Origin of the sequence: Streptomyces sp. NPDC001536 (genome assembly GCF_042894505.1) — a bacterium.
GTDB lineage: Bacteria > Actinomycetota > Actinomycetes > Streptomycetales > Streptomycetaceae > Streptomyces.
Window position 1 is genome coordinate 112,220 of sequence record NZ_JBIAVQ010000016.1, and the last position, 84,996, is coordinate 197,215.

Sequence of the window (84,996 nt, forward strand, 5' to 3'; positions counted from 1 at the left end):
CGCCTCTCCTGAGCCGAGGACGGGGTCGCCGCCGGTGAACTCACCGGCGGCGACCCCGTGTTCGTGCACAGGCTGAGCTCGCAGCCGGTTCGCCCTGTCCGCCGGACAAGGCGCGTCGCCGGTCGAACGGTTGTGGGCGAACCCCGACTGCGGTCTGAAGACCCGTGCCTGGCCCGAGGTGCGTGTGTCGCTGGAGAACCTGGTGGCGGCGGCACGTGAGGTCCGGGGCGACGTGGCCTGAGTGTGCCGATGGCGGGTGCGGCTCCGGGAAGGCTTCCGGGGCCGCACCCGCCATCCCCCTTGTGCGGGCTCAGCGGGCCGGTGTCACGAGGAGAGCCACCCGGTGGCGTTCAGCGCGAGGGCCGCGTTGGTGGCACCCGTGTCGTTCCAGCCGTCGTAGAGGGTGTTGCCGGACTGGCCGGTGCCGTCGTCGATCGGGGAGCTGTCGCCCCAGAAGGCGATCTTTCCGCTGCCGAAGGTGCTGGTGGCGAAGAAGGCGCCGGTGTTGCCGGAGTAACCGGTGCGGTAGAGAAGGCCCTTGACGGCCGAGTTGTCCGCGGGCTTGAGGGTGGCCGTCGTACCGCTGGCGATCAGGCTCTTGGTGACGGTGCCGAACGAGCCGTGCAGCACCGGGTCCGTACTGTCGCTGATCGCCGACGGGTAGTCGGAGCTGATGCTGAGCGAGTCGATGGAGAGGCCGAACGGGTCGGTGGAGTCGACGCTGTTGTTCGTCATCAGGTCGTTGAGGACCTCGACCGCGTCCTCGCCGTCGTTGTTGCGGTCGGCGCCGGTGTGGTCGGAGATCATGAACAGACCGCCGCCGTTCTGCACGAAGGTCATGATGGCGGTCTTCTCCGCCGTGGTGAACAGCGTGTTGGGCTCCGGCAGGACCAGCGTGTCGAAGTTCGACAGGTCGGTCGCCGAGGAGCCTCCGTAGGTGAGGCTGGAGCCCGACGGCAGGGTGTCCAGCGAGTAGTCGCCGGTCTGCTGAAGCGCCACACCCCACGAGGACAGCGCGCCCGTCCAGTCCGTCTCGCCGGAGGGCGAAGAGTCCTCACCCGTCGGGTCCGGCTGGCTGGTGGACACGATCCAGTCGGCGTTGCCGGCCGTCTCGGCGTGCGCGTTGTCGAACAGGACACGGTGCGGGGTGGCCGCGGCCGCCGGACCGGCGGTGGCGGCCTGGACTGCGGCGCCGGTCGCCAGCAGGCCGAACACGGTGACGGCGGTGGTGAGTCTACGGGGGGACGTGCCGAGACCGAACATGCGGTGAACCTCCAGAAGTGGGGGGCGGGAGGCGGTGCGGGTACCTGATCTGCGCGCGTAGAACGGCAGTTGCACGACTGCCGCCCGACACAAGGCTGGACGCTACACACAAGATCCAGAAGCGCGGCAGGGCCTGCTGGGGGTTCACGTAGAGCTCTTACCCGGATACTGATCGGCTCGGGCGTCACTTGATGGTCTTGAGGAAGTTCAAGTAGGTGTCCACGTCACGCCCATGGCGATCCGACTCCTCGACAGCCCGCACGAGATCCCTGTGGACCTTCCCTGTGCAATCGAGCTCTGATTTCCGGAGCTTCGGGAACTTCTGCGCGAACTGGAGCAATAACCGGGACGCCTCGGGTGGCGACAAGAACGCCACGGCCCCCGCGTCACGGAAGGACTCATCCGTCCCTTCACGATAGGAGACCGCGACGACATAGGCCCGTGTCGCCCCTTGCTCCTTTTCGTAGCAGGGATTCTTTGCGGACTCACCGAGGACGAATTGAACGGCCTCAGATTTTCCGGGCAGGATCTCGAAGGGCCGGACAAGCAGCTCGCTGCCTCTGTCGGGCAAGGTCACATCGAAGCTGCCCGTGACAGCGACTCCACCCCCGGTGGGCGGGAGTTCCGGCCTGCACGGATCGGTCGCCCGGAAGACCCGCTTGACCGTGAACCGGAAGTCGGTGATCACGGCGGTCAGATCGCCCCTGTTGCGCAGGGTGAGCAGGATCGGAGTACCCAGCGTGGTGGTCTTGGATGGTGCCTTGCTTTCCCCGGCCGCCAGGACGGCGGTAACCCGTACGTCCTCCTCCACCGACAAGGAAAGAGCTTCCAGTCCGGGCTCGACCCCGTCGTCCCCCTCCCATGGGTTCGGCAGCCACCCGAAGAACACACTCGTGAAAGCCAGGGCGACAGCGCTCCCGAATGCCGTGACAGCAGTCAGGAAGGGCCTGCTCGCTTGTTCTTGCCCCGGGTCCGATCCCGTAGCATCGTCCGACTCCGACTCCCCCATGCCGCTGATTTTTCCAGAGCGGGACCGCGCGCACTACGTCGATGCGGGACCGCCCCCGAGCCCGATCTCGTTGCCGTCCGGGTCGTGGTAGGTGATCTTGCGGACGCCGTTGGAGTAGGTCTCGCGGTTCGTGGGGTGCAGGCCCCGGTCGGTGATGGCGGCGACGCGGGTGTCGAGGAGTCCTTCGTACCAGGCGAGGGCCGCCGTGTAGTCGCTGACCGGGATGCCTGCGAAGAGGTCCAAGGACATCCGCTCATGCTAGGCGCTCGCACTCCGCGCGGCCCTCGCCACGGCCGTTCCCGCCCGTAGCGCGGCCACGGGATCGGCCGCCTCGTCCAGCTCGATCAGCACCGTGCCGGCACCCGGCGTACGGGCCATCGCCGCGGCCCAGCTCGGCCAGTCCACGATGCCGTTGCCGAGTTCGGTCATGTACGGCTGCTGCTGGGCGTAGACCGTGTCGTCGATGGTGAGGTGGACGTCGATCGGGCGTATCGCGTCCTTCCAGTGGGCCAGGGCGATCCGCGGGGCGTGGCGGCGGGCGACGGCCACCGGGTCGCCGCCGCCGAGGGCGATGTGGCAGGAGTCGGGGCACAGCCAGACGTAGCGCGGGTCGGTCAGGGCCATGAACAGGTCGATGTCCCGCTCGTACCAGAGCGTGCTGTGCGACTCCGTGTGGAAGGCCAGCCGGACCCCGTGCCGGGAGACCGCCTCGCCCACCGCATGCGCGATGTCCGCCATCCGGCTCATGTACGCGGCGTCGACGAAGAGCGGCGGACGCGTGCCGTACGTCGTCCGCATCGGCAGGCCCGCGACCAGGAGGTCCGCACCCGCCTCCGCCAGGAAGCGCGCCCGGCGTTCCGCGTCGGCGACGATCGCGGGCAGGTTGTCCCCGCGGCCCCAGTCCGGGGCATCGCCGCCGGCGATGAAGGCGCTCACCACCGACAGTCCTCGGGCCGCGAGAGCCTCGCGGAACGCTGTCGCGGTGCCGTACGCGCGCAGGACCGAGTCGATGTCACCGGGTGCGAAGGTCAGCTCGATGCCGGTGACCTCGGTCCCGGCCAGCGCGTCCGTCAGCCGCTCCCAGAAGCGCCGAGGGCGCGCCGCGGCCCAGTCGCGTACCGCGTCCGCGGAGCCGAGGTCCCAGAACTCCGGGTGGTAGAAGGTGATGACGTCCGTCGCGAAGCGGGGTGCTCCCGAAGTCATTCGGCACCGCCCCGGGCGTTGTAGACGACGATCCCGGCGCCGTCCGCGTCGACGGCCGCCCGATAGCCGCGGAACACCGCCAGCGCCTCCTCCCGGAGCACATCCCCGACGACCTTGATGCCGCGCGCCTCGAACTGCTCGGCCCAGTCCGCACCGAGCGGGCCCTCGTCGAAGGTGGTGATGTCCTCCAGTTCGGGTCCCTCTCCGGCCACGACGAGGCCGCGCACCCCGGACCACATCGTGGCGCCGTAACACTGGACGCACGGGCGCCAGTTGACGACCAGTTCATGGGCGGGCATGCCGTCGCCGCCCAGGTCCCAGCCGCCGGTCGCGGTCTGGGCGAGGCCGAGTGCGACGACCTCGGCGTGGGCGCTGGACACACCGGAGGCGAGGACGACGTTCACCCCGACCGAGACGATCCGGCCGGTGTCCTGTTCGGCGACGAGGGCCGCGAACGGACCGCCGTTGCCCTCGCGCCAGTTACGGTCGGCGAGCCGGTGCACGAGGCGCATCCGCTCCTCGCGGTCGGGGACGGCGGCGGGGACGTCCGAGAGGGCGTCGTCGATCCACGCCGGGAGCGCCACGCGGTATTCCTTCGCGATGTCGATCACTGTTGCTCAAGTCCTCTCAGCGGATGGCGAGTTGTCGTGCGGCGACGGCGCGGGCGGCGCGCACGGCGGTCACCATGCCGGTCAGGGTGACGTTGGCGGCCATCGGGGTGGGGATCACCCCGTTGCCGGCGACGTACAGGTTGTCGTAGCCCCACACCCGGCCGTCCGGGTCGCACACGCTCGTGCCGTCGTCGGCCGTCCCGGCGCGGACCGTTCCGGTCAGGTGCAGGGACGAGCCGGGCGGCAGCAGCGCGCGTTCGGTCGCGGGGTCGAAGGGGCCGAACTCCTCGGCCAGGGACCGGACTTCGTCGAGCGCCCGTCCGATCAGCTCCCGGTCGGTGTCGCTGTAGCCGAACTCGATGCCGATGCGCGGCATCCCGGCGAGGTCGGTCTCGGTGGGTGAGAACACGAGCCGGTTCTCCGGGCGGGACTCGACGGGGACGTACAGCGACAGGCCCACGGAGTGCGCGAGGGGGCGGTCGTCGGCGTCCACGTACGTGCGGTTCATGATCTGGCCGTGGAAGGGCTGGGCGGTGCCGTTGTGCGGCAGCCAGAGGGAGTCGGTGCAGAACTCGCCGGGGCGGGCGCGGGGCAGGTCGTCGAGGGTGAGGCCGAAGCGGTCGAGGTCGAGCAGGACCCTGGCGGTGACGAAGGCGTGTTCGTTGAGGTGGCGGCCCAGCGCCCGGGGGCGGATGCCGGAGGCGTACAGCAGTTGGGGGGTGCGCAGGGCGTCGGCGCACAACACCACGGTGTCCGCGTGGAGTTCGGACTCCCCGCCGTCCGCGGTGCGACGCAGCCGTACGCCCGTGACGCGGTCGCCCGTGACGAGGAGTGCGGTCGCGAGGGTGCCGGTCAGGAGGGTGAAGGCCGGGTCCGTGCCCGAGGCGAGGGCGGGGAAGATCGTGCCCGGGGCGGTGCGGGGCATGGGGCCCGTCGCGGTGGGCGTGACGGCCATGGGCATCGGCTGTGTGCGCCGGTCGTGCGGTCCGGTCGCGTCGTAGCGGCGGCGCAGGACGTCCAGCACGCGTCGGCCGACGGCGGTCGGGCCGATCGGGGACGGGGTGACGGCGAGCAGTGCGCCCGCGGTCCTGAGGTCCGCCGCCCAGCCGGCCGGATCGCCGAAGTCGAAGACCTCGTCCCCGGCGGGCCAGGGCGTCGCGGCGGTCCAGTGGACGCCCATGCCGCCCGCGTTCCAGGCGAGCGCCGCCTGTGGCATGGCCTCGGCGTCCTCGCCGAAGGCGAGCGCGTGGAACATGCCGGGCGGGAGGTCGGTGAGCCGGTCGGGGACCTCGCGGACCACCTCGGCGCCGGTGTACATGCCCTGGATGCCGGTGGCGACCTGTTCGTTGTAGCGCGCCCAGAGGTCGGGGTCGTCGAGGTCGTGCAGGTGCAGGCCCGGGGAGGCACCGATCGCGGTGCCGCCGTCGACCATGGTGATCCTCAGCGCGGGATCGCCGTCGCGCAGCAGTCGGGCCATGGCGGATCCCATGATGCCGCTGCCCACGATCAGGACGTCGGCGTGGGGGGTGTGGGGCACGGTCAGACTCCGTGGGGCGCGGGGGCGTGGGGGCCGAACAGTTCGGTGTCCATGCGGTCGAGGGCGAGCTTCACGGCGCCGATGAGCGGGGCGTCGTGGCCCAGACCGGTGGCGCGGAGTTCGACCGCGGGGGTGCGGGCGGTGCGCAGGGCGGCGCCCACCCGGGGCAGCAGGATGTCGGCCGCGTCCTCCAGGCCGCCGCCGAGCACGATGAGGGAGGGGGCCACGGTCCAGGAGAGGGTGGTGAGGATGGACGCGATGTTCGCCACGAACTCGTCGACCTCGGCGAGCGCGGTGGCGTCGCCGGACCGGGCCGCCTCGAAGCGGGCGAGCGCCACCCCGCGCCGGGCGGGTTCGGGTGAGGTGAGCCAGGCTACGGGACGGTTCTCGACCGAGCCGGCCGGCAGCGACACCGCTTCGACGATCTCGCCCGCGGCTCCGTCGAGCCCGCGGTGCACCGCTCCTCGTATGAGGATGCCCAGACCGGTGCGGTTGCCGAGCATCGCCCATACGACGTTGTCGTGGTCGCCCGCCACCCCGCGCCAACGCTCCGCGAGCGCACCGAGGTTGGTGTCGTTGTCGGCGAACCACGGCATCCGGATACGGCGGTTGAGCTCCTCGGGCAGGTGGACGCCTTCCCAGCGGGTCGTGTGCACCAGACGCCGTACGACGCCGTCGTCGTCGATGGCGCCGCCGCCCGCGACCACGCCCGCGCGCAGCCGCTCCGGTGCTCCGCCGGCGTCGGCGAGGGCCTCCAGGACGAGTTCCGCCGCGTCGTCGAGGGTGCTCGTCGGGTCCTGGTAGGCGCGCAGCGGGCGGTGGGCGCGGCCGAGGATGTGGCCGCGTACGTCGGCGACGACCGCGGCGGCGTCGACGGTGGTGATGCGTACGGCCGCCAACAGGGCGTGCTCGGCCCGCAGTTCGTAGCGGCGGGCGGGGCGTCCGGCGCAGCCGCTGGTCGGGACGCGGTCGAGTTCGGTCACCCAGCCCGCCTCGACGAGGGTGTCCAGGACGATCTCGATGGTGCGGCGGGACAGCCCGGTCCGTTCGGCGAGGGCGGACAGTTTCATCGGTCCCGCCGACACCGCCAAGGCCCGGAGGATGACCGAGGTGTTGACGCGTCGCACGGCGCTCTGGTTCATGCCCGGCGTCAGCGGCTGGGGGGCCGTGGTTCTCATCGCATCCCCGTTCCGGCGATGCCGCGCACGAAGTGGCGTTGCAGGAACAGGAAGAGGACCAGCACCGGCAGCATCACGACGATCGCACCGGCGAGCATCAGGCCGTAGTCGGTGACGTGCGAGTCCGCCTGACTGGTCGCGGCGAGGCCGACCGGGAGGGTGTAGGTGGAGGTGCTCTGGGCGACGATCAGCGGCCAGATGAAGTTGTTCCACGAGTTCAGGAACGACATGATCGTGATCGTCGCGAGGGCGGGACCCGCCAGCGGGAGGAAGATCCGGAAGAAGATACGGAACTCCCCCGCGCCGTCGATCCGGGCCGCCTCCAGCAGTTCGTCGGGCACCGACAGCGCGTACTGCCGCATGATGAACACCGACAGCGGCAGGGCCACACTGGGCAGGGCGATGCCGCTGAGGGTGTCCGCGAGGCCCATGTCGACGGTGATCACGAACTGCGGGACGAACACCGCCGTGAACGGCATCATCAGCGCCGCCATCACCGCGCCGAACGCCAGCCGCTTGCCCGCGAAGTCGAGCTTGGCGAGCGCGTAGCCGGCCGCGGACGCCGCCACGATGTTGCCGAGCACCACGAGGGCGGCGACCACGATGCTGTTGGTCAGGAACCTGCCGAAGCCCTCGATGGCGAACAGGCGCGTGAAGTTGTCGAAGGTGACGTGCTGCGGGAGCCAGGCGCCGGGGTCGGCTCGGATCTCGTCCAGGCTGCGCAGCGAGCCGCTCACCACCCACGCGAAGGGGAGCAGGGTCAGCAGGGCGCAGAGGACGAGTGCTGCGTAGAGCAGGGGTCGGCGCGAAGCGGTCATGTGCGGGACCTCAGCATCCGGAACTGGACGGCGCTCACCAGGGCGACGAGCACGAGCGTCACGAACGACGCGGCGGACGACATCCCCAACTCCCCCGCCCCGAACTGGCGGTAGGTGTACAGCGCCACCGACTCCGTGGAGCCCAGCGGGCCACCGCCGGTGAGCAGGTACGGCTCGTCGAAGACCTGGAGGTAGAAGACGCTGAGCAGCACCGACACCATCAGCGTGGTGGGCAACAGCAACGGCAGGGTGATGTGGCGCAGTTGACGCCAGCGTCCCGCCCCGTCGAGCGCGGCGGCCTCGTACACGTCCTGCGGAACGGCCTGGAGTCCGGCGAGGAACAGCACCATCGCGGTGCCGAAGTTGCGCCAGACGCCGAGCAGGATCACCACCGGCATCGCCAGATCCGGGTCGTCCAGCCAGTTCGGACCGGCGAACCCCACGGCACCGAGCACCTTGTTGACGGTGCCGTCGGCGTTGAAGGCGTACTGCCAGATCAGGGCGACCGCGACGACGTTCGTGACGACCGGTGCGAAGAACACCGAGCGCAGCACACCGCGCAGCCGGCGGATGCCGGAGTTCAGCGCGAGCGCCAGCGCGAGTCCGAAGCCCATGGTCAGCGGGACGCCGACGGCCACGAAGAGAGCCGTGTTGCCGAGGTCCCGCAGGAAGCTCTCGTCCTGGAACAGGCGCAGGTAGTTCTCAATGCCGGTGAAGTCGACCGCGAACGGGTGCCGCAGGTCCGTCCCGCGCAGATCGGTGAGGCTGAAGCCGAGCGCGGCGACGGCGGGGAGCGCCGTGTAGAGCAGGAAGACGAGGGCGAACGGAGCGAGGAACAGCCAGGCGACAGCCGTACGGCGACCGCGGCGCGCCGTGCGCGGAGTCGCCGGGGCGCGCCGGGGCGCCGCCCGGGTCTCCCGTACGAGGGTGCTCGTCATCGGCGGCTCACTCCGTCCCGGTGCCGACGCTCTCGGCGTAGGCCTGGATGTCGGAGGCGGCCTTCGCGGCGGTCGTGGTCCCCTTGGCGACGGCTTCCATCTCCTTGCCCATCCGGGTCGCGACCTGCTGCCATGTGCTCACCTGGGGGAAGGCGCGGGTGTTCTTCAGCTGGGTGAAGAAGGCGTCCAGGAGCGGCTGGCCGGCGATGGCGGAGTCGTCCCAGGCGGAGATGACGGCGGGCAGCGAGCCGTAGGCCTTGTACTGCGCGACCTGGGTGCTCGGCTTGGCGATGTACCGGATCAGCTTCCAGGCCGCGTCCGTGTTGCCGCTGCCGGCGAGCACGCCCCAGCTGCCGCCGGCCGAGAAGGAGGCGCTGCCGGCGGATCCGGCGGGCAGGGGTGCGGTGGCGACGTGCGAGGCCGTCCAGCCGTCCTTCTTCGCGGCGGTGTCGAGCTGGCCGACGACCCATGGGCCGGTGATCATGGCGGCCGTCTTTCCGGAGACGAAGTACGGCTGTGCGTCGAGGAAGGTGGGAGTGCTGGTGTCGGCGGTCTTCGCGGTGAAGAACGACGCGTTGTACGTCAGCGCGTCCGCCATCTCGGCCGTGTCGAGGGTCCACTTCCCGTCGGCGGACATCAGGGAGCCGCCGGCCTGCCAGGCGTACATCGCGACGTCCTGGCCGTTGAAGACGTCCCAGCCGATGTCGGCGCCCAGCCCGCGCCGGGCGCCGGCGCCCTGGAGCGCCTTGAGGAACGGCACCGTGTCGTCCCAGGTCTTCGGCGCCTTCACCCCCGCCTTCCCGGCCAGGTCGGAGCGGTACACGAGCGCGTAGGTGTACGCGTACCAGGGCACCGTGTAGGCGACGTCCTTCACCACGCCCGCGTCCCAGAGGCTCGTGAAGAAGCTGCCCGGGTCGACGAGACCGTCCGGCACGGGTCTGAGGATCGACGGATCGACGAACTGCGCCTGCGACTCCGGGAAGAGCTGGGCCACGTCGGGCCCCTTGCCGGCCGCGATCGCCGACTGGAGCTTCGTGTAGTACTCGCCGTTCGGGATCAGCGTGGTCTTCACGACGAGGTCGGGGTTGTCGGCCTTGAACGGCTTGACGACCTTGTCCAGCACATCGGCGTCGCCCTGCGCGGCCCAGACGGTCACCGTGCCCTTGGCCGGGGAGTCGTCCACGCGCTCGGCACTGCCGGTCGCCGCGGTGTCGTCATTGCGCCCGCAGCCCGCCAGGGGAAGGGCGGCGCCGAGAGCCATACCGGCGGTCAGCCGCAGGGCACCGCGTCGGGTGAGGTTGGGCACAAGGGGCTCCTGTCTCAGGGCAGCGCGGGAGACGCCGCGGACAGCGGTGGGGTTTTCGGGGGAAGTAGCCAATTCGGCGCGATGGATCCCCCGAGTCGGACGGGATCCGTGGCGTTGACAGCGACGCTACGAAGGATGTGTTTCGGCCACGTGGCGCGGTCGGCGCCGAATAATTTCGGAACTTGTAGCGAAATCACGATCAGGCCTTCGCCGTGTGCCCCGGGTATCGCGTCGGCGAGCGGGGCGTGGACCTGGGGGGATATCGCAAAGGGCAGACCGTCGCTCCTCGTCGACCACGTTTGCCGATTCGCACCACCCGTCCATAGGTTGACCCGATGGGCCTTTTCGACAAGCTGACCGGCACGCGTCATCCCGAGAGCGGCATCGCGCCGCGTTCCGCCGAGGAGGTCCGGACCGCGCTGCTCGCCGTCAACGGGCCCGATGTGCCCTACGTCGTGCGCGACGCCCTGCCCGACGAGCGCGCCGACCTCGTCGCGGAGTGGCGGATCGAGGAACCCGCCTGGCACACCTTCTTCGCCCGCACCCAGCTCACGTCGACCCTCAAGACGCGGATGCGTCTGGTCCCGGACGACCACGAGGTGCGTACCGTCGACGAGCAGTGGCAGGTCACCTGGGTCGGGGAGACACCGCGGCTGGCCATCTCCGGTGAGTACTCCCGCGGGCAGGTCTCCACGGTCAGCCGGCAGTGGACGTACGAGCGCGGGGCCGACGGCCGGAGGCACCGGACGGAGGTGTTCCGCTTCGATCCCGCGGAGCTCAAGGACCCGCTGCGCGCTGCGGTCCTCGGCGCGGGATGGACATGGCGCGGCGTGGTCTTCAAGCTGTGACGCCCTGACCCCGGCCGAGGCGTCCGTCTCATTTGCCGACCGGCCTGCGCTCCGAGCGACCCATGGCCCAAGATGAGCAGGTCATGCACCAACCCGCCACGCACCGTCCAGCGCCCCTGCCCGTCCTGCGGGCCGCGGTGTTCGCCGTCGTCGGCACGGTGCTGGGGGTCAGCGCCCACCATCTGGCCGCCGAGGGCGCCGTACCGTGGGCGCAGGGCTCGGCCGTGGCCGCCGCGCTCTTCGGCCTGGGCCTGGTCGGCGTACGCCGTCCCCGGCACGTCGCGACGGTCGTGGCCGTCAGTGTCGTGGGCCAGTCCGGGCTGCACCTGTGGCTGACACTCGGCGCGCACGCACAACCCTCCGCTCACCAGCACGGTCACCCTGTGCAGGGCGCCCACACGAGCTCCTACGACTCCGTGGCCATGGCGGCGGCCCACGCCGGGGCCGCCGTACTCGTCGCGGTCCTGCTGCACCGCGCGGACGCGGCCTGCTGGACCCTCGCGCGCGGCCTGGCCGCGGTGCTCGACGCGGCGCGCGCCCATGTCGCCGCCGTGCGCACGGTGTTGACCCGCCCTGGGACGGGCGTGCGGCTCCGGCCGCCGGTTCCCGGACCGGTGGAGCCCGGACGGTCCGCGGCCACCGGTGCGGTGCTCGCGTATGCGGTGGTACGGCGCGGTCCTCCCGCGTCCGGGTCGGCTGACGTCAACTGACCCAGCCGGGACGCCGGTTACGGCCGCCCCGGCACACCCCCCTGCCTGGAGACACCCATGTCCCGCACCACCCGCCGCCTCGCCGTCGCCACCGCGGCCGCGGCAACCGCCGTTCTGCTCACCGCCGTTCCGGCCGCCGCCCATGTGGAGGTCGAGGCCAAGAACGCGCAGGCCCTCGCGCAGAACGTCGAACTCACCTTCAGCGCCGAGTCGGAGTCGGCCACCGCCGGCATCACCCAGCTCCGCGTGATCCTGCCCAAGGGCATCGCCCCGTCCGACGTGACGTACGAGGACGGCCCCGAGGGCTGGAAGTTCGCCACCACGGACGACGGTTACACCGTCAAGGGCCCGGCCGTGAAGGTCGGTGGCGACGTCGAGCACTCGGTCGTCGTACGGCAGCTGCCCGACGCGAAGGAGCTGGTGTTCAAGACTCTCCAGACCTACAGCGACGGCAAGGTCGACCGCTGGATCGAACTGGGCGAGTCCGACGACGGTCACGGCCACGGGCACGGCAACGAGGCCCCGGTCCTCGAACTGAAGGCGGCCGCGCCGGGCGCGACCACGGTGAGCCCCACCCCCAGCGCGTCGCCGACCCCGACACCGACGCCCACCGCCGCGCAGACCAGCGTCTCCCCCACCCCGCAGGCCGCCGACACCGAGCAGGACGAGGACAGCGGACTGTCCACGGGCGCGTGGATCGGTATCGCGGCGGCGGTCGTGCTCGTGGCCGGGGCGGTCGCCCTCGTCGTACGCCGACGGGGCGGCGCTCAGCAGTAGGCAGCAGTCTCCAAGGGCCCTCGCACACACGGTAGTCCGCGGTGCGGGGGCCCTTTCTCAGAAGTTCTTGACGAGCACGGTCGCCAGCCACAGCGCGACCACCACCGCGGCGAGCACACCCACCACCTGGACGGCCCGGACAGGAATCCTGCGCATCGCGTCCGCCTTCTCCTCGACTACCTGACGCAGTCCTACCCCGAACACTGGCCACCGGCACGGTTCACCGCGACGATCCGAGGGAATCCCGACCAATCGGCGGTCAAGGAGAGCCCCCTATGAAGGCCATCGTCCAGAACGCCTACGGCTCCACCGACACCCTGCACCTGCGGGACATCGACCGTCCCGTCCCCCGTGACGACGAGGTGCTCGTCGAGGTGCGGGCCGCCGGCGTCGACCCGAGCGTCTGGCATCTGATGACCGGACGGCCCTACATCGCCCGGCTCAGTCCCCAGCTCGGGCTGCGCCGCCCCGCGCACACCGTGCGCGGCTGGGACGCCGCCGGTCGGGTCGAGGCGGTGGGCGCCGAGGTCAGCGGCTTCAAGCCCGGCGACGAGGTCTTCGGCCAGTGCGACGGCTCCTTCGCCGAGTACGCGCGCGGCAAGGCCGAACAGCTCGCCGTCAAGCCCGCGAGTCTCTCCTTCGAACAGGCCGCCGTCCTGCCCGTCTCCGGTGTCACCGCCCTCCAGGCCCTCGACGTGGCGCGCCCCCGCCCAGGACAGAAGGTCCTCGTCATCGGGGCGTCGGGCGGGGTGGGGACCTACGCCGTCCAGCTCGCGGCGCACTACGGCGCCGAGGTCACCGGCGTCTGCGGCCCCACCGCGGCCGACCTGGTCCGCTCGCTCGGTGCCACCGACGTCATCGACTACACCCACGAGGACGTCACCGACCGGCCCGTTCGCTACGACCTGATCGTCGACTCCGCCGGCAACCGTTCCCTCTCCCGGCTGCGCCGCATCCTGGCCCCGCGCGGTACGGCCGTCTTCGTCGGCGGCGAGGACGCGGGCCCCGTGCTCGGCGGTCTGGACCGGTGGGTCCGCGGTCTGGTGCTCTCGGCCTTCGTCGGCCAGCGCTTCCGACCCCTGTTCGCGGCCACCCGGCAGCAGGACCTCCTCACGCTCAAGGCGCTGGTCGAGACGGGCGCGATCACTCCGGTCATCGACCGCGCCTACCCCCTCGCCGAGGCGGCCGACGCCGTACGCCACCTGGAGAAGGGGCATCCGCGGGGCAAGCTGGTCGTCACGGTCTGAAGCGACGTGCGGCGGCCCTGGAGTCAGCCGGTGCGCGCGCCCTCCTGACCGCCGGGGGATTCCACGCGGGCGAGCCAGGTCGTCAGGAGCGTTTCGAGGGTCTCGGCCTCGGTGGGTGTCAGCAGGTCCAGGAGCCGGCGTTCGTTGCGCATGTGGTCGGTGAAGGCCCGGTCGATCAGTTCGCGGCCGGGTCTGGTGAGGGCGACGATCCGGCCCCGCTGGTCGTCGTCGGCCCGTCGGCGGGTGACGAGTCCGGCGCGCTCCAGACGGTCGATCCGTTTCGTCATCGCGCCGGTGGTGACCATGGTGTGGGCGGCGAGCTCGCCGGGCGCCCGTTCGTAGGGCTCACCGGCGCGGCGCAGGGCACATAGGACGTCGAACTCCCCCTCGCTCAGGCCGTAGTCGCCGTAGACGAGGCACAGCTCCTCGGTGAGCCGGTCGGCCAGGCGGTGCAGCCGGCCGATCACTCCTTGCGGGGTGACGTCGACGTCGGGCCGTTCACGACGCCAGTCGGCCTGGATGCGGGCCACGCGGTCGAGTTGTTCCATGCGGTCACAATACCTTCCCGGGAAGCTATATTAGCTTCCATGGAAGGTAATGCGCGCTGGGTGGCGCTGACCGCGGTCGCGCCGGTGGCCTGGGGCACCAACTACTTCGTCACGCACGAGTACCTGCCGGCGGACAGCCCGCTGTACGGGGCGGCGCTGCGGGCGCTGCCCGCCGGGCTGGTGCTGCTGGCGCTGTGCCGGAAGCTGCCGCGCGGCGCGTGGTGGGGGCGGGCGGCGGTGCTGGGCTTGCTCAATGTGAGCGTGTTCTTCGTGCTCGTCTACGTCGCGTCCCAGCTGCTTCCGACGAGCGTCGCCTCGACCGTCATGGCGATGTCCCCGCTGACGATGATGCTCATCGCCTGGCCGCTGGTCGCCGAGCGGCCCGGCCTCGCGCATCTGGCCGGTGCGGCGGTCGGGCTCGGCGGGGTGTGCCTGATGCTGCTCACCGGAGAGGGCGGGGTGAACGTGCCGGGCGTCCTCGCCTCGGCGGGGGCGATGCTGGTGTCGGCCTTCGGCCACATCCTGACCAAGCGGTGGAACGCCGGGACGGACGTGCTCGCCTCCACCGCCTGGCAGCTCACCGCCGGAGCGGTGTTCCTGCTGCCGGTCGCGGCGGTCGTGGAGGGCCCGCCGCCCGCGCTCTCCCCGTCGGCGCTGCTCGCCTTCGGCTATGTCTCCCTGGTCGCCACCGCGCTGGCCTTCACCCTCTGGTTCGCCGGACTGCGCCATCTGCCCGCGGCGACCGTGGGTCTGATCGGGCTGCTCAACCCGGTGACCGGCGTGCTGCTCGGCACGGCCGTCGCGGGCGAGGCGATGACGGGCCGGCAACTGTGCGGGCTGGCGCTCGTGTTGATCGGCGTGATCCTGGGCAGGCCCGCGCGCTCGGGGCGAGGGGACTCCCGTCCGCGAGCCCTCACGCCTCCCGCAGCTGAGCCCTCCGCCTGCGATCGCCGCTGACGCCGGTGCAAGGTTGAGGGGTGACCGAACGACGCTTCGACGTATGGGCGGCCGGGGACGCGTACGAGCGGTACATGGGCCGCTGGAGCCGACTCGTGGCCGACGAGTTCGTGGCGTGGCTCCCCTGCCCGCCCGGCGCACGGTGGCTGGACATCGGGTGCGGTTCCGGGGCCCTGACCGCCACGGTGGCCGCCCGCTGCCGCCCCCGGACGCTGCTCGGCCTTGACGCGTCCACCGGGTTCGTCACCACGGCCCGCGCCGCGACCCCCGAACCGGCCCGCTTCGCGGTGGCGGACGCCCAGGCCCTGCCGGTGCGGAACGCGGTCTTCGACGTGGCCGTCAGCGGACTGGTCCTCAACTTCCTCACCACGCCCGGTGCCGCGCTCGCCGAGGCGGCGCGCGCGGTGCGGCCGGGCGGCCTGGTCGCCGCCTACGTCTGGGACTACGCCGAGGGCATGGAGTTCCTGCGCCACTTCTGGGCTGCCGCGACAACGGTGGACGCCTCGGCGACGGCCCACGACGAGAGCCGCCGCTTCCCGCTCTGCGACCCGAACGCCCTGACCGACCTCTGGAGCGAGGCCGGGCTGACCGAGGTGACGGTCGCACCGATCGACATCACCACGCACTTCCCCCACTTCGACGACCTGTGGTCCCCGTTCCTGTCCGGCCAGGGCCCCGCCCCCGGCTACGTCGCCACCCTCTCACCGACCACCCGGGAGCAGCTGCGCAGGACGCTGCGCGACCGAGTGCCGGCCGGGGCCGACGGCACGATCGCCCTGAAAGCCCGCGCGTGGGCCGTACGGGGGAGCAAGCAGGATCACTGACCGCGCCCGGCAGCGTCCGTCCGGTGCATCTGAATCTCTCTGGCGGCACACCCGACGGACTGACCCTGCGGGCCCGCAGTTTCATAGGCAGCGACTGCGTCAGGGTCGACGTCCGGCCGAGGGAGCGACACCGGCAGGCGTGGCTCGAGTCCGGCGTCCCCGCGGAGGAGATCGACCGCGTCGTGGCGTTTCAGCGCCAATGGGGCGGCCTCCTACTGCCACGGTATCCGCGCTACGACGGTGGGCCCAGTTATCTGCATCCCGATGTCTCGGTGCCCTTCGCGTTCATAATCGGACCCGGCGGGGAGTTCGGCCTCCACTCGGACCGCTGGCCCCCCTGCACGAGACGATCGAGGGGTCGGTGGAGTCCCTCGCCCTGTCCCACCACGCGGCGTTGTGGGCCAAGTGCATCACCAAGGTGACCGGCGACGAGGTCGAGGCCATCGCACTGGACGGCTATGAGCCGGTGCGCGAGGTCAGGGGGCTGGCGGACACCTGGTGGCGGGGCGCCGACTCCCTGGTGGCGGCGTCGACGACGACCGAGGATGAGCGCCCGACCCTTGTCCCATATACCCTCCGGGGGTATGTTCCGTCCGGAGGAACTCCCCCACGGCACAAGGAGGGTGAACGCCATGTCCGAGAACCCTGCCACCGTAGAAGGCTTCGCCGAGGACGGGTACGACGAGGTGCGGCGGGTCTTCCAACGGCTCGTGGACGACGGGGCGGAGACCGGGGCCGGGCTGTCGGTCTGGCGGGACGGGCGGGAGGTGGTGCGGCTGAGCGCGGGATGGGCCGATGCCGGGCGGAGCCGACCGTGGCGGACGGACACGCTGGTCATGCCGTACTCGCTGTCGAAGACCTTCGTCACGCTCGCGGCGCTGGTGGCGGTGCGCGAGGGCGTGGTGGCGTTGGACGAGCCGGTCGGCACGTACTGGAAGGCGTACGGGAGCAACGGCAAGGAGACGACCACCCTCCGCCAGATCCTCACCCACCGCGCGGGCCAGCCCCGCTTCCCCGCCGAGGCCGCGGACCTCGACCTGCTGGACGACGCCGGGCTGCGGAACAGCCTGGCCCGGGCGGCACCGGAGTACGTCCCGGGCACTTCGCTCGGCGAGCACGCGCTGACGTACGGCCATCTCGTCGACGGCATCCTGCGCGCGGCCGCCGGCACCACGCTCGGGGCGATGTTCAACGAGGTCGTGCGACCGGCACTGGACCTCGACGCCTGGTTCGGCGTACCGGACGACGCGTTGGACCGTGTCGCCGACCTCGAGTACGCGCACCCCGACTGGCCCGAGCGGCTGCCCGCCGCACCCTGGCTGCGGATCCCGGACGGCGCCCTGGACACGGAACGCACCAACTCCCGGGCCTGGCGCCAGTCGGTGTTCGGCGCGGCCAACGTCCAGACGACGGCCACCTCGACGGCGGCCTTCTTCTCCCGCCTCACCGACGAGGACGGACCGGTACGTCAACTCCTGGGCCCGCGGCTGCACTCGGAGCTCCTCACCTCCCAGGTCACCGGCCACGACGAGGTCTTCGGCACCCGCATCACCTGGACGCTCGGCCTCATCCGGGACAAGGGGAAGATCGCCAAGGGCGGCATCGGCGGTTCCGCCGCCTGGTGCTCGCTGCGGCACCGGCACGCCTGCGCGTATCTGACCCGCCGCCTGGACGACCACGCGCGCGCCGCGCAGATCGCCATGGCCCTGGGAGACGACCTGACCGTCGTGGGCGAGGACTGAACAGGCCGCCCGGTCCTAGCGCAACTCGACCGTGGCGCCACGGCGTTCGAGGAGTCGGACGATCTCGTCGACGTAGGTGAGCCCCTCCTCGGACACGTCATCGGCGAAGGCCTGCCGTGCGATGTGTGAGTCGTGCCAGATCAGGGTGAAGGGCGCGGCTATGCCGAAGCCGCCGCCCAGGCAGTCCCTGAACGCGTTCCACTCCCGTCCGAAGTAGCCGCCCGGACCCACGAGCGCCTCGGCCATCGCACAGTGCAGGCCCGGCCCGTCGGTGACGAAGCTGCCGTCGAGGTGGTGGACGCCGCCGGAGCGGTCGGGGTGCGGCTCGCCGACACCGGTGGCGGTGAGTTCGAGCCACTCGTACCGTCCCTCGGTGGTGTACGGAGCCCACTGATTACGGGCCGTCGGAGCTCCCCGGTACCAGGTCTCCCAGATCGGACGGGCCACCAGCGGGCGCTGGTCGCCGCCGTCGGTGAGCGTGATGTCGAGGAGGTCGGCGCCGAGCACGGACGGGCGCGCCTTCTCGATCCGCAGATGGACGTCGTGGCGGTACATCACCCGGCCGTGGCGGTCCAGCGCCAACAGCCACACCCAGTCCCTGTCCCACTTGCGCCGTCGGCCCAGCACCGTGCGCAGCGGTTCGGCGGGCTCGCAGCCGACGAGGTGCATCGGCACCGGCCCCCGGCCGTGACGGGAGACGAACAGCCCCTCCACGTCCAGGCACTGCCCGGCGGGCGCGGCACCCGCGGTGGTCCCTCCGAACACCTTGAACTCCGGCTGTGCGGGCAGTGTGTGCTCCCAGGCGATTTCCGCCTCGACGCCCGCGCCCACGACGACATCCACCATCGCCGGATCGTTCCGGTTCGGCCGGTGTGTCAGTACGACGGTGTCGACCAGGGTCCACCACTGGAGCGGCTGTTCCTCGTCCCAGACCTCGACGCACAGGTCACCCAGCAGCCCGGTGCCCGTACCGTCCGGCAACAGGGCGTCCCGCAAAGGGCCTTCGGGAACGCAGCCCCGCAGCGTCAGCACCTCGCGCGGCGGCGGCACCTTGTCGACGAACAGCCCCTCGACACCGGCACACCGTCCCCAGTACCGCTCCTCGCCGTCCGCGTCCTCCTGCACCAGCAGATACCTGACCGGGAATTCCCGCTCCCAGACCGCATGCTCCGCGCCCCGCACCCATCCCCCACACTCGAACCACCCGCACCCGACCCGCACTTGGGATCAGGCCCACGCAAGCGTGCCACCCGAGCACGGTACGCGCCTCTCAATTGGTTACCGCTACCGACGGCGCCCACGGAAGAATCGAGCCATGGGAATAGACCTGCAACTGCACAACGGACGGCCGCACCGGCACAAGCGGCGTCAGAAACAGCAGCCGACGCTGATCCGCCAGTCCTACGAGCACGGAGAGACGCTGGCCGGGCTGATCTCCGAGCTGCCGACCAACACCTCGGGCAAACTCTGGATGGTCGACCCGTACAGGGACACCCTCTTCAACGAGCAGGTGGCCGAGGCCGCGCTCCGCGAGATCCCCGACCTGCTGAACCGCTGCACGAGCGAGGCGCAGACCGAAGCGGTCCGGGACCTCGCCGCGTTCCTGGAGGCCTGTGCCACGACTCCCGGCAGTTACCTCGTGTTCGTCGGAGACTGAACCCTCTCAGCCAAACGTCGCGGTCCCTCTCATACATCGCCGAGGAACCCCGGATCGGCCGGGCCCAGCTGCCGGGCGAAGTCGGCGGCCACTGCGCAGACCTCGCGCATCGGCACGGCCCGCCAACCGTTCGCGGCGGGATCGGCGTGGGCCTCCTCGCGCCATCCGGGCCGGCGCAGCCCGCCGTAGAACGTCTCCAGGCGCCGGGACAACAGCCAGTGCACCCAGGCGGAGTGACCCATGTCCATGGCCTCCCACGCCAGGGTGTCGGGCGCGAAGCAGGTCGTCTGCCCCGGGGAACCGGGGCGTCCGGACGCGGCGGGATCATGGCCGTTTCCGGGGGCTGCGATCATGCTCGGATGCGGAAGATCGATGAGCTGACCCGGGTGGACGACCCGGCCTGGCCGGAACTCCAGGAGGCGTTCGCGGCCAGTGCCGACGGCCGGACCTAGGGGGCCGCCGCCTCCAGGTCGGTGACCGTGCCCGACATGATCGTCCGGACGTGTTCGGTGATGTGCTCCACCGGCCAGTCCCACCAGGCCACCGCCAGCAGCCGGGCGATGTCCTTGTCGCTGTAGCGGGTGCGGATGAGGCGGGCCGGGTTGCCTCCGACGATCCCGTAGTCGGGGACGTCGGAGGTGACCACGGCGCCGGTGCCGATGATCGCGCCGTGACCGATCCGCACACCGGGCATCACCGTCGTGCCGTGGCCGAACCAGACGTCGTTCCCCACGACCGTGTCACCCCTGTTCGGCAGTCCGGTGAGCAGGTCGAAGTGCTCGGACCAGGAGCCGCCCATGGTCGGGAAGGGGAACGTCGAGGGGCCGTCCATACGGTGGTTGGCCCCGTTCATGATGAACCGCACCCCCGTCCCCAGCGCACAGAACTTGCCGATCACGAGCTTCTCCGGCCCGTAGTGATAGAGCACGTTCCGCGTCTCGAAGGCGGTCGGATCCTCCGGGTCGTCGTAGTACGAGAACTCCCCCACCTCGATGAGCGGCGACTTCACCAACGGCTTGAGCAGCACCACACGCGGCTGCTCGGGCATGGGATGCAGCACCGTGGGATCGGCGGGTACGGGCATGTGGGCCATTCCTTGCGGATCGGGGACGGGGGTCCGGAGTCACGATCGCAGTGCGTCGGCCCCGGCAACACCGAATTACCGCCGAGCCGTGGCGGCCGTTTCAGGGGCGGCGAGGTCCGTCACGGCCGGATCGGCGCAACAGGTGCTGCCCTGCTGCTTGGCCAGGGAGTCGGCGTCGGCCTTGACGACGTACACCTCCCAGGGCTCCTGGCCGGGGCCGTGCACCCAGACCTTGTCCTGGAGGGCGTAGCAGCAAGTGGTGTCGTTCTCGACGTCGGTGGCCAAGCCTTCTCCGCTGAGACGAGCGGTGGCCGCGTGGACCGCCTCGGTGCTCTCCACCTCGACGCCGAGGTGGTCCATGCGGGTCGTCTCGCCCTCTGTTCCCTCGATGAGGACGAGCTTGAGCGGGGGCTCGGTGATGGCGAAGTTGGCGTATCCGTCGCGGAGTTTGGCGGGTTCGGTGCCGAAGAGCCTGCTGTAGAAGGCGACGGACGCGTCGAGATCGGGGACGCGGAGGGCGAGCTGTACGCGGGACATGGCGAAGCTCCTTGTGTGGGTGCGGGGTTCAGCAGCCGCCGGACGCGGATGCCGGGGCGGCGGTGCCGATCTGGAGGGTGGTGGGGGTCGCGCAGCAGCCGCCGCTCGACTGTTCCGGTTCGTCGAACAGGCCCGAACCGCCGCAGACTCCGGTCTCCGGGAGGGTCAACTCGACGCGCTCGGCTGCCTCTTGGTCACCGGCGAGCGCCGCGGTGATGGAGCGGACCTGCTCGTAACCCGTCATGGCGAGGAACGTGGGGGCACGGCCGTAGGACTTCATGCCGACCAGGTGGACGCCCTGCTCGGGGTGGGAGAGCTCGTTCACGCCGTGCGGGTAGACCGTGCCGCAGGAGTGGACGTTCGGGTCGATCAGCGGGGCCAGGGCGGTCGGTGCCTGGAGGCGTTCGTCGAGGCCGAGTCGGAGCTCGGAGAGGAAGGAGAGGTCCGGGCGGAAGCCGGTCAGGACGATCACCTCGTCGAGCGGGTCCGTGCGGTGGCCGTCCTCCGACTCGAGGACCAGTCGGTCACCGTCGTACGAGACGGCCTTCGTGCGGAATCCGGTGATCGCGCTCGCGTGACCGGCCTCGACGGCCGCCTTCGCCCGCAGGCCCAACGCCCCGCGCGCGGGCAGCTGGTCGGCCTCGCCGCCGCCGTAGGTGTTCGCCCCGATGCCCCGGCGCAGGATCCACACCGCGTGCGTGCCGGGGGCGTCGACGGCCAGGTCCGCGAGGAGGGCGAGGGCGGTGAACGCGGAGGCTCCGGAGCCGATCACGGCGGTGCGCCGGCCCGCGTAACGGGCGCGTACGGCCGGGTCGTCGATGTCGGGGACGCGGTAGGAGACGCGGTCGGCGGCCGCCTTCTCGCCGAGTGCGGGCAGGCCGTCCGCGCCCATCGGGCTCGGTGTGGACCAGGTGCCGGACGCGTCGATGACGGCGCGGGCGGTGAGGCGTTCCTCGCGGCCGTCCGGGGTCTCGATGTGCACGGTGAAGGGCTGCTCGTCGCGGCCCGAGTCGACGATGCGGTCCCGGCCCGCGCGGGCGACGCCGGTCACCCGGGCGCCGTAGCGGACCTTGTCGCCCAGGACGTCGGCGAGCGGCTGGAGGTACCGCTCGGCCCAGTCACCGCCGGTCGGGTACGCGGTGGCGTCGGGGCGGATCCAGCCGGTCGGGGCCAGCAGCTTCTCCGCGGCCGGGTCGACGAGCTCGCCCCAGGTGGAGAACAGACGGACGTGCGACCACTCCCGCACGGCGGCGCCCGCCGTGGGGCCGGCCTCCAGGACCAGGGGTTCCATACCGCGCTCGACGAGGTGGGCGGCGGCGGCCAGGCCGATCGGTCCGGCGCCGATGACCACGACGGGCAGGCGGTCGATGGCGGTGGCGTTCACTGACGGTCCCCTTTGCTTCGACGTTCATCGATATAGAAGTCAGCTTGGCCCCTGATTCGACAAGTGTCAACATAGACGTATGTCGAACACCGAGGCGCTGCCCCTGCTCGAACCCGAGACCTCCGACGCCGTGGCACCGTGCTGTCCGCCCCTGACCGAGCGGCCCCTGACCGCCGAGGAGGCCGAGCGGACCGCCACGATGTTCAAGGCCCTCGGCGACCCGGTGCGGCTGCGCCTGTTCTCGCTGATCGCCTCGCACGCGGGCGGCGAGGCGTGCGTGTGCGACATCTCCGATGTCGGCGTCTCCCAGCCGACCGTCTCCCACCACCTGAAGAAGCTCAAGGACGCCGGACTGCTCACCTCCGAGCGACGCGGCACCTGGGTGTACTACCGGGTCGAGCCGTCCGTGGTCGCCGCGATGGGACAGATGCTGCGCACCTTCGGGTGACTACCCGACGGACCGCCCGCGTACGAAGATCACCGCCACCAGGGCCAACCCGACCACCCCGCCGACGAGTTGGGCACCGACGAACCCCGGCACCGAGCCCGGCGCGATGCCCGCGAACGTGTCGCTGAAGGTACGCCCGACCGTCACCGCCGGGTTGGCGAAGGACGTGGAGGACGTGAACCAGTAGGCCGCGCCGATGTACGAGGCCACGGCCACCGGCGCGAAGCGGAGGCGGTCCGTACGGGCGAGGCCGAAGATCAGCAGGATCAGCCCGGCGGTGGCGACCACTTCGGCGAGCAGCAGATGACCGGCCGACCGGTCGTGCGTGGACCACTTCACCAGCGGCTCACCGAACATCGCGTCCGCCAGGACCGCGCCCGCTATCGCGCCGGCGATCTGCGCGGGGACGTAGACCGCGACCTCGCGCGCCCTGACACCGTCGCCGCCGCGTCGGGCCGTCCACCACTCGGCCAGCGTGACCACCGGGTTGAAGTGCGCCCCGGACACCGGGCCGAACAGCAGGATCAGGATGCCGAGGCCGAAGACGGTGGCGAGGGAGTTGGCGAGGAGCTGGACACCGACGTCCCGCGTCAGTTCGGTCGCCTGGATGCCGGAGCCGACCACGATCGCGACCAGTGCGGCGGTGCCGAGCAGTTCGGCCGCCGCGCGGGCGGTCAGGGGCGCGGGCCGCGGGGCGGCGGTGATCTCCGGCTGTGCCACGGCCGTGGCATCGGTGACGGTCAACGGGACTCCTCACAAAGGTCTTCGCGGATCACGGACAGGACCGCTTGACGTTGTTCTGGGCGGTAATGCGCGCGGTCTCCGCCAACTCGGCGAACCCGCCCGCGAGCGAGGCGATGCCCTCCGGCCTGAGCCGGTAGTAGGTGAAGCGGCCGCACGGTTCCGTCTGCACCACACCCGCCTCCCTCAGCACCCTCAGATGGTTGGAGAGGTTGGTCTGCTTCGCCCCCGTCTCCTCGATCAGGTGCGTGGTGCAGAGCGTCTCGCGGGCCAGCAGGGTGATGATCCTCAGGCGCAGCGGGTCGGCCAGCACCCGCATGAGATCAGTGTCGACTGATGTCAGCATGGGCTGATACTTTCACATCATGTCCGACACCCCGCTCGCATCCGTGCTCTTCGTCTGCGTCCACAACGCCGGCCGCTCCCAGATGGCCGCCGGTTTCCTGACCCATCTCGCGGGCGACCGGATCGAGGTCCGCTCGGCCGGCTCCGTCCCGGGCGACCAGGTCAACCCGTCGGCGGTCGAGGCGATGAAGGAGGTCGGCGTCGACATCTCCGCGGCCGAGCCGAAGATCCTCACCACCGAGGCCGTCCAGGCGTCCGACTACGTCATCACCATGGGCTGCGGCGACGCCTGCCCGGTCTTCCCCGGCAAGAAGTACCTCGACTGGGCTCTGGAGGACCCGGCGGGCAAGGGCGTCGAGGCCGTCCGGCCGATCCGGGACGAGATCAGGACCCGTATCGAGGCGCTGATCTCCGAGATCGACGGCGGTCCGGTCGCGACGCCGTAACCGTTCGCGGCGCCCCCTGCCGCTTCACCGCGCCCAGTGTGGTGTCCAGGTCTCCGCATCGAGGCGACCCGGCCCCGCGCTGTCGAGATAGGTGCGGAGCGTCTTGAGGGCGGGGTGGGGGTTGTCGGACCGCCGGATCAGGGAGTGCGGGTAGACCGGCATCGGGTCGCGGAGCGTGATGCGGCGCAGGTCCTGGTCGGTGGGCCAGACCATGCGGGTCTGTTCGCCGACCAGGGTGGCCAGCCGCGGGGACTCGGCGATCGTGTCGAGGAGCGGATCGGTGCCGAAGTCCGGTCCGGTCGCCTCGATGGTGAGGCCGAACTCCGTGGCGAACTCCTCGTAGTACGCCGCCCATTCGGTACCGGCGACCAGTCCGGGCATCCAGATGCGGTGCCCGGCGAGCTGTGCCGGAGTGACCTCGCGGGCCGTGGCCAGGGCGTGGCGCGGTCCGGTCAGCAGCTGGACGGGCTCGTCGTACACCCGCGTCGCCGCGATGCCGTCGGGGAGGCGGCGGGCGGGGACGGTGACGGCGCGGAAGGAGGCGTCGATCGTGCCGGAGCGGATGGCGGCCAGTGCCTCCTTCGCGTCGAAGAGGGTCACCACGTCGAGTTCGACCTCGGGGCGCGCGCGGTGGAAGCCGCGCAGCAGTGCGGCCGGGCCGAGCCGGCGGCCGATCACGTCCACGCGCAGGGCGCGGGAGCCGGGCCGTACGGAGGCCATGGCCCGCTCCGCGGTGTCGAGAAGCGCCCGGGCGTGGGGCAGGAACGCCTGACCGTCGATGGTGAGCCGCACTCCGCGCGGGGTGCGCGTGAACAGCCGTACGGCCAGCTCCTTCTCCAGTGCGGCGACGCGCTTGGAGACCGCCTGCTGGGTGACCGACAGGGTCGTGGCGGCGTCCTGGAGCCGTCCCGTCTCCGCGGCCGTCACGAACGTCCGCACGGCATCGAGGTCCATGGCCGCCATCGTAGATCCACAACCATTGGTTGTGTCCGAGCCGCTCGGGGGTTGTTTGATCTCTCGATCCGTCGACCGCTTGGATGTCCGTGGATCAGGGAGAGAGGCGGCGGCATGGGGCGGGCCTTCGGGTGGTTGTGGGCGGCGTACGGCATCAGCGCGCTCGGCACGGCCCTTGCCCTCCACGCCTTTCCGCTGATCGCGATTCTCGTCCTGCACGCAGGTCCGGCGCAGGTGTCGGCGCTGGCGGCGGCGGGGCTCGCGGTCGGGGCGGTGGTGGCGGTGCCGCTCGGGCCGTGGGTCGAGTTCCGTCGCAAGCGGCCGGTGATGGTGGCCATGGATCTGGCCCGGTGCGCGCTGCTGATGAGCGTTCCGGTCGCGTACGCCTTCGACCGGCTGAGCTTCGCACAACTTCTGGTTGTGTCGGTGTTCGTCGCCGCGGCCGACATCACCTTCACCGCCGCGTCCGGCGCCTGCCTCAAGGCCCTGGTGCCGCAGAAGGATCTGCTGGCCGCCAACGGACGGTTCGAGGCCACGATGTGGACCACCACCATGATCGGGCCGCCCCTCGGCGGCGCGGCGATCGGGCTCCTGGGCCCCGTGGTGACCGTCGTCGCCGACGCCGTCAGCTATCTGCTCTCGGCGGTCGGGATCCGCGCCATGGGCGGGAAGAAGGAGGTCCGCCCCGTACGGCCCGAGACGGGGACCCGGATCAGGAGCCGTGACCTGCTCGACGGCTGGCGCTTCATCCTCGGCGACCCGGTGCTGCGCCCGCTGTTCCTCAACGCCGTCCTCGTCAACGGGCTGATCATGGTGGCCGCCCCGCTGCTCTCCGTCCTCATGCTCGGCGGCCTCCATTTCGCGCCCTGGCAGTACAGCCTCGCCTTCGCGCTGCCGTGTGTCGGCGGACTGATCGGCTCACGCCTGTCCCGGCGGCTGGTCGCACGGTTCGGCCGGCACAAGGTCCTCGTCACCGCCGGAACCCTTCGGGTGTGCTGGCCCCTGGGGCTGGCCTTCGTCGGCCCGGGCGTACCCGGACTCCTGCTGGTCATGGTGGTGGAACTCGGGCTCATCACCTGCATCGGCGTCTTCAATCCGGTACTGGCCACCTACCGCCTCGAACACACCCCGCCCGACCGCGTCGCCCGCACACTGTCCGCCTGGTCCATCAGCGGCAAACTGACCATCGCCGCCCTGACGGCGCTGTGGGGTCTGCTGGCCACCCTCACCACCACCCGCACCGCCATCGCCGTGGCCGGACTCCTGCTCCTCGCCACACCGCTCCTGCTCGGCAGGCGTGCCCTGCCGGCCGCCTGACGCGGCCACGGATCACCACCGACGTACCGGGGTTCCTCACAGTCGTACGACGATCAGGGCGGTGTCGTCCGTGGCCCCCTCCGTGGGGAGGAGTTCCTTCAGGACCGCGTCCGCCAGGTCCTCCGGATCGGCGTCCCGGTGGCGGGTGAGGGAGTCCGCCAGGCGTTCCAGACCGATCTCGATGTCCTCGCGGCGGCGTTCCACCAGGCCGTCGGTGTAGAGCACCAGGGTGGCGCCGCCGGCGAAGGAGGTCGTCGCCTGCGGTCGCGGGACGGGGGCGGGACTGGCGTCCAGTGGCGGGTCCGTGGCCGCGTCGAGGAACTCGACCTTGCCGTCGGCGTGGACGAGTGCCGGGGGAAGATGCCCCGCACTGCTGTAGGTGATGGTGCGGGCGTCGAAGTCGATGAACGTGATGACCACCGTGGCGGACTCCGCGCCGGCGACCACGTGCGCGTAGCGGCCCAGGACGTCGAGGGCCTGCGCCGGACCCTCGGCCACCCGTGAGGCGGCGCTCAGCGCGCTGCGCAGCTGGCCCATCACGCAGGCCGCCGCCAGTCCGTGTCCGACGACGTCACCGACCGCGACCCCGATACGGTCGCGGCCGACCAGGTCCACGAGGTCGTACCAGTCGCCGCACACGTTCAGCGCGCCGATCGCGGGGCGGTAGCGGACGGCCGCCCGGTGCTCCCCCTTCAGCCGGGGTGTCGGCAGCATCGCCTCCTGGAGCGCCAGGGCGACCTCGCGCTCGCGGGCGTGGGCCTTCCTCAGGCGCTCGTTGACCTCCTGCAACTCCCGGGCGCGGATGTACAGTTCGGCCTCCAGCGCCCGGGCCCGGGTGCCGACGGGGCCACCGCGGTCGCGGATGAACTCGCTGACCTCCTCCACCCGGTGCACGAGGAGGACGACCTCGCCGTCGGGGCCCAGCACGGGGGCGTTGACCGGGCTCCAGTAGCGCTCCTCCCAGCGCCCCGGCGCCTCCAGGGACCGGACGTCGTAGCGCTGCACGGCCATGGTGTCGCGCTCTCCGGTGGCCAGGACGCGCTGGAGGGAGGCGGCCAGGTTGCGCATGCCGGAGGCCGCCGGGTCCTCGGGGTTGTCCGGGAAGACGTCGAACAGATAGCGGCCGACCAGTTGCTCCCGGCTGCGGCCGGTCATACGGACGAACTCCTCGTTGACGTCGACGTACATCAGCTCGGGGGTCAGGACCGCCACCATGCCGGGCAGGGCCTGGAACACCGCTGCGTAGTCGATCCGCGCGTCCGCCATGGCTCTGCCGCCTCACTGCCGATATCGCATCACTTCCCACGATATGAGCCATGGGTGGCCGGCGGGGGTGCCCGCGGATCACGAGGGTCGGTAATTCGGTTGCTCCCGGCCTGTCCCGACGGGCTAGATTCCGCGCATGGCAGACATTCGGGGCTCGTACGACGATCTGTTCACCGCCGTGCCGAACGCGCTGGCCGGGTACCTCGACGCCGGGGATGTCGGCGGCTCGGTCGCGGTCTTCGTGGACGGTGCGCCCGTGGTGGACGTCTGGGGCGGCTTCGCGGACGCCGGGCGCACCGTGCCGTGGGAGCGGGACACCGTCACCAACGTCTGGTCGGTCACCAAGACGATGACGGCACTGTCCGCGCTGGTGCTGGCGGACCGGGGCGATCTCGACGTGGACGCGCCGGTCGCCCGGTACTGGCCGGAGTTCGCCGCGGCGGGCAAGGAGAAGGTGCTCGTACGGCATCTGCTCGCGCACACCGCGGGTCTGCCGGACTACGACGGGCCGGTGGAGGAGCTCTACGACTGGGCGGCGGTCACGGCCCGCCTGGCCGCGCTGGCCCCGCAGTGGGAGCCGGGAACCGCGGCGGGGTACCACTCGCTGACGCAGGGGTTCCTCGTCGGCGAGGTCGTCCGCCGGATCACGGGCCGGACGCCGGGCGCGTTCTTCGCGGACGAGGTGGCCGGGCCGCTCGGCGCCGACTTCCGGATCGGGCTGTCCGCCGAGCACGACCACCGCGTCGCGCTCGGCGTTCCGCCGCCCGGTCAGGACGAGGACTACGTCGCCGGAGCCGCGGACCAGGACCCGGCCCCCTCCACGGCGACCGGGATCCGCCTCCGGGACGGCAACGGCCTGGCCTGGCGCCGGGCCCAGATCCCCGCGGCGAGCGGCTTCGGCAACGCCCGCTCGGTCGCCCTCGTCCAGTCGACGATGGCCTGCGCGGGCACCCTGAACGGCGTCCGACTCCTGTCCCCGGCAGGCTGCGCACGGGCCTTCGAGGAGCAGTACACCGGCGATGACCGGATCCTCGGCATCCCGGTGAGCTGGGGCCTCGGCTACGGCCGCTTCGGCACCACCTACGGCTGGGGCGGCTGGGGCGGCTCCCTCGTCATGATCGACCCGGCCGCCCGGATGACGGTCGCCTACGTGACGAACCAGATGCGCGAACCGTCGGCGGACCAGCGGGGGCTGGAGCTGGTGATGGCGGCGTACGAGGGGCTGCAGGGGCTCGGGGGCTGAGCCGGGGGCGACGTCGCGGTGCGGGGGCATCGGGCCGAGGCAGGGGCGCGGGAGTCCAGGGGACCGGGTCCGGGGGCGGGAGCCGGGCGCGGGCGGGGTCTGTCCGGGCCACGGGGTACACGGATGGGTGCGGGATGCTAGGCCGGGGCGGCAGCCGTGAGGCCGCGGGGGCGCCAGCCCCTCACCGGCCTCTACCGCCTGACCTGACAACCGTCCCCCGACCGAGCACCCCCGGCCCAAGCCCCGCCCCTCACGCCCGCACAGCACCCGGGTCTTCGTGCGGGCCGACCGTGCAGGGTCCCGGCGCCCCTCCGATCGACTTCCGTCGCATCTGCCCCACCCGGATGCGCCGCAGGCCACTCGTGGCGCATTCTTGCTGTGTCGCCGTGGGGCGGCGTAGGGACGAGGCAGGCCGATGACTGGGAGCGGCGAGGACACGGACCGGACGCCGGGGCGGCTGGGCGCGCTGCTGATCGACGCCTCGACAGAGGCGATCGGCGCGGGCGGTGGTCACGCCGGTGGCGTCTATCTGCGGTCGAGCACCTCCGGGATGCTGCGCCTCGCTGTGCTCGCCGGGCTCCCGGGCCCCTTGTTCCGGCCGTGGTGGCGGCTGCACGCCGACCGTCCGTTCCCCGTCGCCGACGCCTACCGGCTCGGCGTGCAGGTCGTGCTGCCGAACGCCACCGAGACCATGCGCCGCTACCCCCAGTTCGCGGCGGGTCTGCCGTTCCAGTTCGGGTCGCTGTACGTACCGGTCGTGGGAAAGTCCACGACCTTCGGCGTCCTCACCGTGCTGCGCCCCTCGGCCGCGGACGCCACCGAGGTGCTGGCCGAGCGTGAGCGGGTGGCGGGGGTGGCGGAGGATCTGGCCCGGCGTCTGGAGGAGCTGGGGGACACCGAGCCGGTCGCCTGGGACGGTGAGCCGTTGTGTGTGCGGCCGCCGACCGCGCATCCGTCGGCGGGGCGGCTCGGACGGTTCGCCTGGGACCCGGCGACCGGTGTGGTCACCGCGGACGCGCATCTGCACGCCCTGCTGGGCGTGGCCCCCACGGACTTCGGCGGCACGGTCGAGGCGCTGGCCCGGGCCGTGGCCCCCGACGACGCCCCGCGTGTGCTCGCCGCACTGCGGGAGGCCGCCGCGAGCACGCCGTCGCTGCCGCTGTACGTGCGGACGGCGGACGGCGGGCTGCGGCTCATGGAGTTCTGGACCCCCGAGGCCGCCCCGACCGCGTCCGGCGCACGGCCCGTACGGGGTTTCGTCCTCGATCCCGGCCCCGGTTCCGCGGCCGACGCCGCCGCCGACCTGCTGCCGGAGGGCGTGTTCTGCCTGGACCGGCTGGGCCTTGTCGCCTACGCGAATCCCCGCGCCGCACAGCTGCTGCACCGCCCGCGGGACGTACTCCTGGGCCGCCCGCTGTGGGACGGCGTGCCCTGGCTGGCCCAGCCCGACTTCGAGGACCATCTGCGCAGCGCCCTGCTCTCCCCCGAGCCGGTGCATCTGCATGTGCGGCGGCCGCCCGACCTGGACACCGCCTACGAGGGCGACTGGCTGGCCCTGTCGGTCTATCCCGGCCCGGACGTGCTGACCTGCACCGTGCGGCCGACGAGCCGGATGCCGGACTCCGCCGAGGCCGCCGACCCCGGCACCTCGTCCCTGGCCCCGCTGTACCGCCCGATCGTGCTGGCCATCGCGCTGACCGAGGCGGTCACCGCCCGCCAGGTGTCGGCCGTGGTGATGAAGGAACTGCTGCCCGTGTTCGGGGGCCGCCGACTGGCGATCTACCTGCTCCAGGACCGGCACCTGTACCTGGCGTGGGAGTCCGGTTTCCCGCCGGGGTTCCTCGCCCCGTTCGACGGCATCGGTCTCGACGCGCATCTGCCCGGCGTCGAGACGCTCACCACCGGCCGACCGCTGTTCTTCGACTCGATGCAGCAGCTCACCGAGGCCTACCCGGGCATCCCGCTGGACGCGACGGAGGGCGCCCGCGCCTTCCTGCCGCTGATCGCCTCCGGGCGCCCGGTCGGCTCCTGCATCCTCGGCTTCGACCGCCCCCGCACCTTCACCGGCGAGGAGCGCTCGGTCCTCACCGCGCTCGCCGGGCTGATCGCCCACGCCATGGACAAGGCACGGCGCTACGAGAGCGAGGCCGCACTCGCCCGCGGTCTGCAACAGGCCCTGCTCCCCCGCCGGCTGACCGAGCATCCGCTGGTGGAGACCGCGGGCCGCTATCTGCCCGGCACCCAGGGCATGGAGGTGGGCGGGGACTGGTACGACGTCGTCGAGGCGGGCGACGGTCTGGCCCTGGTCATCGGGGACGTCCAGGGCCACGGCGTGCAGGCCGCCGCGACGATGGGGCAACTGCGCAGCGCGGTACGGGCGTTCGCGCTCGGCGACCGGCCGCCCGACGAGGTGATGAGCGGCACGAACCATCTCCTCATCGACCTCGACCCGGGCCAGTTCGCCAGCTGCTGCTACATCCGTCTGGACCCGGTCACCGGGCTCGCCCGGGTGGCCCGCGCGGGCCATCCGCCGCCCCTGCTGCGCAATCCCGACGGCAGCACCCGTGTCCTCGACCTGCCCGGCGGCGTCGTGCTCGGTGTGGACCCGGAGGCCCGTTACCCGGTCACGGAGTTGCGGATCGAGCCGGGCGCCGTCCTGGCGCTCTACACCGACGGTCTGGTGGAGCGTCCGGGCGTCGACATCGACGACGGCATCAACGCGCTGCGGGTGGCCCTCGCCCGGGCCGGAGCGCCCACGGCACGGCTGGCGGGCGTGGCCGACTGGCTCACCGCGGCGGCCCGGGACGCCGCCGACCGGCCCGACGACATCGCGCTGTTGCTCGCCACCCGCCGGCGGCAGCGGTGAGACGCCGTAGCTGTTCTGTCACGGTGTGTGACGCCTCTCGCCTCCTGGGGCCGTGCAGTGTAGACATGGCACATGGCCCGACACTCGCAGCGTGACGCCGGCCGGTCGCGGCGCGGGCGAGTCGCCGAAGTCCGGTCCGCCTTGGGCGGACGCAGCGTCGCTGGACAGGTGTTCGTATCGCAGGTCGTGATCGTCCTGCTGCTGGTCGTGGCCGCCGTGGTGGCGCTGGTGTTGCAGGTGCGGCACGACAGCACGACCGAGGCCCGCAATCGTTCGGTCGCGGTCGCCGAGGCGTTCGCCAACGCGCCGGGCACCGTCGAGGCCCTCGAGTCCCCCGATCCCACAGCGGTCCTCCAGCCGCGGGCCGAAGCGGCGCGCAAGGCGACCGGCGTGGACTTCATCGTGGTCATGGACACCGACGGGACCCGCTACACGCATCCCAAGCCGGACCGTATCGGGAAGAAGTTCGTCGGCACCCTGGCGCCCGCGCTGGCGGGACAGGTCGTGACGGAGGAGATCGACGGAACCATCGGGCGGCTGGTGCAGGCCGTCGTCCCCGTCAAGGACCCCGACGGGAAGGTCGTGGGCCTGGTGTCGGCCGGCATCACCACGGAGCACGTGGGCGGTACCGCGGACGAGCAGATGCCGCTCCTGCTGGGCGCCGCGGCGGGCGGCCTCGCCCTGGCCACCGCGGGCACGTTCCTGGTCAGCAGGCGGTTGCAGCGCCAGACCCACGGTCTGGGGCCGCACGAGATGACCAAGATGTACGAGCATCACGACGCCGTGCTGCACGCGGTGCGCGAGGGCGTGCTCATCGTGAGCGGCGAGGGCGTGCTGCTGCTCGCCAACGACGAGGCCGAGCGGCTGCTCCATCTGCCCGCCGACGCCGAGGGCCGGCACGTCCTCGAACTGGGCCTTCCGGCGGACACCGCCGAGCTGCTGGCCTCGGGGCGGGTCGCGACGGACGAGGTGCACCTGGTCGGCGACCGGCTGCTGGCCGTCAACCAGCGGCTCACGGACCTGGAGGGCGGCCCCGCCGGCAGCGTGGCGACGCTGCGCGACTCGACGGAACTGCGGGCCCTGTCCGGCCGGGCCGAGACCGCCCGGGAGCGCCTGAACATGCTGTACGACGCCGGGGTGGGCATCGGCACCAGCCTGGACGTGACCCGGACTGCCGAGGAACTGGCCGAGCTGGCCGTGCCCCGGTTCGCGGACTTCGTCACCGTGGACCTGTTCGACGCCGTACTGAGCGGCGGACAGCCGGACTCGGGCACCGATCTGCGCCGCACCGCGTTCAGCGGGATCCGCAAGGACGCACCGCTCCACTCGGTGGGCGACCGGATGCGCCTCGTCCCGACCTCCCCGCAGATCCGCGCGCTGCACTCGGGGCAGGCGGTCCTGGAGACGCGCCTGGCCGAGTCCCCGGGCTGGCGGGCCCAGGACCTCGAACGCACCGCGCAGGTCCTGGAGTTCGGCATCCACTCGCTGATCGCGGTGCCGCTGCGCGCGGGCGCCCTGGTCCTGGGCGTGGTCAACTTCTGGCGCTCGGAGAAGCCCGAGCCCTTCGACACCGACGAACTCGCCCTGGCGGAGGAGCTGGTGACCCGGGCCGCGGTCTCCATCGACAACGCCCGCCGCTACACCCGCGAGCACACCATGGCGGTGACGCTGCAACGCAGTCTGCTGCCGCGCAACCTGCCCGAGCAGAACGCCCTCGACATCGCCTACCGCTACCTTCCCGCGCAGGCGGGTGTGGGCGGCGACTGGTTCGACGTCCTGCCGCTGTCCGGTGCCCGGGTCGCGCTCATCGTCGGGGACGTCGTCGGCCACGGCCTGCACGCGGCGGCGACGATGGGCCGGCTGCGCACCGCGGTCCACAACTTCTCCGCGCTCGACCTCCCGCCCGACGAACTGCTGGTCCTGCTCGACGAACTGGTCGGCCGTATCGACCAGGACGAGACCCAGGACGGCGAGAGCGCCCCGGTCACCGGAGCGACCTGTCTGTACGCCGTCTACGACCCGGTCTCCCGGCGCTGCACCGTCGCCCGCGCCGGCCACCCGCCGCCCGCCCTGATCCATCCCGACGGCAGCGTGGAGTTCCCGGACGTGCCCGCCGGTCCCCCGCTGGGTCTTGGCGGCCTGCCGTTCGAGACGGCCGACCTCGACCTGGCCGAGGGCAGCCGTCTCGTGCTCTACACGGACGGGCTGGTCGAGGACCGGGAGCGGGACATCGACGTAGGCCTGGATCTCCTGCGGGCCGCCCTGGAGCGGGCCGGTGACTCGCCCGAGGACACCTGCCGGACCGTGCTCGACTCCCGGCTCACCTCGCGCGCGGTCGACGACATCGCCCTGATCGTGGCGCGCACCCGGGCGCTCGACGCGGACCGGGTCGCCGAGTGGGACGTGCCGTCCGACCCGGTGGCCGTCGCACAGGTGCGTGCCGATGTCACCCGTCAGCTGTCCCGATGGGGGCTGGAGGAGCTGGAGTTCGCCACCGAGCTGATCCTGAGCGAACTGGTGACCAACGCGATCCGCTACGGCGGTGAGCCGATCCGGGTCCGGGTGCTGCGCGACCGCAGTCTGATCTGCGAGGTCTTCGACAGCAGCAGCACCTCGCCCCATCTGCGCTACGCGGCGATGACGGACGAGGGCGGCCGCGGCCTGTTCCTCGTCGCGCAGCTCGCCGAGCGCTGGGGCACGCGGTACACGCCCGAGGGCAAGGTCATCTGGGCGGAGCAGCCGCTGCCGTAGGCGGCGCCTTGTTCATAGGTACGAACCTTTGACGCGACGGGTGTTCATTGTGTCGTGCCTCTGATAGTAAACCTTCCTATCAGTTCACGTACGGCCAACTCCCCACCCCCCACCTCCTTTTGGAGCCGCCGTGAAACACATGTCCCGCCGTGCCCTCCTCGGCCTGCTCGGCGCGTCCGCCGTCACCGTCCCCCTGCTCACCTCCGAGGCCGCCGCAGTCCGCACCACCGCGACCGGACTCGACGACCCGGCGAAGAAGGAGATCGCCATGCAGCTGGTGTCGAGCGCGGAGAACTCCTCGCTCGACTGGAAGGCGCAGTACAAGTACATCGAGGACATCGGCGACGGCCGCGGCTACACCGCCGGGATCATCGGCTTCTGCTCCGGCACCGGCGACATGCTCGACCTCGTCGAGCTCTACGCCGACCGCCGCCCCGGCAACGTCCTCGCCCCCTATCTGCCCGCGCTCCGCCGGGTCGACGGCACGGACTCGCACGACGGGCTCGACCCGAACTTCCCCCGGGACTGGCGCCGGGCCGCCCAGGACCAGGTGTTCCGACAGGCGCAGAACGACGAGCGCGACCGCGTGTACTTCGACCCCGCCGTCCGCCAGGGCAAGGCCGACGGGCTGCGGGTGCTGGGCCAGTTCGCCTACTACGACGCCATCGTGATGCACGGCGACGGCACCGACCCGACCAGCTTCCGCAACATCCGCAGGCGCGCCCTGAACCGGGCCCGGCCGCCGGCCCAGGGCGGCGACGAGGTGACCTACCTCCACGCCTTCCTGGACGCGCGGGTGTGGGCCATGAAGCAGGAGGAGGCCCACAGCGACACCAGCCGCGTCGACACGGCCCAGCGGATCTTCCTGCGCGCGGGCAACCTCGACTTGAACCCGCCGCTGGACTGGAAGGTGTACGGGGACAGCTACCACATCGGCTGACCGGGAGCAGGACTACGGGCGTTGTCCGATGCGGTCGACAACGCCCAACTCCTCCCGAGCGCGCATCTCGTGGTACCAGTCACGGTGCTTCAGCTTCCCGTCGACCGGGTACCCGGTGCTGCCTTTCACCCGCAGCCCCAGATAGACGTAGGTCTTCGGATCGAAGATGAACGAGAAGTCCATCTCCGGATAGGAGACCGCGACCCCCTGGCGCCCGAGGGCGTCCACGGCCCGGCGGTCGATACGGATGCCGGGAATCCGCGCGAGCGCCTCGAAGGTCGCGGCCTGAAGGCCGGGCGGCATGACCCGTGGCCCCTGCATGAGCAGACAGGCCTGTCCGAACGCCATCTTGCCGGGCCGGCCGCCTCCCAGATTGAGCGTCTTGAGAAGCTTCTCGGGATCCGTCGGCCACTTCGCCAGCTTGGCGTACTCGGTGGGCGGCCACATCACCTCATGCTCGCCCAGCGGGGGATCGTGGTGGACCTTGCCGTACTCCTGGCGCCTGGAGGGCTTGGAGCCGTCCACGGACATCCAGCTCTCGTCCGTCCAGGTCCTGCGCTTCCCGCCCTTCACATAGGTCCGGGTGATGTACGTCCTGGTGTACAGGTACTGGTCATCGCGGGGAATCGGGATCCCGGCGCCGTCGGCCCGCGTCCGGTCCGCGGCCCGGCGCAGCAGCTGCGCCGCGCTCAGCGTGGTCAGCCGCGGCGTGTCCGCCGTCTCGCTCCCGCCCCGGTTGGCGACGACCACGCCGCCGGCGACCGCCGCCGCGGCCGTCCCGGCCACCGCGACCCTGAGCACGATCCGCCGCGACAGCGCACCCGAGCGGCCCTCGCGGACGATGGCGCGCCGCAGTCGGGCACGGGCGGCGGTCCGGGCGGCGTCGGTGAGCGGGGCCACGTCGGCCTCCATCTCGCGTACCGCGGTGAGGTCATCCACGATCGGTCTCCTCGTTCTCCTCGTGAAGGGCTGTGGGGTCCGACCCGCCCAGTGCTTCGCGCAGCCTGGTCCGCGCCCGGTTGAGCCGTGAGCGCACCGTGCCCACGGGGATGCCGAGCGCCTCCGCGGCCTCGGCGTAGTCGAGATCGCCCCAGGCGATCACCAGCAGCACGTCCCGGTACCGTGCGGGCAATTTCGCGAGCGCGCCCGCCAGTTGGGCCCGGGAGTGCTCGGCGCCGACCCTCGCCACGACCCGGTCGGCCAGGGCCTCGCCGCCGTCACCGGTCCCCGTCGAGGCGACGCGCGAGAACGCCCGCAACCGCCGCGCCTCGGCACGCCGGTGCTGGCCGACGAGGTTGGTGACGATCCCGTAGAGCCACGGGCGCGCCTGCGGCCGCGACAGGTCGTAGCGGTGGCGCTGCTGGAACGCGATGACGAAGGTCTCGGCCATCAGATCGTCGGCCGCCTCGGCACCGAGCCGTCGGGCCGCGTAGCGGTGGATGTCGTCGGCGTATCGATGGAAGAGGATCTCGAAGGCATCGGGCTCCTCCCGCGAACGCTCGACGACCGAGGCGTCGGTCTCGACGCCGTCACGGGGAACGACGTCGGGAAGGTCTCCGACGCACGGATCGCCTGTCGATTGCATGCGGTTCCCTCGAAGTCATGGGCATGGTCGACTGCTGTTGGCCGATGCCCGCGATCGAGTTCCCGTACGCCGTGAGAGGGTGCTCGCGGAGCCCGTCGAGGTCATAAAGTAGCCTTATGAGCTCATAGATCGGACCCGCGTACCAGCTTAGGCTTGCCTTAGTTTAGGCTTCCCGACGAGATCGCTTGTCGCCACTCGAAGGGAACCTGATCATGCCCCGCCCCCTGCGGGTAGCCATCGTCGGCGCCGGCCCGGCCGGCATCTACGCCGCCGACGCTCTGCTCAAGTCCGACGTGGCCGCCGAGCCCGGTGTGTCCATCGACATCTTCGAGCGGATGCCCGCCCCGTTCGGGCTGATCCGGTACGGCGTCGCGCCCGACCACCCCCGCATCAAGGGCATCATCAAGGCCCTGCACCAGGTCCTCGACAAGCCGCAGGTCCGTCTCTTCGGCAATGTGGACTACGGCACCGACATCCACCTGGACGACCTGCGCGCGTTCTACGACGGTGTGATCTTCTCGACCGGCGCCATGGCGGACCGCGAGCTGAAGATCCCCGGTGTAGAGCTCGACGGCTCCTACGGCGCCGCCGACTTCGCCTCCTGGTACGACGGCCACCCGGACGTCCCGCGCACCTGGCCGCTGGAGGCCGAGAAGGTCGCCGTCCTGGGCGTGGGCAACGTGGCGCTCGACATCTCCCGCATCCTCGCGAAGACGGCGGACGAGCTGCTGCCGACCGAGATCCCGCCGAACGTCTACGAGGGCCTCAAGGCGAACAAGGCCGTCGAGATCCACGTCTTCGGCCGCCGTGGCCCGGCGCAGGCGAAGTTCAGCCCGATGGAGCTGCGCGAGCTGGACCACTCGCCGAACATCGAGGTCATCGTCAACCCCGAGGACATCGACTACGACGAGGGCTCGATCGCCGAGCGGCGGGGCAACAAGCAGGTCGACATGGTCGCCAAGACCCTGGAGAACTGGGCCATCCGCGACATCGGCGACCGCCCGCACAAGCTCTTCCTGCACTTCTTCGAGTCCCCGACGGAGATACTCGGCGAGGACGGCAAGGTCGTCGGTCTGCGCACCGAGCGCACCGAGCTGGACGGCACCGGCAACGTCAAGGGCACCGGCCAGTTCACCGACTGGGACGTCAACGCGGTCTACCGCGCGGTCGGTTACCTCTCCGACAAGCTCCCCAAGCTGCCCTGGGACATCGGCTCGGGCACCGTCCCGGACGAGGGCGGCCGCGTGATCCAGGAGAGCGGCGCGCACCTTCAGTCGGTGTACGTCACCGGCTGGATCCGGCGCGGTCCGGTGGGCCTCATCGGCCACACCAAGGGCGACGCCAACGAGACCGTGGCGAACCTGCTGGACGACTTCGCGAACAGCCGTCTGCAGACACCGGTCTCCCCCGAGCCGGAGGCCGTGGAGGCGTTCCTCGCCGAGCGCGAGCTCCGCGTCACCACCTGGGAGGGCTGGTACAAGCTGGACGCCGCCGAGAAGGCGCTGGGCGAGCCGCAGGGCCGCGAGCGCGTGAAGCTCGTCGAGCGTGAGGACATGCTCAAGGCCAGCGGCGCGTAAGCGAGTTGACCCGTACGACGGGGCGGGGCCGGGGGTGCGTACCCCGGCCCCGCCCCGCGTTTCAGTTGTGCGAAGCCCCCATGCCCGTACTCCAACGCCCGCTAGAGACGATCGAGTTCTCCCGTCGTACGTCCGAGGCAGGCGACGTGACCGCCGAGGTCCGGGACGTCGATCTCGTGGAAGCCGAGGCGGTCGTAGAAGGCGCGGGCCGGGACGTTGGCCGTCGCCATCACCAGATGCGCGGCCGGCACCCCGCGGTCCCGCAGGGCCCGCAGGAAGGTCCGCATCAGCTCACGGCCGTGACCGCGGCCCTGCTGCTCGGGGAGCAGGTCGATGTGCAAGTGGGCGGGATAGGCGGCGAGTTCGGGGACGACCATGCGCTCGGGGTGGTGCAGCAGCGGGATCATCACCTCGTCGGGGGTGGTGGGCGGGCCGCTGGGTTCCGGGTAGCGGTCGGCGACCAGCGGGAGCCACTTCTCGCGGAAGTCGGCGGCGAAGCGGGGGGTGTCGGCGGTGCCGAGGATGTAGCCGACCGGCTGCCCCCGCCCGTCGTCCAGCACGAACACGAGCTCCGGCTCCAGTTCCGCGTAAGGAGTCGCGAAGATCACCGGAAGGATCGCGGGGTCCTCGTACACGGGGCGGCTGTCGAGGCCGTTGTGCGCGGTGCGGATGCAGATGTCCTCGAGGGCGGCCCGGTCCTCGGGGCGGTACGAGCGAATCACGGCTGACGAAGTCATCGCAGCATCCTGCATAGTTGGGAGCGCTCCCACAACCCCGTGGCCGGAAGATCACCTGTTAGCGTCCTGCGGTGTTCTCCCTCCATGAGCCTGCCCTCTTCACCCGTCTGCGTACCGCGCGACGGGTGCTCGTCGCCGGTGCCGGTGGCGGTTTCGACATCTACGCCGGCCTTCCGCTGGCCCTCGCGCTGAGGTCGGCCGGAAAAGAAGTGCACCTGGCCAACCTCTCGTTCGCGGATCTGTACGGCCTCGATCTGGACGTGTGGCTGGACGAGGACGTCGCGGCCGTGCGCCCCGACACCGCCGCCCGCGGCGACTACTTCCCCGAGCGCTCGCTCGCGCAGTGGCTGGAACGCCAGGGCCTGCCGGCGACGGTGTACGCCTTCCCGCGCTCCGGTGTACAGCCGCTGCGGGCCGCCTATCGCCGACTCCTCGACCACCTGGGCCCGGTCGACGCGATCGTGCTGGTGGACGGCGGGACCGACATCCTTCTGCGGGGCGACGAGCACGGACTGGGCACCCCGGAGGAGGACATGGCGAGTCTGGCCGCGGTGGCCGGGCTGGACGGGATACCCGAACGGCTGGTGGCGTGCCTCGGGTTCGGCGTGGACGCCTATCACGGCGTCAACCACTCCCTGGTCCTGGAGAACCTGGCCGCGCTGGACCGCGAGGGCGGATACCTGGGCGCGTTCTCACTGCCGCACGAAAGCCGCGAAGGCGCCCTCTACCTCGACGCGGTGACCCACGCCCAGGAGTGCACCCCGGACTATCCGAGCATCGTCAACGGCTCCATAGCCGCGGCCGTGCGCGGCGACTTCGGAGACGTCCGCTTCACCGCACGGACCCGAAACAGCGAGCTGTTCATCAACCCGCTCATGGCCCTGTACTTCTGCGTGGACGCCCTGACCCTCGCCCGCCGCAACCTCTACCTCGACCGCCTGGAGAACACCGCGCTGATGCGCCAGATCAGTTCCGTCATCGCGGAGTTCCGTGACGAACTGCCACGACAGCGGCCGCCGCGCGCGTATCCGCACTGAAGGTCACGTTTCGGGGAATCGGCCCTGATCACACAGGGAGGCTGTATACGCTCCAGGTTCTTCTTCACCGAACCTTCACAAGGGGGGCCTTGTCATGCGTATACGCCTTGCCGCCACGACCGCCGCCGCCGCGGGCACACTGATCGCGCTCACGGCCGTACCGGCCCAGGCCGCCGAGTACACGTCCGCGCTGAAGATCCGCGGCGTCCAGTACGACGCGCCCGGCAGCGACTCCAACAACTGCTCCACCGGGAACACCGACGAGGAGTATCTGACCGTCAAGAACTACTCGTCGACCAAGACCGTGAACCTGAAGGGCTACGTCGTCGAGGACGCGGTCGGCAACTTCTTCGAGTTCACCGCGAACCACTATCTCCAGCCCGGTGACTATGTGAAGCTCCGCGGCGGCAACGGCGGCGACTCCGACGCCAAGAACGTCGTCTACCGCGACAACTGCAACTTCATCTGGAACAACGACAAGGACACGATCTACCTCTACAAGCCGTCCGGAAGCCGGGCCGACGTGCACTCCTACACCAAGAGCGGCTCCGACCCGGACCGGAACGGCTACATCAAGTTCCACAGCTGAGGTCGCGCCTGGCAACCATCCCCAGCACCACGACCAGCAGGGTGAGCGCGGCCGCCTGGGCGACCGCGCCGACGAGGAACACCGTGGGCAGGGGGAAGCCGAGCCACGGAAACAGTGCCGCGACCCGCACCACGAGGATCAGCAGGCCCAGTACGGCCAGGGCCAGGGCACTGCTTCCGGCGCCGGTTTCCGCGCGGCGGGTGCCCAGCAGCAGCCAGCCCAGGACGGCGAGCACGAAGCAGGTCGCGGGCGCCCAGGCGATGTCGGCCATGGCGGGCAGGACGGCGACGGAGGCGCCCGTGACGACACAGCAGGCCAGGAAGGCGAGGCCGGGGGCATCGCCCGGCAGCGCGGGCCGGGGGGCGTCGCGGTGGTAGGCGGCGCACATGGCGAGGGCCGGCAGCCAGGCGAACAGCGCGTTGGCGGTGGCGAACCACGGGTCGGACGCCGACCAGTCGCTCACCAGCGGCCCGATCAGCGGCCACAGCGAGGGCAGCGCCGCCAGCACAACGGCGGCCCGGGCCAGCCGCCGACGCTCGTGGACGAGGGCGAAGAACCCGACCGTCCACAGCAACGGCAGCACCCAGCCGGCGACGGCGACGACGGTATCCAGCGGGCCGCGACCGGTGAAGCCCGTCAGGAACAGGTCCCATTCACGCGCGCCGCGGGTGGCCGACCAGGTCACCCGCAGGATCTCGTCGGAGACGACGGCGGCCGCCTGGAGCAGTACGGCGTACAGCGCGAAGTGCCGGACGGCCGAGCCGAGCAGGGCGTAGCGCCGGGGCGCGCCGACGCCGGCCAGCCTGCTGCGCACGGCGAGCGCGGCGATGCTGGCCACCTCCCCGAGCGTGGGCCTGCTCTGGTCCTGGGTGTCGCGGTCGACGTCCCACAGATAGACCTCGACCATCTCCTCCTCGCGGTCCCTGCGGTAGTAGGCGGGGAGCAGGCGCAGCACGGTGCGGTAGCGCGCTTCGAGCAGGGTCGTCATGCGAGGCCTCCCGCGAGTCCCGGTCCGGTGACCGGCGGGGTGCCGGTGGCCTTGCGGCCCTCGGCGATCCGCCGCTTGGCGGCGCTGGCGCCCGCGGCCATCCGCTCGGCCTCGGCGTCCAGGGCCCGCATGCCCTCGTCGGTGAGGCGGTAGTAGCGCCGGAGCCGGCCGTCGTGGACCTCCTCGCGGTCCAGCACGATCAGCGCGTCCGCCGTGAGCCGGTCGAGCACGCCGTACAGCGTGCCGACCCGCATCTGCACCGCGCCGTCGGAGAGTTCCTCGACCTCGCGCAGGATGCCGTAACCGTGCCGCGGCTCGTCCGCCAGGGCGGTGAGGACGAAGAACGCCGCCTGTGTCATGTTCCTCGATGCCATGGAACAGAATATATCGGCTGCCGATATATTCTGCGAGCCCAACACGCCCTGGCGGCCGGCGTCCGGCTCAGAGCGTGCGGCCCAGGAGCTCCAGCAGCGCGGTCCAATGGCGGTCCGTCGCCTCGGCGCTGTACATCGCCGTGTCGGCCTGGGTGAAGCCGTGGTGGGCGCCGGGGTAGACCTCGGTGCGGTGGCGGACTCCGGCCTGGGTGAGGGTCTTGTCGAGGCGGGCTATCTGCTCGGCGGGGTTGGTGGAGTCCTGGTCCGCGTGGCCGAAGTAGAGCTCGGCGGTGATGCGGTCGGCGAGCAGGTGGGGGCTGTCGGGGGCGTCGGTGGCGAGGAAGGCGCCGTGGAAGCCGGCCGCCGCCGCGATGCGGTCGGGGTGGGTGCCGGCGGTGCGCAGGGCGAGCCCCGCGCCCATGCAGTAGCCGGTGACACCCGCCTTGCCGTCGGTGGTCAGCGGGGACTCGGCGAGCCAGTCGAGGTAGACGGCCGCGTCCCGCATGGCGCCCTCGGGGGTGAGACTGAGGGCGGCCGGGCGGAGGCTCGCGATGATCTCCGGGCGTTCCGCCGGGTTGATGAAGTCGGGCAGCTCCACCAGGGGTGCCCGGCCGGAGCGGTAGAAGACGTTGGGGACGAGGACGGTGTAGCCCGCCGAGGCGAGCCGGTCCGCCATGCCCTTCAGGTGCGGGCGCAGTCCGAAGGCGTCCATGTACAGCAGGACCGCGGGGTGCGGGGCGCCGTCGTCCGGGTGGGCGAGATAGGCGTCGGCGGTGCCGTCCTGCGTGGGGATGTCGATCATCGTGCTCATGCGGCGGCGCTCCCGGACTCGACCAGTTCCTTCACCCGGGCGGCCGGCACCGGCACCCCTGGGCTCGCGAGGAACCACCGTCGCGCCTCCTCCTGGCTCAGCCCCTCGGGCCGCTCCCCCATGTACGGCTGGACGTACGCCGGACTGCCGGGCTTGACGCGCCCGCTGTCGGCGAGGCCGCCGATGTCCACCGCGTCGTAGCCGAGCGCGTCGAGGAGCGCGACCACCTCGGCCTTGGCCCCGGCGTCGTCACCGGCGACGGGCAGGGCGCTGCGGTCGGGGGCGCCGGCGGGACGGGCGAGGGTGACCAGGTGGTGGAAGTCGATGGTGGAGAAGGCCTTCACCACCCGGGCGCCGGGCAGGTGCCGCTGCACCAGCACGCTGGAGGCGAGATCGTCGGAGGCCTGCTCGGAGAGGGTTCCGTCGCGCTGCGGGACGTGGTTCATCGCGTCGATGACGATCCGGTCCGCGAGCTCGTCGGCCGGGAGCTGCGCGTAGGCCTTCAGCGGCAGGGCGGCGACCACCAGGTCGCCGGCACGGGCGGCCTCGACGGGCGTCGCCGCGCGGGCCTGTCCGCCGAGTTCGGCGACGAGGCCGGTGAGGGTCTCGGGGCCGCGCGAGTTGCTCAGGACGACGTCCAGTCCGGCGGCCACGGCGATCCGGGCGATGGCGCCGCCGATCATTCCGCAGCCTATGAGTCCGAGGGTCTGGGGCACGGGGTCACGCCTCCATGGTGCTTGATGTCCAATGTGGAACTGAGTGTCACGCTAGCCATTGAGTGTCACTCCTGCAAGTGAGAGTCGGGAGGGCGGTACGATCACGGGGTGACCGGAGCAGCGCGTACGAACACCAGAGACATCGCCCGGGCCGCCGTACGGGCCGAACTGGCCCAGGTGGCCTTCGAGTTGTTCCGTCGCGAGGGGTTCGACAAGGTCACTCTCGACGACCTGGCGGCGGCCGCCGGGGTGTCGCGCAGTACCTTCCTGCGCTACTTCGGCACCAAGGAGGACGCCGTCCTCGGCGCCTTCGAGGGCCATGACCGCCGGGTCGCCGACGCGCTGCGCGCCCGGCCGGCGGACGAGGACGAGTGGACGGCGCTGCGGGGTGCGATGGACACCGTCATCGAGCGGTACCACGAGGACCCGGAGGGTTCGCTGGCGACGACCCGGCTGGTCCGGGAGACCCCGGCCCTGTGCGCCCGGCATCGGGAGAAGCAGCACAGCTGGCGGCCCGCGCTGGTCGAGGCGCTGGCCGAACGGTCCGGCGGCGAGGGGCAACCGACACTGGGCCAGACAGTGCGGGCGGCCGCCGCGATCGACTGCCTCCAGGTCGCCCTCGACCACTGGACGGCCTCCGACGGCCGACTCGACCTGATCACCCTCCTCGACGAGGCCTTCGCCGCGCTGGCGCCGCGCTGAGCCGCGCACCCACGACGGGTGTCACCAACCGCTGCCACCCGCCCGCCTGTTCACTCACGCACCATTCCAGTGATACCGGCGCTCAGGACGCCCCGCGTGGCCATAGCGCAGCGACACCACCGCGCGGCCCGTGACGGCGAGGTGTTCGAGGTAGCGGCGGGCGCTGACCCGGGAGATGCCGACCCGTTCCGCGCACTCCGCGGCGGAGAGGTTTCCCTCGACCGCGCGCAGCGCGCGCTCGACCAGCTCAGAGGTCTCCACGCTCATGCCCTTCGGCAGCGTGGGCGCCACCGTCGGCGCGGCGACGCGGCCCAGCGCCCGGTCCACCTCGGCCTGTCCGCTCACCGTGCCGACGCACAGGTCGCCGCGCCGGGCGCTGTAGCGTTCCAGCCGGTCCTTGAGTTCCTCGGCGTCGAACGGCTTCAGCAGGTAGTCCACGACGCCCTGGCGTACGGCACGGCGCACCGCCTCCGCCTCGCGGGCGGCGCTGATGACCATCACGTCGCAGTCGTGACCGGCGGTCCGCAGCCGGGGGACGACGTCCAGGCCGAACATGTCGGGCAGGTAGAGGTCGAGCAGCACGAGGTCGGGCTCCAGCTCGGCGACGGCGGTGAGGGCCTGCTCTCCGCAGTTCGCCGTGCCGACGACACGGAAGCCCTCGACGCTGTCGACGAATCCTCGGTGGACGCGCGCCACCATGAAGTCGTCCTCGACCACGAGTACGTCGATCACCGGACCTCCTCCGTCTCCTTCTCGGCCGGCCGGCCCACGGACATCCGAGCCGTGAACACCGCGCCCGTCTCTGTGTTGGTCACCGACACCTCGCCGCCCCTGCGCGTACAGACCAACCGGGTGAGGGCCAGGCCGATCCCCCGGGTACCGCCCTGCGCGGCCTTCGTGGTGAAGCCGTGCGAGAAGACCTCCTGGGCGAGCTCGGGAGCCACCCCGGGGCCGGAGTCCCGGACCACGATCTCCACGCAGGAGGCGTCCTGGCTGAGTTCGACCTCCACCCAGGCGCCGTCGGCACGTTCCGAGGCCGCCGCCGCGTCCAGGGCGTTGTCGACGAGATTGCCGAGCACGGTGGCCACGTCCGCGGAGTCCATCGGCTCCAGCCGGTCCAGGGCCGTGCGTTCGGAGATCCGCAGCTGTACCCGCCGCTCCGACGCCAGCGCGGACTTGGCCATCAGCAGCGCGGCGACGGCCCGGTCCCGGACCCGGCTGGTGAGGGTCAGATCGAGCGACTCGCGGTGCTTGCGCAGGGCGCGGACATACCGTACGACCTCGTCGTGCTCGCCGATCTGGATGAGCCCGGAGATGGTGTGCAACTGGTTGGAGAACTCGTGCGCCTGGGCGCGCAGCAGCTCGGTGCTGCTGCGGAAGGACCCCAACTCCCGCTCCATCCGCGCCAGTTCGGTGCGGTCGCGCAGGGTCGTCACCGAGCCGAGGCGGTGGCCGTCCTTGGTGACGTCCATGCGGTTCATCACCAGCACCCGGCCTCGGCGCACGACCACCTCGTCGCGCTGCTCGGCGCCGCGCTCACCGCCGGTCCCGGCCAGGACGTCGTACAGCCTGCCCTCGATCCCCAGATCGGCCAGGCTCATCCCGACGCAGCTCTCGGGCAGGTCGAGCAGGGCGCGGCCGACCTCGTTGACCAGGGTGAGCCGCAGCCGTGGGTCGAGGGCGATCACGCCCTCGGCGAGCCCGAACAGCATGGCCTCTCGGTGCTCGGCGAGACCGGCGATCTCGCGGGGTTCGAGCCCGAGGGTCTGGCGTTTGATGCGGCGGGCGAGCAGCCAGGACCCGGCCACGCCGAGCACGCTCGCGATGCCGAGGTAGGCGAGCAGATAGGAGGAGGCGCCGCTGAGGCGCTGCCAGACCGTCGGTGAGGCCCGTCCGATCATGACCGTGCCGATGTGCTCGCCGACCTGGTCGTCGTGCTCGGCGAGCACCGGCGCCTGCGCCACCAGTTCCCGGCTTCCGGCCACCGGAAGCTCTCCCGACCAGCCGCGGGCCCGCGCGACGTTCGTCCCTTCGACGGGGAGCCGGGTGCCGATCAGGGTGGGGTTGGTGGCGGCCACGATCTCGCCGTCCGCGTCGGCGACGGTGACCGAGGTGACGTTCGAGCGGGTCCGCGTGGTCTGGAGCAGCGGTGCCAGCACCTCACCGGGCGCGGGCAGCACGAGCTGGGTGCGCAGCAGGGGGTTGCCGGCCATCTCCTCGGCGAGGATGGTCACCCGGCGGCCCTCGACCCGGTCGAACGTCGCCTTGGACTGGGCCAGCGAGACGGCGGCCACCGCGACCAGCACGATCACCACGATGGCGAGCTGGAGCACCAGCAGCTCACCGGCGAGCGTGGGGCGGCGCGATCTCACGACCACAATGAACTCAACCTTCAATGGTCACACAAGGCAGACGGGCTGTCCGAGAATCCGCACAATCATGGCGCCGGACCAGCCCGAGCGAAAGAGATGAGCCATGAGAACTCGCAGAGCCGCACTTCTCGGCGCTCTTGCCACTGTGTCGATGATCGCCGTGAGCGCCTGCGGTGCCACCGCGGAGAAGGAGGATTCGGGGAACGGCGGTTCGAAGGCCACCACCGGTCTGCGCCTGATGGTGCCCAACACCCCGGGCAGCGGGTACGACGTGACCGCCCGGACCGTCGCCCAGGTGATGCAGGACTCCGAGGTGGCGTCCGGGGTCCAGGTGTACAACCTGCCCGGGGCGGGCGGCACCGTGGGGCTCCAGCGCCTGGTGAACGAGAAGGGCAACGGCAAGCTGGCCATGCAGATGGGCCTGGGTGTCGTCGGTGCCGCCTACACCTCCAAGTCGAAGGCGACGCTCACCGACACCACCCCGCTCGCCAAGCTGATCGAGGAGGCCGGCGCGATCGTCGTGTCCAAGGACTCCCCGTACAAGACGATCGACGACCTCGTGACGGCCTGGAAGAAGAACCCCGAGAAGGTCGCCGTGGGCGGCGGTTCGTCACCGGGCGGTCCCGACCATCTGCTGCCGATGCAGCTGGCGAAGGCGGTCGGCATCGAGCCGAAGGACGTCAACTACGTCTCGTACGACGGCGGCGGCGAGCTGCTGCCCGCGATCCTCGGCAACAAGATCGCCTTCGGTGCCAGCGGGTTCGGCGAGTTCCTCGACCAGATCGAGGCCGGGCAGGTGCGGGTCCTGGCGGTCACCAGCGAGGAGCCGATCCCGGCGGTCAAGGACGCGCCCACCCTCAAGGGCTCCGGGATCGACTTGGTCTTCACCAACTGGCGCGGCTTCGTCGCCCCTCCGGGGATCACCGACGCGCAGAAGGCGTCCTGGATCGACGCGCTGACCACGATGCACGAGTCGAAGGAGTGGAAGGCCGAGCTGACCAAGCGCGGCTGGACCGACGCCTTCGTCACCGGTGACGACTTCGGCACCTATCTGAAGGACCAGGACAGGTCCGTCGCCGATCTGCTGGCAGAGCTCGGGCTGGCATGAGCTCCCAGACGACGGACGAACGGACCGTGGAGGACGCCCGTCCGCCCCGGGGCGGAGACCGCGCGCAGTACGGCGTGTGCGCGTTCCTCGCCCTGCTGGGCACCGCGGTGATCGTGGACGGGCTGGGGATCCCGCACATCACCAGCAGCACCGACCCGGTCGGGCCGCGCGCGGTGCCGGTGATCCTGGGCGTGCTGCTCCTGGTGGCGGCCGCGGTGTACGCGGTCGACGTGGCCCGCGGCGGTCGCGGTGAGCCGGAGGCCGGCGAGGACGTCGACCTGTCCCAGGGCAGCGACTGGCGCACGGTGCTGCTGCTGATCGCCGCGTTCGTGGTGAACGCGGTGCTGATCGAGCGGCTCGGCTGGGTGATCAGCGGCGCGCTGCTGTTCTGGGGGACGGCCTTCGCCCTCGGCAACCGGCACTACGTACGCAGTCTGCTGATCGCGGTGACGCTGTCCCTCACCACGTTCTACGCCTTCGCGATCGGGCTCGGTGTGAACCTCCCGGCCGGTGTGCTGCAAGGGATCCTGTAGATGGACAACCTCGACAACCTCATGCAGGGCTTCGCGGACGTCGTGGCCCCCATGAACCTGCTGCTGGCGCTCATAGGTGTCGTCATCGGGACCGCGGTGGGCGTGCTGCCGGGCATCGGCCCGGCGATGACGGTGGCCCTGCTGCTGCCGGTGACCTACGGCATGGAGCCGGTGCAGGCGTTCATCATGTTCGCCGGCATCTTCTACGGCGGGATGTACGGCGGGTCGACCACCTCGATCCTGCTGAACACCCCCGGGGAGTCGTCCTCGGTGGTGACCGCCATCGAGGGCAACAAGATGGCCAAGGCGGGCCGGGCCGCGCAGGCGCTCGCGACCGCCGCGATCGGTTCCTTCGTGGCGGGCACCATCGGCACCCTGCTGCTGGTCCTGGTCACCCCGTTCGTGGTCGACTTCGCGGTCAGTCTGGGCGCGCCGGACTACTTCGCCCTGATGCTGCTGTCGTTCATCGCGGTCACCTCCGTGCTGGGCGCCTCCCGCATCCGGGGACTGATCTCGCTGCTGCTGGGTCTGACGATCGGCCTGGTCGGCATCGACGCGGTCTCCGGACAGCAGCGGCTCACCCTGGGCGTACCGCAGCTCGCGGACGGCATCGACGTGGTGGTCGTCGCGGTCGGCATCTTCGCCGTGGGCGAGGCGATGTGGGTGGCCGCGCATCTGCGGCGCAAGCCCGCCGAGATCATCCCGGTCGGCACCCCCTGGATGGGGAAGAAGGACTTCAAGCGGTCCTGGAAGCCCTGGCTGCGGGGCACCGCGCTCGGCTTCCCGTTCGGCGCGCTGCCGGCCGGCGGCGCGGAGATCCCGACCTTCCTGTCGTACGCGACGGAGAAGCGGCTGACCCGGCACCCCGAGGAGTTCGGCAAGGGCGCCATCGAGGGGGTGGCCGGTCCGGAGGCCGCGAACAACGCCTCCGCCGCCGGCACCCTGGTCCCGATGCTGGCGATCGGCCTGCCGACGAACGCCACCGCCGCCGTCATGCTCGCCGCCTTCCAGTCCTACGGCATCCAGCCCGGGCCCTTGCTGTTCGAGCGCGAGGCGAGCCTGGTGTGGGTGCTGATCGCCAGCCTCTTCGTCGGCAATCTGCTGCTGCTCCTGCTCAATCTGCCGCTGGCGCCCGCCTGGGCGAAGCTGCTGCGGACACCGCGCCCCTATCTGTACGCCGGGATCCTCTTCTTCGCGTCGATGGGCGCCTACGCCGTCAACGCCCAACCCCTGGACCTGTTCCTGCTGTTGCTCCTCGGACTCCTCGGCTTCGGGATGCGGCGGTTCGGACTGCCGGTGCTGCCGCTCATCGTCGGCGTCATCCTCGGCCCGCGGGCCGAGCTCCAGGGGCGGCGCTCGCTTCAGCTGTCCGGCGGCGAGCTGTCGGGGCTGGTGGGCGGGCCGGTCTCGTACGCCGTCTACACGACGATCGTCCTGGTGCTCGGCTGGCCGCTGGTCCGGCGGTTCGTCGTACGTCCCCTGCGTGAGCGAAGTGCCTGAGAGGAAGAGCAGAGATGACCGTACTGGTCGGATACGTACCCTCACCGGAGGGTGAGGCCGCGCTACGGGCCGGGGTCGACGAGGCCCGGCTGCGGGGCGAGAAGCTGCTGGTGGTGAACACCTCGCGCGGGGACGCCTATGTGGACCCCCGGTTCGCGCAGGAGCCGGATCTGGCCCATGTCCGGGAGGATCTCGCCGCGCTGGGCGTCGAGTTCGACCTCCGCCAGGTGCTCGGCGGAGGCGATGCCGCCGAGGAGATCATCGAGCTGGCGGAGCAGGCGGACGTCTCCCTGGTCGTGATCGGGCTGCGGCGGCGCAGCGCGGTCGGCAAGCTGATCACGGGCTCTGCCGCACAGCAGATCCTGCTGGGGACGGGCTGTCCGGTCCTCGCCGTGAAGGCGGCGGTCTAGCCGTCTCGCGGGCGTCGGTGTGAACAGGGCCCGCCCCAATGCGGATGGTGGGCGGACCCTGTTCGTCCCAGACATTGTGGTGGGCGGACGGCGCCCCGGACACGGGTGAACCATGGCGGGCCGAAGTGGATCGCGCACACCCCGAGTGCGCGCTTCGCGCCGGGACGGTGGCGGGATACCGACCCCGCCCGAACCCCGCGGGCCGGCGGTGACGATACTGGTAGGCGCACGGACTCCCGCCCCACAGATGGACTCATGCAGACCTCCCCCGCCGCCCTTCCCCCCACCGTGTGGCCCGCCCGCGGCCGCCACGTCGGATCCGCCGCAGCGGACGTGCTCCGCGTCAACCTCCAGCAGCTCAAGGACGGCGCGGTCGTCGACGACTTCCTGGAGCTCAAGGAGGAACGGGTCTTCGAGGCCCGCTGGCGGGTCGACGGCGAAGTGACCGTACGGGCCCGGCTCACCCTCGGCTCCGACGAGGAATGGGTCCTGGTCGCGGAGGCGGAACGGCCGTGGAACCCCGCGTGGGCCTCCCCCATCGGCATGTTCTGGCCGCTGGACCCGGACGCGGGCTGGGACCACGACACCGTCGCCGGACTGCGCTTCCGGGAGGTCAACCGGCTGCCCGAGGACGACAAGGAACTGCGGCGCCTGCTGCGGGACTGTGTGCGCGACTCCTGGGCCGTGCACCTCGTCGTCCACGAGGCCATGACCCCCGACGAGCGTGGCCGCCGTCCGCTGACCGAGCAGTTGCCGCCGAGTCTGCGCCACCGCGTGGTGGAGCACCGGGCCGCGCCGCATCAGCTGCGGGCCGTCAACTGGGCGCTGAAGGAGTTCGACGTCCAGGTCCCGCGCGGCGGAGCCGTCCTCCTGCCCCCGCTGCCGCTCGACGACGACACCGACGCCGACGACTTCTCCGTTCGCAGTGTCTTCCTGGACGGCACCCGGCCCACGGCACTCATCGACGCCGTGACCCGCTTCGCCGGGCTCCCGAGGCCGCTGCCGGAGGGCGCCCAGGACGCGCTCACCGTGCTGCGCGAGCAGTGGCGGCTGACGACCGCCGAGGAGGAGCTGGTCCGCCAGCGCGAGCTCGTCGCCATGTACGCCGAGGCACTCGACGCGATGACGAAGTCCCGGGACCTGTACCGGGAGGCCGCCGAGCGCGCCAACGAGGCACTGGCCGCCTACCGCGAGGCGGGCACCGAGACACCGGGCCCGCCCGCCGAACAGCCGGGGTCACCGCTTCAGCAGCTGACCCGGACCCTGGAGCGCTTCAAGCCCCGCCGCCCCTCACGGGACGAGGACGGCGTCGGCTAGCCTCCGCGGGCGCAGCCGTCATGACGGCGACCTGGTCACCGTCGACCGCGGCGCCCGCCGCACGCTCAGTCCACCAGCAAGCGGTCCGCCGCGCTGCGCCCCGGCGTGTGCGAGGCCAGCCGGACGACCAGGGCGGTCAGCGCCGCGAGTGCCGCGCAGACGGCGGTGAGGCCGGCGATCCAGGCCGGTGCGAGCGTGAGGTCGAGGGCCCCGGACAGCCGGCCCGAGTCGAACCGGCTCGCGTACAGCTGCGCCGCGGCCAGGGCCGCCGGCACCAGGACCGCGGCGGCCAGTACCGGCACCGCCGGACGCACGGCGACCAGCAGGCCGAGCAGCAGGCACAGGCCGGTCAGGCCGAGGACGAGGCCGTAGCGGCGCAGGGACACCCCGTCCTGGTGCACCGGGAAGTGGGCGGCGGCGCACAGGAGGAGGGCCAGGGCGGTGAGGTTGCCGGGCCAGCCGGGAGGTCCGGCGGGCCGGTGCCGCACGAGGCCGGTGAGGTCCGCCGGGTTCCGGTCCTGGCCGGCGTCCTCCGCCGGCGCGGCCGGTTCCGTGGACTGCGGCGACGGGGTTCCCTTGCGCTCCTCGGCCAGTCGACCGATCAGCTCCACGAGTTCCTCGACGGGCCGGCCGGTGGCGGCCGCCCTGACCGCCTCCTGCCCGCAGTGCGGTTCGAGCGGTGCCTGTTGCAGTAGGGCCATCAGCCGGGTCACGTCCTCGACCGGACGGGTCTCGGCGGCCGCTCGGATCGCTTCGTCCGCGCTCGCCTCGTCCCGCGGCGGCCGGGTGAGCAGGACGACCAGCCGGGTGACGTCGTCCACGGACCGCTTCACGCCGACCGCGCGGAGCGCGTCGACCGTGGCCCGTGCGTACAGGGGCGACTGTTCGAGCAGCGTGATGAGCTGGGCCACCTCCTCCAGCGGCCGGTCGGCCACGGCGGCACGCACCAGGCCGTCCACCGGATCGCCGTAGGCCGAACCGCTCCCGCCGACGACGACGGGCGCCGGGCTCAGAGGGCCGGCGTTCTCCGTCGCGGGTATGGCGGGCTCGTTCGACTGCGGGGTTGACGAGGGACTGGTCATGCGCGGCTCTCCAAGCGAGGGGATGCGGCCGCCGCTGCGCCCCCGACGCGCGGCAGGCGACCTTACGATGACCATTACCGGGCGTCCGCACCGGCGGCGCCACTCGGGTGAGCCACGGGTATGACCCCCGCCTCGACACCCCGCCCCTTCACTCCCACTGGTGTTCGAGTGCACCGGTTTGGCCCTGTCGGGCAATACCGGCGCCCCGAGCGGGAATCCGATTATTCGTACGCATCTCGCGGACGCCCGGAACTGGGAGGGCCGTTGGACACCACCACCCGATGGATCGTCGTCGCCGCACTCCTCGCGGCGGCCGTCCTGGCCGTTGCCGTCACGGTGTTCCTACGACTGCTCCGAACCCGGCGCGGCCTGCGGAGCGCCGGCCTGCCGACCGGTCCGCGCTGGGTCTTCTGGGGTGCGCTCGCGTACTTCTTCCTGCCGGCCGACCTGGTGCCCGACCCCGTGTATCTCGACGACATCGGCGTCCTGCTGCTCGCGTTGCGCACCATGCGCAGGCACTCGGGCAGTGAACCTGCCTGAGTTCACCCACGTCTCCCCCATTGTCCGGACCACGAGCCGCCTATGACTACGCAGCGTAAGGAAACCAATCACCCGTTCGATTCGTATAAGTCTCAGGAAGCCGACGGGAGTCGGCGGCCCGGGCGACGGCGCAAGGTGACCATCGCTGGATCGGCGCAGGACCCACGAGGGAGAGACGATGCAACCGTTCGCGCTCAACTACGCACGTCCGGCAGCGCAGTCGGAGGTCACCGCTCCGTATGCCTACGACACCGGACTGCAGTTGAACGTGCTCTCGGACGGGCGGATCGCCGCCCACGACCACGCGTTGCTGAGAGAGTTCGGGACCACGACCTCCACCGCGGGGTCGAAGACGCACTTCGACGACTGAACACGGGCAGGCACTGATGACCGTGTTGATCCTGACCTGTGAGGAGGACGTCACCGCCGACATGGTGGTCGTCCACCTCAACACGACAGGGGTTCCGGTGGTCCGGCTCGACCCCGCCGACCTGACCGAGGGGGTCGCGCTGTCCGGCGAGTACGTGCACGGCGCCTTCCGCGGCCATCTGTCGGCGGGGGGTCGGCTGGTGAGCATCAACGGGCTGCGGTCCGTCTGGGTGCGCCGGCCGGGCACCGCGGCCACCCGGGCGGCCGTGCCGTCCGGCTGGCTGACCGAGGAGTCGTCACAGGCGCTGTACGGGATGCTGCGCAGCTCGGGGGCGCGCTGGATGAACCACCCGGACGCCTCCCGCCGCGCCCGCCACAAGCCCTGGCAGCTGCGGCACGCCCAGCGCAGCGGGCTGCCCGTGCCGGCCACGCTGATCACGACCTTTCCGCAGGCCGCCCGCGAGTTCTCCGCGCGCTATCCGGACCTGGTGGTCAAACCGGTCTCCGGGGCGCATCCGCAGGACCCGCCGAGGGCGGTGCCGACCAGCCGGGTCGCGCCGGACACGGACTTCGCCGCCGTCGCGTTCGGTCCCACGCTGCTCCAGCGGCGGGTCGCCAAGCGGGCGGACATACGGCTCACGGTGGTGGGCGAGCGGATGCTGGCCGCGCGCAAGGCGGCCGCGGAGGACGACGAGGTGGACGTGCGTTTCGCCACCCCCGCCTCGCCGTGGCGCCCCACCGACGTGCCGCCACGGGTCGCCGAGGGGGTGCGCGCCTACGTTCGCGACGCCGAACTGGCTTATGGCGCCTTCGACTTCGCCGAGGACGCCGACGGGACGTGGTGGTTCCTGGAGTGCAATCAGTCGGGGCAGTTCGGCTTCGTCGAGGTGGAGACGGGGCAGCCGATCGCCCACTCGATCGCCGAGTGGCTGGCCCGGCCCGTGCCGAACGGTGCGCGGCGCGTCAACGGCAGGGACACCGTGGTTCCCTGAGCCTCACAGCTGCCCGGGGCCGGGCAGGGCCGCCCGCTGCCACTGCGGGGTGGGCGGCGCTGAGGGCAGTTCTCCGTAGTGGGAGCGGCTGGTCGACTGGAGAGGCTGCATGACGAACTCCAGTTCCCTGCTGACTCGCTCGGCCTCCCTGCGAACCTGAGTGGGTACGTCGCCGCGCTCCGCGATGAGTCGGTCATAGATGGGGGAATCCTGGAACACCCGTCAACGTGCCTTTCGTGTCATGGCCCATATGTATGGGCGCAGCTGCCGAGTCTAGGCGCCCCTGCACCCTGCGGGGTGAATTCCACCGTTCGGCTTGACTCAGGCCCCCGTCGTGGAACCGGGGCGGACGATCATCAGAACGGTGACCGTGGCCCACAGCAGGTTGAAGATCCCGGTGAACATGGCGAGTTGGACGGTGTGGGCGCGCTCGACGGTCTGCCGGGCGCCCAGCTCCTCGATGAGCTCCTCCTGACGGGGCAGCACGAAGGCGACCAGGATGCCGGCGGCCACGGCGGTCAGGGTGATGGAGGTGATCAGCCAGGCGTCGCCCAGGACGCCCATCGCGGCGGCGGTGGCGAGCCCGAACACGGGCACGGCCACGCCGAAGCGGGCGTAGACGCGGCAGATGCGGTGCAGCAGGGCGACGGTGTCCGCCGCCGTCCCGGAGGGGTCCGCGCGGCGCACGGCGGGCGGGAACATGCTGGCCGCGACGGTCACGGGGCCGATGGCGACGATGGCGGCCAGCACGTGGAGGGACAGCAGGAACTTCGTCATGGGGTGGCGTCCAGGGAGGTTCGGGGGTGTTCGGCCGCCCACGCTAGGGATCTGCGTACCGGGTCGCACAGAGGCTGAAACGACAGCTTCCGACGGATTCCCGCCAACCGCTCCCACCTGCTGTCCTTCCTCTGGATCGGTGTGGTGACGCTGGCGGGAATCCGCCTATCGTGGCGTTCATGCACACCGTGGCCGTCCTGGCCCTCGACCAGGTGGTGCCGTTCGACATGGCGGCGCCCATGCAGGTCTTCGACTGGACGCGGCTGCCCGACGGCCGCTCCCCCTACCGGATCCGGCTGTGCGCCGCGTCGCCGGAGGTGCGGGCCGACGGCGGCTTCTCGCTGCGTGTCGAGCGCGGCCTGGAGGCGCTGGCGGACGCGGACACCGTCGTCGTGCCGGGCTGCTCCCCGGCGGCCGGACCGACTCCCGAACCCGTTCTGGAGGCGCTGCGCCAGGCGGCCGCGGCGGGCACCCGGATCGCCTCGGTGTGCGTGGGTGCCTTCGTGCTGGCCGAGGCCGGGTTGCTGGACGGGCTGCGCGCCACCACACACTGGGTGGCCGCGGAGGAGCTGGCGCGCCGCTTTCCGGACGTACAGGTCGAGCCGGACGTCCTCTATGTCGACAACGGGCAGATCCTCACCTCGGCCGGTGCCGCCGCGGGCCTCGACATGTGTCTGCACATGATCCGCCGCGACTTCGGCTCGGCGGTCGCCGCGCACTCCGCCCGGATGTCCGTCATGCCTCTGGAACGGGAGGGCGGACAGGCCCAGTTCATCGTCCACGACCATCCGCCCGTGCCGCGCGGCTCGACGCTCGAACCGCTCCTGGAGTGGATCGAGGACAATCTGGCCCGGGAGATCACCCTGGGCGCGCTGGCGTCCCGGTCGGGGATGAGCGAGCGGACCTTCAGCCGCCGGTTCCGCGAGCAGACGGGCACCACACCGCTGCAGTGGCTGCTGCGGGCGCGGGTGCGGCGCGCCCAGTACCTGCTGGAGAACAGCGACCACCCGATCGAACGCATCGCGCAGCAGGCGGGGTTCGGTTCACCGACCGCGTTCCGCGAGCGGTTCCGCCGGGTGGTCGGCACCAGTCCGCAGGCCTATCGCTCGGCCTTCCACGGGAAGCCGGGTTCCCCGGCAGCGCGCGGCTGAGCCCGCGGACCTGGTGCCGACGTGGTCTCACACGGCCAACAGGCCGCCGCGTCCCGCCGGTTCCCGCCCCGCGGACGCCGTCCGGCCCACGCCCAGGAGCAGGGCGTCCGCCTTCGCGACCGCGTCACGGATGCCGGTGGTGCCCATCATCACGCACAGTGTGTAGCTGACGTCCTCCAACTCCCTCGTCGTCGCCGGGTTGCCCCGCTCCGCGTCGGCGATCCGCAGCGATGCGTACCGCGTCAGCAGCTCTCTGACGACCTTCGGATCCGGAACGAGCACGGAGAGCCCCTCTCTCGATTTTCCGCTGCGTATGCCCGGGCAGAGGGAGGCCAATCTCATCTCCCGCGCTCCGGCTCGCGATTGACGGAATCCTGTCGCCGGGTACCCGACTGACGCTCGAATCCCACCGGTGCGAAACCCACAGGAGTGACGTTACGGCGGGTACGGCGTCGACCCGCTTCTCCCCGGGGCCGCGGGCAGTTGAGCAGGGGGCAGCCCTCCAGCACGGACGCACGAACGGTGTACGCCCATGAACTGCCCCCAGCGCCTGCTCTGCGCGCTCTACGTCAGCACGAGCTCCGGACTCGCCCTGACCACGGTCCACGAGTTCCGGCACGGCCCCTGGTGGGCCGCGGGGCTCTTCGCCGCCGCGAGCCTCGTCCCCCTCGCCGCCGTCGTCCGCGAGGCGGAGCCGCGTGAGCCCACGACCGAACGGCGACTGCGGAGCGTCGGCTCCGACGCCGACGAGGACGTCGTGCGCATCGAGCTCGACGCCGCGTGCTGCGAACGCTGGTGGACGAGTTGCGGCACCGAGCACGACGCGACCTGCCCGCACCGCGTCCCGCGGAGCAGCGCCGCCTGACGGGTGCGGTGCCGTCAGGCGACCTGCCCGCTGTGCAGCGCCGTGTACGCCCCTCCCCGGCGCAGGAGTTCGTCGTGTGTGCCGATCTCCTGGACGCGGCCTTCGCCCATCACCACGATCCGGTCGGCGCCCCGCACGGTGGACAGCCGGTGCGCGACCACGAACGTGGTCCGTCCGCGCAACAGCCTGGCGAGCGCCTGCTGCACCAGGGCCTCGGAGCGGGTGTCGAGGGCGGAGGTCGCCTCGTCGAGCACCAGCACCCTGGGGTTCCTGATCAGGGCGCGGGCGATGGCGAGCCGCTGGCGCTGCCCACCGGACAGCCGGGCGCCGCGCTCACCGACGAGGGTGTCCACCCCCTGCGGCAGCCGCTCCACGAACTCCAGCGCGTTGGCGTCCCGCAGCGCCTCGCGCACCGTCTCCTCGTCGGTCTCGTCCTCCATGCCGTAGGCGACGTTCTCGCGGATCGTGCCGTCGAAGAGGATCGACTCCTGCGGCACGACAGAGACGAACCGCCGGTAGGTGCGCAGGTCGAGGGTGTTCATGTCGGTGCCGTCGAGCAGCAGCCGGCCCGAGGTCGGGCGGATGAAGCCGATGACGAGGTTGAGCACGGTGGACTTGCCCGCCCCGGACGCGCCGACGAGGGCGATGGTCTCCCCAGGCCGCACGGAAAGGGTGAAGTCGTGCACGGCGGGCCGCTCGCCCTCCCCGTAGACGTGGCCGACCTGTTCGAAGGCCACGGCCCCGCGCACCTCGGACACCTGCGACTTGCCCTCGTTGTCCTCCAGTTCGGGCGCCTGGAGGACCTCGCCCACCGAGCGGACGGACTCCAGGCCCTTGGTGATGACGGGGGCGAGACCTGCCAACGTTGTCGTGGAGTTGGTGAGCGTGGTCAGGAAGGCGCTGAGCATCACGACGTCGCCCGCGGTGACGCCCCAGACGTCGTAGTACGACACCAGCGCCGCACCGGTGAGGACCAGCACCCCGACGACGTTGAGCACCACCCAGGCCAGCGAGCCGAAGCGGCCGTTGACCAGGTCGAGGCGCATGCCGGAGGTGAGCAGCCGGTGCAGGGTGCCGTCCATGCGGCGCAGCGCCTTGCCCTCCAGGCCGTGGGCGCGGGTGACCGGGATGAGACGGGTCATCTCGGTCACCCGGGACGACAGGGTCTCGACCTCGTGCCGGAAGTGCTCGTTGTGGGTGCGCAGCCGGGCCCGGAGGCGGGCCACGACGAGGGCGGCGGCGGGCACCACGACGAGGAAGACCGGCAGGAACTCCGGTGTGCGGATGCCGATGATGACGAGGCCGCCGATGAGCACGGTGCCCGCGCCGAGTCCGGTCTCGGCGGTCTGCTGGACCATCTGCTCGACGGTCTCCACGTCCCGCACCACCTTGGCCTGGAGCACACCGGCGCTGACGCGGGAGTGGTAGCCGATGGACAGCTGCTGCATACGGATGCAGAGCGCGGAGCGCAGGGAGGTGCCCATGCGGCGCACGCTGCCGTACAGGAGACGGACGTAGAGGATGTGCAGGGGGTAGTTGACCAACAGGATCAGCATGATGATCCCGGCGCTGAGCCAGAGTTCGGTGATCGGCCGGTGCTGGACGACGGTGTCGATGATGGTCGCGGTGATCAGGGGCAGCAGCCAGATGGGACTGTGCTTGACCGTGAAGACGCCGACCGCCACGGCCAGGCGCTTGCGGTCGGCACGGAACAGGTAGGCAAGGGTGCGGACGGGATGCTCGCCCCGGTAGCGGTGGTCGAGCGGTCTCTCCAACGGCGAGGCCATTGGTGACGGTTCCTTCCGAGGGTGCGGATCACGGGGCTTCCAGAAAGCGCTTCTCGCTGTCAGCAAGACCTTCTGGAAGCCCCAGAGGGTGCCGGATTACACCGCGTCCAGCACGGCGATCTCGTCCTCCGTGAGAACCAGGTCGGCCGCGGCGACCGAGTCGAGGATCGTCTCCGGGCGGCTCGCGCCCGGGATCGGCACGACCACCGGCGACTTGGCCAGCATCCAGGCCAGGCACACCCGCTGCGGGCTCACCCCGTGCTCCTCGGCGATCCGGGCGAACGGCGCGTAGGCCGAGCCCAGTTCACCGGCCCGGGAGATACCGCCGAGGGGGCTCCAGGGCAGGAACGCGATGCCGAGCTCGTCGCACAGGCGCAGCTCGGGCTCGCTGGAGCGGAAGGCCGGGGAGAACTGGTTCTGCACGGAGACGAGGCGTCCGCCGAGGATGTCCTGGGCCTGCCGGATCTGCTCCGGGTTCGCGTTGGAGATGCCCGCCAGGCGGATCTTGCCCTCGTCCAGCAGGTCCCGGACGGCGCCGACCGAGTCCGCGTACGGCACGCGCGGGTCGGGGCGGTGGAACTGGTACAGCCCGATGGCCTCCACGCCGAGCCGGCGCAGGGACGCCTCGCAGGCCTCCTTGAGGTACGTGGGGCTGCCGTCCAGGGTCCAACTCCCGTCACCGGGACGCAGATGACCTCCCTTGGTGGCCACCAGGACATCGGCGCCCCGGTCGTGGGAGGCGAGGGCCTTGGCGATCAGGGACTCGTTGTGACCGACCTCGTCGGCGTCGCGGTGGTAGGCGTCCGCCGTGTCGATGAGCGTCACGCCCGCGTCGAGGGCGGCGTGCAGCGTGGCGAGCGAACGGGTCTCGTCCGGCCGACCCTCGATCGACATGGGCATCCCGCCCAGACCGATCGCACTGACCTCGACCTCACCGATGCGTCGCGTGTGCATGGGCTCGTGACCTCTTCCGGGCTGTCGCGCGGGACGATGGGCGCCGGCATGCGGTTGCACCGCACCGGTCGCACACCAGCCTGAACCCGCCCCGGCCCGCAGGTCCAATAGAAGAACGAGAACGTATTCAGCAGCGCGAGGACTGAATCACCGGGGGCCTTGAACTTCCGCGGCGCCCGGTGCGGGCCCGTCGATGCCGGGGCGAGTCGCCGCACGGCCTGGTCCAGGGGGTCGCTCACGGCCGCCCCATTCCGAGTCCGCGCTCCCGTCGGATCGCGACCACGGCACCGCTCGGAACCGGGCTGTCTCCGACGTATCCGGACGCTCCGGCGGCAGGCCTGGACATGTCTTCGATCTTTCCCCGCATTCCGCTTGCGCGGCCCTCAGGCCCGTGTGGCACTCTCGGGCTGGACCTTCGGGGTGTGGAAAGGCGGCGGCATGCGCATCGGACTGCTCGGCACGGGCCCATGGGCCGAGGGGGCGCACGCGCCCGCTCTGAGCCGGCACGGCGAGCTGGACTTCGTCGGGGTGTGGGGCCGTCGTCCGGAGGCCGCCAAGGAGTTGGCGAGCCGGTTCGGTACGCGGGCCTACGACGACGTCGACGCCCTCTTCGCCGATGTGGACGCCGTCGCGGTGGCACTGCCGCCCGCCGTCCAGGCCGACCTGGCCGTGCGGGCGGCGCGGGCCGGCTGCCATCTGCTGCTGGACAAGCCGCTCGCGCCGACGGTCGACGAAGGCCGGGCCGTGGTGACGGCGGCCCGGGAGGCGGGGGTCGCCTCGGTCGTCTTCTTCACGACCCGTTTCCAGAGCGTGACGGAGGAGTGGATCACCGAACAGGCCGGTGTCGAGGGCTGGTTCACCGCGCGGGCCGAGTGGCTCGGCGCGGTGTTCACCACGGACAGTCCGTTCGGGGCCTCGCCGTGGCGGCGGGAGAAGGGCGCGCTGTGGGACGTGGGACCGCACGCGCTGTCGGTGCTGCTGCCGGTCCTGGGCGACGTGCGGAGGGTGGCCGCCGCCGCGCACGGTCCCGGGGACACCGTGCACCTGGTCCTCGACCACGCCGGTGGCGCGTCCAGCACCCTGACGCTGAGCCTGACGGCTCCGCCCGCGGCGGCGGGTGCGGCCGTCGAACTGCGCGGCGAGGCAGGGGTGGCGGTCCTTCCGCGCAGTCCGGACGGTGCCGTGCCCGCGCTCGAACGTGCCGCGGACGCGCTGCTCGCCGCGGCCCGCAGCGGCCGTCCGCATCCGTGCGACGCCGCGTTCGGGCTGCGGGTCACGGAGATCCTGGCGACGGCGGAGGCGATGCTGGGCGGCTGACGCCGCTCACCACTCGCCCTCGACCGCCTCCGTCAGCCGGGAGACGGCGGCCGGGTCCGGCAGGCTCGCCAGTGTGTCGACGACCTTCCTGCTCGCGAACTCGCGTTGCGCGGGGGTCGCTTCCGGATCGATCGCGCCCTCGGCCTGCACCTTGACGAAGTTCAGATCCGTCGCGAACAGCATCGAGAACGAGTCCAGGCTCCTGACCGTCGCCCGGCCGCCGGCGTCCACATACGCCCGCACGAGCCGACGGGCGGATCCGGCGGTGAAGTCGTCGCGGCCCGCCCAGACGTACAGGGCATGGGCGAGTTCGCGTTCCGCCGCGATGGGTCCGGCGTTCTCCCAGTCCAGCAGGGTCGGGCCGGCCGGGCCGACCAGCACGTTCTGCGGCTGCATGTCGAGATGCGACACCACCAGGTCGCCGGGGCCGGACGGGGAGACGTACCGCGCCAGTTCGGGCGCCCTGGTGTCGATGAACCGGCCGAGCTCGTCGGCCCACGGCATGCCCGCCCGGCGGACCTCCTTGTGGAGCACCGCCCAGTCGCTGTCCTGAGGGCACGCCTCGTACCAGACGTGGGGTGTCCCGGTGGCGCCCTCGCCCGCCCGATGGAGGAGGGCCAGGGTCCGGCCGCACCAGCCAAGGACGGCCGGGTCGGTGGGGTCCGCCTGGGTTCCGGCGACCCAGTCGTAGAGCTTCACCGCGGATCCGTCGAGCTGTGAGACGTGGACGCCGTCGCGGTTGGGCAGCAGCCGGGGTGCGGAGATCCCCAGTTCCTCCGCGGCGGCGAGCAGCTCGATCTCCTGCCGGCTCTGCTCCTCGCTGCCGCCGAAGAGGAGTTCCTTCACCGCCCACGAGGTGCCGTTCCCGGTCAGCCTCCAGATCTGCCCCAGGGCGCCGCGGGTGACGGGCGTCATCGTCCAGGGCCCGGCACCGAGTCCGTAGGTGTCTGCGATTAAGTCCGCGGCGCTCCGCATACAGGTCCTCTCCATGCTTCTCGGTCACCCAAGATCGCAGGGAGGGTACCTATTCGTCGAAGGGTTTGTCGCTCCACGGAACCAGGCCCGACAGCCGGCGGAAGTCGGCTTCGTCGATCAGGATCTCCCCGACCGGGACGACACCGCTGTGCAGCTGCCGGACCTGCCGTCGAACCCCGCTGCGCCTCCGTCACCCGGTGCCGGCTCTCGTGGACAGCCGGGCGGCAGGCTGAAGTCGATGTCGACCTGCCAGGGCGCCGAGCGCAGGAGTTCCGCGGCCGCCTCGGTCTCCCCGTCGGCCATGTCGAGCCGGTCGACGCAGAGCGGCTCGGTGTCGTCGGGGCCGCCCCACCAGGCGGCCCGGGCCACGACCCTGCCGTCGCGCAGCGCCACACGCTGCCAGTCGGGGCGGTGCCGGGTCAGCGGGTGCGCGGCGCGCACCCCGAGCGGGTCGGGCAGGGAGTCGAACAGATGGGCGGTGCTGTCGTCGAGCTGGCGGATGACCGGTGCGGTCATGGATTCCTCCGGAATGCAGCTGTGTGAAGCGCCCCCGGGAAGGTCACAGACGCACGCCGGGGTCGACGGAGAGGGAGCGCGGGATGTCGGTGTACTGCACGGCACTCGCCTCCTTCCGTCGGTCGCGGGGCGTGACGCGCTGACGCCAGAAGCTCGTCCGGGCCGGCGTCCAGTCGTTTTCCCGGAGTGCGGGGCGCACCGGGTCGGAGGACCGTAGAGGCGTGGGAAAGGCGCAGGTCGCACGGGACCACCGGGACCGGCGCGGCTGGTTGCACGGCGCACCGCCGCCCGGCTGGGTACGCGTGCTGCCGCCCGCCCTGCTCGCCGGGGTGTGCGCGGTGACCCTGGCCAGCCCCGGCCCCCTCGACATCGGCTTCCTGCTGGGCGCCATCCCTCCGCTGGCCGTGCTGTCCTACGGCCCCGCGGGGACCGCGCTGCTCGGCGGCCTCGTCGTGAGCGTGCTGGTCGTCCCGGCGTTCCGGCTCAACGATCCCGGCACCACCGATCTGCTGACCGTCTCCTTCGTCGCCGCGCTGAGCGTGCTGGTGTCCTTCGTACGGAGCCGGCGGGACGCCCAGCTGTTCACCGAACGGGCGGTCGCCGAGGCGGCCCAGCGGGCGGTGGTGCCCCCGCTGCCGGCGCGGGTGGGGCCGGTGGGGTGTGCGGGGCTGTACCGGGCGGCGCAGTGGGGCACGCTCGTCGGCGGTGACTTCTTCGACGTACGGCAAGGCCCGCACGGGGTGCGTGCGGTGATGGGCGATGTACAGGGGCACGGGCTGTCGGCCGTCGCGACCGTCGCCTCGCTGCTGGGCGCGTTCCGGGAGGCGGTGCTGGACGAGCCGGACCCGGAGTCGGTGGCGGCGCGGCTGGACCGCAGGCTGGTGGTGGACTCCGCGGACGTGCCGCACGCCGAGCTGTTCGCCACGGCCGTGGTGCTGGAGTTCTCCGCCGACGCGCGGGCCGTGCGGATCGTGGTGTGCGGGCATCCGGCGCCGCTGCTGCTGCGCGACGGACGGGTGGTGGAGCTGGCGGTGACGGCGGGAGTGCCGCTGGGGCTGGGGCTGGCCGGGGCGGGCCCGGCGGTGGGGGTCACGGTGCCGTTGCGCGCGGGCGACCGGCTCTTTCTCGCGTCCGACGGGGTCTCCGAGGCCCGGGGCGGCGACGGTGCCTTCTATCCGCTGCTCGACCGGCTGACCGGCTTCGTCGACGACGAGCCTGCGGTCATGGTGCGGCATGTGTGGCGCGACCTGACGGGGCACTGCCCGACCGTCCTGGACGATGTGACGATGCTCGTCCTCAGCCCTGTCTGACCTGTTCGTGCTCCCCTTCGGCGTCGATGTGCGGCAGGATCCGGTCCAGCCACCTCGGTGTCCACCAGGCGTGCCGGCCCAGCAGCGTCATGACCGCCGGAACCATGAGCAGACGCACGACGGTCGCATCGATCAGCACGCTCACCGCGAGCCCCAGACCGAGCATCTTGACCACGATGTTGTCGCTGACGATGAACGCCGCGAAGACGCTCACCATGATCAGTGCCGCGCAGGTGATCACCCGTGCGGTGATCTCCAGCGCATGGGCGACCGACGCCTTGGCGTCCCCGGTGCGCAGCCAGGCCTCGTGCACCCGGGAGAGCAGGAAGATCTCGTAGTCCATGCTCAGCCCGAAGATGATCGCGAACATCATCATCGGGACATAGCTCTCGATGGGCACCTTGCCGGAGACCCCGAGCGCGGGCCCGCCCCAGCCCCATTGGAAGACGGCGACGACGACACCGTAGGAAGCGGCGATCGACAGGACGTTGAGGACGGCCGCCTTGAGCGCGACGAGCAGACCGCGGAAGACCGCGAGGATGATCAGGAAGGCCAGCGCGACCACGACGCCGATGATCAGGGGCAGCCTGCTGGAGACGATGTCGCGGAAGTCGACCTGAGCCGCCGTCGTGCCGGTGACATAGCCCTGGGCGTCGGTGCCGGAGACCGCGGCGGGCAGGGTGTCGTCGATCAGGCGGTTGGTCAGGTCCGTGGTGGCGGCGCTCTGCGGGGACGTCTTCGAGTAGACGGTGCCGATCAGGACGTCGCCGTCCTTGGTGGGCGTCAGCGGGGTGACGGCGGCCGCCCCGGAGACGCCGTCGAGGGTCTTCTGGGCCTGCGAACCGAGGGCGGAGCGCCCGGAGTCCGGTACGGAGGTCTGGTCGATGACGACGGTGAGCGGGCCGTTGGAGCCGGGGCCGAACGCGTCGGTCATCAGGTCGTAGGCGCGCCGGTCGGTGAAGGAGGTGGGGTCGGCGCCGTCGCCGATGTGGCCGAGCTGGATGGAGAAGACCGGGATGGCGAGGACGACGACGGTCGCCACCCCCGCGGCCAGGTAGCGCAACGGGTGGTGTTCCACGCGCAGCGCGTAGCGGTGCCAGGTGCCGTGCGGCTCTGCGCCCTCCTCGGCGTCGGTCTCGGCGACGGGGCGGCGCACCCGGTAGCGGTCCATGCGGGTGCCGATCAGCCCCAGCATGGCCGGGACGAGGGTGAGCGCGCCGAGCACGGCGGAGACGACCGTCACGGCCGCGGCGAGCCCGAGTTTGCCGATGAACGGCACGCCGGAGGCGAAGAGACCCGCGAGGGCGACGATGACCGTGCAGCCGGAGACGAGCACGGCGCGGCCGCTGGTCGCGGTGGCCCGGCCCGCGGCGGTGACCGGGTCGACGCCGTTCATGAGGTGCTGGCGGTGACGGGTGATCAGGAACAGCGCGTAGTCGATGCCGACGCCGAGTCCGATCATCGTGGCCAGGGTCGGCGAGACGGTCGCGAAGGTGAACGCGGCGGCGAGCAGCCCGAGGCAGGCGAGCCCGCCGACCACGCTGATCAACGCGGTCACCAGGGGCAGCCCCGCGGCGATCACACTGCCGAAGCCGACGAGCAGCACGACGATCGCCACCGCGAAACCGATCAACTCGCTCACCCGGTCGTCGGCGGCGGGCCGCGCCAGCTCGCCGAGCGGTCCGCCGTACTCGACGTCGGCGCCGGCCGACCGCAGCGGCTGCACCGACGTGTCCACGCCGTGCAGGTAGTCGTCGCCCAGGGTGGAGGGCTGCACGTCGAAGCGGACCGTGATGTACGCCGTCTTCGCGTCGGAGGACAGCGGTCCGACCGTCGAGGCTGTGGCGGTCAGCGGGTTCTGGACGGCCAGGACGTGCGGGAGTTTCTGGAGGTCGCCGACCGTCGTGGACATCTGGGAGTCCAGCGAGGTGAGCGCCTTGTCGCCGTCGTGCACGACGATCTGGCTGCTGTAGCCGCCCGCGGCCGGGTCGTGCTTCTTCAGGACGTCCAGGCCCTGTTGGGACTGCACGTCGGGCAGGGAGAAGTTGTCCTCGTACTCCCCGCCGAAGGACCGGTTCAGCGCCTGGAGCGCGACCAGGGCGACCAGCCAGGCCACGATGACGATCACGAAGTGCCGGGCGCACCACTGGCCCAGCCGTCGCAGTGCCCCGACGGCGGCGGTCCCCTCGTCCCCTGCGGTACCTCGGGTGGGTGACATGTCCTGGACCTTCGTTCGCTACCCCCATTACACGCCCGCCCGATCATGTCGGCATCCCGGGCGAGGCCGCTTCCGGATGCACGCTTCGCTCCCCGGGTGAATGGTGATATCGGACCCGATGACGACCCGAGGAGCAGAGATCATGCCGACGTCACAGCCCGACGCGTCCGGTCCGCCCGAGGACCGCACCACCCCGGACGCCCTGCTCCACACCCGCACCGGCACCGAGGTGTCGCCCGAGGACCTGGTCCTCGCGGCGGGCAGGGACCTGACCCCGGGCAATCTGGAGTGGGCCCGGCGCAAGCTGGAGGCCGAGGGACCGGCGGCCCTGGAGAAGCTGCTGCCCTAGCGACCGTCCGGCGGACGGGCCCCGGCTCCACCACCGGCCGGGCCCGTCAGTCCGGCGCGTCCTCGTCCAGGCACAGCACCGGAAGCCGCTGCACGAGGTTGTTGGCGAACCCGCCCCGGTTCCAGGGCTGGTCCAGCGGCTGGGTGTGCCCCTCGGCGTCGGTGGCCCGCGCGCTCAGCAGGTGCTCGCCGGGCGTCGCCGTCCAGGTGAGGTGCCAGCGGCGCCACGCCCAGCGGTGCCCGCCGTCCGGCTCCAGCGCGGTCTCGTGCCAGGTGCGTCCGGCGTCCGCGCTCAGCTCGACCCAGGTGATCGGCGCCCGCCCCGACCAGGCGCGCCCCTCCAGCGGGACCCGTCCCGGCCGGACCACCCGGGTCCGTGACATGAAGTCCGGGAAGCCCGGCGGCACCAGCAGGGCGCGCGGCGCGATCCGGGTGACGGGTTCGCCGGGGTCCTCGGGGTGCTGCCGCAGCCGGTAGGCGACGGCCTGCTGGAACCCGGTGAACGGCTCGTCGACGACGCTCACGTCGCGCAGCCACTTCACGTGGGCCATGCCGTACCAGCCGGGCACCACCAGCCGCAGCGGACGGCCGTGCTGAGGCGGCAGGGGGGCGCCGTTCATCGCGTGCGCCACCAGCACCTCGGGCTCGCCGCCCGTGGAGGTGTCGACGGACAGGGCGCGCTGGTAGTCCTGTTCGACCCCGCGCTCCACTCCGTGGTCGGCGCCGGTGAAGACCACGTCGACGGCGCCGGGCTCGACGCCGGCCTCCGCCAGCAGCAGTCTCAGCGGAACGCCGGTCCACTCGGCGGTGCCGACCGCCTCGACGAGCCAGGGCTGGCTCACCGGCCGGGGGGTGAGCAGGGCTCGCCCGTTGCCGGCGCACTCCAGCGTCACTCGGGTGGTGACCTGGGGGAACGCCCGCAGGTCGGCCAGGTCCAGGCGCAGCGGGCGGCGGACCAGGCCGCCGACGGTGAGCTGCCACGCGGTGTCGTCGGGGACGTAGGGGATGTCGTAGTGCGTCAGCACGTAGTGCAGGCCCGGCGGGGTGAGGTCGTGGCGCAGGGCCTCCAGCGGAATGCCGTGGTTGCGGGTGGCGAGGGCGAGTTCGTCCGGGCCGATGCCCTCGTCGGGGCCGGCCAGCCGGGCGGGTGCGCTCGCGTCACCGAGTCGATTGCCCATGACACCAGTGTCGCGCCGTCGGCCAACCCTTGCACGGTGCCTGCCGGTTCACCCTTACGCAGCGGGCCCTCGAACTGCCAGACTGCGGAAGGTGCCCGACTTCGACATGCTCGTCATCGGATCCGGTCCGGGTGGCCAGAAGGCCGCCATCGCCGCGGCCAAGCTGGGCCGCCGCGTGGCCGTCATCGACCGCCCCGACATGGTCGGCGGGGTCTCCATCCACACCGGCACCATTCCCTCCAAGACCCTGCGCGAGGCGGTGCTCTACCTCACCGGTCTCACCCAGCGCGACCTGTACGGCCAGAGCTACCGGCTCAAGGAGGACATCACCGTCGCCGACCTGACCGCCCGGACCCAGCATGTGGTGGGCCGGGAGGTCGACGTCATCCGCAGTCAGCTCTCCCGCAACCACGTCGCCCTGTACGCCGGGACCGGCCGCTTCGTCGACGCCCACACCATCGCCCTGCGCGAGGTGACCGGTCATGAACGGCTGCTCAGCGCCGAGCACATCGTCATCGCCACGGGTACGCGTCCCGCGCGGCCGGACAGTGTCGAGTTCGACGGCCGGACGATCCTGGACTCGGACAACGTCCTCGCCCTGGAGCATGTGCCGCGGTCCATGGTCATCGTCGGCGCGGGTGTCATCGGCATGGAGTACGCGTCCATGTTCGCCGCGCTCGGCAGCAAGATCACCGTGGTCGAGAAGCGTGCGGGGATGCTCGACATGTGTGACGTCGAGGTGATCGAGTCGCTCAAGTACCACCTGCGGGACCTCGCCGTGACGTTCCGTTTCGGGGAGACGGTGGCCGCGGTCGAGCGGCATCCGCGGGGCACGCTCACCATCCTGGAGAGCGGCAAGAAGATCCCGGCCGACGCGGTGATGTACTCGGCGGGCCGGCAGGGGCTCACCGACGACCTCGATCTCGACAAGGCGGGGCTGGCGGCGGACCGTAGGGGCCGGATCACGGTCGACGAGCACTACCGCACCGAGGTTCCGCACATCTATGCCGTCGGCGACGTCATCGGCTTCCCCGCCCTGGCCGCGACCTCGATGGAACAGGGCCGCGCGGCGGCCTACCACGCCTGCGGGGAGACGGTCGGGCGGATGCACCACCTCCAGCCGATCGGCATCTACACCATCCCCGAGATCAGCTTCGTGGGCCGGACGGAAGATCAACTCACCGAGGACAGCGTCCCGTTCGAGGTCGGCATCTCCCGCTACCGCGAACTGGCCCGCGGGCAGATCATCGGCGACTCGCACGGCATGCTGAAACTGCTGGTCTCTCCCGAGGACCGCACGCTGCTCGGCGTGCACTGCTTCGGCACCGGCGCCACCGAACTGATCCACATCGGCCAGTCCGTGATGGGCTGCGGCGGCACGGTCGACTATCTCGTCGACGCGGTGTTCAACTACCCGACGCTCGCGGAGTCCTACAAGGTCGCCGCCCTGGACGCCACGAACAAACTCCGCCAGATCGACCGCATCGGGGACTGATCGGGCCCGGCGCTCAGACGTCGTCGGGCCGTTCCTGGGCGAGCCGTTCGTCGAGGCTCTCGCCTTCGTGCTGTTCGGCGGCCGTGGTGCCGTGCCTGGTCACGCCGAGCGGCCGCTCCGGGGGCGAGTAGCCCTCGTCGAGGGTGTCGTCGTAGGTGCGTTCGCCGAGCACGTTCTCGGGGTCCAGGGGCGCGGCGTCCTCCTGTTCCTCGTTGGTTCCGGTGGGCTGGTACACGTCGTCGCCGTGCGTCGGGTCCGTGGTCATGGGAGCCTCCTGTGTCGCCTGGGTCCTCTTCGGCATCCCGGTCCGCGTTTCCCGATCCGCGCCTCCGAACCACGGTTTTCCGTCCCGCGGCCCCGGCAAGGCCCCTGACCTGCGGCGGAGTTGGATGCGGGAGATTACCCTCCGGTCAATCTTGAAAGGAGATCCGGTAGGGCTATCATCACTCGCACACACGGTGCGTGACCGTCTGCCGACGCGATGCTGAACGGTGTCCGCCGCCCCCCAATGTGCCGCCGCTGGCCGAGGCCATCCCTCTTCGGTCCGAGGCGGGTTCCACCCCCCACTCCTCAACGCCGTCGAGGCCTGGTCGTCCTCGCGTCGTGCACGACGGAAAGCAGCTTCAGCATGAGCAACAGCAGGGGCAGAGGGCTGCAGGCAGGCGCCCTCGGCACGTTCGACACTGTCGTGATGGCGGTCGCGGGCAGTGCTCCGGCCTACTCGATCGCCGCCACCACCGCGGTCCTCGTCGGAGCGGTGGGCCTCGCCAGCCCGGCCGCACTCCTGTACTGCGCGATCCCCATGCTGGGCATCGCGCTGGCGTTCAGCTATCTCAGCCGTATCGATGTGAACGCGGGCGCCAGTTACTCGTGGGTGGGGCGTACGCTCCACCCGTTCCTCGGCTTCCTCAGCGGCTGGGCGCTGGTGGTGTCGGCGACCATCTTCATGGTGGCCGGTTCACTGCCGGCCGGTTCGATGACGCTCGCCCTCTTCGACGAGGGCCTCGCCGGCAACACCGCGCTGTCCACCCTCGTCGGCGCCGCCTGGTTCGTGGCCATGCTGCTGGTCGTGCTCGGCGGCGCCCGGCTCACCGTCCGCGCCCAGCTCCTCATGTCCGGTGTCGAGCTCGCGATACTGGCCCTGTTCGCGGTCCTGGCCTTCTTCCACACGGACAACGCCCGCGCCTTCGACTGGTCCTGGTTCGGCTTCGGCCAGTTCGACGGCATGGCCGGCTTCGCGTCCGGCGCGCTGATCGCCGCGTTCTACTACTGGGGCTGGGACGTGACCAGCAACCTCAGCGAGGAGACCCGCAACAGCCGTCGTACGACCGGACTCGCGGGCCTGATCGGGGTCGGTATCGTCTTCCTGCTGTTCGAGGTGTTCACCATCGCGGTGAATGTCGTGCTGTCCTCGGCACAGGTCCGGGAGAACGAGGCCAACGTGCTCGCGGTGCTGGGCGAGGAGATCTGGCCGGGCTGGGGCGGCAAGCTGCTCATCGTCGCGGTGATGCTGTCCACCATCGCCACGCTGGAGACCACGCTGATCCAGGTCACCCGCTCGCTGTTCGCGATGGGCCGCGACCGGACGATGCCGTCCGCGCTGGGCAGGGTGCACCGCGAGTGGAACACGCCCTGGGTCGCCATCGCCGTGGTCGGCGCGGTGGCGCTGGTGATGTTCATCGCCTCCAACGCCCTTGGCTCGGTGGGCGAGATCCTCTCCGACGCGATCTCGGCGATCGGTCTGCAGATCGCCGTCTACTACGGTCTGGCGGGCCTCGCGGCCGTCGTCGCCTACCGCAAGATGCTGCTGAAGTCCGCCGCCAACTTCGTCTTCGGCGGCCTGTGGCCGCTGCTGGGCGCCCTGTTCATGTTCTGGATCTTCGTCGAGTCGCTGGGCGAGCTGAGCCGGGCCTCGATCACCATCGGCGTCGGCGGACTCGCCGTCGGGCTGGTGCCGATGCTCTGGTACTGGAAGCAGGGCAGCGACTACTACCGGCCCGCGAAGCTGGACGCCACCCACACCGTCGAGGCGGATTACGTCCCCGACGGTGCCGTGCCCGCCCAGTCCCGTGTCCACGAGGGTCTGTCCACCGACTTCTGAGGGGTGTGGCGATGGCACGGGATCGCTTCGCTCCCGACTTCGACCCCGACTGCGGGGACGTACCCCTCACCACGGCCCGCCAGGACATCGTCATCGGACGCTGGCAAGGGCTGAGGGAACTGCTGCGGACGACCGGACCCGACTGGCCGGTCCGCGGCCACCGGGTCCGGCTGCTCGCCCAGGCCTGCGCGGGCAGTTCGACGGCCGAGTCATGGCTGGCCGCCGAACCGCACAGCGCCGACGCGCTGGTGCTGCGCGCGGCGACCGAGACGGCCCGGGCGTTCAACCTGGCGATCGCCGCGGGCCGCGGGGTGCCGATCGACCAGCACCGCGTCGACACCGCGGTGATGGCGAGCCTTCAGGCCGCCGACGCGTATCCGGACGACCCCACCCCGTGGATCTCCCTGATCTCGGTGGCACGGCTGTACCCGGCGGGCGTCCGGAGGCAGGAACTGGCCCGCTGGTGGGACGAGTTGCACCAGCGCGACCCCTACAGCGTGGAGGGTCACCTCCAAGTCCTGCACTACTACTCGTCCCGCTGGCACGGCACCCACGGCCTGATGTACGACTTCGCCCGCGACGCGGCCGGAGTGGCACCGCCGGGCTGCGCACTGCCGGTGCTGGTGCAGTACGCGCGGGTCGAGGAGTACCGGTTCGCGCTGGACGCGGCCAAGGGCCGGCAGTCCTCGGTGGCGCTCGCCCAGCACTGGAGCAACGACGGCGCCGTCAGCGACGTACGCCGCACCGTGCAGCGCTGGATCGCCGGCCGGCCCGAGGCCGCGGTCGCCCCCGCCGAGCTGCGTGACCTCAACTATCTGACGCACGCGGCCTGTCACGCGGGGCTCGTCGATGTCGCGGGCCCGCTGTTCCGGCTGCTGGGGCGGCGGGCCACCCGGACTCCCTGGTCCTACACCGGGGAGCCGGACAAGCAGATCGTCAAGTGGCGCAAGGAGGTGGGGCTGCGCGCCTGAGCACGCGGTTCCTCACGCTGTCGCGTTCGGGCCGTCCGGCCGGGTGCTGCGCTGTTCGACCATCTCGCGGGTGAGTTGCTCCGTCTCGGGTTCGGGCAGCCTCTCGAAGCCGTCCTCGGTGATGACCGAGACGATCGGGAAGATCCGTCGGCCGATGTCGGGGCCGCCGGTCGCGGAGTCGTCGTCCGCCGCGTCCCACAGGGCCTGGAGGGCGGCGAGTGCGGCGTCCCGCCGGGACATGTCCTTGTGGAACAGCTTCTTCAGCGCGCCCCGGGCGTAGGGCGAGCCGGAGCCCTCGGCGTGGAAGTCCGTCTTCTCGTACAGGCCGCCGGCCACGTCGAAGCTGAAGATGCGGCCCTTCTCGCCGTCGGCGGCCGTGTGGTCGTAGCCGGTGAGCAGGGGGACGACTGCGAGGCCCTGCATGGCCTGGCCGAGATTCTGCCGGATCATGCCCGCCAGGCGCCGGGCCTTGGCGTTGAGGGTCATCGGAGCGCCCTCGATCTTCTCGAAGTGCGTGAGCTCGACCTGGTACAGCTTCACCATGTCCACCGCGAGTCCGACGGTGCCCGCGAAGGCGACCGCGGTGTGGTCGTCGGCCGGGTGCACCTTCTCCAGGTCGCGCTGGGCGATGAGGTTGCCCATCGTGGCCCTGCGGTCGCCGGCGATCAGCACGCCGTCGCGGTAGGTGAGGGCCAGCACAGTGGTGCCGTGCGGGAACTGGTCGGGGGCGGCGCGCACACCGTCGGGGAAGGGTCTGCGGGTGGGCAGCAGGGCGGGTCGGTGGGCGGCGAGGAACTCGGTGAAGGACGCAGTCCCGGGAGTGAAGAACTCCTCCCCCAGCCGTCCGCCGTGCTCGCTCTCCGTCATGACGTTCCCCCCTCGTGTCCCCGGTGCGACATCCGAGTCCTACCTGAAGCGGACGGACGGGAAACCCGCGACCTGGGTCACAACTCACGCCGCGGACAGAGCTGTTGCGCTCACAGGGCCTTGCGTCGCACCAGCACGCCGAGCACCACCAGGCCCGGCAGCAGCGGCAGCCACACGGTCAGGAGCCGGTAGCCGAGCACGGCGGAGGCGGCCGCGGCGGCCGGGGCGCCCGCGGTGGTGAGGGCGAAGGCCAGGGCGGCGTCGAGGGAACCGAGGCCGCCGGGGGTCGGCAGCAGGGCGGCGGCGCTGCTGGCGGCGAGATAGAGCAGCGCCACCCGGGCGGGCGGCAGGGAGAGGGCGACGGCCTGGGTGACGGCGATCAGGACGAGGGCGTGCAGGGCGGCGAAGGCCAGCGAACCGCCCCACAGAGCGGCCGCCCGGGACGGGTTGGCGTGCACGGCCCTGATGTCGGCGGCCACGGCGGCCAGGGCGCGCCGGCACCGCGACCAGGCCAGTACGCCGGCCACGCAGACGGCGGCGGCGAGAAGGGCGACGAGCATCGCCCCGGACAGCCGCGGGTACCGCAGCACCCCCGGGCAGGCCAGCGCGAGCGCCACGACCAGGACGACCCGCACGACCGCGGCGGCGGTGCCCTTGACGGCGAGGGCGGTCGCCGCGCGGCCGGCCGGCAGTCCGCAGCGCATCAGGAAGCGCAGGTTGACCGCGCCCGCGCCGAGCCCGGCGGGCAGCAGATGGTTGGCGGCGGAGGCGGCGAACTGCGCGGCCACGAGCCGCCCTTGGGGGAGCCGCCGGACGACCGCGCCCTGCTGGGCGAGCGCCGCGCAGACCCAGGTCGCGGCGGCCGCCGTACCGCCCACCAGCAGCCAGCCCTGGTCGGCGACGGCGAGCCGCACGGCCCCGCGCTCCAGGACCGGCCAGTGCCGCTGGGCCAGGCAGACCGCGCCCACCAGGACGGCGAGGGTGAGGGCGGTGTGCCAGTAGACGCGTCTGCGGCCGGGGGCGACGACGACCGGTTCGGACGTCATGGACCGCCGCCCTCCCCCGCCGGCCCGATGCGCACCTGGATCCCGTCGATCTCGTACGGGGTCCAGTCGCGCGCGTACCCGGCCGGGCCGCCGTGTTCCCGGACGAGGTGGGCGACCGGGATGCGGCGGGCGGTGTCCTGGATCTCCGCCGCCGTGGAGTTGGTGTTGGGGCCGCTGACCGCCGCGGAGGAGCATCCGGTGTAGAAGGCGATGGGCAGCGCCTCTTCCCCGGTGAGCAGACAGGGCGGTCTGACGCCCAGGCGGTGCAGGTCGGCGGCGGTGCGCTCCCAGGCCTGCCGGTCGGCGGTGCTGCGGGTGACGGTGCGGTCCAGGACCGCGTACTGCACGGCCAGGTGCCCGGCCAGTCCGAGCGCGACCAGGGTCGTGGCCACCGGGCGCCACTTGCCGCCCGGTGCGGTGACCAGGTGGCGCAGTGCGTCGGCGACCGGGATGGCCAGCAGGGCGTAGACGGGCAGCAGGAAGCGGGGGGCCGCGTAGCCGATCAGGAACAGGTAGGGGAAGGCCGCCGACGCGGCGCAGGCCAGCGGGACGAGCGTGCGGGCGGTGCGTCCGGCGCGGACGGCGACGGCGAGGCCGAGGAGGGCGAGCAGCGGAAGGACGTACCACCACACGGTGATCACGGGGTGCGGCATCGGACCGGTGCACGGCCGGCACAGGGTGCGTCCGACGAGGCTGCGCATCTGGTCGTCGACGGCGATGTGCCAGCCGAGGCCGCCCTGGATGCGGGAGCCGTCGTGCAGCCGCTGCGCCAGACCGCCGTAGCTGAGGTACGCCTCCACCACCCACTGGGCGGCACCGAGGGCCGTCCCCGCGAGGAGGGCGAGGAGCGGCCGCCAGTGGCGCAGCGCCACCGCGAGGGCGAGGAGGGGCAGCGTCACCCAGACGGCGTCGGTGGGCCGCATGAACGCCATGAGGGCGGCACCCGCCGCGATGCCCCAGGGGTTGGCCGGGGCGCGCAGGAAGGAGCCGACGCAGACCAGGGCGCCGATGGCCACCCAGTAGTTGGGCATGGCCTGCGGGCCGTAGTAGAGCGTCACCCACAGGGACGCGAAGAGCGCGCCGGCGCCGGCGAGCACGCGGGGCGGGAAGACACCGCGCCAGACGCGCAGGGCGAGGTAGAGGCCGATGCCCGACAGCACGGCGAGGTAGACGCGCAGCAGTGCGGTGGACGTCGACCAGGACGCGATGGGTGCCACCAGCAGCGAGATGCCACGCGCGCGTGGCGCGCTGAAGTAGGAGGGGGGCGCCTGGGCGCCGACCTGGCTGACGTACACGGTCTCGTCCCAGCCTAGGCCCATCCAAGGGCGTACGAGCAGCAGCTGGGCCAGGACGAACGCACCGGCCACCACGGCGAGCAGAAGGTCGCCTCGCCGCCACCGGTCCGTACCGGGCACGGTCGCCGTGTCGCGGCCTCGCACACCGACGAGTGTCGCGTTCGCGCCGTGCGTCATCGTCCGCCCCTTACCCCTACGCATCGCAGGATTTCTGAGACCCCACGACTTTGAGCTGGGGAAATAGAGAAAACACGGACAAACTAACCCGCGTCCGGTCTGTGCGCAGCGCGAAGTTCGGCCAGGTGCCTGATATTTAGTCCGATTATCGGCACAACCGTGGCGTCAGTCGTGCGGAAACGAGTGGTGCTCGTGGGCGACGAGCCAGCGGCCGTCCTGTTTGCGCAGCCCGAACGTCAGGCGCAGCCGGAGGCCGGGGTGTTCGGCGAGTTCCTCCGGGGTGGCGCAACGCAGGAGGGCGTGGGCGTAGGCGACGTCGGAGCCGGCGGTGACATCGAGGGACTCGATGTCGAAGCAGGCGCCCTGGGCCTGCCAGGCGAAGAAGGGCGGCCAGGCGGCGCTGTACGCGGCCAGCCCGTGGATGCCGTGGTGGGGCGGCGGTACGTCGTACATGACGATGTCCTCGGCATGGTCGGCCAGTACGCCGTCGAGGTCGCCCCGGTGGACGGCGTCGGCCCAGTTCGTGATCAGGATGCGGATCTGTGAGGCGTCGTCGGGCACGGTGGCGGCTCCCTCCTGGGTCCCCTCGCCATCCTCCCCGTCACCCTGGGTCCCCGCGCGGCGGGTGGGTGACACACTCTGCGGTGTGCCGCTGACATTCGACGACCTGCTCATCCGCGCCCGGGCCCTCGCGCAGGGCGACCGACGCGCGATCCTCGGCATCACGGGCAGCCCCGGCGCGGGCAAGACGACACTCGCCGAGATGCTGGTCCGGGAACTCGACGCGGGCGGGGAGCCATGGGTCGCGCACGTCCCCATGGACGGCTTCCACCTCGCCGACGCGGAACTGGAGCGCCTCGGGCTACAGGACCGCAAGGGCGCGCCGGCCACCTTCGACGCGGCGGGGTACGCGGCGCTGCTGCACCGGCTGCGCGCGGAGGAGGACGACGACATCGTGTACGCGCCCGGCTTCGAGCGGGTGCTGGAGCAGCCGATCGCGGGCGCTCTGCCGGTGCCGCCGTCGGCCCGGCTGGTGGTGACCGAGGGCAACTACCTGCTGCTGGACACGGGCGCGTGGGTGCGGGTGCGGCGGCAGCTGGACGAGGTGTGGTTCTGCGAGCTGGACGAGCCGGAGCGGATCCGGCGGCTGGTGGCCCGGCACGAGCGGTTCGGCAAGGAGCACGACGAGGCCGTGGCCTGGGTGCTGGGCACGGACCAGCACAACGCCGACCTGGTCACGGCGACCCGGGACCGCGCGGACCTGGTCGTCCCCACCCGGACCCTGGAGCGCCGTCAGGCGGCGTCGTAGGCGCGCCGCGCCCGCTCGACCTCGTCGAGATGGCCGGCGGACCAGTCGGCGAGGTGCGCGAAGAGCGGGGCGAGGCTGCGGCCCAGCTCGCTGATCTCGTACTCGACCCTGGGCGGGACCTCGGGGTGGTACGTGCGCACGACCAGCCCGTCCCGCTCCAACTGCCGCAGCCGCTGGGTCAGCACCTTCGGCGTGATCTTCGTGATGCGCCGCTCCAGCTCGACGAAGCGCTGCCGGCCGTGCGTGTGCAGGCTCCACAGGATCGGGGTGGTCCAGCGGCTGAACACGATGTCCACGACCGGGCCGATCGGACAGGCGAGCGCGGGATCGGTCGTCGCCTCGGCCTTCATGCGCATCCCTCCGGGACAGCCACTTTCCTCTAGGTACCTACTATATCCACGCTGTTAGCGTCCCTTCATCGGCAACAACGCCGATTCCTCAAGGGAGTTGTTCATGATCGTGGTGACGGGGGCGACGGGCAACGTCGGCCGGGAGCTCGTGGGGACGCTGGCCGCCGATGGCGCTCGGGTGACCGCGACGTCCCGGCGGATCGCCGACGGGGACGTGCCGCGGGGTGTCCGCGCCCGGCCGGCGGATCTGGCGGACGCCGAGAGCCTCAGGGCCGTGCTCGACGGAGCGGACGCGCTCTTCCTGCATGACGGCGGCCTGTCCGCGCACCTTCTCGACGTTCCGCATCTCATGGACGCAGCCAAGGCCGGCGGGGTCCGGCGGGTCGTCCTGCTGTCCTCGCTGGGAGTCGTGACCAGGCCGGAGTCGGTCTCGCACGGCGGCATCGGGCGGGCCATCGACGAGGCGGTACGCCAGTCGGGCCTGGAGTGGACGATCCTGCGGCCGAACGGTTTCCACTCCAACGCGTTCGCCTGGGCCGAGTCCGTACGCACCCGGCGCACCGTCGCCGCTCCGTTCGGCGACGTCGGTCTGCCCACCGTCGACCCCGCGGACATCGCCGCGGTCGCCGCGGTGGCGCTGCGCGAGGACGGACACGCCGGACAGGCCTACGAGTTGACCGGACCGGCCCCGGTCACGCCCCGTCAGCAGGCCGCGGCTCTCGGCACGGCGCTGGGCGAGCCGGTCCGGTTCGTCGAGCTGGGCCGGGACGAGGCGCGGACCCACTTGCTGCGCTTCATGCCCGAACCCGTGGCCGACACCACCCTCGACGTCCTGGGCTCCCCCACCCCCGCCGAACAGCGCGTCAGCCCCGACATCGAGCGCGTCACCGGCCGCGCTCCGGGCACGTTCGCCGACTGGGCGCGACGGAACGCCGCCGCGTTCCGGTAGGACTTACCGCATGGGTCTGGACATCACCGTGCTCGCCGTCGACTGGGAGCAGTTGGAGGCGACACCGTTCGACACGCGGCTCGGGCGGCTGGAGGACGCGGCGCTTCCCGAGGACGAGATCGACTGGGACGCGGAACCGCGGCAGGGTTGGGTGTTCCCGGCGGCGTCGGCTGTCCCGTGGTCCGGGAGGTACGAGTTCCACAGCACCAGCGGCTCGTACAAGGCGCACTTCTGGGCGGGACAGGCCTGGGAGGACGTACGGGACTTCGCCGACCCGGTGCTGCGGGAGCGGCTGAACGGGTTCCTGAGCCCGTTGCTCTGGGACGAGGACGACACCGGCCTCTTCCCGGCCGACTCCGACCCCTGGCGCCCCAAGCTGCTGCTCACCTGTCCCCCGCCGACGGTCGCCGCGCTAGCCGTCCACTGGGCCGGTGCGGAGCCGCTGCTGGAGAGCCTGCGCGAGCCGTTCGCCGTGCACGCCGCGTGTCCTGGACGGTGGATCGAGGACTTCGACGAGTTCGCGGTGCTGCTGCGCGAGTGGGCGGTGGTGGTGGGCGAGGCCGACCGGCGGGGCTGGGGACTGGTCGGCCTGCCCATGTGACTCAGGCGTGCAGCGTCAGCTCCGGCTCGCCGAGGGCGTCGCCCGCGATGTCGCCGATCAGGGCGGTGAACGCCTCGGTCCGGACCGTCAGCCCTTCGGTGCCCTGCTCGACCCTCACCGTGCACGCGTCACCGGGGCCGTACCGCACCGCGAAGACATGCAGGTCCTCGGGGGCGCCCGGCACCGGGCCGGCCTCCAGCGCCGTCGAGGAGATCAGATGGCGCCAACCCTCGTCGGGGTTCCCGTAACCGCGGGGGTCCTCGGCGAGGGCGAAGGCGGCCTGCTGCTGGGTGGTCTCCGAGCGGGCGTCGAAATGGTCGGCGCCCTCCGCCTGCGGGTGGGTCAGCCGGAGTTCGCCGGCGGCGGCGACCTGGGCCTCGGCGGTCCGGCGGACCAGGTCGCCGTCGTCCGTGGCGTACGGCATCCCCGCGAGCAGATACGGCGTGCCGGGGAGGCGCTCCACGGCGACCGTCACCCACAGACTCGTGCCGTCGGTGACGTACAGGGACCGCACATGCCGCAGGACATGGTCGCGGCCGACGACCGGCTTGGTGACCAGCTTGGCCGCCAGGCCCTCGGCGCGCACGTCACGGACACGGACCTCGCCCATCGGACGGCAGAAAAGGAAGCCGTCGACGACCGGGCCGTACCCGTGCTGCCGGTTGACGGCGGCGGGCAGATAGTACGTGCCGCCCGCTTCGGTCACGGACGGGGTCATGTGGCTGTCGAAGGCCACCGACACCGTTCCCGACCGCAGTTGATGACGGACGGGCACGGTCGAGGGCCTGCGGTGCCAGCGCGTCGTGTCCTGGATCTGCCAGACCAGCATCCACGCGAAGTGCCCGTCGACCCCGCCGTCCGCCTTCACCGCGTGCCGGGCCCAGCGGCTGTCGCCCCGGTAGCGGCCCAGGTCGGAGCCGATCCGGGCACCGAAGTAGCGCAGGCCCAGGACCGACTCGAACGCGGAGTGCTGCTCGCTGTAGCGGGGGCCGCCGTTGTCGAAACCGCCGCCCGTCAGGCGGGCGTCGATGTAGCGGGCGAGGGCGTCACCGTCCTCCGCGAAGATCTCCTCGCCGCTGACCCGGTGGGCCTGGGCGAGGAAGGACAGGGAGATCGGGCCGTAGTTGTTGTCGTAGGCGCCACCGTGCTCGGGAGGCAGCAGGGCGCCGCGGTCACGGACGCGGTGGGCGCGGATCCTGTCCACGTACAGGTCCAGGGCGCGCCCGCGGACCGACTCCCGTTCCGGGGACGGCAGATGGCTCGCCAGCATCAGCCCGCCCACGACGCAGCCGATCGCCTGATTGCCCGCCTCCTGCGGGTTGAAGAACGTCGCCTCGGTCAGCCAGCGCCAGTACCCGCGTGCGACCTCGACCAGCTCCACGCGCTGAGCGTCGTCGACGAGACCGTCCGCGGTGTCCAGCACATTGACCGCCTGGAGCAGCGCCCACACCGTGCTCGGCCAGTCGCCGATGGGGTGCGCCCCGGCCGCGAGGGTGTAACGGGCGTACGGCAGACCGGAGTTGCGCACCCTCAGGTTGGGGTAGCCGGGGTTGTCCTCGACGTACACCCGCTCGCGCAGATGGAAGCCGAGACTGCGGCGCACGGCCTCCGGCAGCCGCGGGTCCTTGGTGCGCTGCCAGGCGAGCGCGAGGAGCGAGGTGATACCGAGTGAGGTGTCACCGATGTCGTCGACACAGTCGGGGTGTTCGAGGTTGCCCTCCGGCGTGAGCCGGGCCAGCGCCTGCTCGGCGACGTCGGCGAGGACGGCGTCGTATGCCTCCGGGCTGTCCGGCAGGTCGTGCAGCGGACCGCGCTGGTGCGGGAGGTGTACGGGAGGGGGCGTGGGGTGCACGGAATTCAGCCCTTCGAGCCTGAGGTGGCCATGGCGTGGGTCGTCGGGGTCACACGACGGGTGCGGCCCGGCGGGCGCGCAGTGCGACGGTCACAGTGTGCGGGCCGAGTCCGCCGATGTAGACACGATTCCCGGTCGTCGCGTCGGTGCCGCCCACCACGGTGTAGTCCTGACCCGGGTCGTAGCGCAGCACGTCGCTCCGGTCCGGCCCGGCCGGTGGTTCACCCGCCTCGACGCCGGTCTCGACCCGGATCTCGTCGTCGCCGGCCCGGTAGGTCATCGCCCCCGTCGTCAGGCACCAGCGTCCCTCGCCGATCGGTACGGCGCCCTCCGGCACACCGCCGGGCCGGAAGGTCAGTTCGAGGGCCCACGGCACGGGTGGTCCGCTGATGTCGATCCGCAGGTCGGCGCCGTCCTCCCGCAGGTCCACCTCGACGCGGGTCGTGTGGGAGACCTCGTCCCGGGGCCGGTCCGGGAAGGCCATCGCGGCCGCGAAGCGTCCCTCGTCCACCAGCCGGTAGCCGCCGTCGTCCCGTCTCTCGTCCTTCGGGAGCGGCTGGTAGTAGGAGGCGGTGAGGGTCTCGGTGAGCCGGTACCGGTTGTCGGCGAGCCGTTCCGTGCCGGCGGCGCGGAACGGGCCCAGGTCGAAGAAGCCCCGCGAGAGGCGGACCGCGTCGAGGACGGCGTCGCCGGCGAACAGGCGCAGAAAGGTGGGGTTGCAGGCGAGGCCCGAGCGGATGCGACGGTGCTCGGGCACGTCGGAGCCCCCGTACACCACCGTGTGCGCGGTGGCCGAGGCGTGTTGGGCAAGGCGGGCGGTGGTGAGGTACCGGTCGCGCGGGAGCGTCTGCGCCTGCGGGGCCGGCAGAGTGCGGCACAGGTCCGGGGTGAGGAGGGTCTGGGCGAGCAGGTCGCAGTCGTCGATGCCGCCCGCGGCCGCCAGCAGCGCCGCCCGGGCGAAATCGCCCCGGCCGGTGCGGATCGCGAGCAGCCGGTAGTGCGGCAGGTAGGGCGCCAGCGGGTAGGCGTGCTTCTGGTCCTGGCGTCGCGAGTGGAGGGTCTCCACCGTGCCGTCGGGCCTGATCAGGTCCAGGGTCGTGGCGAGATTGCGTTCGACGGCGTCCAGCAGGTCGGCGCGGCCGAGCACGTCGGCCAGCAGCAGCAACGACGGGTTCGTCACGTGGGACGCGTAGACGGCGCTGCGTTCCGAGTACAGGCCCTCCGCGTCGATGTCGACGCCCTCGGCGAGCCACTCCTCGACACGGTCGAGCAGCCGGTCGTCGGGGAACGACCGGTGCAGCCGGGCCAGCGCCGCGCTCAGCTCCCAGCGGTGGTTGGGGGTGTGCACCCCGCCGGTCAGCAGAGCGCCGGTGGCGGCGCCGGCGATCTCGGCGAGCGCGTTCGTGACATCGCGCAGCTCCGGCCCCGCGCCGGCGGCGAGGACGTGCGCGTCGCACACGTCGTTGACGGTGAACGCGGAGTCCGGCGGGGACTGCACGTTGTCGCCGCCCGCGAAGAGGCCGGTGCCGGTCTGCGCGGCCCGCAGGGCACGGAGGTGGGTCCTCGTCGCGGCGACGGCCCAGCCGCTGCCGTGCAGTGCCGAGTCCGGGGAACGGTAGGCCGCGATCAGGGTCTTCGCCCGGCGGGCCAGCACGCGGTGGGTCACGCCGACGGGGTCCACGTCGGGGCCGTCCGCCAGCGGGCAGGCCGCCAGCGGGGCGGCCTGCCGGTCGGCCGCTCGGGCGACCGCGCGGACGAACTCGTGGTCGAGCGGGACGGACAAGGTCAGTCCTTCAGGCCGGCGTTGATGTCGGCGTTCATGACGTACTTCTGGAACACCAGGAAGACGACGATCAGCGGGATCATGGAGATGACCGAACCGCCGAGCAGCACCGACCAGTTGATGTTCTGCGCGCCGACGAGGCTCTGGATACCGATCTGCACGGTGAACTTCTCGGGGTCGTTGAGCATCAGCAGCGGCCAGATGTAGTCGTTCCACCGCCACTGGAACGACAGGATGGCGAGCGTCAGCGCGATGGGCCGGGAGAGCGGCACCATGATCCGCAGGAAGATCGACAGTTCACGCGCGCCGTCGATGCGGGCGGCCTCGATGAGCTCGTCGGGGACCGTCAGGAAGAACTGGCGGAACATGAAGCACCCGGTCGCGGTGAGCAGGGCCGGGAGGATGATGCCGGAGAGCGAGTTGTAGAAGCCGAGGTCGCGGACGACCAGGAACAGCGGGGCGAGCATGACCTCGGCCGGCAGCATCGTGGTGGCCAGGATGCAGACGAAGAAGGCCTTGAGCCATTTGTTGTCGTACTTGGCCAGCGCGTACCCGGTGCAGCAGCTGACTCCCACGGTGAGGATCGTCGCGATCACACACACGAGGGTCGTGTTGATGAAGTACTGGGAGAAGTTGGCGCTTGCCCACGCTTCCTTGTAACCCGACACGGTGGGGTCGTCCGGGAACACCGTCAGCGGAAGGGAGAACAGGTCTCCGGCGGGCTTGAAGGAGCTGAGGACGAACCACAGCACCGGGATCCCGTAGAGGGCCGCCATGAACCACAGGAGTGTCGTCGGGGCGATCGCGCGCCGAAGCCCGCCGGTTGCCGAGCCACGGGGCCTCTTCTTGGAGACGGCCCGTACGGAGTCGGCGTCGACCTTGTGCGGCATGTCTGTGGTTGTCATCGGTTCTCCACCCGCCGGTTGACCATCATCTGGATGGCCGCGACGACCATCAGGATGAGCATGAGCACGAAGGACGCGGCGCTCGCGTAGCCGATCTGGCCGGACTTGAAGCCGGTCTGGTAGATGTACTGGACCAGCAGGTTGTTCGAGGTTCCGGGTCCGCCGTTGTTGAGGGAGGCGAACACCGCGTATTCCTTCATCGCGTGGATCGTGTTGAGCAGGATGACGATGAAGGACGTGGGGGCGATGCTCGGCAGGGTGATGCTGAAGAACTGGCGCCACGGACCGGCACCGTCGAGCGCCGCCGCCTCGTAGTACGACGTCGGTACGTTCTTGATCGCCGCGATGAACAGCAGCATGGAGAAGCCCGTCCAGGCCCAGGCCGCCGCCACCACGACCACGATCAGTGACAGGTCCGCGTTCGACTGCCAGGGAACGGCGCTTCCGCCGACCTTCTCGATGAGGTAGTTGACCAGTCCGAAGTTCTCACCGAACAGCCATCGCCACAGGACACCCACGATGATGGGCGACAGCAGCCACGGGATGAAGAAGAAGAAGCGGGCCACCGACGAGCCCTTGGCGTGCTTGCTCACCAGCAGGTTGGCGATGAGCAGCGAGAGCACGAAGTTCAGTGGAACGAAGAGCACGGTGTACAGCAGCGTGCGGATCAGCGCGTCGTAGAACGTGGAGTCCCCGGCCAGGTTCTGGTAGTTGTCCAGTCCGATGAACTGGAACGCCCCCACACCTGTGTAGTTGGTGAAGGAGTAGACCAGCCCGATCACCGCCGGCCAGACGAAGAACAGCGCGAACAGCACGACATTGGCCGCGATGAGGACGAGGGGCGCGACGGTGTACTTGCTGCGGCTCCTGGGCGGGCTCACGGACACGTCCGAGGCGCGTTTTGTCATCTTCCTGACTCCGTGCTGGTGGATGGGATTGCGGTGGGCTCACGCCATGAGCCCGGCATCACATGGGTGGCCGGGGGGGGGGGGGGGGGGGGGGGGGGGGCCCGCCCCCCCCCCCCCCCCCCCCCCGCCCCCCCCCCCCCCCCGGGGGGGGCGCGCG

87 protein-coding genes and 2 pseudogenes (1 of these 89 running past the window's edge) are annotated in these 84,996 nt (G+C 71.5%); 40 read left to right on the forward strand and 49 right to left on the reverse strand.

All coding sequences use genetic code 11. From position 1 onward, the window contains the following. Both ACFY0U_RS35770 and ACFY0U_RS35775 read left to right on the forward strand, forming a co-directional pair. Window positions 1-12, forward strand: partial view of a carbonic anhydrase gene (locus ACFY0U_RS35770; protein WP_388642917.1) — the 3' end only. 714 nt of this gene lie to the left of the window's left edge; the window shows 12 of its 726 coding nt (coding positions 715-726); its start codon lies off the left edge, out of view; it ends in the stop codon at window positions 10-12. A gap of 82 nt (window positions 13-94) precedes the next feature. Continuing rightward, window positions 95-241, forward strand: a pseudogene (locus tag ACFY0U_RS35775) (5-methyltetrahydropteroyltriglutamate--homocysteine methyltransferase); the annotation flags it as partial. Between the two features lie 83 nt (window positions 242-324). On the opposite strand, the gene ACFY0U_RS35780 reads toward ACFY0U_RS35775, so the two are convergent. The 10 genes from ACFY0U_RS35780 to ACFY0U_RS35825 all read right to left on the reverse strand — a co-directional run bounded on the left by ACFY0U_RS35780 (window position 325) and on the right by ACFY0U_RS35825 (window position 9,863). Beyond that, the gene (locus ACFY0U_RS35780; RefSeq protein WP_388642919.1) at window positions 325-1,263 is read right to left on the reverse strand and encodes a hydrolase; all 939 of its coding nucleotides are present in this window, start codon (window positions 1,261-1,263) and stop codon (window positions 325-327) included. 184 nt (window positions 1,264-1,447) lie between these two features. Continuing rightward, a complete protein-coding gene (locus ACFY0U_RS35785; RefSeq protein ID WP_388642921.1) occupies window positions 1,448-2,272 on the reverse strand; it encodes a hypothetical protein in 825 nt (274 codons plus the stop codon). 33 nt (window positions 2,273-2,305) lie between these two features. Then, window positions 2,306-2,521, reverse strand: a complete 216-nt coding sequence (locus ACFY0U_RS35790; protein ID WP_388642924.1) for a hypothetical protein — start codon at window positions 2,519-2,521, stop codon at window positions 2,306-2,308. 9 nt (window positions 2,522-2,530) lie between these two features. Beyond that, window positions 2,531-3,475: a sugar phosphate isomerase/epimerase family protein gene (locus tag ACFY0U_RS35795; protein ID WP_388642926.1), complete on the reverse strand. Its 945-nt coding sequence runs from the start codon at window positions 3,473-3,475 to the stop codon at window positions 2,531-2,533. Next, on the reverse strand, window positions 3,472-4,086 hold the full coding sequence (locus ACFY0U_RS35800; RefSeq protein ID WP_388642928.1) for a nucleoside deaminase: 615 nt from the start codon (window positions 4,084-4,086) through the stop codon (window positions 3,472-3,474). Before ACFY0U_RS35800 ends, ACFY0U_RS35795 begins: the two co-directional genes overlap by 4 nt. A gap of 16 nt (window positions 4,087-4,102) precedes the next feature. Further along, window positions 4,103-5,623 (reverse strand): GMC oxidoreductase, encoded by a 1,521-nt coding sequence (locus ACFY0U_RS35805; RefSeq protein ID WP_388642930.1) that lies wholly within the window; start codon window positions 5,621-5,623, stop codon window positions 4,103-4,105. Window positions 5,624-5,625: 2 nt separating this feature from the next. After that, a complete protein-coding gene (locus ACFY0U_RS35810; RefSeq protein ID WP_388642932.1) occupies window positions 5,626-6,801 on the reverse strand; it encodes an ROK family protein in 1,176 nt (391 codons plus the stop codon). Continuing rightward, a complete protein-coding gene (locus ACFY0U_RS35815) occupies window positions 6,798-7,619 on the reverse strand; it encodes a carbohydrate ABC transporter permease (protein WP_388642934.1) in 822 nt (273 codons plus the stop codon). Before ACFY0U_RS35815 ends, ACFY0U_RS35810 begins: the two co-directional genes overlap by 4 nt. Next, a complete protein-coding gene (locus tag ACFY0U_RS35820) occupies window positions 7,616-8,557 on the reverse strand; it encodes a carbohydrate ABC transporter permease (protein WP_388642936.1) in 942 nt (313 codons plus the stop codon). The genes ACFY0U_RS35815 and ACFY0U_RS35820 overlap by 4 nt, the downstream gene beginning before the upstream one ends. A gap of 7 nt (window positions 8,558-8,564) precedes the next feature. After that, a complete protein-coding gene (locus tag ACFY0U_RS35825) occupies window positions 8,565-9,863 on the reverse strand; it encodes an extracellular solute-binding protein (RefSeq protein WP_388642938.1) in 1,299 nt (432 codons plus the stop codon). 335 nt (window positions 9,864-10,198) lie between these two features. On the opposite strand from ACFY0U_RS35825, the gene ACFY0U_RS35830 reads away from it, so the two are divergent. From ACFY0U_RS35830 to ACFY0U_RS35845, 4 genes are all read left to right on the forward strand, one after another. After that, the gene (locus ACFY0U_RS35830) at window positions 10,199-10,711 is read left to right on the forward strand and encodes a hypothetical protein (protein ID WP_388642940.1); all 513 of its coding nucleotides are present in this window, start codon (window positions 10,199-10,201) and stop codon (window positions 10,709-10,711) included. Between the two features lie 83 nt (window positions 10,712-10,794). After that, entirely contained in the window at window positions 10,795-11,421 is a 627-nt protein-coding gene (locus ACFY0U_RS35835; RefSeq protein WP_388642942.1) for a hypothetical protein, read from the forward strand. 57 nt (window positions 11,422-11,478) lie between these two features. Beyond that, window positions 11,479-12,198 carry a DUF1775 domain-containing protein gene (locus tag ACFY0U_RS35840; protein ID WP_388642944.1) on the forward strand — a complete coding sequence of 240 codons (720 nt, stop codon included), beginning with the start codon at window positions 11,479-11,481 and terminating at the stop codon, window positions 12,196-12,198. A 275-nt stretch (window positions 12,199-12,473) separates the two neighbouring features. After that, a complete protein-coding gene (locus tag ACFY0U_RS35845; RefSeq protein ID WP_388642947.1) occupies window positions 12,474-13,445 on the forward strand; it encodes an NAD(P)-dependent alcohol dehydrogenase in 972 nt (323 codons plus the stop codon). Between the two features lie 23 nt (window positions 13,446-13,468). On the opposite strand, the gene ACFY0U_RS35850 is transcribed toward ACFY0U_RS35845, so the two are convergent. After that, window positions 13,469-13,993, reverse strand: coding sequence for a MarR family winged helix-turn-helix transcriptional regulator (locus ACFY0U_RS35850; RefSeq protein WP_388642948.1), 525 nt, complete (start codon window positions 13,991-13,993; stop codon window positions 13,469-13,471). A 39-nt stretch (window positions 13,994-14,032) separates the two neighbouring features. Between ACFY0U_RS35850 and ACFY0U_RS35855 the strand changes: the two genes are divergently transcribed. The 3 genes from ACFY0U_RS35855 to ACFY0U_RS35865 all read left to right on the forward strand — a co-directional run bounded on the left by ACFY0U_RS35855 (window position 14,033) and on the right by ACFY0U_RS35865 (window position 17,516). Then, complete coding sequence (locus tag ACFY0U_RS35855) at window positions 14,033-14,950, forward strand: EamA family transporter (protein WP_388642950.1); 918 nt, start codon at window positions 14,033-14,035, stop codon at window positions 14,948-14,950. A gap of 20 nt (window positions 14,951-14,970) precedes the next feature. Then, complete coding sequence (locus ACFY0U_RS35860; RefSeq protein ID WP_388642953.1) at window positions 14,971-15,774, forward strand: class I SAM-dependent methyltransferase; 804 nt, start codon at window positions 14,971-14,973, stop codon at window positions 15,772-15,774. A 632-nt stretch (window positions 15,775-16,406) separates the two neighbouring features. Beyond that, a complete protein-coding gene (locus ACFY0U_RS35865) occupies window positions 16,407-17,516 on the forward strand; it encodes a serine hydrolase domain-containing protein (protein WP_388642955.1) in 1,110 nt (369 codons plus the stop codon). Window positions 17,517-17,531: 15 nt separating this feature from the next. On the opposite strand, the gene ACFY0U_RS35870 is transcribed toward ACFY0U_RS35865, so the two are convergent. After that, window positions 17,532-18,698, reverse strand: a complete 1,167-nt coding sequence (locus ACFY0U_RS35870; RefSeq protein ID WP_388642957.1) for a barstar family protein — start codon at window positions 18,696-18,698, stop codon at window positions 17,532-17,534. Window positions 18,699-18,831: 133 nt separating this feature from the next. On the opposite strand from ACFY0U_RS35870, the gene ACFY0U_RS35875 reads away from it, so the two are divergent. Beyond that, the gene (locus ACFY0U_RS35875; RefSeq protein WP_388642959.1) at window positions 18,832-19,173 is read left to right on the forward strand and encodes a hypothetical protein; all 342 of its coding nucleotides are present in this window, start codon (window positions 18,832-18,834) and stop codon (window positions 19,171-19,173) included. Window positions 19,174-19,202: 29 nt separating this feature from the next. Here the strand turns inward: ACFY0U_RS35875 and ACFY0U_RS35880 are convergent, their stop codons facing one another. The 4 genes from ACFY0U_RS35880 to ACFY0U_RS35895 form a co-directional block, all read right to left on the reverse strand. After that, on the reverse strand, window positions 19,203-19,526 hold the full coding sequence (locus tag ACFY0U_RS35880) for a DUF2625 family protein (protein WP_388642961.1): 324 nt from the start codon (window positions 19,524-19,526) through the stop codon (window positions 19,203-19,205). A 95-nt stretch (window positions 19,527-19,621) separates the two neighbouring features. Beyond that, window positions 19,622-20,257 carry a CatB-related O-acetyltransferase gene (locus ACFY0U_RS35885; RefSeq protein ID WP_388642963.1) on the reverse strand — a complete coding sequence of 212 codons (636 nt, stop codon included), beginning with the start codon at window positions 20,255-20,257 and terminating at the stop codon, window positions 19,622-19,624. Window positions 20,258-20,332: 75 nt separating this feature from the next. Continuing rightward, the gene (locus tag ACFY0U_RS35890) at window positions 20,333-20,794 is read right to left on the reverse strand and encodes an ArsI/CadI family heavy metal resistance metalloenzyme (protein ID WP_388642965.1); all 462 of its coding nucleotides are present in this window, start codon (window positions 20,792-20,794) and stop codon (window positions 20,333-20,335) included. Window positions 20,795-20,822: 28 nt separating this feature from the next. After that, entirely contained in the window at window positions 20,823-22,178 is a 1,356-nt protein-coding gene (locus tag ACFY0U_RS35895) for an NAD(P)-binding domain-containing protein (protein ID WP_388642968.1), read from the reverse strand. A 79-nt stretch (window positions 22,179-22,257) separates the two neighbouring features. Between ACFY0U_RS35895 and ACFY0U_RS35900 the strand changes: the two genes are divergently transcribed. Next, on the forward strand, window positions 22,258-22,626 hold the full coding sequence (locus ACFY0U_RS35900; protein ID WP_388642969.1) for an ArsR/SmtB family transcription factor: 369 nt from the start codon (window positions 22,258-22,260) through the stop codon (window positions 22,624-22,626). Here the strand turns inward: ACFY0U_RS35900 and ACFY0U_RS35905 are convergent, their stop codons facing one another. Both ACFY0U_RS35905 and ACFY0U_RS35910 read right to left on the reverse strand, forming a co-directional pair. Then, window positions 22,627-23,370, reverse strand: a complete 744-nt coding sequence (locus tag ACFY0U_RS35905) for an aquaporin (RefSeq protein ID WP_388642972.1) — start codon at window positions 23,368-23,370, stop codon at window positions 22,627-22,629. Window positions 23,371-23,398: 28 nt separating this feature from the next. Next, entirely contained in the window at window positions 23,399-23,713 is a 315-nt protein-coding gene (locus ACFY0U_RS35910; protein WP_388642974.1) for an ArsR/SmtB family transcription factor, read from the reverse strand. Between the two features lie 19 nt (window positions 23,714-23,732). Here ACFY0U_RS35910 and ACFY0U_RS35915 point away from each other — a divergent pair, with 19 nt between their 5' ends. Continuing rightward, entirely contained in the window at window positions 23,733-24,158 is a 426-nt protein-coding gene (locus ACFY0U_RS35915) for an arsenate reductase ArsC (RefSeq protein ID WP_388642977.1), read from the forward strand. Between the two features lie 24 nt (window positions 24,159-24,182). Here ACFY0U_RS35915 and ACFY0U_RS35920 read toward each other — a convergent pair whose 3' ends face one another. Beyond that, on the reverse strand, window positions 24,183-25,112 hold the full coding sequence (locus ACFY0U_RS35920; protein WP_388642980.1) for a LysR family transcriptional regulator: 930 nt from the start codon (window positions 25,110-25,112) through the stop codon (window positions 24,183-24,185). Window positions 25,113-25,226: 114 nt separating this feature from the next. Between ACFY0U_RS35920 and ACFY0U_RS35925 the strand changes: the two genes are divergently transcribed. After that, window positions 25,227-26,429, forward strand: coding sequence for an MFS transporter (locus tag ACFY0U_RS35925; RefSeq protein WP_388642983.1), 1,203 nt, complete (start codon window positions 25,227-25,229; stop codon window positions 26,427-26,429). A 36-nt stretch (window positions 26,430-26,465) separates the two neighbouring features. Here the strand turns inward: ACFY0U_RS35925 and ACFY0U_RS35930 are convergent, their stop codons facing one another. Then, a complete protein-coding gene (locus ACFY0U_RS35930; RefSeq protein WP_388642985.1) occupies window positions 26,466-27,695 on the reverse strand; it encodes a PP2C family protein-serine/threonine phosphatase in 1,230 nt (409 codons plus the stop codon). Between the two features lie 136 nt (window positions 27,696-27,831). Between ACFY0U_RS35930 and ACFY0U_RS35935 the strand changes: the two genes are divergently transcribed. From ACFY0U_RS35935 to ACFY0U_RS35950, 4 genes are all read left to right on the forward strand, one after another. Next, the gene (locus ACFY0U_RS35935) at window positions 27,832-28,938 is read left to right on the forward strand and encodes a serine hydrolase domain-containing protein (protein WP_388642986.1); all 1,107 of its coding nucleotides are present in this window, start codon (window positions 27,832-27,834) and stop codon (window positions 28,936-28,938) included. Window positions 28,939-29,353: 415 nt separating this feature from the next. Beyond that, the gene (locus ACFY0U_RS35940) at window positions 29,354-31,804 is read left to right on the forward strand and encodes a SpoIIE family protein phosphatase (protein ID WP_388642988.1); all 2,451 of its coding nucleotides are present in this window, start codon (window positions 29,354-29,356) and stop codon (window positions 31,802-31,804) included. Between the two features lie 72 nt (window positions 31,805-31,876). Next, entirely contained in the window at window positions 31,877-34,555 is a 2,679-nt protein-coding gene (locus ACFY0U_RS35945) for a SpoIIE family protein phosphatase (RefSeq protein ID WP_388642990.1), read from the forward strand. A 139-nt stretch (window positions 34,556-34,694) separates the two neighbouring features. Continuing rightward, complete coding sequence (locus ACFY0U_RS35950; protein WP_388642991.1) at window positions 34,695-35,495, forward strand: chitosanase; 801 nt, start codon at window positions 34,695-34,697, stop codon at window positions 35,493-35,495. Between the two features lie 12 nt (window positions 35,496-35,507). Here the strand turns inward: ACFY0U_RS35950 and ACFY0U_RS35955 are convergent, their stop codons facing one another. Beyond that, window positions 35,508-36,434 carry a CU044_5270 family protein gene (locus ACFY0U_RS35955; protein WP_388642993.1) on the reverse strand — a complete coding sequence of 309 codons (927 nt, stop codon included), beginning with the start codon at window positions 36,432-36,434 and terminating at the stop codon, window positions 35,508-35,510. Then, window positions 36,427-37,080, reverse strand: a complete 654-nt coding sequence (locus tag ACFY0U_RS35960) for an RNA polymerase sigma factor (protein WP_388642995.1) — start codon at window positions 37,078-37,080, stop codon at window positions 36,427-36,429. The genes ACFY0U_RS35955 and ACFY0U_RS35960 overlap by 8 nt, the downstream gene beginning before the upstream one ends. Before the next feature lie 212 nt (window positions 37,081-37,292). Here ACFY0U_RS35960 and ACFY0U_RS35965 point away from each other — a divergent pair, with 212 nt between their 5' ends. Continuing rightward, complete coding sequence (locus tag ACFY0U_RS35965) at window positions 37,293-38,657, forward strand: FAD-dependent oxidoreductase (RefSeq protein WP_388642997.1); 1,365 nt, start codon at window positions 37,293-37,295, stop codon at window positions 38,655-38,657. Between the two features lie 101 nt (window positions 38,658-38,758). On the opposite strand, the gene ACFY0U_RS35970 is transcribed toward ACFY0U_RS35965, so the two are convergent. Further along, window positions 38,759-39,394: a GNAT family N-acetyltransferase gene (locus tag ACFY0U_RS35970; RefSeq protein WP_388643000.1), complete on the reverse strand. Its 636-nt coding sequence runs from the start codon at window positions 39,392-39,394 to the stop codon at window positions 38,759-38,761. Between the two features lie 71 nt (window positions 39,395-39,465). Here ACFY0U_RS35970 and ACFY0U_RS35975 point away from each other — a divergent pair, with 71 nt between their 5' ends. Together ACFY0U_RS35975 and ACFY0U_RS35980 are read left to right on the forward strand one after the other, a co-directional pair. Beyond that, window positions 39,466-40,431: a DUF1152 domain-containing protein gene (locus ACFY0U_RS35975; protein ID WP_388643001.1), complete on the forward strand. Its 966-nt coding sequence runs from the start codon at window positions 39,466-39,468 to the stop codon at window positions 40,429-40,431. Between the two features lie 94 nt (window positions 40,432-40,525). Further along, window positions 40,526-41,020: a lamin tail domain-containing protein gene (locus ACFY0U_RS35980; RefSeq protein ID WP_388643003.1), complete on the forward strand. Its 495-nt coding sequence runs from the start codon at window positions 40,526-40,528 to the stop codon at window positions 41,018-41,020. On the opposite strand, the gene ACFY0U_RS35985 is transcribed toward ACFY0U_RS35980, so the two are convergent. From ACFY0U_RS35985 to ACFY0U_RS36000, 4 genes are all read right to left on the reverse strand, one after another. Continuing rightward, window positions 41,004-42,008 (reverse strand): hypothetical protein, encoded by a 1,005-nt coding sequence (locus ACFY0U_RS35985; RefSeq protein ID WP_388643005.1) that lies wholly within the window; start codon window positions 42,006-42,008, stop codon window positions 41,004-41,006. The genes ACFY0U_RS35980 and ACFY0U_RS35985 overlap by 17 nt on opposite strands. Beyond that, entirely contained in the window at window positions 42,005-42,367 is a 363-nt protein-coding gene (locus tag ACFY0U_RS35990; protein WP_388643215.1) for a PadR family transcriptional regulator, read from the reverse strand. The genes ACFY0U_RS35985 and ACFY0U_RS35990 overlap by 4 nt, the downstream gene beginning before the upstream one ends. 82 nt (window positions 42,368-42,449) lie before the next feature. Beyond that, window positions 42,450-43,193 (reverse strand): dienelactone hydrolase family protein, encoded by a 744-nt coding sequence (locus ACFY0U_RS35995; protein WP_388643008.1) that lies wholly within the window; start codon window positions 43,191-43,193, stop codon window positions 42,450-42,452. Continuing rightward, a complete protein-coding gene (locus tag ACFY0U_RS36000) occupies window positions 43,190-43,909 on the reverse strand; it encodes an NADPH-dependent F420 reductase (protein ID WP_388643010.1) in 720 nt (239 codons plus the stop codon). The genes ACFY0U_RS35995 and ACFY0U_RS36000 overlap by 4 nt, the downstream gene beginning before the upstream one ends. A gap of 108 nt (window positions 43,910-44,017) precedes the next feature. Here ACFY0U_RS36000 and ACFY0U_RS36005 point away from each other — a divergent pair, with 108 nt between their 5' ends. After that, complete coding sequence (locus tag ACFY0U_RS36005) at window positions 44,018-44,611, forward strand: TetR family transcriptional regulator (RefSeq protein WP_388643013.1); 594 nt, start codon at window positions 44,018-44,020, stop codon at window positions 44,609-44,611. Window positions 44,612-44,665: 54 nt separating this feature from the next. Here the strand turns inward: ACFY0U_RS36005 and ACFY0U_RS36010 are convergent, their stop codons facing one another. Together ACFY0U_RS36010 and ACFY0U_RS36015 are read right to left on the reverse strand one after the other, a co-directional pair. Next, window positions 44,666-45,343 carry a response regulator gene (locus ACFY0U_RS36010; RefSeq protein WP_388643015.1) on the reverse strand — a complete coding sequence of 226 codons (678 nt, stop codon included), beginning with the start codon at window positions 45,341-45,343 and terminating at the stop codon, window positions 44,666-44,668. Continuing rightward, entirely contained in the window at window positions 45,340-46,989 is a 1,650-nt protein-coding gene (locus ACFY0U_RS36015; protein ID WP_388643017.1) for an ATP-binding protein, read from the reverse strand. The genes ACFY0U_RS36010 and ACFY0U_RS36015 overlap by 4 nt, the downstream gene beginning before the upstream one ends. A gap of 97 nt (window positions 46,990-47,086) precedes the next feature. Between ACFY0U_RS36015 and ACFY0U_RS36020 the strand changes: the two genes are divergently transcribed. The 5 genes from ACFY0U_RS36020 (at window position 47,087) to ACFY0U_RS36040 (ending at window position 51,851) form a co-directional block, all read left to right on the forward strand. Beyond that, window positions 47,087-48,091 (forward strand): Bug family tripartite tricarboxylate transporter substrate binding protein, encoded by a 1,005-nt coding sequence (locus tag ACFY0U_RS36020; protein ID WP_388643019.1) that lies wholly within the window; start codon window positions 47,087-47,089, stop codon window positions 48,089-48,091. Beyond that, window positions 48,088-48,624, forward strand: a complete 537-nt coding sequence (locus ACFY0U_RS36025) for a tripartite tricarboxylate transporter TctB family protein (protein WP_388643021.1) — start codon at window positions 48,088-48,090, stop codon at window positions 48,622-48,624. The genes ACFY0U_RS36020 and ACFY0U_RS36025 overlap by 4 nt, the downstream gene beginning before the upstream one ends. Next, entirely contained in the window at window positions 48,625-50,124 is a 1,500-nt protein-coding gene (locus ACFY0U_RS36030; protein WP_388643024.1) for a tripartite tricarboxylate transporter permease, read from the forward strand. Between the two features lie 14 nt (window positions 50,125-50,138). After that, entirely contained in the window at window positions 50,139-50,534 is a 396-nt protein-coding gene (locus tag ACFY0U_RS36035; protein ID WP_388643027.1) for a universal stress protein, read from the forward strand. 255 nt (window positions 50,535-50,789) lie between these two features. Then, window positions 50,790-51,851, forward strand: a complete 1,062-nt coding sequence (locus ACFY0U_RS36040) for a hypothetical protein (RefSeq protein ID WP_388643030.1) — start codon at window positions 50,790-50,792, stop codon at window positions 51,849-51,851. Window positions 51,852-51,916: 65 nt separating this feature from the next. Here ACFY0U_RS36040 and ACFY0U_RS36045 read toward each other — a convergent pair whose 3' ends face one another. Further along, entirely contained in the window at window positions 51,917-52,933 is a 1,017-nt protein-coding gene (locus ACFY0U_RS36045; RefSeq protein ID WP_388643033.1) for a hypothetical protein, read from the reverse strand. A 264-nt stretch (window positions 52,934-53,197) separates the two neighbouring features. Between ACFY0U_RS36045 and ACFY0U_RS36050 the strand changes: the two genes are divergently transcribed. The 3 genes from ACFY0U_RS36050 to tgmB all read left to right on the forward strand — a co-directional run bounded on the left by ACFY0U_RS36050 (window position 53,198) and on the right by tgmB (window position 54,834). Beyond that, window positions 53,198-53,473, forward strand: a complete 276-nt coding sequence (locus tag ACFY0U_RS36050; protein WP_388643035.1) for a YkvA family protein — start codon at window positions 53,198-53,200, stop codon at window positions 53,471-53,473. Window positions 53,474-53,651: 178 nt separating this feature from the next. Further along, window positions 53,652-53,843, forward strand: a complete 192-nt coding sequence (tgmA, locus tag ACFY0U_RS36055) for a putative ATP-grasp-modified RiPP (protein ID WP_388643038.1) — start codon at window positions 53,652-53,654, stop codon at window positions 53,841-53,843. Between the two features lie 16 nt (window positions 53,844-53,859). Next, window positions 53,860-54,834 carry an ATP-grasp ribosomal peptide maturase gene (gene tgmB / locus ACFY0U_RS36060; RefSeq protein WP_388643040.1) on the forward strand — a complete coding sequence of 325 codons (975 nt, stop codon included), beginning with the start codon at window positions 53,860-53,862 and terminating at the stop codon, window positions 54,832-54,834. 3 nt (window positions 54,835-54,837) lie between these two features. Here tgmB and ACFY0U_RS36065 read toward each other — a convergent pair whose 3' ends face one another. Both ACFY0U_RS36065 and ACFY0U_RS36070 read right to left on the reverse strand, forming a co-directional pair. Further along, the gene (locus tag ACFY0U_RS36065; RefSeq protein ID WP_388643042.1) at window positions 54,838-55,053 is read right to left on the reverse strand and encodes a hypothetical protein; all 216 of its coding nucleotides are present in this window, start codon (window positions 55,051-55,053) and stop codon (window positions 54,838-54,840) included. Between the two features lie 102 nt (window positions 55,054-55,155). Next, window positions 55,156-55,611, reverse strand: coding sequence for a DUF2269 family protein (locus ACFY0U_RS36070; protein WP_388643044.1), 456 nt, complete (start codon window positions 55,609-55,611; stop codon window positions 55,156-55,158). 170 nt (window positions 55,612-55,781) lie between these two features. Here ACFY0U_RS36070 and ACFY0U_RS36075 point away from each other — a divergent pair, with 170 nt between their 5' ends. After that, window positions 55,782-56,762: a GlxA family transcriptional regulator gene (locus tag ACFY0U_RS36075; RefSeq protein WP_388643046.1), complete on the forward strand. Its 981-nt coding sequence runs from the start codon at window positions 55,782-55,784 to the stop codon at window positions 56,760-56,762. A 27-nt stretch (window positions 56,763-56,789) separates the two neighbouring features. Here ACFY0U_RS36075 and ACFY0U_RS36080 read toward each other — a convergent pair whose 3' ends face one another. Then, on the reverse strand, window positions 56,790-57,044 hold the full coding sequence (locus ACFY0U_RS36080; protein WP_388643049.1) for a DUF5133 domain-containing protein: 255 nt from the start codon (window positions 57,042-57,044) through the stop codon (window positions 56,790-56,792). A 250-nt stretch (window positions 57,045-57,294) separates the two neighbouring features. On the opposite strand from ACFY0U_RS36080, the gene ACFY0U_RS36085 reads away from it, so the two are divergent. After that, entirely contained in the window at window positions 57,295-57,627 is a 333-nt protein-coding gene (locus ACFY0U_RS36085; RefSeq protein WP_388643051.1) for a hypothetical protein, read from the forward strand. 14 nt (window positions 57,628-57,641) lie between these two features. Here ACFY0U_RS36085 and ACFY0U_RS36090 read toward each other — a convergent pair whose 3' ends face one another. Further along, on the reverse strand, window positions 57,642-59,414 hold the full coding sequence (locus tag ACFY0U_RS36090; protein ID WP_388643053.1) for an ABC transporter ATP-binding protein: 1,773 nt from the start codon (window positions 59,412-59,414) through the stop codon (window positions 57,642-57,644). 96 nt (window positions 59,415-59,510) lie between these two features. Further along, window positions 59,511-60,368, reverse strand: a complete 858-nt coding sequence (locus tag ACFY0U_RS36095; protein ID WP_388643056.1) for an aldo/keto reductase — start codon at window positions 60,366-60,368, stop codon at window positions 59,511-59,513. 438 nt (window positions 60,369-60,806) lie between these two features. Here ACFY0U_RS36095 and ACFY0U_RS36100 point away from each other — a divergent pair, with 438 nt between their 5' ends. Continuing rightward, entirely contained in the window at window positions 60,807-61,685 is an 879-nt protein-coding gene (locus ACFY0U_RS36100; protein ID WP_388643057.1) for a Gfo/Idh/MocA family protein, read from the forward strand. A 6-nt stretch (window positions 61,686-61,691) separates the two neighbouring features. Here ACFY0U_RS36100 and ACFY0U_RS36105 read toward each other — a convergent pair whose 3' ends face one another. Together ACFY0U_RS36105 and ACFY0U_RS36110 are read right to left on the reverse strand one after the other, a co-directional pair. Next, a complete protein-coding gene (locus ACFY0U_RS36105) occupies window positions 61,692-62,660 on the reverse strand; it encodes a phosphotransferase enzyme family protein (protein WP_388643059.1) in 969 nt (322 codons plus the stop codon). A 117-nt stretch (window positions 62,661-62,777) separates the two neighbouring features. Continuing rightward, a complete protein-coding gene (locus tag ACFY0U_RS36110) occupies window positions 62,778-63,176 on the reverse strand; it encodes a hypothetical protein (RefSeq protein WP_388643061.1) in 399 nt (132 codons plus the stop codon). Window positions 63,177-63,397: 221 nt separating this feature from the next. On the opposite strand from ACFY0U_RS36110, the gene ACFY0U_RS36115 reads away from it, so the two are divergent. Beyond that, window positions 63,398-64,486, forward strand: a complete 1,089-nt coding sequence (locus tag ACFY0U_RS36115; RefSeq protein WP_388643063.1) for a PP2C family protein-serine/threonine phosphatase — start codon at window positions 63,398-63,400, stop codon at window positions 64,484-64,486. Here the strand turns inward: ACFY0U_RS36115 and ACFY0U_RS36120 are convergent. Beyond that, window positions 64,473-66,704, reverse strand: coding sequence for an MMPL family transporter (locus ACFY0U_RS36120; RefSeq protein WP_388643065.1), 2,232 nt, complete (start codon window positions 66,702-66,704; stop codon window positions 64,473-64,475). The genes ACFY0U_RS36115 and ACFY0U_RS36120 overlap by 14 nt on opposite strands. Before the next feature lie 142 nt (window positions 66,705-66,846). On the opposite strand from ACFY0U_RS36120, the gene ACFY0U_RS36125 reads away from it, so the two are divergent. After that, entirely contained in the window at window positions 66,847-67,053 is a 207-nt protein-coding gene (locus ACFY0U_RS36125) for a hypothetical protein (RefSeq protein WP_388643068.1), read from the forward strand. 46 nt (window positions 67,054-67,099) lie between these two features. On the opposite strand, the gene ACFY0U_RS36130 is transcribed toward ACFY0U_RS36125, so the two are convergent. After that, window positions 67,100-68,230: a sulfite oxidase gene (locus ACFY0U_RS36130; RefSeq protein WP_388643071.1), complete on the reverse strand. Its 1,131-nt coding sequence runs from the start codon at window positions 68,228-68,230 to the stop codon at window positions 67,100-67,102. Between the two features lie 91 nt (window positions 68,231-68,321). On the opposite strand from ACFY0U_RS36130, the gene sthA reads away from it, so the two are divergent. Then, window positions 68,322-69,725 carry a Si-specific NAD(P)(+) transhydrogenase gene (gene sthA, locus ACFY0U_RS36135; protein ID WP_388643072.1) on the forward strand — a complete coding sequence of 468 codons (1,404 nt, stop codon included), beginning with the start codon at window positions 68,322-68,324 and terminating at the stop codon, window positions 69,723-69,725. A gap of 22 nt (window positions 69,726-69,747) precedes the next feature. Here the strand turns inward: sthA and ACFY0U_RS36140 are convergent. Then, window positions 69,748-69,990, reverse strand: a pseudogene (locus tag ACFY0U_RS36140) (hypothetical protein); the annotation flags it as partial. Window positions 69,991-70,353: 363 nt separating this feature from the next. Between ACFY0U_RS36140 and ACFY0U_RS36145 the strand changes: the two are divergent. Both ACFY0U_RS36145 and ACFY0U_RS36150 read left to right on the forward strand, forming a co-directional pair. Beyond that, window positions 70,354-71,826, forward strand: a complete 1,473-nt coding sequence (locus ACFY0U_RS36145) for an APC family permease (protein WP_388643074.1) — start codon at window positions 70,354-70,356, stop codon at window positions 71,824-71,826. Between the two features lie 11 nt (window positions 71,827-71,837). Further along, the gene (locus ACFY0U_RS36150; protein ID WP_388643076.1) at window positions 71,838-72,797 is read left to right on the forward strand and encodes a hypothetical protein; all 960 of its coding nucleotides are present in this window, start codon (window positions 71,838-71,840) and stop codon (window positions 72,795-72,797) included. A 12-nt stretch (window positions 72,798-72,809) separates the two neighbouring features. On the opposite strand, the gene prcB is transcribed toward ACFY0U_RS36150, so the two are convergent. The 4 genes from prcB to ACFY0U_RS36170 all read right to left on the reverse strand — a co-directional run bounded on the left by prcB (window position 72,810) and on the right by ACFY0U_RS36170 (window position 76,743). Further along, on the reverse strand, window positions 72,810-73,664 hold the full coding sequence (gene prcB / locus ACFY0U_RS36155; protein WP_388643078.1) for a proteasome subunit beta: 855 nt from the start codon (window positions 73,662-73,664) through the stop codon (window positions 72,810-72,812). Between the two features lie 110 nt (window positions 73,665-73,774). Continuing rightward, on the reverse strand, window positions 73,775-74,710 hold the full coding sequence (locus ACFY0U_RS36160) for a lysylphosphatidylglycerol synthase domain-containing protein (protein WP_388643080.1): 936 nt from the start codon (window positions 74,708-74,710) through the stop codon (window positions 73,775-73,777). Further along, complete coding sequence (locus ACFY0U_RS36165) at window positions 74,707-76,182, reverse strand: hypothetical protein (protein WP_388643082.1); 1,476 nt, start codon at window positions 76,180-76,182, stop codon at window positions 74,707-74,709. Before ACFY0U_RS36165 ends, ACFY0U_RS36160 begins: the two co-directional genes overlap by 4 nt. Window positions 76,183-76,347: 165 nt before the next feature. Further along, window positions 76,348-76,743 carry a YybH family protein gene (locus ACFY0U_RS36170; RefSeq protein WP_388643083.1) on the reverse strand — a complete coding sequence of 132 codons (396 nt, stop codon included), beginning with the start codon at window positions 76,741-76,743 and terminating at the stop codon, window positions 76,348-76,350. 85 nt (window positions 76,744-76,828) lie between these two features. Here ACFY0U_RS36170 and ACFY0U_RS36175 point away from each other — a divergent pair, with 85 nt between their 5' ends. Beyond that, complete coding sequence (locus tag ACFY0U_RS36175) at window positions 76,829-77,491, forward strand: nucleoside/nucleotide kinase family protein (RefSeq protein WP_388643085.1); 663 nt, start codon at window positions 76,829-76,831, stop codon at window positions 77,489-77,491. Here the strand turns inward: ACFY0U_RS36175 and ACFY0U_RS36180 are convergent. Next, window positions 77,476-77,847, reverse strand: a complete 372-nt coding sequence (locus tag ACFY0U_RS36180; RefSeq protein WP_388643088.1) for a winged helix-turn-helix transcriptional regulator — start codon at window positions 77,845-77,847, stop codon at window positions 77,476-77,478. The two genes, ACFY0U_RS36175 and ACFY0U_RS36180, sit on opposite strands and share 16 nt — an antisense overlap. A 97-nt stretch (window positions 77,848-77,944) precedes the next feature. On the opposite strand from ACFY0U_RS36180, the gene ACFY0U_RS36185 reads away from it, so the two are divergent. After that, complete coding sequence (locus tag ACFY0U_RS36185) at window positions 77,945-78,790, forward strand: NAD(P)H-binding protein (RefSeq protein ID WP_388643091.1); 846 nt, start codon at window positions 77,945-77,947, stop codon at window positions 78,788-78,790. Window positions 78,791-78,800: 10 nt separating this feature from the next. Continuing rightward, window positions 78,801-79,391, forward strand: coding sequence for a hypothetical protein (locus ACFY0U_RS36190; protein ID WP_388643092.1), 591 nt, complete (start codon window positions 78,801-78,803; stop codon window positions 79,389-79,391). 1 nt (window position 79,392) lies between these two features. On the opposite strand, the gene ACFY0U_RS36195 is transcribed toward ACFY0U_RS36190, so the two are convergent. From ACFY0U_RS36195 to ACFY0U_RS36210, 4 genes are read right to left on the reverse strand one after another with little or no spacing between them, the layout of a single operon-like run. Continuing rightward, window positions 79,393-81,243 carry a hypothetical protein gene (locus ACFY0U_RS36195; protein WP_388643095.1) on the reverse strand — a complete coding sequence of 617 codons (1,851 nt, stop codon included), beginning with the start codon at window positions 81,241-81,243 and terminating at the stop codon, window positions 79,393-79,395. Window positions 81,244-81,292: 49 nt separating this feature from the next. Continuing rightward, window positions 81,293-83,026 (reverse strand): hypothetical protein, encoded by a 1,734-nt coding sequence (locus ACFY0U_RS36200; protein ID WP_388643098.1) that lies wholly within the window; start codon window positions 83,024-83,026, stop codon window positions 81,293-81,295. Window positions 83,027-83,028: 2 nt separating this feature from the next. Continuing rightward, window positions 83,029-83,931, reverse strand: coding sequence for a carbohydrate ABC transporter permease (locus tag ACFY0U_RS36205; RefSeq protein WP_388643100.1), 903 nt, complete (start codon window positions 83,929-83,931; stop codon window positions 83,029-83,031). After that, entirely contained in the window at window positions 83,928-84,839 is a 912-nt protein-coding gene (locus tag ACFY0U_RS36210; RefSeq protein ID WP_388643103.1) for a carbohydrate ABC transporter permease, read from the reverse strand. The genes ACFY0U_RS36205 and ACFY0U_RS36210 overlap by 4 nt, the downstream gene beginning before the upstream one ends. Window positions 84,840-84,996: the final 157 nt, after the last annotated feature.

Coding starts and splice junctions, on each gene's coding strand:
- ACFY0U_RS36210 (WP_388643103.1), bottom strand. CDS start 84,839: ATGACAAAACGCGCCTCGGACGTGTCCGTGAGCCCGCCCAGGAGCCGC.
- ACFY0U_RS36110 (WP_388643061.1), bottom strand. CDS start 63,176: ATGACCGCACCGGTCATCCGCCAGCTCGACGACAGCACCGCCCATCTG.
- ACFY0U_RS35970 (WP_388643000.1), bottom strand. CDS start 39,394: ATGACTTCGTCAGCCGTGATTCGCTCGTACCGCCCCGAGGACCGGGCC.
- ACFY0U_RS35830 (WP_388642940.1), top strand. CDS start 10,199: ATGGGCCTTTTCGACAAGCTGACCGGCACGCGTCATCCCGAGAGCGGC.
- ACFY0U_RS35795 (WP_388642926.1), bottom strand. CDS start 3,475: ATGACTTCGGGAGCACCCCGCTTCGCGACGGACGTCATCACCTTCTAC.
- ACFY0U_RS35865 (WP_388642955.1), top strand. CDS start 16,407: ATGTCCGAGAACCCTGCCACCGTAGAAGGCTTCGCCGAGGACGGGTAC.
- prcB (WP_388643078.1), bottom strand. CDS start 73,664: ATGACGGAGAGCGAGCACGGCGGACGGCTGGGGGAGGAGTTCTTCACT.
- ACFY0U_RS35810 (WP_388642932.1), bottom strand. CDS start 6,801: ATGAGAACCACGGCCCCCCAGCCGCTGACGCCGGGCATGAACCAGAGC.
- ACFY0U_RS35835 (WP_388642942.1), top strand. CDS start 10,795: ATGCACCAACCCGCCACGCACCGTCCAGCGCCCCTGCCCGTCCTGCGG.
- ACFY0U_RS36150 (WP_388643076.1), top strand. CDS start 71,838: ATGGCACGGGATCGCTTCGCTCCCGACTTCGACCCCGACTGCGGGGAC.
- ACFY0U_RS35985 (WP_388643005.1), bottom strand. CDS start 42,008: ATGACGACCCTGCTCGAAGCGCGCTACCGCACCGTGCTGCGCCTGCTC.
- ACFY0U_RS35980 (WP_388643003.1), top strand. CDS start 40,526: ATGCGTATACGCCTTGCCGCCACGACCGCCGCCGCCGCGGGCACACTG.
- ACFY0U_RS36025 (WP_388643021.1), top strand. CDS start 48,088: ATGAGCTCCCAGACGACGGACGAACGGACCGTGGAGGACGCCCGTCCG.
- ACFY0U_RS36030 (WP_388643024.1), top strand. CDS start 48,625: ATGGACAACCTCGACAACCTCATGCAGGGCTTCGCGGACGTCGTGGCC.
- ACFY0U_RS36185 (WP_388643091.1), top strand. CDS start 77,945: ATGATCGTGGTGACGGGGGCGACGGGCAACGTCGGCCGGGAGCTCGTG.
- ACFY0U_RS35890 (WP_388642965.1), bottom strand. CDS start 20,794: ATGTCCCGCGTACAGCTCGCCCTCCGCGTCCCCGATCTCGACGCGTCC.
- ACFY0U_RS36165 (WP_388643082.1), bottom strand. CDS start 76,182: ATGACGCACGGCGCGAACGCGACACTCGTCGGTGTGCGAGGCCGCGAC.
- ACFY0U_RS35885 (WP_388642963.1), bottom strand. CDS start 20,257: ATGCCCGTACCCGCCGATCCCACGGTGCTGCATCCCATGCCCGAGCAG.
- ACFY0U_RS36205 (WP_388643100.1), bottom strand. CDS start 83,931: ATGACAACCACAGACATGCCGCACAAGGTCGACGCCGACTCCGTACGG.
- ACFY0U_RS35840 (WP_388642944.1), top strand. CDS start 11,479: ATGTCCCGCACCACCCGCCGCCTCGCCGTCGCCACCGCGGCCGCGGCA.
- ACFY0U_RS35945 (WP_388642990.1), top strand. CDS start 31,877: ATGGCCCGACACTCGCAGCGTGACGCCGGCCGGTCGCGGCGCGGGCGA.
- ACFY0U_RS36105 (WP_388643059.1), bottom strand. CDS start 62,660: ATGCGGAGCGCCGCGGACTTAATCGCAGACACCTACGGACTCGGTGCC.
- ACFY0U_RS35855 (WP_388642950.1), top strand. CDS start 14,033: ATGGAAGGTAATGCGCGCTGGGTGGCGCTGACCGCGGTCGCGCCGGTG.
- ACFY0U_RS35815 (WP_388642934.1), bottom strand. CDS start 7,619: ATGACCGCTTCGCGCCGACCCCTGCTCTACGCAGCACTCGTCCTCTGC.
- ACFY0U_RS35960 (WP_388642995.1), bottom strand. CDS start 37,080: ATGCAATCGACAGGCGATCCGTGCGTCGGAGACCTTCCCGACGTCGTT.
- ACFY0U_RS35965 (WP_388642997.1), top strand. CDS start 37,293: ATGCCCCGCCCCCTGCGGGTAGCCATCGTCGGCGCCGGCCCGGCCGGC.
- ACFY0U_RS35845 (WP_388642947.1), top strand. CDS start 12,474: ATGAAGGCCATCGTCCAGAACGCCTACGGCTCCACCGACACCCTGCAC.
- ACFY0U_RS35995 (WP_388643008.1), bottom strand. CDS start 43,193: ATGAGCACGATGATCGACATCCCCACGCAGGACGGCACCGCCGACGCC.
- ACFY0U_RS35785 (WP_388642921.1), bottom strand. CDS start 2,272: ATGGGGGAGTCGGAGTCGGACGATGCTACGGGATCGGACCCGGGGCAA.
- ACFY0U_RS35930 (WP_388642985.1), bottom strand. CDS start 27,695: ATGGCGGACGCGCGGATCGACTACGCAGCGGTGTTCCAGGCCCTGCCC.
- ACFY0U_RS35940 (WP_388642988.1), top strand. CDS start 29,354: ATGACTGGGAGCGGCGAGGACACGGACCGGACGCCGGGGCGGCTGGGC.
- ACFY0U_RS35850 (WP_388642948.1), bottom strand. CDS start 13,993: ATGGAACAACTCGACCGCGTGGCCCGCATCCAGGCCGACTGGCGTCGT.
- ACFY0U_RS35910 (WP_388642974.1), bottom strand. CDS start 23,713: ATGCTGACATCAGTCGACACTGATCTCATGCGGGTGCTGGCCGACCCG.
- tgmB (WP_388643040.1), top strand. CDS start 53,860: ATGACCGTGTTGATCCTGACCTGTGAGGAGGACGTCACCGCCGACATG.
- ACFY0U_RS35820 (WP_388642936.1), bottom strand. CDS start 8,557: ATGACGAGCACCCTCGTACGGGAGACCCGGGCGGCGCCCCGGCGCGCC.
- ACFY0U_RS36035 (WP_388643027.1), top strand. CDS start 50,139: ATGACCGTACTGGTCGGATACGTACCCTCACCGGAGGGTGAGGCCGCG.
- ACFY0U_RS35920 (WP_388642980.1), bottom strand. CDS start 25,112: ATGGACCTCGATGCCGTGCGGACGTTCGTGACGGCCGCGGAGACGGGA.
- ACFY0U_RS36045 (WP_388643033.1), bottom strand. CDS start 52,933: ATGACCAGTCCCTCGTCAACCCCGCAGTCGAACGAGCCCGCCATACCC.
- ACFY0U_RS35900 (WP_388642969.1), top strand. CDS start 22,258: ATGTCGAACACCGAGGCGCTGCCCCTGCTCGAACCCGAGACCTCCGAC.
- ACFY0U_RS36145 (WP_388643074.1), top strand. CDS start 70,354: ATGAGCAACAGCAGGGGCAGAGGGCTGCAGGCAGGCGCCCTCGGCACG.
- ACFY0U_RS35780 (WP_388642919.1), bottom strand. CDS start 1,263: ATGTTCGGTCTCGGCACGTCCCCCCGTAGACTCACCACCGCCGTCACC.
- ACFY0U_RS36100 (WP_388643057.1), top strand. CDS start 60,807: ATGCGCATCGGACTGCTCGGCACGGGCCCATGGGCCGAGGGGGCGCAC.
- ACFY0U_RS36125 (WP_388643068.1), top strand. CDS start 66,847: ATGCCGACGTCACAGCCCGACGCGTCCGGTCCGCCCGAGGACCGCACC.
- ACFY0U_RS35935 (WP_388642986.1), top strand. CDS start 27,832: ATGGCAGACATTCGGGGCTCGTACGACGATCTGTTCACCGCCGTGCCG.
- ACFY0U_RS35875 (WP_388642959.1), top strand. CDS start 18,832: ATGGGAATAGACCTGCAACTGCACAACGGACGGCCGCACCGGCACAAG.
- ACFY0U_RS36085 (WP_388643051.1), top strand. CDS start 57,295: ATGAACTGCCCCCAGCGCCTGCTCTGCGCGCTCTACGTCAGCACGAGC.
- ACFY0U_RS36090 (WP_388643053.1), bottom strand. CDS start 59,414: ATGGCCTCGCCGTTGGAGAGACCGCTCGACCACCGCTACCGGGGCGAG.
- ACFY0U_RS36120 (WP_388643065.1), bottom strand. CDS start 66,704: ATGTCACCCACCCGAGGTACCGCAGGGGACGAGGGGACCGCCGCCGTC.
- ACFY0U_RS35950 (WP_388642991.1), top strand. CDS start 34,695: ATGTCCCGCCGTGCCCTCCTCGGCCTGCTCGGCGCGTCCGCCGTCACC.
- ACFY0U_RS35790 (WP_388642924.1), bottom strand. CDS start 2,521: ATGTCCTTGGACCTCTTCGCAGGCATCCCGGTCAGCGACTACACGGCG.
- ACFY0U_RS35925 (WP_388642983.1), top strand. CDS start 25,227: ATGGGGCGGGCCTTCGGGTGGTTGTGGGCGGCGTACGGCATCAGCGCG.
- ACFY0U_RS35990 (WP_388643215.1), bottom strand. CDS start 42,367: ATGACACAGGCGGCGTTCTTCGTCCTCACCGCCCTGGCGGACGAGCCG.
- ACFY0U_RS36180 (WP_388643088.1), bottom strand. CDS start 77,847: ATGCGCATGAAGGCCGAGGCGACGACCGATCCCGCGCTCGCCTGTCCG.
- ACFY0U_RS35880 (WP_388642961.1), bottom strand. CDS start 19,526: ATGATCGCAGCCCCCGGAAACGGCCATGATCCCGCCGCGTCCGGACGC.
- ACFY0U_RS36095 (WP_388643056.1), bottom strand. CDS start 60,368: ATGCACACGCGACGCATCGGTGAGGTCGAGGTCAGTGCGATCGGTCTG.
- ACFY0U_RS36190 (WP_388643092.1), top strand. CDS start 78,801: ATGGGTCTGGACATCACCGTGCTCGCCGTCGACTGGGAGCAGTTGGAG.
- ACFY0U_RS36160 (WP_388643080.1), bottom strand. CDS start 74,710: ATGACGTCCGAACCGGTCGTCGTCGCCCCCGGCCGCAGACGCGTCTAC.
- ACFY0U_RS36130 (WP_388643071.1), bottom strand. CDS start 68,230: ATGGGCAATCGACTCGGTGACGCGAGCGCACCCGCCCGGCTGGCCGGC.
- ACFY0U_RS36070 (WP_388643044.1), bottom strand. CDS start 55,611: ATGACGAAGTTCCTGCTGTCCCTCCACGTGCTGGCCGCCATCGTCGCC.
- tgmA (WP_388643038.1), top strand. CDS start 53,652: ATGCAACCGTTCGCGCTCAACTACGCACGTCCGGCAGCGCAGTCGGAG.
- ACFY0U_RS36040 (WP_388643030.1), top strand. CDS start 50,790: ATGCAGACCTCCCCCGCCGCCCTTCCCCCCACCGTGTGGCCCGCCCGC.
- ACFY0U_RS36020 (WP_388643019.1), top strand. CDS start 47,087: ATGAGAACTCGCAGAGCCGCACTTCTCGGCGCTCTTGCCACTGTGTCG.
- ACFY0U_RS35915 (WP_388642977.1), top strand. CDS start 23,733: ATGTCCGACACCCCGCTCGCATCCGTGCTCTTCGTCTGCGTCCACAAC.